This is a genomic window from Pseudocolwellia sp. AS88, from assembly GCF_030551755.1.
GTDB lineage: Bacteria > Pseudomonadota > Gammaproteobacteria > Enterobacterales > Alteromonadaceae > Pseudocolwellia.
Genome location: NZ_JAUPEC010000001.1, coordinates 1 through 115,343 on the forward strand (window position 1 = coordinate 1; position 115,343 = coordinate 115,343).

Annotated in this window: 106 protein-coding genes and 1 other RNA gene (1 of these 107 running past the window's edge); 63 read left to right on the forward strand and 44 right to left on the reverse strand. The window is 34.3% G+C overall.

Annotated elements, in window-relative coordinates; genetic code table 11:
* Positions 1 to 2,869: outer membrane beta-barrel protein (locus Q5N69_RS00005; RefSeq protein ID WP_304366448.1), on the forward strand; the 2,869-nt coding region annotated here is incomplete at its 5' end.
* Between the two features lie 994 nt (positions 2,870 to 3,863).
* On the opposite strand, the gene Q5N69_RS00010 is transcribed toward Q5N69_RS00005, so the two are convergent.
* The 5 genes from Q5N69_RS00010 to Q5N69_RS00030 all read right to left on the reverse strand — a co-directional run bounded on the left by Q5N69_RS00010 (position 3,864) and on the right by Q5N69_RS00030 (position 7,181).
* Entirely contained in the window at positions 3,864 to 4,304 is a 441-nt protein-coding gene (locus Q5N69_RS00010; protein ID WP_304366450.1) for a hypothetical protein, read from the reverse strand.
* Positions 4,305 to 4,309: 5 nt separating this feature from the next.
* Positions 4,310 to 5,338, reverse strand: coding sequence for a hypothetical protein (locus Q5N69_RS00015; protein WP_304366452.1), 1,029 nt, complete (start codon positions 5,336 to 5,338; stop codon positions 4,310 to 4,312).
* Between the two features lie 387 nt (positions 5,339 to 5,725).
* On the reverse strand, positions 5,726 to 5,929 hold the full coding sequence (locus Q5N69_RS00020) for a hypothetical protein (protein ID WP_304366453.1): 204 nt from the start codon (positions 5,927 to 5,929) through the stop codon (positions 5,726 to 5,728).
* 2 nt (positions 5,930 to 5,931) lie between these two features.
* The gene (locus Q5N69_RS00025; RefSeq protein WP_304366454.1) at positions 5,932 to 7,026 is read right to left on the reverse strand and encodes a tyrosine-type recombinase/integrase; all 1,095 of its coding nucleotides are present in this window, start codon (positions 7,024 to 7,026) and stop codon (positions 5,932 to 5,934) included.
* Entirely contained in the window at positions 7,011 to 7,181 is a 171-nt protein-coding gene (locus Q5N69_RS00030) for an excisionase (RefSeq protein ID WP_304366455.1), read from the reverse strand. The genes Q5N69_RS00025 and Q5N69_RS00030 overlap by 16 nt, the downstream gene beginning before the upstream one ends.
* A gap of 129 nt (positions 7,182 to 7,310) precedes the next feature.
* On the opposite strand from Q5N69_RS00030, the gene Q5N69_RS00035 reads away from it, so the two are divergent.
* Complete coding sequence (locus Q5N69_RS00035) at positions 7,311 to 8,264, forward strand: hypothetical protein (protein ID WP_304366457.1); 954 nt, start codon at positions 7,311 to 7,313, stop codon at positions 8,262 to 8,264.
* 36 nt (positions 8,265 to 8,300) lie between these two features.
* On the opposite strand, the gene Q5N69_RS00040 is transcribed toward Q5N69_RS00035, so the two are convergent.
* From Q5N69_RS00040 to smpB, 6 genes are all read right to left on the reverse strand, one after another.
* Positions 8,301 to 8,882, reverse strand: coding sequence for a Fic family protein (locus tag Q5N69_RS00040; RefSeq protein WP_304366459.1), 582 nt, complete (start codon positions 8,880 to 8,882; stop codon positions 8,301 to 8,303).
* Between the two features lie 9 nt (positions 8,883 to 8,891).
* Entirely contained in the window at positions 8,892 to 9,059 is a 168-nt protein-coding gene (locus Q5N69_RS00045) for a YhfG family protein (RefSeq protein WP_304366460.1), read from the reverse strand.
* 100 nt (positions 9,060 to 9,159) lie between these two features.
* A complete protein-coding gene (locus Q5N69_RS00050) occupies positions 9,160 to 9,408 on the reverse strand; it encodes a hypothetical protein (protein WP_304366461.1) in 249 nt (82 codons plus the stop codon).
* Between the two features lie 40 nt (positions 9,409 to 9,448).
* The gene (locus tag Q5N69_RS00055; RefSeq protein ID WP_304366462.1) at positions 9,449 to 11,278 is read right to left on the reverse strand and encodes a replication endonuclease; all 1,830 of its coding nucleotides are present in this window, start codon (positions 11,276 to 11,278) and stop codon (positions 9,449 to 9,451) included.
* Positions 11,245 to 11,594, reverse strand: a transfer-messenger RNA (tmRNA) gene (ssrA, locus tag Q5N69_RS00060). The genes Q5N69_RS00055 and ssrA overlap by 34 nt, the downstream gene beginning before the upstream one ends.
* A gap of 94 nt (positions 11,595 to 11,688) precedes the next feature.
* Positions 11,689 to 12,171 (reverse strand): SsrA-binding protein SmpB, encoded by a 483-nt coding sequence (gene smpB / locus Q5N69_RS00065; protein WP_304366463.1) that lies wholly within the window; start codon positions 12,169 to 12,171, stop codon positions 11,689 to 11,691.
* 151 nt (positions 12,172 to 12,322) lie between these two features.
* Between smpB and Q5N69_RS00070 the strand changes: the two genes are divergently transcribed.
* Together Q5N69_RS00070 and Q5N69_RS00075 are read left to right on the forward strand one after the other, a co-directional pair.
* Positions 12,323 to 12,754 (forward strand): SRPBCC family protein, encoded by a 432-nt coding sequence (locus Q5N69_RS00070; protein ID WP_304366465.1) that lies wholly within the window; start codon positions 12,323 to 12,325, stop codon positions 12,752 to 12,754.
* A gap of 16 nt (positions 12,755 to 12,770) precedes the next feature.
* Positions 12,771 to 13,103, forward strand: a complete 333-nt coding sequence (locus tag Q5N69_RS00075; RefSeq protein ID WP_304366467.1) for an RnfH family protein — start codon at positions 12,771 to 12,773, stop codon at positions 13,101 to 13,103.
* Positions 13,104 to 13,234: 131 nt separating this feature from the next.
* Here Q5N69_RS00075 and Q5N69_RS00080 read toward each other — a convergent pair whose 3' ends face one another.
* The 4 genes from Q5N69_RS00080 to Q5N69_RS00095 form a co-directional block, all read right to left on the reverse strand.
* Positions 13,235 to 13,582, reverse strand: coding sequence for an outer membrane protein assembly factor BamE (locus tag Q5N69_RS00080; protein ID WP_304366468.1), 348 nt, complete (start codon positions 13,580 to 13,582; stop codon positions 13,235 to 13,237).
* A 163-nt stretch (positions 13,583 to 13,745) separates the two neighbouring features.
* The gene (gene recN / locus Q5N69_RS00085; protein WP_304366469.1) at positions 13,746 to 15,413 is read right to left on the reverse strand and encodes a DNA repair protein RecN; all 1,668 of its coding nucleotides are present in this window, start codon (positions 15,411 to 15,413) and stop codon (positions 13,746 to 13,748) included.
* An 810-nt stretch (positions 15,414 to 16,223) separates the two neighbouring features.
* Positions 16,224 to 16,526, reverse strand: coding sequence for a DUF3301 domain-containing protein (locus Q5N69_RS00090; protein ID WP_304366471.1), 303 nt, complete (start codon positions 16,524 to 16,526; stop codon positions 16,224 to 16,226).
* A gap of 5 nt (positions 16,527 to 16,531) precedes the next feature.
* On the reverse strand, positions 16,532 to 17,569 hold the full coding sequence (locus Q5N69_RS00095) for a DUF3549 family protein (protein WP_304366472.1): 1,038 nt from the start codon (positions 17,567 to 17,569) through the stop codon (positions 16,532 to 16,534).
* A 176-nt stretch (positions 17,570 to 17,745) separates the two neighbouring features.
* Between Q5N69_RS00095 and truC the strand changes: the two genes are divergently transcribed.
* Positions 17,746 to 18,510 carry a tRNA pseudouridine(65) synthase TruC gene (truC, locus tag Q5N69_RS00100; protein WP_304366473.1) on the forward strand — a complete coding sequence of 255 codons (765 nt, stop codon included), beginning with the start codon at positions 17,746 to 17,748 and terminating at the stop codon, positions 18,508 to 18,510.
* A 92-nt stretch (positions 18,511 to 18,602) separates the two neighbouring features.
* On the opposite strand, the gene Q5N69_RS00105 is transcribed toward truC, so the two are convergent.
* The 5 genes from Q5N69_RS00105 to Q5N69_RS00125 form a co-directional block, all read right to left on the reverse strand.
* Entirely contained in the window at positions 18,603 to 18,947 is a 345-nt protein-coding gene (locus tag Q5N69_RS00105) for a hypothetical protein (RefSeq protein WP_304366475.1), read from the reverse strand.
* Between the two features lie 256 nt (positions 18,948 to 19,203).
* Entirely contained in the window at positions 19,204 to 20,028 is an 825-nt protein-coding gene (gene dapD / locus Q5N69_RS00110) for a 2,3,4,5-tetrahydropyridine-2,6-dicarboxylate N-succinyltransferase (protein ID WP_304366477.1), read from the reverse strand.
* Between the two features lie 24 nt (positions 20,029 to 20,052).
* On the reverse strand, positions 20,053 to 22,695 hold the full coding sequence (glnD, locus tag Q5N69_RS00115) for a [protein-PII] uridylyltransferase (protein WP_304366479.1): 2,643 nt from the start codon (positions 22,693 to 22,695) through the stop codon (positions 20,053 to 20,055).
* Between the two features lie 54 nt (positions 22,696 to 22,749).
* On the reverse strand, positions 22,750 to 23,538 hold the full coding sequence (map, locus tag Q5N69_RS00120; protein ID WP_304366480.1) for a type I methionyl aminopeptidase: 789 nt from the start codon (positions 23,536 to 23,538) through the stop codon (positions 22,750 to 22,752).
* Between the two features lie 128 nt (positions 23,539 to 23,666).
* Complete coding sequence (locus tag Q5N69_RS00125) at positions 23,667 to 24,332, reverse strand: hypothetical protein (RefSeq protein WP_304366482.1); 666 nt, start codon at positions 24,330 to 24,332, stop codon at positions 23,667 to 23,669.
* Between the two features lie 290 nt (positions 24,333 to 24,622).
* Here Q5N69_RS00125 and rpsB point away from each other — a divergent pair, with 290 nt between their 5' ends.
* The 18 genes from rpsB to tilS all read left to right on the forward strand — a co-directional run bounded on the left by rpsB (position 24,623) and on the right by tilS (position 45,923).
* Complete coding sequence (gene rpsB, locus Q5N69_RS00130; RefSeq protein WP_304366484.1) at positions 24,623 to 25,351, forward strand: 30S ribosomal protein S2; 729 nt, start codon at positions 24,623 to 24,625, stop codon at positions 25,349 to 25,351.
* Between the two features lie 153 nt (positions 25,352 to 25,504).
* On the forward strand, positions 25,505 to 26,365 hold the full coding sequence (tsf, locus tag Q5N69_RS00135) for a translation elongation factor Ts (protein ID WP_304366485.1): 861 nt from the start codon (positions 25,505 to 25,507) through the stop codon (positions 26,363 to 26,365).
* A gap of 153 nt (positions 26,366 to 26,518) precedes the next feature.
* Complete coding sequence (gene pyrH / locus Q5N69_RS00140; RefSeq protein WP_304366487.1) at positions 26,519 to 27,259, forward strand: UMP kinase; 741 nt, start codon at positions 26,519 to 26,521, stop codon at positions 27,257 to 27,259.
* A gap of 16 nt (positions 27,260 to 27,275) precedes the next feature.
* Positions 27,276 to 27,833 (forward strand): ribosome recycling factor, encoded by a 558-nt coding sequence (frr, locus tag Q5N69_RS00145; RefSeq protein WP_304366489.1) that lies wholly within the window; start codon positions 27,276 to 27,278, stop codon positions 27,831 to 27,833.
* 286 nt (positions 27,834 to 28,119) lie between these two features.
* A complete protein-coding gene (uppS, locus tag Q5N69_RS00150) occupies positions 28,120 to 28,860 on the forward strand; it encodes a polyprenyl diphosphate synthase (protein WP_304366491.1) in 741 nt (246 codons plus the stop codon).
* A gap of 151 nt (positions 28,861 to 29,011) precedes the next feature.
* Positions 29,012 to 29,878: a phosphatidate cytidylyltransferase gene (locus Q5N69_RS00155; RefSeq protein ID WP_304366492.1), complete on the forward strand. Its 867-nt coding sequence runs from the start codon at positions 29,012 to 29,014 to the stop codon at positions 29,876 to 29,878.
* A 3-nt stretch (positions 29,879 to 29,881) separates the two neighbouring features.
* Complete coding sequence (gene ispC / locus Q5N69_RS00160; protein WP_304366493.1) at positions 29,882 to 31,138, forward strand: 1-deoxy-D-xylulose-5-phosphate reductoisomerase; 1,257 nt, start codon at positions 29,882 to 29,884, stop codon at positions 31,136 to 31,138.
* A gap of 1 nt (position 31,139) precedes the next feature.
* Positions 31,140 to 32,495, forward strand: a complete 1,356-nt coding sequence (rseP, locus tag Q5N69_RS00165; RefSeq protein ID WP_304366494.1) for a sigma E protease regulator RseP — start codon at positions 31,140 to 31,142, stop codon at positions 32,493 to 32,495.
* Positions 32,496 to 32,578: 83 nt separating this feature from the next.
* Positions 32,579 to 35,008, forward strand: coding sequence for an outer membrane protein assembly factor BamA (bamA, locus tag Q5N69_RS00170; protein WP_304366961.1), 2,430 nt, complete (start codon positions 32,579 to 32,581; stop codon positions 35,006 to 35,008).
* A gap of 73 nt (positions 35,009 to 35,081) precedes the next feature.
* Entirely contained in the window at positions 35,082 to 35,600 is a 519-nt protein-coding gene (locus tag Q5N69_RS00175) for an OmpH family outer membrane protein (protein ID WP_304366495.1), read from the forward strand.
* Between the two features lie 2 nt (positions 35,601 to 35,602).
* On the forward strand, positions 35,603 to 36,637 hold the full coding sequence (gene lpxD / locus Q5N69_RS00180; RefSeq protein WP_304366496.1) for a UDP-3-O-(3-hydroxymyristoyl)glucosamine N-acyltransferase: 1,035 nt from the start codon (positions 35,603 to 35,605) through the stop codon (positions 36,635 to 36,637).
* A 59-nt stretch (positions 36,638 to 36,696) separates the two neighbouring features.
* Positions 36,697 to 37,149, forward strand: a complete 453-nt coding sequence (gene fabZ, locus Q5N69_RS00185; protein WP_304366497.1) for a 3-hydroxyacyl-ACP dehydratase FabZ — start codon at positions 36,697 to 36,699, stop codon at positions 37,147 to 37,149.
* Positions 37,150 to 37,178: 29 nt separating this feature from the next.
* Positions 37,179 to 37,949, forward strand: a complete 771-nt coding sequence (lpxA, locus tag Q5N69_RS00190) for an acyl-ACP--UDP-N-acetylglucosamine O-acyltransferase (protein WP_304366499.1) — start codon at positions 37,179 to 37,181, stop codon at positions 37,947 to 37,949.
* 75 nt (positions 37,950 to 38,024) lie between these two features.
* Positions 38,025 to 39,179: a lipid-A-disaccharide synthase gene (gene lpxB / locus Q5N69_RS00195; RefSeq protein WP_304366963.1), complete on the forward strand. Its 1,155-nt coding sequence runs from the start codon at positions 38,025 to 38,027 to the stop codon at positions 39,177 to 39,179.
* Between the two features lie 7 nt (positions 39,180 to 39,186).
* Entirely contained in the window at positions 39,187 to 39,870 is a 684-nt protein-coding gene (rnhB, locus tag Q5N69_RS00200) for a ribonuclease HII (protein WP_304366500.1), read from the forward strand.
* Positions 39,870 to 43,424 carry a DNA polymerase III subunit alpha gene (gene dnaE, locus Q5N69_RS00205; RefSeq protein ID WP_304366502.1) on the forward strand — a complete coding sequence of 1,185 codons (3,555 nt, stop codon included), beginning with the start codon at positions 39,870 to 39,872 and terminating at the stop codon, positions 43,422 to 43,424. The genes rnhB and dnaE overlap by 1 nt, the downstream gene beginning before the upstream one ends.
* A 41-nt stretch (positions 43,425 to 43,465) precedes the next feature.
* Positions 43,466 to 44,422 carry an acetyl-CoA carboxylase carboxyl transferase subunit alpha gene (gene accA / locus Q5N69_RS00210; RefSeq protein WP_304366504.1) on the forward strand — a complete coding sequence of 319 codons (957 nt, stop codon included), beginning with the start codon at positions 43,466 to 43,468 and terminating at the stop codon, positions 44,420 to 44,422.
* Positions 44,423 to 44,519: 97 nt separating this feature from the next.
* Complete coding sequence (gene tilS / locus Q5N69_RS00215; protein WP_304366505.1) at positions 44,520 to 45,923, forward strand: tRNA lysidine(34) synthetase TilS; 1,404 nt, start codon at positions 44,520 to 44,522, stop codon at positions 45,921 to 45,923.
* Positions 45,924 to 46,064: 141 nt separating this feature from the next.
* On the opposite strand, the gene sstT is transcribed toward tilS, so the two are convergent.
* On the reverse strand, positions 46,065 to 47,288 hold the full coding sequence (gene sstT / locus Q5N69_RS00220) for a serine/threonine transporter SstT (RefSeq protein ID WP_304366507.1): 1,224 nt from the start codon (positions 47,286 to 47,288) through the stop codon (positions 46,065 to 46,067).
* A 591-nt stretch (positions 47,289 to 47,879) separates the two neighbouring features.
* Between sstT and Q5N69_RS00225 the strand changes: the two genes are divergently transcribed.
* Complete coding sequence (locus Q5N69_RS00225; protein WP_304366509.1) at positions 47,880 to 48,449, forward strand: alkylphosphonate utilization protein; 570 nt, start codon at positions 47,880 to 47,882, stop codon at positions 48,447 to 48,449.
* A gap of 98 nt (positions 48,450 to 48,547) precedes the next feature.
* On the opposite strand, the gene Q5N69_RS00230 is transcribed toward Q5N69_RS00225, so the two are convergent.
* The 3 genes from Q5N69_RS00230 to Q5N69_RS00240 all read right to left on the reverse strand — a co-directional run bounded on the left by Q5N69_RS00230 (position 48,548) and on the right by Q5N69_RS00240 (position 50,467).
* A complete protein-coding gene (locus tag Q5N69_RS00230) occupies positions 48,548 to 48,892 on the reverse strand; it encodes a PilZ domain-containing protein (protein WP_304366511.1) in 345 nt (114 codons plus the stop codon).
* A 374-nt stretch (positions 48,893 to 49,266) separates the two neighbouring features.
* Positions 49,267 to 50,235: a rhodanese-related sulfurtransferase gene (locus tag Q5N69_RS00235; RefSeq protein ID WP_304366513.1), complete on the reverse strand. Its 969-nt coding sequence runs from the start codon at positions 50,233 to 50,235 to the stop codon at positions 49,267 to 49,269.
* 106 nt (positions 50,236 to 50,341) lie between these two features.
* Positions 50,342 to 50,467, reverse strand: a complete 126-nt coding sequence (locus Q5N69_RS00240) for a hypothetical protein (protein WP_304366515.1) — start codon at positions 50,465 to 50,467, stop codon at positions 50,342 to 50,344.
* 67 nt (positions 50,468 to 50,534) lie between these two features.
* On the opposite strand from Q5N69_RS00240, the gene Q5N69_RS00245 reads away from it, so the two are divergent.
* The 11 genes from Q5N69_RS00245 (at position 50,535) to Q5N69_RS00295 (ending at position 63,630) form a co-directional block, all read left to right on the forward strand.
* Entirely contained in the window at positions 50,535 to 50,708 is a 174-nt protein-coding gene (locus Q5N69_RS00245) for a DUF3545 family protein (RefSeq protein ID WP_304366517.1), read from the forward strand.
* A 218-nt stretch (positions 50,709 to 50,926) separates the two neighbouring features.
* Entirely contained in the window at positions 50,927 to 51,499 is a 573-nt protein-coding gene (locus tag Q5N69_RS00250; protein ID WP_304366519.1) for a tRNA-(ms[2]io[6]A)-hydroxylase, read from the forward strand.
* 296 nt (positions 51,500 to 51,795) lie between these two features.
* Positions 51,796 to 53,070 (forward strand): GAF domain-containing sensor histidine kinase, encoded by a 1,275-nt coding sequence (locus tag Q5N69_RS00255; RefSeq protein ID WP_304366521.1) that lies wholly within the window; start codon positions 51,796 to 51,798, stop codon positions 53,068 to 53,070.
* Between the two features lie 25 nt (positions 53,071 to 53,095).
* A complete protein-coding gene (locus Q5N69_RS00260; protein ID WP_304366522.1) occupies positions 53,096 to 54,790 on the forward strand; it encodes a GGDEF domain-containing response regulator in 1,695 nt (564 codons plus the stop codon).
* 412 nt (positions 54,791 to 55,202) lie between these two features.
* Positions 55,203 to 56,438: an ABC transporter substrate-binding protein gene (locus Q5N69_RS00265; protein WP_304366524.1), complete on the forward strand. Its 1,236-nt coding sequence runs from the start codon at positions 55,203 to 55,205 to the stop codon at positions 56,436 to 56,438.
* On the forward strand, positions 56,431 to 59,439 hold the full coding sequence (locus Q5N69_RS00270) for a CHASE domain-containing protein (protein WP_304366525.1): 3,009 nt from the start codon (positions 56,431 to 56,433) through the stop codon (positions 59,437 to 59,439). The genes Q5N69_RS00265 and Q5N69_RS00270 overlap by 8 nt, the downstream gene beginning before the upstream one ends.
* A gap of 29 nt (positions 59,440 to 59,468) precedes the next feature.
* Positions 59,469 to 59,921, forward strand: a complete 453-nt coding sequence (locus tag Q5N69_RS00275; RefSeq protein WP_304366526.1) for a response regulator — start codon at positions 59,469 to 59,471, stop codon at positions 59,919 to 59,921.
* A gap of 11 nt (positions 59,922 to 59,932) precedes the next feature.
* Positions 59,933 to 60,694 (forward strand): ATP-binding protein, encoded by a 762-nt coding sequence (locus Q5N69_RS00280; RefSeq protein ID WP_304366527.1) that lies wholly within the window; start codon positions 59,933 to 59,935, stop codon positions 60,692 to 60,694.
* Between the two features lie 3 nt (positions 60,695 to 60,697).
* On the forward strand, positions 60,698 to 61,069 hold the full coding sequence (locus Q5N69_RS00285; RefSeq protein ID WP_304366528.1) for a response regulator: 372 nt from the start codon (positions 60,698 to 60,700) through the stop codon (positions 61,067 to 61,069).
* Positions 61,070 to 61,270: 201 nt separating this feature from the next.
* Positions 61,271 to 63,178 (forward strand): CHASE domain-containing protein, encoded by a 1,908-nt coding sequence (locus Q5N69_RS00290; RefSeq protein WP_304366529.1) that lies wholly within the window; start codon positions 61,271 to 61,273, stop codon positions 63,176 to 63,178.
* 26 nt (positions 63,179 to 63,204) lie between these two features.
* Positions 63,205 to 63,630 carry a response regulator gene (locus tag Q5N69_RS00295; RefSeq protein WP_304366531.1) on the forward strand — a complete coding sequence of 142 codons (426 nt, stop codon included), beginning with the start codon at positions 63,205 to 63,207 and terminating at the stop codon, positions 63,628 to 63,630.
* Between the two features lie 160 nt (positions 63,631 to 63,790).
* Here Q5N69_RS00295 and Q5N69_RS00300 read toward each other — a convergent pair whose 3' ends face one another.
* Positions 63,791 to 64,084 (reverse strand): hypothetical protein, encoded by a 294-nt coding sequence (locus Q5N69_RS00300; protein ID WP_304366533.1) that lies wholly within the window; start codon positions 64,082 to 64,084, stop codon positions 63,791 to 63,793.
* Positions 64,085 to 64,210: 126 nt separating this feature from the next.
* Positions 64,211 to 64,798, reverse strand: coding sequence for a paraquat-inducible protein A (locus tag Q5N69_RS00305; protein ID WP_304366535.1), 588 nt, complete (start codon positions 64,796 to 64,798; stop codon positions 64,211 to 64,213).
* A gap of 195 nt (positions 64,799 to 64,993) precedes the next feature.
* On the opposite strand from Q5N69_RS00305, the gene Q5N69_RS00310 reads away from it, so the two are divergent.
* The 4 genes from Q5N69_RS00310 (at position 64,994) to Q5N69_RS00325 (ending at position 67,707) form a co-directional block, all read left to right on the forward strand.
* Entirely contained in the window at positions 64,994 to 65,317 is a 324-nt protein-coding gene (locus tag Q5N69_RS00310; RefSeq protein WP_304366537.1) for a DUF6172 family protein, read from the forward strand.
* 26 nt (positions 65,318 to 65,343) lie between these two features.
* Complete coding sequence (locus Q5N69_RS00315) at positions 65,344 to 66,297, forward strand: DUF808 domain-containing protein (protein WP_304366538.1); 954 nt, start codon at positions 65,344 to 65,346, stop codon at positions 66,295 to 66,297.
* Between the two features lie 28 nt (positions 66,298 to 66,325).
* The gene (locus Q5N69_RS00320) at positions 66,326 to 66,898 is read left to right on the forward strand and encodes a hypothetical protein (RefSeq protein WP_304366540.1); all 573 of its coding nucleotides are present in this window, start codon (positions 66,326 to 66,328) and stop codon (positions 66,896 to 66,898) included.
* A 71-nt stretch (positions 66,899 to 66,969) separates the two neighbouring features.
* Positions 66,970 to 67,707: a tRNA-uridine aminocarboxypropyltransferase gene (locus tag Q5N69_RS00325; protein WP_304366542.1), complete on the forward strand. Its 738-nt coding sequence runs from the start codon at positions 66,970 to 66,972 to the stop codon at positions 67,705 to 67,707.
* Between the two features lies 1 nt (position 67,708).
* Here Q5N69_RS00325 and cobA read toward each other — a convergent pair whose 3' ends face one another.
* The 3 genes from cobA to xdp1 all read right to left on the reverse strand — a co-directional run bounded on the left by cobA (position 67,709) and on the right by xdp1 (position 72,511).
* Positions 67,709 to 68,536, reverse strand: a complete 828-nt coding sequence (gene cobA / locus Q5N69_RS00330; protein ID WP_304366543.1) for a uroporphyrinogen-III C-methyltransferase — start codon at positions 68,534 to 68,536, stop codon at positions 67,709 to 67,711.
* A gap of 211 nt (positions 68,537 to 68,747) precedes the next feature.
* Positions 68,748 to 71,513: a tetratricopeptide repeat protein gene (locus tag Q5N69_RS00335; protein WP_304366545.1), complete on the reverse strand. Its 2,766-nt coding sequence runs from the start codon at positions 71,511 to 71,513 to the stop codon at positions 68,748 to 68,750.
* A gap of 131 nt (positions 71,514 to 71,644) precedes the next feature.
* Positions 71,645 to 72,511: an exosortase-dependent surface protein XDP1 gene (gene xdp1 / locus Q5N69_RS00340; protein ID WP_304366547.1), complete on the reverse strand. Its 867-nt coding sequence runs from the start codon at positions 72,509 to 72,511 to the stop codon at positions 71,645 to 71,647.
* A 376-nt stretch (positions 72,512 to 72,887) separates the two neighbouring features.
* Between xdp1 and recR the strand changes: the two genes are divergently transcribed.
* From recR to Q5N69_RS00375, 7 genes are all read left to right on the forward strand, one after another.
* Entirely contained in the window at positions 72,888 to 73,490 is a 603-nt protein-coding gene (recR, locus tag Q5N69_RS00345; RefSeq protein WP_304366549.1) for a recombination mediator RecR, read from the forward strand.
* A 238-nt stretch (positions 73,491 to 73,728) separates the two neighbouring features.
* The gene (htpG, locus tag Q5N69_RS00350; protein ID WP_304366550.1) at positions 73,729 to 75,672 is read left to right on the forward strand and encodes a molecular chaperone HtpG; all 1,944 of its coding nucleotides are present in this window, start codon (positions 73,729 to 73,731) and stop codon (positions 75,670 to 75,672) included.
* A gap of 149 nt (positions 75,673 to 75,821) precedes the next feature.
* On the forward strand, positions 75,822 to 76,466 hold the full coding sequence (gene adk, locus Q5N69_RS00355) for an adenylate kinase (protein WP_304366551.1): 645 nt from the start codon (positions 75,822 to 75,824) through the stop codon (positions 76,464 to 76,466).
* Positions 76,467 to 76,698: 232 nt separating this feature from the next.
* Positions 76,699 to 79,776, forward strand: coding sequence for a glycoside hydrolase family 15 protein (locus Q5N69_RS00360; RefSeq protein WP_304366552.1), 3,078 nt, complete (start codon positions 76,699 to 76,701; stop codon positions 79,774 to 79,776).
* A gap of 219 nt (positions 79,777 to 79,995) precedes the next feature.
* Entirely contained in the window at positions 79,996 to 80,775 is a 780-nt protein-coding gene (pepA, locus tag Q5N69_RS00365; protein WP_304366554.1) for a flocculation-associated PEP-CTERM protein PepA, read from the forward strand.
* A 236-nt stretch (positions 80,776 to 81,011) separates the two neighbouring features.
* A complete protein-coding gene (locus tag Q5N69_RS00370) occupies positions 81,012 to 81,458 on the forward strand; it encodes a DUF4339 domain-containing protein (RefSeq protein WP_304366556.1) in 447 nt (148 codons plus the stop codon).
* Positions 81,459 to 81,504: 46 nt separating this feature from the next.
* Positions 81,505 to 82,497 carry a DUF4339 domain-containing protein gene (locus tag Q5N69_RS00375; protein WP_304366558.1) on the forward strand — a complete coding sequence of 331 codons (993 nt, stop codon included), beginning with the start codon at positions 81,505 to 81,507 and terminating at the stop codon, positions 82,495 to 82,497.
* 459 nt (positions 82,498 to 82,956) lie between these two features.
* Here Q5N69_RS00375 and Q5N69_RS00380 read toward each other — a convergent pair whose 3' ends face one another.
* Entirely contained in the window at positions 82,957 to 83,850 is an 894-nt protein-coding gene (locus Q5N69_RS00380; protein WP_304366559.1) for a LysR family transcriptional regulator ArgP, read from the reverse strand.
* A gap of 148 nt (positions 83,851 to 83,998) precedes the next feature.
* Between Q5N69_RS00380 and Q5N69_RS00385 the strand changes: the two genes are divergently transcribed.
* The gene (locus Q5N69_RS00385; protein WP_304366561.1) at positions 83,999 to 84,571 is read left to right on the forward strand and encodes a LysE/ArgO family amino acid transporter; all 573 of its coding nucleotides are present in this window, start codon (positions 83,999 to 84,001) and stop codon (positions 84,569 to 84,571) included.
* A 40-nt stretch (positions 84,572 to 84,611) separates the two neighbouring features.
* Positions 84,612 to 85,193 carry a DJ-1/PfpI family protein gene (locus tag Q5N69_RS00390; protein ID WP_342866494.1) on the forward strand — a complete coding sequence of 194 codons (582 nt, stop codon included), beginning with the start codon at positions 84,612 to 84,614 and terminating at the stop codon, positions 85,191 to 85,193.
* 26 nt (positions 85,194 to 85,219) lie between these two features.
* Here Q5N69_RS00390 and Q5N69_RS00395 read toward each other — a convergent pair whose 3' ends face one another.
* On the reverse strand, positions 85,220 to 86,044 hold the full coding sequence (locus tag Q5N69_RS00395) for a cupin domain-containing protein (RefSeq protein WP_304366563.1): 825 nt from the start codon (positions 86,042 to 86,044) through the stop codon (positions 85,220 to 85,222).
* A gap of 130 nt (positions 86,045 to 86,174) precedes the next feature.
* Between Q5N69_RS00395 and Q5N69_RS00400 the strand changes: the two genes are divergently transcribed.
* The 5 genes from Q5N69_RS00400 to Q5N69_RS00420 all read left to right on the forward strand — a co-directional run bounded on the left by Q5N69_RS00400 (position 86,175) and on the right by Q5N69_RS00420 (position 89,370).
* On the forward strand, positions 86,175 to 86,642 hold the full coding sequence (locus tag Q5N69_RS00400; protein WP_304366565.1) for a YHS domain-containing (seleno)protein: 468 nt from the start codon (positions 86,175 to 86,177) through the stop codon (positions 86,640 to 86,642).
* Positions 86,643 to 86,717: 75 nt separating this feature from the next.
* On the forward strand, positions 86,718 to 87,005 hold the full coding sequence (locus tag Q5N69_RS00405; protein ID WP_304366567.1) for a DUF2282 domain-containing protein: 288 nt from the start codon (positions 86,718 to 86,720) through the stop codon (positions 87,003 to 87,005).
* A 31-nt stretch (positions 87,006 to 87,036) separates the two neighbouring features.
* Positions 87,037 to 88,059 carry a DUF692 domain-containing protein gene (locus tag Q5N69_RS00410; RefSeq protein ID WP_304366569.1) on the forward strand — a complete coding sequence of 341 codons (1,023 nt, stop codon included), beginning with the start codon at positions 87,037 to 87,039 and terminating at the stop codon, positions 88,057 to 88,059.
* The gene (locus Q5N69_RS00415; RefSeq protein WP_304366571.1) at positions 88,052 to 88,876 is read left to right on the forward strand and encodes a putative DNA-binding domain-containing protein; all 825 of its coding nucleotides are present in this window, start codon (positions 88,052 to 88,054) and stop codon (positions 88,874 to 88,876) included. The genes Q5N69_RS00410 and Q5N69_RS00415 overlap by 8 nt, the downstream gene beginning before the upstream one ends.
* Before the next feature lie 56 nt (positions 88,877 to 88,932).
* Positions 88,933 to 89,370, forward strand: a complete 438-nt coding sequence (locus tag Q5N69_RS00420; protein WP_304366573.1) for a DoxX family protein — start codon at positions 88,933 to 88,935, stop codon at positions 89,368 to 89,370.
* Positions 89,371 to 89,520: 150 nt separating this feature from the next.
* On the opposite strand, the gene Q5N69_RS00425 is transcribed toward Q5N69_RS00420, so the two are convergent.
* Together Q5N69_RS00425 and Q5N69_RS00430 are read right to left on the reverse strand one after the other, a co-directional pair.
* The gene (locus Q5N69_RS00425; RefSeq protein WP_304366575.1) at positions 89,521 to 90,132 is read right to left on the reverse strand and encodes a class GN sortase; all 612 of its coding nucleotides are present in this window, start codon (positions 90,130 to 90,132) and stop codon (positions 89,521 to 89,523) included.
* Entirely contained in the window at positions 90,116 to 92,395 is a 2,280-nt protein-coding gene (locus Q5N69_RS00430) for a marine proteobacterial sortase target protein (RefSeq protein ID WP_304366577.1), read from the reverse strand. The genes Q5N69_RS00425 and Q5N69_RS00430 overlap by 17 nt, the downstream gene beginning before the upstream one ends.
* A gap of 479 nt (positions 92,396 to 92,874) precedes the next feature.
* Here Q5N69_RS00430 and yeiP point away from each other — a divergent pair, with 479 nt between their 5' ends.
* The gene (gene yeiP, locus Q5N69_RS00435) at positions 92,875 to 93,447 is read left to right on the forward strand and encodes an elongation factor P-like protein YeiP (protein ID WP_304366578.1); all 573 of its coding nucleotides are present in this window, start codon (positions 92,875 to 92,877) and stop codon (positions 93,445 to 93,447) included.
* A gap of 109 nt (positions 93,448 to 93,556) precedes the next feature.
* Here yeiP and Q5N69_RS00440 read toward each other — a convergent pair whose 3' ends face one another.
* Positions 93,557 to 94,072 carry an NUDIX hydrolase gene (locus tag Q5N69_RS00440; protein WP_304366579.1) on the reverse strand — a complete coding sequence of 172 codons (516 nt, stop codon included), beginning with the start codon at positions 94,070 to 94,072 and terminating at the stop codon, positions 93,557 to 93,559.
* A gap of 135 nt (positions 94,073 to 94,207) precedes the next feature.
* Positions 94,208 to 95,101: a LysR family transcriptional regulator gene (locus Q5N69_RS00445; RefSeq protein WP_304366580.1), complete on the reverse strand. Its 894-nt coding sequence runs from the start codon at positions 95,099 to 95,101 to the stop codon at positions 94,208 to 94,210.
* A 453-nt stretch (positions 95,102 to 95,554) separates the two neighbouring features.
* Between Q5N69_RS00445 and Q5N69_RS00450 the strand changes: the two genes are divergently transcribed.
* Complete coding sequence (locus Q5N69_RS00450; RefSeq protein WP_304366582.1) at positions 95,555 to 95,731, forward strand: hypothetical protein; 177 nt, start codon at positions 95,555 to 95,557, stop codon at positions 95,729 to 95,731.
* Between the two features lie 24 nt (positions 95,732 to 95,755).
* On the opposite strand, the gene Q5N69_RS00455 is transcribed toward Q5N69_RS00450, so the two are convergent.
* From Q5N69_RS00455 to Q5N69_RS00470, 4 genes are all read right to left on the reverse strand, one after another.
* A complete protein-coding gene (locus Q5N69_RS00455; RefSeq protein WP_304366583.1) occupies positions 95,756 to 97,192 on the reverse strand; it encodes a sensor domain-containing diguanylate cyclase in 1,437 nt (478 codons plus the stop codon).
* Between the two features lie 1,102 nt (positions 97,193 to 98,294).
* Positions 98,295 to 99,275, reverse strand: coding sequence for a helix-turn-helix domain-containing protein (locus Q5N69_RS00460; protein ID WP_304366585.1), 981 nt, complete (start codon positions 99,273 to 99,275; stop codon positions 98,295 to 98,297).
* A gap of 1,021 nt (positions 99,276 to 100,296) precedes the next feature.
* On the reverse strand, positions 100,297 to 101,217 hold the full coding sequence (locus tag Q5N69_RS00465) for a sensor domain-containing diguanylate cyclase (RefSeq protein WP_304366587.1): 921 nt from the start codon (positions 101,215 to 101,217) through the stop codon (positions 100,297 to 100,299).
* Positions 101,218 to 101,431: 214 nt separating this feature from the next.
* Complete coding sequence (locus Q5N69_RS00470) at positions 101,432 to 101,953, reverse strand: NADPH-dependent FMN reductase (RefSeq protein ID WP_304366589.1); 522 nt, start codon at positions 101,951 to 101,953, stop codon at positions 101,432 to 101,434.
* A 221-nt stretch (positions 101,954 to 102,174) separates the two neighbouring features.
* On the opposite strand from Q5N69_RS00470, the gene Q5N69_RS00475 reads away from it, so the two are divergent.
* The 8 genes from Q5N69_RS00475 to Q5N69_RS00510 all read left to right on the forward strand — a co-directional run bounded on the left by Q5N69_RS00475 (position 102,175) and on the right by Q5N69_RS00510 (position 109,824).
* A complete protein-coding gene (locus Q5N69_RS00475; RefSeq protein WP_304366590.1) occupies positions 102,175 to 103,071 on the forward strand; it encodes a LysR family transcriptional regulator in 897 nt (298 codons plus the stop codon).
* A gap of 118 nt (positions 103,072 to 103,189) precedes the next feature.
* The gene (locus Q5N69_RS00480; protein WP_304366591.1) at positions 103,190 to 103,588 is read left to right on the forward strand and encodes a hypothetical protein; all 399 of its coding nucleotides are present in this window, start codon (positions 103,190 to 103,192) and stop codon (positions 103,586 to 103,588) included.
* A 283-nt stretch (positions 103,589 to 103,871) separates the two neighbouring features.
* Positions 103,872 to 104,408 (forward strand): sigma-70 family RNA polymerase sigma factor, encoded by a 537-nt coding sequence (locus Q5N69_RS00485; protein ID WP_304366593.1) that lies wholly within the window; start codon positions 103,872 to 103,874, stop codon positions 104,406 to 104,408.
* A complete protein-coding gene (locus Q5N69_RS00490) occupies positions 104,405 to 105,088 on the forward strand; it encodes an anti-sigma factor (protein WP_304366595.1) in 684 nt (227 codons plus the stop codon). Before Q5N69_RS00485 ends, Q5N69_RS00490 begins: the two co-directional genes overlap by 4 nt.
* 405 nt (positions 105,089 to 105,493) lie before the next feature.
* Positions 105,494 to 107,086: a DUF4331 domain-containing protein gene (locus Q5N69_RS00495; protein WP_304366597.1), complete on the forward strand. Its 1,593-nt coding sequence runs from the start codon at positions 105,494 to 105,496 to the stop codon at positions 107,084 to 107,086.
* An 11-nt stretch (positions 107,087 to 107,097) separates the two neighbouring features.
* Positions 107,098 to 107,604: an Ig-like domain-containing protein gene (locus tag Q5N69_RS00500; protein WP_304366599.1), complete on the forward strand. Its 507-nt coding sequence runs from the start codon at positions 107,098 to 107,100 to the stop codon at positions 107,602 to 107,604.
* A 64-nt stretch (positions 107,605 to 107,668) separates the two neighbouring features.
* Complete coding sequence (locus Q5N69_RS00505; protein WP_304366600.1) at positions 107,669 to 108,694, forward strand: lipopolysaccharide assembly protein LapB; 1,026 nt, start codon at positions 107,669 to 107,671, stop codon at positions 108,692 to 108,694.
* A 53-nt stretch (positions 108,695 to 108,747) separates the two neighbouring features.
* Positions 108,748 to 109,824 (forward strand): HupE/UreJ family protein, encoded by a 1,077-nt coding sequence (locus Q5N69_RS00510; protein WP_304366602.1) that lies wholly within the window; start codon positions 108,748 to 108,750, stop codon positions 109,822 to 109,824.
* A 26-nt stretch (positions 109,825 to 109,850) separates the two neighbouring features.
* On the opposite strand, the gene Q5N69_RS00515 is transcribed toward Q5N69_RS00510, so the two are convergent.
* The 5 genes from Q5N69_RS00515 to Q5N69_RS00535 form a co-directional block, all read right to left on the reverse strand.
* Positions 109,851 to 110,204 (reverse strand): Fis family transcriptional regulator, encoded by a 354-nt coding sequence (locus Q5N69_RS00515; RefSeq protein WP_304366604.1) that lies wholly within the window; start codon positions 110,202 to 110,204, stop codon positions 109,851 to 109,853.
* A 158-nt stretch (positions 110,205 to 110,362) separates the two neighbouring features.
* A complete protein-coding gene (locus Q5N69_RS00520; RefSeq protein ID WP_304366606.1) occupies positions 110,363 to 110,983 on the reverse strand; it encodes a hypothetical protein in 621 nt (206 codons plus the stop codon).
* A gap of 53 nt (positions 110,984 to 111,036) precedes the next feature.
* On the reverse strand, positions 111,037 to 111,960 hold the full coding sequence (gene asd / locus Q5N69_RS00525) for an archaetidylserine decarboxylase (RefSeq protein WP_304366608.1): 924 nt from the start codon (positions 111,958 to 111,960) through the stop codon (positions 111,037 to 111,039).
* A 3-nt stretch (positions 111,961 to 111,963) separates the two neighbouring features.
* Positions 111,964 to 114,828 carry a glycosyltransferase gene (locus Q5N69_RS00530; RefSeq protein ID WP_304366610.1) on the reverse strand — a complete coding sequence of 955 codons (2,865 nt, stop codon included), beginning with the start codon at positions 114,826 to 114,828 and terminating at the stop codon, positions 111,964 to 111,966.
* Between the two features lies 1 nt (position 114,829).
* Positions 114,830 to 115,343 carry the 3' end of an aminotransferase class III-fold pyridoxal phosphate-dependent enzyme gene (locus Q5N69_RS00535; RefSeq protein ID WP_304366612.1) on the reverse strand. The gene runs 1,319 nt beyond the window's last position, so the window shows 514 of its 1,833 coding nt (coding positions 1,320-1,833); its start codon lies off the right edge, out of view; it ends in the stop codon at positions 114,830 to 114,832.

Here is a 115,343-nt window from a genome sequence, read left to right on the forward strand (position 1 = left end):
TGATGTTGATATTACCGGCGGTGTAGATGCCAATAATGACGGTGTGGATGATAATGCCCTTGCGAACTTACCTGATATCGATAGTGATGATATTCCTAATCATTTAGATGACGATGCTGATAACGATGGTATTTCTGATGTGGTTGAAGGTAACGGCGATACTGATGGCGATGGCATTCCTGATTACCTAGATTTAGACTCAGACAATGATGGTGTTTTTGACGTTGTTGAAGGTACTGTTGACAGTGATTTGGACGGTATACCTGATTACCTTGATACTTCAATTGATGAAGATAATGATGGCATTCCTGATGTTCTTGAAGGTAGAGGCGATATAGATAACGACGGTATACCTAACTATTTAGATACTGACTCAGATAATGATGGCATGTTAGATAGTGAAGAGTTTGGTTTAACTTTTTTAGACACTGACGGAGATGGCATTGATGATGCGATTGATGTTAGTAATACCGGCGGTACTGACGCGAACAATGATGGTATTGATGATGATTACCAAGGCATTAATACTGACTTAGATGGTACACCTGATTATCTTGAGATTGATTCTGATAACGATGGTATTCCTGATGTTGTTGAGTCTCTAGGATTTAAAGATACAGATGGAGATACGCTACCTGACTTTAGAGACCCTGATAGCGACAACGATGGCATTGCAGATTTTGTTGAAGCTAATAGCCTTGGTTTAGACAACGACGGTGATGGTATTGATGATGCCTTTGACGTTGATTATCAGTCGGGAGTTGATGCTAACAGTGATGGTATTATTGATGCAGTAACTCTTGATACCGACGGTGATGGCGTAATTGATATGTTTGACCTGGACTCAGATAACGATGGCAGATTAGACAGTTTAGAAGCCCCAACTATAGACAGTAATAAAGATGGTATTGCTAACGCTATAGCACCATTAGTTATTGAGCCCGCCGATACGGATAATGACGGTATTTATGACTTCCGTGATTTAGATAGTGATGGCGTATTTGATATTACCAATACACCTGAGCAAGCGTTTGATGCGAACGGTGATGGAATGATCGATATTACTGCGGATCTTGATGAAGACGGCATTAATGATAGCGTAGATAGTGACTTAAATCTGCGTGGCGCTGGTGGTAACAACGATATCGATGAAGATGGTGCGGTTAATGCTATCGATAAAGATGATGATAATGATGGAATATCTGATATCGCGGAAGAGCTCATTCATATCGACGGTAATGTTTCAGTCAATACAAGAGTGAAGGCTAGCTATGGGAAATCGAATATTTCCGCAAGCGATGATAATGGTAAGCTAAGTTTTATCGGACAAGATACGGATGGTGATCGTGTTATTAACAGTAGAGATGCTGATAGTGATAATGATGGCATACCAGATCGCATCGAAACGGATCGTCCACCAGTATTAGGCTTAGATAGCGACTTTGACGGGATTGATGACGCATATGACGTTGATGCTACGGGCGGCGTTGATCTTGATGAAGACGGAGTAGATGATAAGTTTCTAGTAGCCGATACAGATAATGACGGTATTCTTGATTATCATGACCTTGACAGTGACAACGACGGTATCAGTGATACTCAAGAGCAAGTTGCTGTGCCACTACTTAATGTTGATGAGGATGGTGATGGTATTGACGATGCTATTGACGTTACTTATACCTTAGGTATAGATATTGATGAAGATGGTATTGATGATGATCTTCTTTACAATTTTGATCCGGATGGTGATGGTATTCTAAATTATCGTGATATCGATAGTGACGGCGATGGTATTGAAGATTCACAAGAAGGTAGTGATGATTCAGACGGTGATGGTATCCCTGATAATATTGATAATGACTCGGATGGCGATGGTATCGACGATAATGTTGAGGGTAATGTAGATACCGATGGTGATGGAATACCTAACTATCTTGACCTTGATTCTGACAACGACGGTATATCTGACTCTATAGAAGGTGTAGGAGACATTGATGGTGACGGTACCCCCGACTATCTCGATCTTGATTCTGATGGTGATGGCCTTAATGATAGCGCTGAAAATGGAGATTTTAATAACGATGGTATTAACGATAGGTTACAAGCATCAGGTAAAGTTGAATCTACTTATAAAGGAAGTGGCTCTATGACGCACTGGATGATAATAATGTTAATTGGCCTTTGTGTTATTCGTCGCCAAAAAACACTAGGGAAAAAACGTTTTTTTAAGCTTCTAACATTGATTGTAGTTGCGCTAACGGGATCTGTATCAATGCTAGCGCAAGCAGACGCAAACATAGAAACTTCGCTAAGTGAAAATCACTTCCAAAGTGATAATTCAGAAGATTGTCGTAGGAAAGATAAAGCCGATATGCCGTTGTCATGTTGGTATGTTGGACTAATGTTTGGTCAAAGTTATGTTTATCCTGATAACAACAATACGATATGGGAAGTAAATGACAATAATGACAATGCCTATGTAATTAATCTAGGGTATAGTTGGAGTCAACACTGGTTTGCTGAGCTAGCATATGCTGATCTTGGTAAGGCTACATTATTTAGTCGAAATCCAAGTTTAACTGAAAATTTACAGGTAGATTACAAAGGGTTTTCAACAGATATAGGTTACTGGTTGAAACCACGTAATCAAACTTGGAATGTTTACCTTAAAGCAGGTTTAGGTTTTCTTAAAACAAAGGCAAATCTGCCTAAGCATCATGAACAAGTGGAATCAACGCAAATACGTCTCGGTTTAGGAGTAGAGTGGAATATAGGCCAGCAGTGGTTTTTACGGATAGAACACAGCCGCTATGATAAAGATGCTAGATTAACCGGACTAAGCTTTAGTTATAGATTTAATGAGCAGTAGGCTTACCCTTATTTAGGACGAGTCAATTATTAAAATTAAAAAAGCGACTACTTTATTGAAGTGATCCCCAGTAATTGGAATATCTAACTTTATGGGGCACTTCATTAATCGGTATGTCTTTTTTATTTAATGCACTATTTCTGTTTAATGATTTTAGCTGCAATTTAAAAATGGTCGATTACAGACCACCACCTGACAACTACTCAGATTACCCAATAATTATTAATATGTTTCATACCAAGTTAATTAATTGATTAACTTGGTATGAGCAAAATTCACCAATAACTTCGGCTGTGTCAAAGCACTGGTTGTACCATTATAAATTTTCTGATCTTTTGTTTCTGAAGGTTGATAAGTCAGGTTAAATTACTAAAAAAACTTTTCACTCTCATTCATAAAAGTAAGGGCGATAAACATCTTAGTTTTCTGTTTAATAGATTTATCAGTCAGCTTAGGAAATATATGTATTTCTAAAGAACGCCATAAATCTTTGGCATGATCTGGGCTAATTTCAGTATTTTTAAATTTTAAACCAATTAGTTGCTACTTGTTCAAAAGTATTACTTAAAGTTACATGCTGTTTACGGGCTAATTCTTCTTTGTGTTCTTTGGGGGATATCTTTGGCAAGTAGCTCTTTTGCATTATTGTGTTGTTTTTTAGCATCAACGAAAGAAACAGAGGAGTTAGCACTAAATGTTCGCTTACTGGTGAAGAATTTAATGTAACCAGTAACCAAGACTTAGCGCCAGTTGACTTTATTCTTAATTGTAATCTGTTGCCGTCACCTAATTTATAAACCTTTTCTTGAGGCCTTGCTTGTTTAACTTTGGTATTTGTTGAATTTTAGACATAAAAAAAGACGCTAGGACGCGTCTTAATCTTTAAAATTGGTGGCGGGGGGGAATCGAACCTTTGTAAATCATTTTAAATTCAAAGCCTTATTTTAATAACTGTTAAAATATAGTTACCACTAATCCCATAATAGAAGATAAATTATTTGTTCTCATTGTTCTTAATAGCCTCACTCTCTGCCATATCTAAAGCCATTGACCAATTTTTTGATACTAAGTAAATTGAAACACCTACGAAGAACCAAGATAATACAGCCAAAGCTAAACAAATAGATATGAAGTAAACATTATCACTATAACCTACAGATATCTGACTTAAGGCACTTAAAAATGAAAAAACAATCGATAATATCAACCAATTAGAAAAGTTTTTTAATTGAGAATAGTAACCAATTTTTTGTCCCTTTTGTCGCCGTTGTTTTACTGCGTCCTGATATTGAGTCAGATCGTAATAATCCTCTTTCATGGTTTTAATTATCACTGATTTCATTGAAAACAAAAATGAACCTATAGTAAAACCAGAGACAAATAGAGCGGTTCTAAACTCTTGATGATATTTGACTAATTCACATACACTATCCATGTTAATTACTCTTGCAACTCTTTTGGTTGATTTTGGATGTCTACTTCAAGTTGGGCATTGTAGTCTTTAGCACTAAATAATTTCCAAGAAGTATCACATATTACTCCAAATATTTCAGTTTGCTCACTAGTTTCTTTTATTATTTTCATCAACGCGGGGCAACTTGTGTAGTTTTTCCACTTGGTTGAAGGAAGCAAGTCCACATAATCATCGTAACCAATTTTTCCAAAATTATCTTGGTTATCGCCAACAGCTAATTCTAGAGTATCACCAGAGTGTGAAAGACCTATTAATCTTAATGTTTGTTCTTTCTTCCATGAAGAAAAAGGAAGAAATATAGACTTAACTAATCTTTTTACTTCTTTTATAGGACTATCTTTATGAAGATCTAATTGTAAATGTGCCTTTTTTGTCATAGGTTCTATAGGAGTAAAGCAACCTGCGTCATCTAATGCGTTATCCGCCCGAAGCACTATTTTATGAATCTCTTGGTATTTTGGGAGCAAGTTATCTAAATCTGACGGAGTAACTAGTATTTTTAATGAAAATTGCCCCCAGAACATTTCCCTTGCTTTTTTATCAACATTTTCAATATGTTTTTTACCGAAATCAGTTAGTTGATTTTTTCTATCTTTTATTTTGTTAAGTCTGACAATTTCATGTTGTTTTCTGAAAAGTTCATTTATTGAAGTTGGTGAAGCGGAACCATTATAACTGTATAGTAAACCTTTGTTAGTTGAAGGGTTTAAACAAAAAACGCAAACTTCTGTACCATGCTCACCTGCTTTTAACTCAGATTTATTTATAATAAGATCACCTTCGGAGTCTTTCTGAGTAGCTAATGATTTTTTATTAGTTTTATAAGTGAGAATTAAGCCGCAAATAAAATTATCAACTACATCTGTAAACAATATGTGCTTTTTACTATAAATTGGTATTTCTTTTCCTTCAATTGTTTCTAGCTGCTGAAAAAATTCCCCAATTGAAATGTTTTTAGCAATCTCTAGTTCAAAACCAATAATTTTAACCTTCATTTTCCATCCTTAAAAAACAATCACAATAAGCATAATATTCACAAAAAATATCAAAGTCACTTCATTTCATATATATAAAGGAATTAAAAGGATATTTGTATATCATTTCATAGCTTTCTATTCTTAAAGTAATTAACTTCTATACGATATTTAGAATCCATCGTGCGCAGTTAGTTAAGGTCATTGCTATATCACTATGATCTAGTTGCTTTGCTACCCATGTAAAAGGTTTGTTTTCAGTTAGCATAGTTGAGGCCTAGGTATGTCGAGTGTTGTATAGTTTTCTAAACTTAACACCTGATAGTTTTAACGATGGTACTCAGCAGTTATGATCAATTGGATTATGACCACGCGATGATTAATCGTGTGTGGTCATTTATTTTAGGGCTAATTAAGACGCTCGTAATCCTGTTTTGAAGCTACTTTTAATACTCCACCGCACATGGGGCAATTAGGAATTTCTAAGATGGAAGCTTCTATATGTATATCCGTTTCCCACCAAACTTTTTTACATTCAGATATACACTTGTATTTTGGGTCTGTTGTTTCAGCGGTCATAGTTATATGGTTTTCAGTTTTAATAATTTTCATTTTTAATTCTCTTGGCTATTTTCAGGAATCCAACGAGCATAAGTACTTAACGTCATTGCGATATCACTATGACCGAGTTGTTTTGCTACCCATGCAATGGGTTTATTTTCGGTAAGCATTGATGAAGCATACGTATGGCGGGTGTTGTATTGCTTTCGAAATTTAACACCTGATTGCTTTAACGATGGAACCCAGCAGTTATGATAAATCGCTCGGTCGTCTCGCCAAGGTTGGTTGTTTTTGGGATTTAAAAAAATGCGTTCATGATCACTTGATGTGAGTGATAATTGATCTTTCAAAACTTTAAAAGCTGTTTCATGCAATTGATGTGTTCTTGCACTAGAACGTGTTTTTGTTTCTTTTTCACGACCATGTACTAATGCTTTTCTTACAAATATAACTTTACGTTCTAAATCAATATCTGATTTTCTAAGTGCTAATAATTCCGAAGTTCTTAAACCAGTCCAAAAAGCGAATTCATATAAATTACGAACTTGTCCTGACATTTGGTTTAATATTTTTTCACGTTCAATTTCGTTGAATGGTTCAGGTTCTTTTCTGATATGTTTGAAGCGTTTAACCCTATCAATAGGATTACTATTAATTACCTCGTCAATAAATAGCTCTTGAAATGCAGACCTTAATATAGAACGAACTTCATTTTTTGTTTTTCCTGATAGGGTCGATGTAGCTCCCCAATCTTTGAATATACTTGGCTTAAATTCATTTATAAGGATATGACCGAAGTTAGGTTCGATATGATGATTTATTTTACTGATATAGCCACGCTTGGTGGAATACTCCCACTGGTCTTGAGTGCGTTTAAACCAATCATTAACCATTTCCTTAATAGTAATATTACAAGCTTGATTTCCATAAAGTGATAAAGCAGTTCTACTATTGGGAAAGTGTTTTAAGTAATCAAATTGTCCCATCGCTATTTCATATAAAATAACATCACGCTTACGAGCCATTTCTTTTAAAGATGACTTTGTTGGTTTAACTTTTACAGTTTCACGACAACGAACATCGTTATAAGTAAACGAGATACTTATACTTGAGTTATTAGCTTTAATACCTTTTAGCTTACTATCCATTTGTTTACTTCCTTAATACTAATTAAAACTCTGCCATCAGGCGCTTTTGTAAAATGCTGATCGATCACCCATTGTCCTTTTTTGATTTTTGCTCTTATAGCCTCTTCGGTGTAACCGTAAAACTCAGAGCACTTCTTAATAGTTATCCAATTCATATTGTCTCCGTTGGTCTGTACTGGACTTAGAGCTATCATCTGATCTAATATCATCAATAAACAGCACCGAAACTGTAACGAAACCGTTACTTTTTATTTAATAACATGAGGTTAGATATGGATATCAGGATGCTAAAAGAAACCTGTGAAGCGACTTTACATCTGATTGATGAAATAGATTATTCGAAACCAACACCTAAAATGTTATTAACAGCTTTGTTAGAAAGAACGATTGAACTTATAGATGATGGGTATAAAGTCGATGACATAATGTTCACAACATTTGAATTAATTGAATTAGTTAAAACGGGTTCAATTAGTGAAAATCAAGCGAAGAAATTTAAATCAGACCACTACTCTGAAACAGAAAGTCTATTAAATAAAATAAATGAACTACGAGATAACCAATATGGAGGTAATTTAGAATATTTAATTGAGCTATCCGATACAGGAGAGAAAGGTGGTGCGAAAAATAAGAAGCATCATTTTTTTAAAATTGTTGAAAAAAACAAAGTAAAAAGTAATAACGAGAGTACCAAAGACTCTAATTCTATTAGGTATGAACCAGTCAAATTACCAAAACCTAATTGGTTTGCTAGACCATTTATGTCAATAGAATTGTCATCGTGGCGTTTATTTATATACGCAGCAATACCGTCATCTGCCTTACTGTTTGGATGCGTACTATTTGTTCAATCTTTCATAACTCCGTCAACTTCAGAATTGGTGTTTTTTTTACTTTTTATAATCATTACTATATATGTCGGTAAACTAATATTTCCGTTTTATGAGGCTAATCATCTACGTATAACTATTGCTCCACAATGGCTGATGAGGTTTTCACAACTTACAGCACAGATCGAATCAATTAAGTTAGATAAGATAAGAAAAAATGGTCGTCCTTATAGAAAATTAGAGTTTGTAATTTATGAGGGGAAATGCCCTATATGCAATAATATTGTTGAAGTTGAAAAAGGGAAAAGGCAATTTAAAGGTAGACTCATTGGGATATGTAATGAGTCACCTAGAGAACATGTATTTAGTTTTGATCATGTGACTAAGAAAGGTAAGTTAATCACTTAAAACTCTTTTGTAAAATAGGCGTTATTTAAAAGGTATTTATTCCGATACACAACGAGAAAATATTGCTTCTAATAATGAATAATCACAATGAACGCTATTAATATTTGCTTGTATCCATTCTTCTTTAGTTACACTCGACCATGATATTTGGAAGCCACAGTTAACAATTATATGCTCAAATAAAATACGTTGTGAACGACCATTGCCTTCACGAAATGGATGAATAATATTTAAGTCACCGTAGAACTCAGCTATTTTAATAATAAAAATTTCAATATTAAGCTGTTGAAAGTAGTTTTCTTTTGCTAATAAAGAAAATATTTTATCAGCTTCGCGTTGTATATATTCAGGACGACAGAACATAGTATCGCCTTTATTCATACCAATGGTTCTAGTTAAACCAGCCCATAAATATAAATCACCAAATAGTGTTTTATGGATACTTTTTAGGTAGTTAAGGTTATAAGGGGGAGGTGAGAAGTCAATTGATTCTGATGATATTCGTGAAATATCGGTTTCAGCTAGTTCTAATAAGTCACTGTCTTTAATATCAAGATTGTTAATTAAGGTGTTTGTGTCTGTATAACAATAGGGATCATCGCCAGTTCCATATTTCATTGATACCATTTATGAAGCAAGTGCCTTATATTTAGCAATAACCTCTTCTTTTGATAACTTAATAGGTTTAGAAGTTTTAGTTTGTTCAACCCCCTCTAAACGTAAACTATGGCGATAGTTTTCTGCGCGATGCTCTTTTATGTAGTTCACTTTTTCAGATAAAGTAGATAAGGCCAAGGTAAACTCCTCAAAAAACAGTCAATAGTAGAGTGGTATTATATAACAATAACACTCTTTTTAGAACTATTACAAATTGTTAAAGAACGATGAAACGTTATTAAGCCATTTCCAATAACGATATGTTTTTATTAAAAGTCGATTTTGATAATTGTAAAAGTTCGTCTGGAAACTTAACCATTACTTCTATTTCGTCATTTAATGTAATAACACCTGCAATAAATCCAATATCTTCAATAGCTAAGTTCTCATTACTTTCATTCTCTTTTTTAATAACATGACTATTAAGAAGATCACATGCCTCTTTTTGCGTGAATTGCTCACCAAACCCCATCATTTCTATATTCATCTTGTTTATTTCCATCTATTTAATTGGTTAGTACAGTTATTTACACAAGTCCAAGAGCGCTTTTCTCCTCCTCGTTACTCAGGCTTCGCCCTCGTCGTCGGTCAAGCGCTAAAAGACCAGCCAACTCCTTATTATTACCCTCAAACATCGGGTCATAAGTCGTCATCGGCGACATTTTTTTCGTCCACTTCATTGTCCTGGTTCGGCTAATCGTATTTTTACTTATAAGGCCTACAATAAAAGCAGGTTTAATATCACCGTAATAACTCAAATTACTTTTTGATATTTCACCAGTATTGATATCTATTTTTTCAGTTGGCTTTTCTTCATAAAATGGTTGGATAGGGCGATTACGTCTAGGTAATATTGCGCCACCCATTGCCATGACATAAGCAGCCCAATCTCCAGAATCAGCAGCATTGTATGCTTTGCTGATTTCTGGTTCTGTATTTCCTTTTAAACGTCTTAACTCTCGCCATACTGTTACTGATGGACCACCTATTTGTTGAAATTGACGTATTCCCCACAATGATGACCAAGCATCTATTTTTGATGCGGCTATCTTTGAATCATTTCCATAGTTATCTGAGGTAATGTCATCACCAGCAATGTTTTTTGATATGTATTTAGCAATATAACCAGCAGCACTACCTTTTTTAGGATCAATAGATATAGCTTTGAATCGATGTTGTTTAGCACCTCGCTCGTTACCCTCTTCTTTTAAAGCGTATTTACTAAAAACCTTACGTGCTTTATGAATATCTTGAGGAAGCATGAATAATAATAAATGCCAATGAGGGGTAGCATCATGATGCGGCTCTACTACTCTAAATCCATAAGGGTGAATATCTTTTTTCTGTAAAGCAGAACGAATAAGTTTCCAATTGTTATTAAAGTATTCATTAACTTCTTTTGGAGTTGAACCATCAAACTTAGGATTTGGTTTACCTGATGAAAGTACGGCATGCATTTTTGATGGAGACGTTAGAGTATAAAACTCTCCAGCATGACCCATTTCAGTTGCAACTTCTTCAAAGCCTCTTATGCGAGTCATTAATTCAGCTTTACGAATACGAGGGTTAGATACTGATTTATTATAAATATCGAGTAATGTATAAGATTGACCATGCTCATTTGTTATCTGATTTGAGTTTAAATAATCATACGAATTTTTGAGTTGAGTGTTTCTTACTGCCGAAGCGAAGTTGCTTGCATAACAGGCTGAATTTTTATGAACGAGATTTAGTTTTCTATGAACTTGTTCAACATGCCTTTTACGTAATGTATTAATTTTCTTAAGCCACCATTTAGGGCAACTTAATTTATTTAAAGTGGGTATAAAAGGTAGCTCGCTATCAAAAGTATCAATATCTATTGAATACTTTTTTGCGATACCTTGGCAGATTTGATACGCAGTTTTATTTTCACCGTATTTGATAACGGTAGAACGGCAACGAAATGACATATTTTCACAGAACGTTTTTATTTCTGCTTCTGAATTAGATAAGTTTAAATCATGAATGATTAACTCTTTATCTATGCGACCAATAAATAAGTTAGCTTCCCTTAAGCTTTTATCATGAAAAATTTCGAGGTAATGATTTTTTAACGCATTTTCTAAATGAGGATGACGCTCAAAGATCTTTTTACGATAGGAGTAACATTCGCGAGTACCAATGTTATTTTCAGACAATGGCAAAAAGTTGTCAAAATTCTGCCATTTTTGAGCCCATTTAGGACTACCTGAGACCAATTGGGTTTCAGACGAAAAAAAGCCACAACCACTGTTTCCAGTGCCTGTGGCTTGATTTGACTGACTTTCATCAGTACTCAATTTGGTGGAGCGGGGGGGAATCGAACCCCCGTCCAAAAAACCTACATCCTCGGTACTACATGCTTAGTCGATTATTTATTTAACCAATTGGACGCCAATCGACAGGCTTCGTCATGGTGAGCTTAATACTATTTCGCGGTTCAGCCTTAAGCGTGCTTCCCTCGCTATCCTATTTGGGGTGACCATCGATCCTCTAAACAACAGGACAATTTTTGAGGCGATGGCTAGCCTAAGCGGCTAGTGCGAACGTTTCGTCGTTTGCAATTATAGTTTTGCGGCTTTTTACGAGGCCAACCGCCCCTCGGCATGCACCTTGGGTTTCGTGAATCTTGTCGAATCCTAGATCCGCCCCAAAGTTTTACTCTTTTTTCTATAAGCTATAGTAGCTTATGACGTGCATTGTACATCGCTTAGTTTAAATAGACAACGTGGTAATTTTTAACCAGTTATCGCTCTAAGTTTTTGTTTTTCATTAAACGACCTTTATCAACAGCCCATTCTCTGTCTTTGATGTCAGAACGTTTGTCATGATCTTTTTTACCTTTACCTAGGAAGAACTCTAGTTTTACCCAACAAGCTTTCCAATACATAGCTGTAGCGATAAGTGAATAGCCATCGCGTTCAACATAAGCAGTAACTTGTTCGAGCTCTCTGCGGTTTAGTAATAATTTACGGTCACGGTTTGGATCACATACAACGTGGCTAGATGCAGCATTGAGTGGCATTATTTCAGCACCAAGCAAATAGGCTTCGCCATTTTTTATATGTACGTAACAGTCTGATATGTTCACTTTACCACTTCGGATTGATTTTATTTCCCAACCCTGCAAGCTCATCCCAGCTTCAAACTTATCGCTTAAAGTATAGTTATGACGAGCTTTTTTGTTTTGTGCGATGGTATTGTTATTCGGTTTCTTTTTTTTTGCCATGTTAGTTCCATTCTTTTTGCCAAAATAGATAGCAAGCGGCGTCATTATACGGGGAATCTATAGTATTTAAACGGCTTATTTATCATTTTTCATATTAATGCGTTTTTTGCTGAGTTTTGTTATGATGTCGCCCTTGAGAATTGGAGGATAAATGCCAACTATAAGTCGTAGTGCCTTAGTAATGCACAGTGTTGAAGAGATGTACAAACTGATTAATGATGTGGTTTTGTATCCTCAGTTTTTGCCTGACTGTAGCGATAGTAAAATTGTTACACAAGATGAAACCTCAATGACTGCCTCGTTACTTATTTCTAAGGGCGGTATTAAAAAGTGGTTTACTACTAAAAATACGTTATTGAGTAATTCTGAAGTGATTATGGACTTAGTTGATGGCCCATTTAAAAAACTTACAGGTGGTTGGGTTTTAACACCTTTGTCTGATGAAGCTTGTAAAATCGAGTTAGCTCTAGAGTATGAGTTTTCAAGTAGAGTTTTTGATTTAGCTTTTGGCAAGATCTTTAACCAGCTAGCTAACAATATGGTTAAGTCGTTCACTAACCGAGCGAAAGAAGTTTACGGTTAATATGGAGTCGAGTACGTTGGAAAATAAAATTAGCGTTGAAGTTGTATACGGAACTCCAACTAGCCAAAAGATTATTGAAATAAAAGTTGATGAAGATACTAGTATTGAAAGTGCTATTAAAGATTCAGGCATTATGTCTATTTATCCTGAGATTGATTTAGCGGTGAATGCTGTAGGTATATGGAATAGAGCTGCTAAATTAACTGATACTGTTATCGATTTAGATAGAATTGAAATTTATAGGCCTTTACTTGCTGATCCTAAAGAAGTGAGAAAACGTCGTGCTGAAAAAGCTAAAGAAGAAGGGCGAGCTAACAAAATTACTGGCGGTAGAGTTAAGCCGTTATAGTTTTGATGTATATTATTCTGTAGTTATTAAAATACAGATATTAAAAAAGGCTGAAATTTCAGCCTTTTTTGTTGGAAATTTATCAATGGATTATTTTCAATCTCAATATAAATCCCGTCACACGGTCTGGTTTAGTTTTCCATTGGTGTGTTATACGATTCTGGTAATTCAAAGTCACCACTTGCTTTAACTAAGCGGTCATTTTCAAATACGACAGTGAAGTTCTTTTGCTTGTTATACTTTTCACTTTTACCTGATTTTAATCGGTAAACATAATGCCATGTGTCATCTTGAAATGAATCTACAACTACAGGGCTTCCTAAAACAAATTTAACCTGTTCTTTGGTCATATTTATTTGGAGTTTATCGATATCTTTTTGTCCTAGATAGTTACCTTGCGGCATATCTAATTTATAAACCCAGCTTGAACAAGCACTAATTGATAAACATAAAATAAGGGTTACAGCTCGAAACAACATGTATTTAAATTCTTCCTATGTAGAGGTAAGTGCAGATAATAACTAAGGTGAGCTTTATATACAAAGCTATTTTAATTTTATCTAACTTTTATATCTATTTGTTCTAAATATTTGATGAGATCATTAAACCTGTTTAACTCTAATTTCTGGTATTAATGAGCTATTAACTTGCAAGAAGTTCTTGCGCATTAGCTAAACTGGTATCTGTTATTTTGTTACCTGCAAGCAAACGCGCAATTTCTTGGACACGACCATCTTCAGAAAGTTCAGTTACTGTTGTTTCGGTTCGTGAGCCATCTGTTAATTTAGCAACAAACAATTGTTGATGACCTTTACTTGCTACCTGTGGTAAGTGGGTTACACAAATAACTTGTGTGTTTTTAGCAAGGGCTTGTAGCTTAGAGCCAACCATAGAAGCGGTTGGTCCACTGATACCTACATCGACTTCATCGAATATGAGGGTTGGTGTAACAATTTTCTCAGCTAAAATTACTTGCATAGCTAAACTTATTCTTGATAGTTCACCTCCTGAAGCTACTTTGTCCATTACTTCTAATGGCTGGCCAGGGTTAATGCTTACTAAAAAGGAAACTTCGTCGCTACCTGTTATAGATAGTTTTTCATTGGTTGATGGTTGAACATCAACTTTGAACTCTCCATGAGGCATATTAAGATCTTGGATATTAGCACTAATTAATTTACTTAATTTTTGTGCCGACTTGATACGAGATTTAGTGAGTATGTTTGATGCTTCAAAATAGTTAACTTTAGTTTTTTCTATTTCGCTAGCAATTTCTATTAAACGATTTTCATCAGAGCTGATGTTTTGCAGCTCTAAAGTAAGCTCTGCATGGAACTGCGCTAAATTTTGTGGTGCTATTTGATGTTTTTTGGCTAGTAATATGGCTTGGGAATAGCGTTCTTCGATAAGTGCATAGGTTTGTGGATCTAACTCTAAGTTATCGTAATAATGTTTTAATTCACTGTTTGCGTCTTCTATTTGTACCAGTGCTTCATTTATTGTATTGGCTATATTTTCAAGCTTACTGTCTAGCTTTGAAAGTGTTGTTAAGCTTTCGTTTGTTTTACGCAAAGAGTCGATAATATTAAAGTTATCGTCTTCGGATAAGGTTTGAATAGAATACAGTGTGTCATTCAAAATATCTTGCGCGTTACTATGGCGTTTGTAGTCAATTTCTAATGTTTCGAATTCGCCATCTTGCAATGAAAACTCATCTAATTCTGTTACTTGGTATTGTAATAAAAGCTGCTTAGCATCTCTTTGTAGCTTGGTTTCGTTTAATAATGCTAGCTCGTTACTGAGTTTTTTATAGTTATGAAAATAGTATTGAACATCATTAAGTAGATGATTGTGATTTGCATAACCATCTAACATTTTACGTTGTTCGGTATTTTTCATTATTAATTGATGATCTTGCTGACCATGAATATTAATAAGTAAGCCACCAATCTCTTTTAATTGAGTAAGTGGAACTTGGCTACCATTTATGTAAGCTTTAGAGCGACCTTCAGCAGACACTATACGGCGAAGAATACATTCGTGCTCTTCATTAATTAAATCATGCTGGCTTAACCATTTAGCTGCATGTTTGTTATTTGAAATATCAAAAGTGGCTGCTAACTCAGCTTTTTTTGTATCAGGTCTAACAACATTCGTTGTAGCTCTTGCTCCTAAACACAAGCCCAGAGCATCTATAGCAATAGATTTACCTGCGCCTGTTTCACCTGTAATTGTTGTCATGCCATTTTGCCAATCAATATCGAGTGTTTTAACAATGGCGAAATTTTGAATATTTAAGTGTAGTAACATAATGCGATTTAATGGTTAAAAACGATTAACTGTTAATTTATACAGTAATTGTTTTTTATGCAAGTGTTGAATGAAAAATAGTTTCATTTTTGTACAAAGGTATTTAAAGTAAATAAATAATGTTATTTGTTCGATTAGGTTATTGAATAGATATATACAAATCTAGGTTAATTAAGAAGGGCAATGTAAGACATGTCTTACATTGCTGTAGGATATAAAGTTTTTTTCTTACTTGTACACATTTTATTTACATATTATGTTGTTGAATTTTAAGGTTATTGTTGTTTTTGGTGTTGTAGGCGTTTACATTTTTGTAATATTTTTACTCTAGTATGGTTCGCATAATTATTTTTAAGCGTATTATATCTCTTGCTAGGAAGACACTCAGTCAGGATGATTGATTTGTAATGGATTTACACAAAAGGATTTTATAAGGATATGCTCCATAATAAGTATATATGGTGAATTGCATTAGGATGATGCTAAAAATAGATTTTTAATAACTAGGAGTAGTTATTGCCAAGGAAAGGTATGAAGGACAACGAAAGATTCGTTTAGGGAATACTAAGGATAGTTGTTAAGGATGATGCTAAAGATTTAATAACTCGGAGTAGTTATTGCCAAGGAAAGGTTTGAAGGACAACGAAAGATTCGTTTAAGGAACACTAAGGATAGTTATTAAGGATGATTCGGGAACACTAATTGCAGGATGCAATTTATAAGCTAGTTAAAAAATGCGATTCTTTGAATCGCATTTTTTTTATTTAAAATTTAAGGTTTAGGCAATTAAAGCATTAATATGCTGATAAATTAATTTATTTTATAAGGAGGCATATTAACATTATCAACTTTATAGCCTCTTAATTGCATTTCACCTAAGTATGATGATTCTCCATCTCCGCTAAATTCAAACTCAAAAATACTCATCCAGTGTGGACCATATTGTTTGTTAAAGCGTATTCTGCTTGATTTTCTCGCGAGTGAAATAAACTGTAAGCTTTCAGTATTACAGTATTGATTAATGTGGTTTCGTGCATACTCTGATATTTTTCTTAAGTGAATAAAATACCAAAAAACAAGGCCAACAATCAGTAAGTAGTATATGTTTTCCATAGGATTTAGCCTTTGGTTGTTGTTTGAAAGATATAGCCAATAGCACTTGATAACGCTTCACTTCGTTCAGGTGCTCTCATTACCTCAAATACTTTTGGGCGTAATGTAGGTATTGCAACTAAGTCTTTAAATATTTCAGCAAATAATTCTGCATCGTTGTGCTTAGCTATTGCTTCAAAATAAGTTAATAAAATATCGGTATCATTAAATGCATCCCATAAGCGACCAGCAAATAGGATGAGAGTATTTATTGATAACAACTCATCTTGCTCTAGCAATGAGTTGATATAAGTGATTACTAGGGGATGAGAGCTAGTGCTTGATAAACTTCTTAATAAGTTACTTTTAGTGTTGTCGTTAAGATCTGTTTGTTGAAGCTTGTTTAATATTGCTTCAATTAAGGTAAGTGGCAGCTTTTGGTTTTCAAGCGCGGTACATAAAGGGTTAATTACGTCATCAGGTAAAGAATTAAGTGATCGTGTTAACTGCTCAGCATTATCTTCTTCATTAATTTTTGAAGCAAAATCATTTATACCCTGTACACCAAGGTTGTGCCAATTATTCCAACCCAAATCACCTGATATATATTGAGTAAATAAATCATAGTGTGCACTCATTTCTCGCTTAAGTTCGGTGTTCACTATACTGTTTAGAGCCGCCAATTTATATTGAGCAGGTGTAAAGTGGTAAGGATTGTTTTTGAGTAATTCTTCCTGCTTTTCTGATGGTGTATCAGTAATGTTGTTACCTAGCGCTTCAATAATAATAGCGATGTAATGGTTTCTTGCGCCTTGATTTAATAAGCCTCTTTCATCAAGTGGTAGTTTAATAAACCAGATAAAAGGTTGTTGTGAGTTCTTCTGCCAAAATACGATAGCTAAACAAGCATGAGATTGAGTAGGGAAGGGGTAAGGCAGTTGGTTTAACTCTATTTTGTTAAAGGTTTCTTTAGATATTTTATCTATTCTTCGGCCAAGATCGTAAATTCTGAATTGAGAACCTGATAAAGAAAGTAATTCTGATATAGAGGAAATAGTAGTCATAGTTAAAATATGTATCGAATAATATGCGCATTATAGAGATAATAGAAAGTGAACTCCACGATAAAAACTTTAGATACCCATATTTAGCTGCTTAACTACAAGTATATCTAGATAAAACGAGCTTATTCGTGTCTTTAAATCTTTATTCAATAACTTATGATTAGTGATAAATAGTAATGACTGAATTATTAGAAAACCAAGATGTAGATCTTGAAAAACCTATATTAAAAATACTTTACCAAGATGAATATTTGGTTGCTGTAGATAAACCGTCAGGACTTTTTGTACATAGAAGTTATATGGACCGAGATGAAATTTATTTTGCTTTGCAATTGGTGCGAGATCAAGTTGGACAGTATGTATATCCGTTGCATCGACTTGATAGACCAACCTCTGGTGTTTTGCTTTTTGGTTTGAATCAAGAAGTGGCGCGTTTAATGGGAGAAGCTTTTACAAATAAAACCATTCAAAAAACTTATTATGCACTTACCCGCGGGCATTTAATGGGGGAAGGTTTAGTTGATTATGCGCTAAAAGAAAAGCTGGATAAAATAGGCGATAAGTATGTTGACCCTAATAAAGAAGCTCAAGAAGCACAAACTCATTACCAGTCTGTTGGCACGGCAACATTAAATGAAAAGGTAGGTAAGTACGATTCAGTACGTTATTCATTGATTAAACTATTGCCTGTGACAGGAAGAAGACATCAAATTAGACGTCATTTGGCTCATTTACGTCATCCTATTATTGGTGATATTAATTATGGGGATAATAAACAAAATCCATTTTTTAATGAGTACTTTGGTTTTAAACGTTTGATGTTACATGCTCGCCAATTAGACTTTACCCATCCAATAACGAATGAAGCAGTTAAAATACAGGCTGACTTTGATGAACAATGGTTAGATGTGTTTAAACAATTAAATTTAACATGGGATTAACGGCTTTAAGCTGGTTAATCACTAAATAAGACGTTTTATATTTATAAGATCATAGGTTTAAAAATCGTTGAGTTTATACAGCAATCAACGATTTAAATGTCATTGGCTTTCGCTAGCGGACCTTGAATTGTCACTGCATTAATATCTTCATTAATGAGTAATTCGAATCTATTTATTGGTGTTGAGTTATCTATCAACTTTGGCCCTTTAAGGGTTACTGCATTAACAAAAACATCACCATAGTAGCTTTCACGTTGTTGCTGAAAGGCCAACATCATTTGTTGGTCTGCTGTTACAGGTCGGTTCATTAAAGACATTAATAAATAATGATCAGAAATTAATGGTTTTTTAGCAAGCTGAACGGATTTAGGTGTTGAATTACACGCTGTAAGTATTAAGCCTAAAATGCATGCTGTAACTATTTTAATTAATTTCATAACAATCTCTTTGAGTAAAAACCTATATGCTAGGTATATCAAGTGCTATGCCAATATTTTAATTTGATGATTTTTATAGGATTTATTAGGAGAGTGTGGTTTTTTTAACGGTGTTAATTTAATGTTAATTAGCTGTGTCAAATTAATGACAATAAAAAAGCAGCTAATATATCCACACGGTTTGTGGTTACATTAGCTGCTTTTAAAAATTACTTTTTAGACTTTAATTAGTGTGCTTTATTAGCAAACTCATTGATTAGTCGATAGTGCGTAATAATTCATTTAAGCCAGTTTTTCCTAAAGTTTTAGCATCAACTTTTTTAACAATTACTGCACAGTAAAGGCTGTAAGTTCCACATTTAGAAGGCATGTTACCAGCCACTACTACAGAGCCCGCAGGAACACGACCGTAAGTTACTTCACCTGTTTCACGATCTAAAATCTTAGTAGATTGACCAATGTAAACGCCCATTGAAATTACAGAACCTTTTTCAACAACAACACCTTCAACGATTTCTGAACGAGCGCCAATGAAACAGTCATCTTCAATAATTGTAGGGCCAGCTTGTAATGGTTCTAAAACACCACCGATGCCAACACCACCTGATAAATGAACGTTTTTACCAATTTGTGCACATGAACCAACAGTTGCCCATGTGTCAATCATAGTTCCTTCGTCAACAAATGCGCCGATGTTAACAAATGAAGGCATAACTACAACGTTCTTACCAATGAAGCTACCTGTACGAACAGAAGCTCCAGGAACTACGCGAACACCGTCAGCTTTAAATTCTTCGTTGCCGTAGTTTGAGTATTTCATTGGAACTTTATCGTAAAATTTACTTTCTGCGCCGTCTAACGTTTCGTTATCCCAAATACGGAAAGATAAAAGTACTGCTTTTTTAAGCCATTGGTGAACAACCCATTCGCCATCTATGTATTCAGCAACACGAGCTGAACCATTATTTAAAGCATCTAACGCATCTAAAACGGCTTGTTTAACTACTGGAGTTACTGTTGATGGAGAGATGTCAGCACGGTCTTCAAATGCTTGTTCAATAATACTTTGTAATTCAGACATTATATTTCCTAATTTGTTCTAAAGTTAATTTGAATTTGAATGAGATGTTTTGTCGCACAACATTACGGTGAGAGCTTCTTGCTCTTCTAATGTAAGTGCTTGGTTGTACTTGTTTGATAGAGTAAATACATCTTCTGCTTTTTCACCAAAGGTTGTAATTTTGGCTGAATGAATTTGTACTTCACACTTTTGAAAAACTTCAGCAATACTTGCCAATAATCCAGGCGTATCTAGTGTAAGTATTTCTAGCATGGTTGTATTTTTAGCTTTGGTTTTTGTTTCAATAAAGCTAACTTGTGTCGGTATATCAAACTGTTGAAAGCGCTTTGCTAAAGGCTTAGGTTTTATTAAACATTGAGAAGCAGATAATACTTCTGTTAGTGCCTTTTCAATCATATTTGCTCGAGCAATATCATCAATAGGTTCACCTTGTTGATCAAGTACTACAAAGGTATTTGCTGTGTAGCTTTTTTTGGTGGTGATGATTTTGGCATCATGGATTGATAGTTGTTTAGAGCCCAATAGCGAAACAATATTATAAAAAATATTGGATTGATCTTTAGTGTAAACAAAAACCTCAGTACCACCTCTAAAAGGTGTAGGATTTAGAATAACTAAAGGCACTTTTTTATTGTGATTTAAAATATGTCGGCAATGCCATGTAAGTTGTTCAGGCCCGTACCGTAAAAAATAATCAGACTTAAATTCTTGCCATACTTTAGTTATTTGAGTTTCAGTAATACCGTAAGTTAACAATAACTCTGAAGCCATTTGTTGGTTTTCACGTACTTTAGCACGTAAATCTACAGGTTTTTCTAAGCCTCTTAAGAATGCACGTTTAGTACTGTAGTAGAGCTCTTGTAAAAGGTTCGACTTCCAGTTGTTCCATAAACTTTCATTAGTTGCTCTCATATCTGCAACTGTTAAACAGTATAGGTAATCGAGGTGGGTTTCATCTCGAATAATATCTGCGAATTCTTTAATAACATTTGGATCAGAAATATCTCGGCGTTGCGCAGTAACTGACATTAATAAGTGATGTTTAACTAACCAAGAAATTAATCGACCATCGTGATCGCTTAATTGATGTAGTTTGGCAAAGTTTAACGCATCAATAGCACCTAACTTAGCGTGATCTCCACCTCGACCTTTTGCTATGTCGTGGAATATCCCGGCAATATAAAGCAGTTCAGGCTTACGAACACGCTGTACTAATTTGCTACAAAGTGGAAATTCTTTGTTAAATTCAGGCTGACTAAATTTGTATAAATTTTTAATTAAGCGGTAGCTGTGTTCGTCAACCGAATAAGCATGGAATAAATCAAACTGCATTTGCCCCACGATGTTTCGCCATTCAGGTAAATAGGCATCTAAAATAGAGTGTCTGTGCATTAAACTAAATGCTACGCCTAAACCTTTTGGGTGCCTCATTAACTTCATGAAGGCTTTTCGTGAGTCGGCATAATCCATTAAACATGATACAAATCGACGACGGGCATTTCTCATTAAACGTAATGTGTCGGGATGTAAGTCAGTTATTTCATCATGTTCTGCTATCAGTAATAGCATTTCCATAATTTTATTTGAACGGGTAAAGATACGTTGATTAGTTACTTTTATTTGTCCATCAACAATAACGAATTCATCATTAATAGGTGTAACTTTTTTGTACTTGTTTTCGTTGATAATTACATATTCAAAATGTTGAAGTAACATTTTGTTTAATTCTGCAACGCGACCAATAATTCTGAAAAAACGTTTCATCATTCTTTCAACGGCTAACTTACCGCCATCACCAAAACCGAGTAATTCGGCAACGCTGGCTTGATGATCAAACAGTAATCGGTTCTCGTTTCTGCCGGCAACAAAGTGCAAAGCACATCGCATACGCCATAAGTAATCTTGACACTCTACTAGCTCAAAATATTCGTTAATAGTGAGGTATTTGTGTTCAACAAGTTCTTCTAGAGAGTCGGCAACAAAGTGACGTTTTGCTACCCAACCTATGGTTTGTATATCTCGTAAGCCACCAGGGTTAGCTTTTAGGTTAGGTTCAAGAGTATAAGAGGCGCCGTGATATTGTTTGTGTCGATTATATTGTTCGTCACGTTTAGCAATAAAGAATTTTTTGGATGTCCAAAATACGTCTTGGTTTAATAAAGGCTGTAACTGTTCAGTTAAGGCTTCATTACCACAGATTTGTCGCATTTCCATTAAGTTCGTTGCAATGGTTACATCATTTACAGCCTGTTTCAAACATTCTTTAACGCTACGTACACTGTGACCTATATCTAATTTTACGTCCCAAAGCTGGGTAATAAAAGTAGATATTTTTTCTTCAAGATCTTTGTCGGTTTTTTCTTGTGTTAATAAAAGAATATCAACATCAGAATAGGGATGTAACTCAGCTCGCCCATAACCACCAACAGCAATTAAGCTAATTTGGTATTCATCAAGCTCATGCTGACTCCATAATTTAGTTAAAATATTATCAACAAATTCAGCTCTAGCATTCACCAGAGCAGTTATGTCTTCAACAGGAAATATATCTTTTTGCCATTGATGAAATTCAGCACCAAGCTTACAAATTTCAGCACTAGATACAAAAGGAGCACTGACTGCTAGCGGCTCAACAAATTGACTTGGCAAGGTAGATTCAGTAGTCACTGTTTTCTTCTTATAGTAATTAATTAAAGTAGTTAGCATTATTTTGAGTAGACGCTAGTTGTGTAACATTCTAGGTAACGATTCTTCTTTTCGTAACGTGAGTATTTCACAACCCGTTCTGGTAACTACTATTGTATGTTCCCATTGAGCTGATTTTTTGCCATCTATAGTATAAACAGTCCAATTATCTTCTTTATCAAGAATGGTATTAGCACGACCCAAGTTGATCATAGGTTCTATGGTAAAACACATGCCTTCTTCCATTTTTGTTTTGTCATTATTTTTATAATGAACAATTTGAGGTTCTTCATGGAAAACTTGACCAATACCGTGTCCGCAATATTCTTTAACAATAGAATAACGGCCTGATTTCTTAATGAACTTTTGAATCGCAGTACCAATTTCACCAAAAGTAACACCTGGTTTTACTTTTTTAAGACCAACGTAAAGTGCTTCTTGAGTGATACGGCATAAACGATTATCTTCAGGAGTTACATCACCAATAAGAAACATTTTGCTGGTATCGCCATGAAAACCATCTTTAATAACGGTGATATCAATATTTAAGATATCACCATCTTTAAGTGGTGTGTCATCAGGGATGCCATGACAAACAACATGGTTAACTGAAGTACAAATAGACTTTGGAAATCCGTGATAGTTTAAAGGCGCAGAAATTGCGTTTTGTACTTTCTCGGTATACTCAGCACAAATGGTGTTCAATTGGTCAGTAGTAATGCCCGCCTTTATGTGCGGTTCAATCATTTCTAATACGTCTGCAGCAAGTTGACCTGCAATGCGCATTTTTTCTATTTCTTCCTGACTTTTGATATTGATTCCCATTAATGCCTCATTTAATTAATTTTGGTTTGATTTTGTCTATAAATTTAAACAGTTTTTAAAATGTTAACGCTGTTTTAGACGCGCTATTCTGCCTAAACGTTCATATTTTGTCTATTGAGTTTTTTTCGTTAACCGTTAGCTAGCTCAAGTTCAACAGCTTCTACAATTGCTTTTGGATGTTTTAGATAAAAATTATGATTTAATAAAATAAGTCTTTCATCTATTGCAAGTAGTAGAGCAGGGATAGCTTTTGTTCCCATAATATCTTGTAGTTCTTCAAGACTGCTTAATAATATTTCAGCATCTTTTGTGAATTTTTCTAAAGTGAAAACCTTATTAGGTGGCGATAACTTAAACTCGCTTACAATATCACTCATATCATCAAAAGAGCGTAATTCGTTAGCTTGTTCAAAATGAGCCTTAAACAGTGCGTTTAATACTTCTAAACCAATATGTGGCACCTTGTTTGAAACCCATGACATAACGTTAGCTGTTAACGTTGAGTCTTTAGCTTGCTTTAGTTGTGCCATATAAGCATCACTAAATATAGTGGCGCTATCGTCTTCAATGGTTTCGATAGTTTTCTTAGAAATATTTTCATCACCTTCATAACGCGCACAATGTAAAAGGTTAAGCGTGAATTCAGGATGAGCAGCCATAATTTCATTAACTAATGGAAGCGTTACATAGCTCCAAGGGCAATGAGTATCGTAAATATAAAATAGTTGTACAGACATAGTGATTAACATTTGATTACTTTGCGCTAATTTTAACGCGCTATGAGCCATTAGCATAGAATATTCTCAACTACGATATTCATTTTCGTTAATTAATATTATTTAACGTCATTTCTAGTAAAAAAGGCTATGTTATGGTATAAAGTGCGCCGCTAATAATCTACATAGTATTTGCTGTGTGTTATTAAGCCAAAACTGAATTAACAATTGATGTTAATTTTAAATATAAACTCACATACATCTAGCAAAGATATACTGGGGTGCTCAGCTTAACCATATTAAATGTGTAAGCAAATAAGAGTCTTGTATATTGGGTGTATGAACGCTTAACCCTAAAAGGAAAAAACATGCCAAACGTTTCAATGCGCGATATGCTTAAAGCCGGTGTACATTTCGGTCACAAAACCCGTTACTGGAATCCAAAAATGAAAAGCTACATTTTTGGTGCTCGCGATAAAGTTCATATCATCAACCTAGAACAAACTGTACCAATGTTTAATGAAGCTCTTGCTTTCATTAACAACGTTTCTTCTAAGAAAGGTAAAGTTTTGTTTGTAGGTACTAAACGTGCTGCAAGCGATGCAATCAAAGATGCTGCAATCAAATGTGATCAATTCTACGTTAATCACCGTTGGTTAGGTGGTATGTTGACTAACTGGAAAACAGTTCGTCAATCTATCAAGCGTTTAAAAGATTTAGAAGCACAAAGCTCTGACGGTACTTTTGAAGCTCTTACTAAGAAAGAAGCTTTAATGCGTACTCGTGAAATGGAAAAGCTTGAAAAAAGCCTTGGTGGAATTAAAAACATGGGTGGTTTACCTGACGTTTTATTCATCATCGATGCTGATCACGAGCACATTTCTATTAAAGAAGCTAACAACTTAGGCATTCCAGTAATTGCTGTAGTTGATACAAACTCTAACCCAGACGGTGTTGATTACATCGTACCTGGTAACGATGATGCTATCCGTGCTGTGACTTTATACTTAGATTCTGCTGCAAACGCAGTTCTAGAAGGTCGTGAGAAAAACATCGTTGTTCAAGCTGAAAAAGACGGTTTTGTAGAAGCTGAGTAATTAGCTCTTAACGTTTATTTCATGTGGCGGTAATAAAGTTCATTTATTATCGCCAACTTATTTAATACTTATGCCCAAAACTTTATAGAGTGTTTATCTTAAAAATAAACTTTGCTCTTGGTACGGGGATAACTAAAAATTAGGAATTAACTCATGCAAATTACTGCTGCAATGGTTAAAGAATTACGTGAACGCACAGCTGCGGGCATGATGGATTGTAAAAAAGCTTTACAAGAAGCTGAAGGCGACATGGAACTTGCGATTGAGAACATGCGTAAGAACGGTCAAGCTAAAGCTGCTAAAAAAGCAGGTAACATCGCTGCTGAAGGTCAAATCATCATTAAAGATGGTGTATTAGTTGAAGTTAACTGTCAAACTGATTTCGTAGCAAAAGATGATAACTTTTTAGCATTTGCTAACAAAGTTGCAGATACTGCTGCTGCTTCAAAAGTAACAATTGAAGAGCTTCAAGCAAAGTTTGAAGAAGAGCGTATTGCTCTAGTGACTAAAATTGGTGAAAACATCAATGTTCGTCGCGTAGCTTATGTTGAAGGTACTACTTTAGCTACTTACAAGCATGGTGCTACTATTGGTGTTGTTGTTGCTGGTGAAGGTGATGCTGATTCACTTAAGCACATTGCAATGCACGTTGCTGCAAGCAAGCCAGAATACATCAACCCTGAAGATGTTCCAGCTAGCGTAGTAGAAAACGAACAACGCATTCAGTTAGATATCTTAAAAGCTGAAAATGATGCTCTTGAAGAAAACAAGAAAAAGCCTGTTGATTTATTAGAAAAAATCATCATTGGTCGTATGAAGAAATTTACTGGTGAAATTTCTTTAACTGGTCAAGCTTTCATCATGGAACCTAAGAAAACTGTTGGTGCAGTACTTAAAGAAAAAGGTATTACAGTTTCTAGCTTCGTACGTTTAGAAGTTGGTGAAGGTATCGAGAAGAAAGAAGAAGATTTTGCTGCTGAAGTTGAAGCTCAAATCGCTGCGGCAAAAGCTTAATTTTTAAACGCTTTTAACGTTTAATTAACTTTAGAGACGCTTATTTTGTAAATATACTTTCGATAGTTAGCTAAACGTACTAGAATAGCCGCGACCAAATAAGGTCTCGGCTATTTTTTTTCATCTTAAGAAAAGTACAGGAATGTTTTTTATATGAGCGTGAATCCCAAACCAACATATCGTCGTATATTGTTAAAACTTAGTGGTGAGGCCTTAATGGGCTCTGAAGGTTTCGGTATTGATCCGAAAATTTTAGATCGCATGGCTCAAGAAATTAAAGAACTCATAGAAATGGGAGTTCAGGTTGGCTTAGTTATCGGCGGTGGAAATTTATTCCGTGGTAAAGGATTAGCTGACGCAGGAATGAACCGTGTTGTAGGCGACCAAATGGGTATGCTTGCCACTGTAATGAACGGTTTAGCAATGCGTGATGCTTTACATCGTGCATTTGTAAATACACGTCTAATGTCAGCAATTGATCTTGCTGGTGTATGTGACCGATATAACTGGGCTGAAGCAATCAGCTTACTAAAGTCTGGCCGAGTAGTAATATTCAGTGCTGGAACAGGTAATCCATTTTTTACCACTGACTCTGCAGCTTGTTTACGCGGAATCGAAATTGAAGCTGATGTTGTTTTAAAAGCTACAAAAGTTGACGGTATTTACTCTGAAGATCCTGTAAAAAATCCTGAAGCGACACTTTATAAGCATTTAACTTATGCTGAAGTACTTGATAAAGAATTACAAGTTATGGATTTAGCGGCATTTACTTTAGCGCGCGACCATAGCATGCCTATTCGAGTATTTAATATGAATAAGCCTGGTTCACTTAAATCTGTTATTTTAGGTGATGACGAAGGTACAATTATCGACCACGCAAAGAATTTAGATTAGTTTTAAGGAATATCACGTGATTAATGAAATAAAAGAAGATGCTCAAGATCGTATGGGTAAAAGTATTGAAGCATTAAAAGGTAGTTTAGCTAAAATAAGAACTGGCCGTGCTCATGCATCATTACTCGATAATATTTCTGTAGATTATTACGGAATGGAAACACCTTTAAATCAAGTAGGTAATATTTCTGTTCCAGATGCAAGAAACCTAGCTATTACTGTTTTTGACAAAGGAATGATTTCTGCTGTTGAAAAGGCTATTTTAAAGTCTGATTTAGGTTTAAATCCACAGTCTAACGGTACGTTAATTCGTATACCACTTCCTCCTTTAACTGAAGAGCGTCGTAAAGATCTTGTTAAAGTTGTTCGTGGTGAAGCTGAAGGCGGTAAAATTGCTATCCGTAATATTCGTCGTGATGCTAATTCCGATTATAAGAGTTTATTAAAAGATAAAGAAATTAGTGAAGATGAACATCATCAAGCAGAAGATGAGATTCAAAAGATAACTGATACATATATTAAGCAGGTTGATGATATATTAGCCGCTAAAGAAGCTGAATTAATGGAAATTTAGTTTTTTAATTGCTTATTACTAAACGCCGTAGATAATACTTGTAAAGTAAGTTTCTGCGGCTTTTTTGTTTCGTGGATAGGTTGTATTTACACCAGACTAACCAATAAATATTTAGGTCGCTTCAATAAGGTAAGCAGAAGTGATTAAGAAAAACATTCCATATTTTTAACAAGCTAGATTGTTATGAAAGGTTGTTTTTCAAATGCATATTTTTCAATTAACTTAATCAATTGGTAAATAATGCCTGAAATCGTTAGTCGGTTATTCATAAGGTTATAAAGAATAAATGTCAGAAGAAAATCGGAAAATTCCGCAGCACGTAGCCATAATTATGGATGGTAATGGACGTTGGGCACAATCTCGTTCTAAAGCGAGAGTTGCTGGTCATAAAGCAGGTGTGGAAACTGTTCGTTCTTCTGTTACTACAGCAAGAAAATTAGGTGTTAAAGCATTAACCCTTTTTGCCTTTAGTAGTGAAAACTGGTTACGCCCAGAGTCTGAAGTTAGTGTATTGATGGAATTATTTATGTTTGTGTTAACTCGTGAAGTTAAACGTTTACATAAAAATGGAATACGTTTTCAGATCATTGGTGATGTTGGTCGTTTTTCAGAAAAGCTACAAAAAAAGATCAAAGAATCGGAAACACTTACTGAAAACAATACCGAAATGGTTTTATCTGTTGCTGCCAATTATGGTGGACGTTGGGATATTACCCAAGCAACAAAGCAGGTTGCTGAAAAAGTTAACAATAATGAATTATCAATAGATGATATTTCTGAGCAAGTAATGAATGAACATATTTCTTTAAATGGGTTACCCGATTTAGATTTGTTAATTCGTACGGGTGGTGACTATAGAATTAGTAATTTTTTATTATGGCAAGCAGCCTATGCTGAATTCTATTTTACCGATACTCTATGGCCTGATTTTAATGAAGACGCTTTTAAAGACGCAATTTTTTCTTTTGATAAGAGAGAAAGGCGATTTGGATTAACGGGCGATCAAATTAAAAATAATCCAGAGTAGGTAAATATTCGAAGACATCTATATTACTGATAAAAGAATATTTTTATTTTTATTTGTGTAATAAAGTGTTCATCTAAATATTTTGTTTTCACAATCAATAAAATTAAAAGCAAATAATAATAAAAACAACTTTAACGTAAAAGGGTGAAATTTGTTAAAACATAGAATTATAACAGCGTTAGTATTGGCTCCCGCGACGATAGCAAGTATTTTTTATTTACCATTACCTTATTTCTCAGCATTAATGCTTGCGGTAATGGGAATAGGCGCATGGGAATGGGGTCCATTAATGGGCTTTGCGAACAAAAGAAGACGTATAGCTTTTGTTCTTGGCACAAGTACTTTGATTGCTGCACTTTGGTATTATTTTCCTTTATTAGAGTTATGGTTAACGTCTTCTGACCTTCAAAAACCTATCATTTATATATTGTGGTTGGCGGTTGCTTGGTGGCTGTTGTCAGCTACCTTAACTTTTCTTTATCCTCGCTGTAGTAAATTCTGGTCAAGTCATCGCTCCATCAGAGGTGTATTTGGTTGGTTAACACTTGTTCCTACATGGTTAGCTTTCATAGTAATGCGTAGTAGTGAATATGAAATAGATACTTATCACGGTGCTCAGCTCATTATGTTTTTGTTTTTAATGGTGTGGAGTGCTGATATTGGTGCTTATTTTGTGGGGAAATCATTTGGTAAAAATAAATTAATGCCTAATGTTAGTCCAGGTAAAACAATGGAAGGTTTTGTTGGCGGAGTTGTTGTTGCTTGTATATTAGTAACCGTAGCAGGTTTAACAATGAACTGGCAACTCGAGCAGTTCTATCTTGTTATTCCTATTACTATTTTAATTACGACAGTGTCTGTTTTAGGTGACTTAAATGAAAGTATGTTTAAACGCCAAGCAGGGATCAAAGATAGCGGCTCTATTTTACCAGGTCATGGTGGAATATTAGATAGGATTGATAGCTTAACCGCTACAGCTCCTATATATGCCTTATGTTATGCGTTAATAGGCTGGTAGTTTGTGTCAGAAATTAAAAATGTTGTACGTCGCTTATGTATTTTAGGAGCGACTGGATCGATTGGTTTGAGTACTTTAGATGTTGTTCGTAGGCATCCAGAAAGATTCGATGTTGTTAGTTTATCTGCTCATTCAAGTGTAGATACGTTACTAGCTCAATGTATTGAATTTTTACCTGAAACGGTTGTAATGGTTTCTAAACCTCATGCTAAAGAATTGAAACAACTATTGCTTGATAAAGACCTGGGTCATATTAATGTATTATCAGGCGCTGAAGCATTAGAAGTTATTTCACAAGACAAAAGTATTGATACCGTGATGGCTGCTATTGTTGGTGCATCTGGCTTAATGCCAACTTTAGCAGCAGTAAATGCAGGTAAACGTGTTTTACTTGCTAATAAAGAGGCTCTAGTTACCTCTGGTGCTATTTTTATTGAAGCCGTTAAAGCTAGTGGCGCACAACTTATTCCTATTGATAGTGAACATAATGCTATTTTTCAATGTTTACCTATCGAAGCTCAAAATACTCCTGGTTACTGTAATTTATCTGAAAATGGCATTAGCAAAATATTGTTAACAGGTTCAGGCGGTCCCTTTAGAACGTTTAGTGTTGAAGACTTAGAGAGTGTTACTGTTGAGCAAGCTTGCGCCCACCCTAATTGGGATATGGGACAAAAAATATCAGTAGATTCAGCCACTATGATGAACAAAGGCTTAGAGTTTATTGAAGCTAAATGGTTATTTAATGTTGAACCTGAAGATATTCAGGTAGTTTTACATCCTCAAAGTACCATTCATTCAATGGTTCAATATAAAGACGGCTCTGTTATTGCGCAAATGGGTAATCCTGATATGCGTACACCTATAGCCCATGCATTATCTTTTCCTGAACGTATTGATTCTGGCGTTGAACCGTTGGACTTTTTCAATACACCATCGTTTGAGTTTCAAGCCGTTGACTATGTTAAATACCCAAACCTTAAATTAGCTATTGAAGCCTGTAAAAATGGGCAAGGTGCATGTACAGCACTGAATGCAGCGAATGAAATAGCGGTAGATGCTTTTTTGAACAAAAAAATAAAGTTTACTGATATATACAAAATAAATGAAACTTCTGTGAATAAATTTGTCTCAGAAGATGTAACTTCAATTGATGATGTGATGAATTTAGATAATCGTGTGCGAGAGTTTACTAGAAATTTATTAACTCAGTATGATACGCAAGACATTAGCGACAACATGAATAGAGATAACCATTAATATGTTTGATTTTTTATGGAACTTAGCTTCATTTGTTATCGCATTAGGTATATTAATTACTGTCCATGAATACGGTCATTTTTGGGTAGCAAGAAAAAATGGCGTAAAAGTTCAAAAGTTCTCAATAGGTTTTGGTAAAACTTTATGGAGCAAGATAGGTAAAGACGGCACAGAATATGTTATCGCTTTAATTCCTCTTGGCGGTTTTGTAAAAATGTTAGATGACCGCGTTGATGATGTTTTACCTGAAGATGCAGATAAAACCTTTAACGGTAAAAATGTGTATCAACGTATAGCGATAATAGCGGCAGGACCATTTGCTAATTTTGCCTTCGCCATAGTCGCTTTTTATCTTATGTTTTTGATTGGTGTTCCTAGTATTAAACCAATCATTGGTAGTGTAGAGCCTTCTTCAATTTCAGCAAAAGCGAGTTTGCCTGCTAACAGTCAAATTGTAGAGATAGCAGGAAATACAATTACAGACTGGCAAGATGTAAATCTTGCTCTGGTTGGCGAAATAGGTAGTCAATCCATAGAATTTAAAACCAGACAAGAAGACAGTGTTAATTTAACTACAAGCATTTTAGACACAAATGGTTGGGAGTTTTCACCTGATAAAGAGTCAGCAATTACTAGTTTAGGTATCCAACCTTTTAGATCTAAAGTATATAATGAAGTGGTTATTGTTCACCCTGATAGCCCTGCAGAAAAATCAGGAATACAAGTTGGTGATGTTCTTTTAGAGCTAAATGGTATTTCACTTAACGGTGACTGGGCTGTTTTTTCAAATAAAATTAAAGAATTAGCAGGACAATCAGTAGAAATTAAAGTACAAAGAGATGGCTTTACAGAGTTATTGACTGCTGTACCAGATACAAGAAAAAGTAATGGTAAAGATATTGGATATTTTGGCGTAACACCAAAATCTGATCCTTACCCAGAGAAGTACCGAATTAATACATCTTATGGTCCTATCGAAGCTATAGGTCAAAGTGTAGAACGAACATGGAACTTAGTGGTTTTAAGTTTTGATATGATAGGGAAGTTAATAACAGGCGATGTTTCTGTTAAAAACTTAAGTGGGCCAATATCTATCGCCCAAGGTGCTGGAAACAGCGCTAATATAGGTTTGGTTTATTTCCTAGGGTTTCTAGCTTTAATTAGTATTAACTTAGGAATAATTAATTTATTACCACTACCTGTACTTGATGGTGGGCATTTACTCTATTACATTATAGAGCTTTTCACTGGGAAACCCGTACCTGAAAAAGTACAAGAGGTTGGGTTTAAATTTGGTACTATGGCACTTCTGTGTTTAATGAGTATCGCTCTGTTTAATGATTTGTCTCGACTTTAGTAAAATTTCGACACTGACTATTTAATAAAAGAAGTAAATAAAGTTTATATTTTATGATGATAAAAAAAATTGCACTAGCTACCATGCTAACTGGTTCTGTCACTCCAGCTTTAGCTACAGAAGCGTTTAAAGTCGAAGATATTCAAGTTAAAGGGTTGCAACGTGTTGCTGTTGGTGCCGCTTTAACTCATATCCCATTTAATATTGGTGACACACTAAATGACTATAGAATTTCTCAATCGATAAAATCTTTATATAAATCAGGTCATTTCAATGATATTGCTGTTTACCGTGATGGTAATGCACTTATCTTCAGAGTCAGAGAAAGAGAAACTATCAGTGAAGTAACTTTTGATGGCAACAAAGACTTAAAAGATGAGCAACTTATACAAAGCTTAGACGATAGTAATATCAGAGTCGGTGAAACTTTAGATAAAACTATTCTTTCTAGTATTGAATTAGGCTTAGAAGACTTTTATCACAGCGTAGGTAAGTACAACGCTGACGTTAATGCAGATATTACTCATTTACCGCGTAATAGAGTAAAAATTAACTTCGATTTTAAAGAAGGCGATGCTGCAGCAATTGAACAAATTAATATTGTTGGTAATGAAATATTTACTGATGAAGAGTTATTAAATAACATCGAGCTGACATTTGATTCACCTTGGTGGAATTTTATGGCTCAAGATCGCTACCAAAAGCAAACTTTGCAAGGCGATATTGAAAGTATTGAAAGTTTCTACTTAGATCGTGGTTACTTACAATACAAAGTAGACTCAACTCAAGTGTCAATGACACCAGATAAAAAAGCTGTTTACATTACCCTAAATGTAACAGAAGGCGAAACTTACACTATTAGTGAAGTAGAGTTTATTGGTGAATTCAAAGAATTTGAAAAAACAATCAAAGCGATAACACCTTTAAGAGCTGATAAATTATATAACGGTGCATTAGTCACTTATAACGAAGAAATGATCAGTAAATTTCTTGCTCGTTTTGGTTATGCTTATCCTAAAGTGACAACAATTCCTGAAATCAACGAAGAAGATAAAACGGTTAAATTAGTTGTATCTGTTGACGTAGGTAAAAGAGTTTATGTTAATCGTATTAACTTTAATGGTAATGATGTAACAGCTGACCGTGTTTTACGTAGAGAGATGCGTCAAATGGAAGGTTCGTGGTTATCTAATAATAACGTAGAATCTTCTAAAGCTTGGTTACAGCGTCTTCCTTATATGGAAAATGTAGAATTTGAAACCACCAAACTTCCAGGTGAAGATGATCTAGTTGATGTCGATTTTACTGTAAAAGAGCAACCTTCAGGATCTTTTACTGCTGGTATAGGTTATGGTGATACAACTAAACTTAGTTTAAATGCAGGTATCCAGCAAAATAACTTTTTAGGTACAGGTAATACACTAGGTTTAAGTCTTAATACGGTAAGTTACTCTAAGAGTGCAAGTATTTCATTTACAGACCCATACTTTACTACTGATGGTGTATCTCTCGGTGGTAGTATTTTCTATACTGAATTTGATGCTGGTGCTGCTAACCTTGAACAATACAACAGTAAGAAATTTGGTGTTGGTGTAAACCTTGGTTTCCCAATTAATGAATATATACGTTTAAATTTTGGTTTAAATTATAAAAACGAAACCATCTCTCGTTTACAGTCTTACGAGCAAATCGATGTGTTTTATGATTTATATGCTGATTCAAATGATCCTAGTGCAAAGCTAAAATTTGAGACATTCGATTTATCTGCAGCGATATCTCGAAATACACTTAACCGTGGTACGTTCCCGTCAGCAGGTTCAAACCAAACATTAACGTTTAAAGTTACAACACCAAATTCAGATTTAAAATACTTTAAATTGAATTTAGATACAAAGTGGTATTTCCCAATATCTCAAGATCAGCGTTGGACATTCTTAACACGATTTGAAGCGGGTTATGGTAATGGTTACGGAACAATTAATGGCAACGACCAAATTTTCCCATTCCAAGAAAACTTTAGAGCGGGTGGTGCAGATACATTAAGAGGTTTTGAAACTAATACGGTTGGTCCTCGAGCCATATATCGTAATTCAACAACTATTTCATCACCATTTGGTACTGCATGTTGTTTAAGCTCTGATAGCGATACTATTCAAATATCAAGCCGTTCAGTAGGTGGTAATGCCATCGTATTGGCAGGTGTTGAGTTAATTGTACCAACACCATTCTTAGATGAAGGTATGTCTAACAGTGTCCGTACAAGTTTCTTTGCAGATGCTGGTAATGTTTGGGATACTGAATTTGATTTAAATAGATTTGATGATTTGTCTGAAACGCAAAGAAGTTTCATTGATGATTTTGCTGACCCTACTAATTATAAAGCTTCAGCAGGTTTATCAATACAATGGTTATCTCCTATGGGTCCAATGATTTTCAGTTTTGCGAAAACATTGAAATCTACAGATGATGACGATACTAAATTCTTTACGTTTAATATCGGACAAACCTTTTAAAATAACAATTGATCCCTATATAGTTATAATGGTCAGCAATTAAAATAAATAATGAAATATCCAGGAGAAGAAGTTGAATAAATTTATAAAATCTTTAGTAATGACAACAGCAGCATCAGGAATGTTATTAGCTGGATCTGCGATGGCTGCCGATCAAAAGATTGGTGTAGTTAATTTCCAAGAAATTATGAGTAAAATTCCTCAAACAGCTGTAGTAATGCAAACACTAGAAGCTGAATTTAAAGATGAAAAAGCAGAGCTTGCTCAGTTAGAAAAAGACATTAAGTATTTTCAAGAAAAGAAACAACGTGATGGTGCTTTACTAACACAAAAAGAGAAAGATAAGCTTGATCAAGATATTGGAACTAAGTACCAAGAATATCAAACTAAAGCGGCTGCTTTCCAACAAGCAACTGGCGCTCGTCAAAATGAAGAAACAACTAAAATTATCGCATTAGTTCGTCAAGCAATCGATGGTATTGCTAAGTCTGATAAATACGACTTAATTTTAGAGCAAAAAGCTGTTGTTTTCTCTAAACCTAAAGCAAGTATTACTGATAAAGTTGTAGAACAAATTAGTAAACTTAACTAGTGATGAGCAAAAAATCTTTTACACTGGCTGAAATTGCAAAAGAAATAGGCGCAACTGTTAACGGCGATGAAAATTGTGAAGTTAACAGTTTAGCTACTTTATTAAATGCTCAGCCTGGACAGATAGCTTTTTTAGCTAATAAAAAATATCGTCAACAACTCAATGATACTAAAGCAAGTGCCGTTATTATTACTGCAGATTGTTTAGAAGATGCACCAACAAACGCATTAGTCATGGATAATCCTTATCTAGGCTATGCGCTTGCTGCACAACTCCTTGATACAACACCAAAACCCGCCAATGGTATACACCCTTCAGCTGTTGTCGATTCGTCAGCAACAATAGGTAATAACGTTTCTATAGGTGCTAACGCAGTTATAGAATCAGGCGTTACACTTTCAGATAATGTATCTATTGGTGCAGGTTGTTTTATTGGCAAAAATGCAACTATTGGTAACAATAGTGCAATGTGGGCTAATGTTAGTATTTATCATGAAGTTAAGATTGGTAATAATTGCTTGATACAATCAAATACTGTTATCGGTTCTGATGGTTTTGGTTATGCGCCTGTTAAAGGTAAGTGGCTTAAAATACCTCAATTAGGCTCTGTTATTATTGGTGACAATGTTGAAATAGGTGCAAGTACGACTATTGACCGTGGTGCACTAGACGATACGATTATTGAAGACAATGTAATTTTAGATAACCAAATACAAATTGCACATAATGTAACTATGGGGGCTGGTACCGCTATGGCAGCATGTAGTGTTATTGCAGGCAGTACCACGATAGGAAAGAACTGTACTATCGCTGGCTTGGTTGGTGTTAACGGACATATTAATATTACTGATAATTGTATGTTTACTGGTATGTCTATGGTAACAAAATCAATGACCGAACCAGGAGTGTATTCTTCAGGTATGCCAGCGCTTCCTAATAAAGAGTGGCATAAAATGAATGCTCGTGTTCGTAAATTAGATAGTGTAATAAAACGCCTTAGTACTTTAGAGTCTGAAATATTAGAAAAAAAGAAGTAATTTAGATAGGTTATTTGGTAAAATACTTTTAATTAAATTACTTCATAAGGAATAATGAATTGGAATCTCAAAAAAATGAGTTAAACGTTCATGAAATTCAAGAGTTAATCCCTCATCGTTACCCAATGTTACTTGTTGATCGTGTTCTTGATTTTGAACCAGGTAAAACCCTTCATGCAATAAAAAATGTTACATTTAATGAGCCTGTTTTTATGGGCCATTTCCCAGAACTTGCTATTTTTCCAGGTGTTTTAATACTTGAAGCCTTAGCACAAGCGACTGGTATACTTGGCTTTAAGTCTAGTGAAGGTCGTGAAGATGGTGAAATGTACTTATTTGCTTCTATAGATAATGCTCGTTTTAAACAACCTGTAGTTCCTGGCGATACTATGCATCTTCATGTCGAGTTCCTTAAAGAACGTCGCGGTATGTGGAAATTCCATGGTGAAGCAAAAGTGAACGGTAAAGTTGTTTGTTCTGCTGATCTTATGTGTGCAAGACGCAAGCTTTAAACCGATTAAACAGTAAAAGTGGTGAAAAAATGATTCACGAACAAGCTATTATAGAACCAGGCGCAGTTATTGGTAAAAATGTAACTATTGGTCCTTGGACATATATTAGTAAAAATGTTGTTATTGGTGACGATTGTGTAATTAGCTCACACGTTGTTATTAACGGCCCAACACGAATCGGTAAAGGAAATCGTATTTTTCAATTCGCCAGTATTGGTGAAGATTGTCAAGATCTGAAATATGCAGGGGAGCATACAGAACTCGTTATTGGTGATAATAATACTTTTAGAGAAAGTTGTACTATTCACCGTGGAACCATACAGGATAATAGCTTAACTAAAATAGGCAATAACAACTTATTTATGGCTTACACTCATGTAGCTCATGATTGTGTTGTCGGAAATAATTGTATTCTTGCTAACAATGCTTCAATTGCAGGTCATGTATATGTAGGTGATCATGTTATTTTAGGTGGTATGTCAGGTGTACATCAATTTTGTCACATTGGTGCTCACAGTTTCGTGGCAGCTAATGCACTAGTATTAAAAGATGTTCCTCCTTATGTAATGGCTTCAGGGCAACCAGCTAAACCATTTGGTTTAAATTCTGAAGGTCTTAAGCGTCGAGGTTTTGATAAAGATGTTATCTTAACGATTAAACGCGCTTATAAAGCTGTTTACAGAAAAGGGTTATCTGCTGATGATGCTATTGAAGAAATTCAACAACTGTCTGATAGTATGCCCGAATTAACTTTATTCTCTGATTTTATTCGAGATTCAAGCCGCGGTATTATTCGTTAAATACCGCACATTCTTTGCCTGTAGAGTATAAGAAATATTGTGACTCATCCTTTAGAAGAAACAGATCAGAAAAATATATCATCAACAACAAAAACTGTAATAGGTATAGTTGTTGGTGAACACTCTGGTGATACTTTAGGCGAAGGTTTAATTATTGCGCTTAAACGTACCTATCCTAATGCCAAATTTGTTGGTATTGGTGGCCCCAAAATGATTAACCAAGGCTTTGAAAGTTTGTTCGCTATGGATGAACTTTCTGTTATGGGAATTGTTGAAGTTTTAGGGCGTTTAAAAAGACTATTACATGTACGTAAAAGTGTTGTTCAATACTTTACTGACAATAAGCCTGATGTCTTTATCGGTATAGATGCACCTGATTTTAATTTAACTTTAGAAGAGAAATTAAAACAAAAAGGCATTAAAACTGTCCAGTATGTAAGTCCTTCTGTTTGGGCTTGGCGAGAAAAACGAATTTTTAAAATTGCTCGCGCCACTCATATGGTTTTATCATTATTACCCTTTGAAAAAAAATTCTATGATAAACACAATGTCCCTTGTACTTTTGTAGGACATTCGTTAGCTGACGATATTCCATTGGTCTCTGATAAGTTAGTAGCAAGAGATGAGTTAAACTTACCTCATGATCGTAAGATTTTGGCATTAATGCCTGGAAGTCGTGGTGGTGAGCTTGCTAAATTAGTCGAACCCTTTTTACAAAGTGCTTTAAAGCTTGCTGAAAAAGATAAAGACTTATTATTTATTGCACCGATGATCAGCCAAAAAAGAGCAGAGCAGTTTATTGCCCTTAAAAATGAAATAGCGCCAAACTTGCCTGTTGAAATTATTATCAATCAAACACATAAAGTAATGGCCGCCAGCGATTGTTTATTAACGGCTTCAGGTACAGTAACTCTTGAAGCTGCATTAATTAAACGCCCTATGGTTATTACATACAAATTTAATTTTATCACTTACATGTTAGCTAAATGGCTAGTTAAACTTAAATGGTTTTCGTTACCTAATTTACTAGCTAATGAAACACTTGTGCCTGAATTACTTCAAGATGAAGTGGTTCCTGAAAAAATTGTTCCATTATTACAAAAGTTTTTAAATGAAGATCAATCTGGTTTAAATGAAAAATTCATGACTATTCACCAAAGCCTTAAACAAGATGCTAGCGAAAAAGCAGCACAAGCTGTAATTGAGTTAATAAAATTAAGAGCGAGTTAATTGAAGCATGAGTGAAACTATTACTACTAAGATAGAAAAAAAACCAACTAAAAAAACTAAAGTTGTTTTCCCTCCATTTGAGTACCCTTTAGCCTATTGTATTGCCGGAGTTGATGAAGTGGGGCGTGGTCCACTAGTTGGCGACGTTGTTACAGCAGCCGTTATACTTGATCCAGATAATCCTATTGAAGGATTAAAAGACTCTAAAAAGCTCTCAGAGAAAAAACGTCCGCTATTAGCTGAAGAAATCAAAAAAAATGCCATTGCTTGGTCAATAGGGCGGGCAACACCTGAAGAAATTGATACTTTAAATATTTTACATGCCACTATGTTAGCAATGCAGCGAGCAGTACAAGGTCTTAAAGTGACGCCTGATTTTGTTTTAGTTGATGGTAATAGATGCCCTGTTTTCTTAAGTGAAAATGGTCCTATTAATACACAAGCTGTTGTAAAAGGTGATGATAGAGTTGAAGAAATAAGTGCTGCTTCAATTTTAGCTAAAGTTGCCCGTGATGAAGAAATGGTTGAGCTGGATAAGTTATACCCAGAGTACGGTTTTGCTCAGCATAAAGGTTACCCAACTAAAGCCCATTTAGAAAAAATTATTGAACATGGTGTACTTGATTGTTATCGAGCCAGTTTCAAGCCTGTAGCGAAAGTGATTCAAGAGCAAGGGGTTAATAAACCTTAATGTCTGATATGACTTCTGATACATCAAATCAATCTACTGAATTGACAGCTCCTGAAAATGTAGATGTGATTGCAAAAGATCCTAAATTTGTTCATTTAAGATTGCATAGCGATTTTTCGATGTGTGATGGTTTAAATAAGGTAAAGCCTATAGTTGCTCGTGCAGCAGATTTAGGTATGCCAGCCTTAGCTATTACCGACCAAACCAACCTATGTGGATTAGTTAAATATTATCACGCAACTCATGGCGCAGGTATAAAGCCTATTATTGGTGCTGACTTTTGGGTGAGAAGCGATGAATTAGGCGACGAACTATTTCGTCTGGTGGTTTTGGCCTCGAATAACAAAGGTTACAAGAATTTAACCGAGCTTATTTCTAATGCTTATTTACGTGGTCATATTCAAGACCGTGCCGTTATTGATAAGAACTGGTTAGTCGATTATTCAGAAGGTTTAATACTGCTGTCTGGTGGTCGAGAAGGTGATATAGGTAAAGCGTTAACTAAAGGTAATATGCCATTAGTTGATGAGATGATTTCTTTTTATCAAGAGCATTTTCATAATAATTTCTTTCTAGAACTTATTAGAACAGGACGCGAGAACGAAGAAACATATTTACATCTAGCAATTGAAATCGCTGAAAAATATGAACTTCCCGTTGTAGCAACTAATGAAGTTATGTTTTTGACTGAAGATAACTTTGATGCCCATGAAATTCGTGTAGCCATTCATGATGGTTACACACTAGACGATAAACGTCGTCCAAAACGTTACAGTAAAGAACAATATTTACGATCTGAAGAAGAGATGTGTGAACTCTTCCATGATATTCCTGAAGCCTTAGCTAACAGTGTTGAAATTGCTAAACGATGCAATGTTACCGTAACTTTAGGAGAATATGTTTTACCTGATTTTCCTACCGAAGGTTTATCAATAGAAGATTACCTTGTTAAAGTTTCTGAAGAAGGTTTGCAAGAACGTCTTGAGTTTTTGTTTGACAAAGATGCCCCAGACTTTGCAGAAAAGCGTAAACCTTATGATGAACGTTTAGCTATTGAACTTGAAGTAGTTAACAAAATGGGTTTCCCCGGTTACTTCTTGATCGTAATGGAATTTATTCAATGGAGTAAAGATAACAATATTCCTGTTGGCCCAGGCCGTGGTTCAGGTGCTGGTTCTCTAGTTGCTTATGCACAAAAGATTACAGATTTGGACCCACTTGAATATGATCTACTTTTCGAACGTTTCTTAAATCCTGAACGTGTATCAATGCCCGATTTTGATATCGACTTTTGTATGGATAGACGTGATGAAGTTATTGATCACGTTGCTGAACTTTATGGTCGAGATGCTGTATCGCAAATTATAACCTTTGGTACCATGGCTGCAAAAGCGGTAATACGTGATGTTGGTCGTGTACTTGGACATCCTTATGGTTTTGTCGATCGTATTTCCAAGTTAATTCCGGGTGATCCTGGAATGACACTGGCTAAAGCTTTTGAGGTTGAACCTAAATTACCAGAAGCCTATGCGCAAGATTCAGACGTAAAAGATCTTATCGATATGTGTCGTATCTTAGAAGGTACAACAAGAAATGCGGGTAAACATGCTGGTGGTGTTGTTATATCACCAACCACTATCACAGACTTTGCGCCACTTTATTGTGATGACGAAGGTAAAAACCCTGTAACTCAATTCGATAAGAATGATGTAGAAGATGCGGGTTTAGTTAAATTCGATTTCTTAGGTTTAAGAACGCTTACTATTTTACAGTGGGCGATTGAAATGGCAGATGAAAAGTTAATAAAAGCGGGTAAAGAGCCCATTGATATTACTCGTATTCACCTTGAAGATCCTGCGAGTTTCAAAGTATTACTAAATGCTGAAACAACTGCTGTATTCCAATTAGAATCTAGTGGTATGAAATCTTTAATCGCCAAATTAAAACCCGATTGCTTTGAAGATATAATCGCATTAGTAGCTTTATTTCGACCTGGTCCGTTGCAATCAGGCATGGTTGACAACTTTATCGAGCGTAAACATGGCCGTGAAGCCGTTAGTTACCCAGATGAAACATGGCAACATATAGATCTTAAACCTATTTTAGAACCGACTTACGGTATTATCTTGTACCAAGAGCAAGTAATGCAAATAGCACAGGTTTTAGCTGGTTACTCGCTAGGTGGTGCAGATATGCTTCGCCGTGCAATGGGTAAGAAAAAGCCTGAAGAAATGGCTAAGCAGCGAGCAGGTTTTGAACAAGGAGCTATAAATCGTGGGGTTGATGGCGAATTAGCCATGAAGATCTTCGATTTAGTTGAAAAGTTTGCAGGTTATGGTTTTAACAAATCACATTCAGCAGCTTATGCATTAGTTTCATATCAAACTCTGTGGATGAAAACACATTACCCAGCCCCATTTATGGCCGCAGTAATGTCTGCAGATATGGATAATACCGATAAAATTGTTACCTTAGTTGATGAATGTGGAAATATGAATATTGATATTCTTCCACCAGATGTAAACGCAGGGCATTACAAGTTTACGGTAAATGAAGATAATCAAATAGTTTACGGCATTGGTGCGATTAAAGGTGTAGGTGAAGGCCCGATAGAAGCGATTATAAAAGCGCGTAAAGAGGGCGGTCCATTTGTTAACTTATTTGATTTTTGTGCACGACTAGATCTTAAGAAAACAAATAAAAGGGTACTTGAAAAACTTATTAAAGCTGGTGCTATGGACAACTTAGGTCCACACCGAGCCGCATTGTTTGAAACTTTACCTGAAGCAATTAAAGCAGCAGACCAGCATGCTAAAGCACAAGCACTAGGACAAGATGATTTATTTGGGTTAATTAACGAAGAGCCCGAAGATACTAGACAAGCATTTAAAGAAGTAGCTAAATGGCCTGAAGAAGTATGGTTAAATGGTGAAAAAGAAACTTTAGGTTTATATTTAACTGGCCATCCCATTAACCGCTTTCTTTCTGAAATAAAACACTATGCCAGTGGTCGACTAGTTAGTATGCAACCTACCAATAAAGATAAAACTACAGTAGCTGTGGGTTTAGTATTGGGGGTTCGTGTTATGGTGAATAAACGAGGCCGTAAATGGGCCTTGGTAACATTAGATGACAAAAGTGCACGCATAGATATTCGACTTTTTCCTGATGATTATGATACCTTTGCCGAGTTACTTGTTACAGATGCTATTTTAGTGTGTAGTGGACAGGTCAGCTTTGATGAATATTCTGGTGGCATTACAATGACCGCCCGAGATATAATGACAATTGCTGATGCAAGGGAGAACTATGTAACATCTCTTGATATAAATGTTAAACGTACAGCTATTAATAATAATTTTATAGAACATTTTTCTCAGGTACTGTCTCCTTATAAAGATGGTACTTGCCCTATACGAGTATTTTACGAGCGTGAAGAAGCGCAAGGAATGCTTGAACTAGGCGTACAATGGCGAGTTACTCCAGAAGATGCTTTATTGCATGAACTAAGAACACTACTTGGTGAAGAGTGCTTAGCGTTACAATTTAAATAAGAGTTGTCTATCACAGCTCAAAGACTTAGGTAAAAATTAACATGTCATTAGATTTTTTAGACTTCGAACAGCCAATCTCTGAGCTTGAAGCGAAAATTAAAGAATTAGAGTCGGTAAATTCTGGCCAAGAACTTGATTTAGATCTTGAAGAGCAAATTAGCCAATTACGCGGCAAAAACAAAGAATTAACGAAAAAGATTTTTGCGAATCTTGACCCTTGGCAAACAGCACGTGTGGCTCGTCATCCACAACGTCCTTATACACTTGATTATATTGAGCGTATGTTTACCGAATTTGATGAATTAGCAGGCGATCGTGCATACGCAAATGACAGAGCTATTGTTGCCGGTACTGCTAGATTAGACGGTATGCCTGTAATGATCATTGGTCATCAAAAAGGTCGTTCAACTAATGAAAAAGTTAAACGTAACTTTGGTATGCCTCGTCCAGAAGGTTACCGTAAAGCATTACGTTTAATGAAAATGGCAGAACGTTTTAATATGCCAATTATTACTTTTATTGATACTCCAGGTGCATACCCTGGTATTGGTGCTGAAGAGCGTGGACAGTCAGAAGCAATTGCAACTAACTTAAAAGAAATGGCACGTTTAACTGTTCCTATCATTTGTACTGTAATCGGTGAAGGTGGTTCTGGTGGCGCATTAGCTATTGGTGTTGGCGATAGAGTTAACATGCTGCAGTATTCTACTTATTCAGTAATTTCTCCAGAAGGTTGTGCTTCAATTCTTTGGAAAACTGCTGAGAAAGCACCATTAGCTGCTGAAGCTATGGGTATAACAGCACATCGTATTAAAGAGTTAGAATTAATCGATAATGTTGTTGAAGAGCCTTTAGGTGGAGCACATAGAGATATGGATCTTATGGCTGAATGCTTAAAGCAAGAGATCAAAAGCAATTTAGCTGAATTAACAGATTTATCAAAAGAAGACTTAATTGAAAAACGTTACGATCGTTTGATGTCTTATGGTTATTGTTAATTTAACGACCTAAGTAATTTTCTAGCTTTAACGACTCAAATGAAGAGTTAAAGCTAGAACATATTCTAGAATGTATTAAAGAGTAAGCTAATCTGTCATGTCATTAGAATCCACTCTGCATCATTTTTTAACTTCTTACCCTGATTCTCATATTCTCGTCGCTTATAGTGGTGGCATAGACTCTCAAGTCCTATTACATTCTTTAGCAAATCTTAAAAAAAAATCATTAGATAACACAATTCATATTTCTAACCCTGTTAGCGTTTGTCATGTTAATCATGGATTAAGTAAAAATGCTGAGCAATGGGAAATATTTGCTCAACAACAATGTGATTTACTGGATCTCCCTTTAGATATATGTCGTGTTTATGTAAAAGCTAAAGCACAACATAGTTTAGAAGAGCTTGCCAGAGATGCTAGATATGACGCATTAAAAGCATTAATCACTGAAAAGATATTATCAAATGTTATTGTTTTAACGGGTCATCACAGCGACGATCAAGCTGAAACTTTTTTACTCGCTTTGAAACGAGGTTCTGGACTTAAAGGTATGTCAGCTATGAAGCAAACCATGCCTTTTGCTGATGCATTACTGGTTAGGCCCTTGCTCACTATTTCTAGAAGCCAAATAGAAGCTTATGCGCACGATAATAACCTTTCTTGGATTGATGATGAGTCAAATGAAGATACTCGTTTTGATCGGAACTTTATTCGTCATCAGGTTATGCCAAAAATTACGGAAAGATGGCCAAGTTTTTTAAAAACAGTTAACCGAAGCGCTGAGCATTGCCAAGAGGCGGAGTTACTTTTAATTGAGTTAGCCCAACAAGACTTAAATATTATTCAATTAGCTAATAACGCTCTGAGTTTAGATAAACTACAAACATTATCTCAAGCACGCTTTAATAATCTTATTCGATATTTTCTTGGTAATCATGGTTGTTTAATGCCGAGTAAAGCACAATTGACCCAATTACAGAGTCAATTATTAGCTAAAACAGATAAAGCTCCAGCAGTTAAAGTGGGAGATTATTGGTTAAGGCGTTTCAAAAATAGTGTTTATCTAACAGGTGAACTAAAAAATATTACTGAAATGAGTTTACCTATTAAGTTAGGAGAGCAGAGGTTAATTGATAAAAGCTTGATTGAATTACCTGATGGTTTAGGTCAATTAAAGTTTGAAATTAAACATCTTTGTAACAGTATTGAATTTACTGATGGTAAAGGTAATGCAAGCCAGCATATTATTGCTCCACTTTTAAACCAAACTGTAAGCATTCGTTTTTCCCATAACAATCCTACTTGTATACCCGATTACCGACAACATTCGCGCTCATTGAAAAAGATTTTACAAGAGTTAGATATCCCCACATGGGAACGTAAACGTTTACCTTTCTTATATTATAATGAAGAGCTTGTAGCTGTTATTGGTCACTTTGTTTGTAAAGAATATATCCCGACTGAAACAGATAATGTATTAAGCGCTACTTGGTTAAAATAGTTGCTTAAATCGAGTTATCTAAAACAATATATTTAAAATAGCTTCTTTGAAATGAAAACAGTCACTTAAAGTGACTGTTTTTTGTTATTTTTAATTATTATCTACTTAACGCTAACTAAGCTTACTTAACCTGAATTATGATTACTTAGACAAGTAATGTGATGTCGCAGCAGTGAATACCACGTCTGTTGAGCTATTAAGTGCTGTTTCAGCAGAATCTTGTATCACTCCAATAATAAATCCAATCGCAACCACTTGCATAGCCACATCATTAGGAATACCAAACAAGCTACAAGCTAATGGAATAAGCAATAAAGATCCACCTGCAACACCTGAAGAACCACAAGCTGATATAGAAGCCACTACACACAATAATAATGCGGTAGGCAAATCAATAACAATGTCTAAGCTATTGGCTGTAGCAAGCGTTAATACAGTAACTGTTATTGCAGCTCCAGCCATATTAATTGCTGAACCTAATGGAATTGAAATAGAGTAAGTATCTTCATGTAAATCAAGTTTTTTACATAAAGCTAAGTTAATAGGAACGTTTGCGGCTGAGCTACGTGTAAAGAATGCTGTGATCCCTGATTCTTTTAAACAAGTAAAAACTAATGGATATGGATTTTTCTTCGTTACCATATATACAATGAGAGGGTTAACAATTAAGGCGATAATTAGCATAGAACCAACCAACACAGTTAAAAGTTGAGCGTATTCAGAAAATACTGAGAAGCCAGTGCTAGCAATAGTATTAGCAACTAAACCAAAAATACCTATAGGTGCTAAACGAATAACAAACCTAACAATACCTGTAATAGCTTCACTAAAATCGTGAACCATAGCTTTAGTGCTTTCGTTCGAATGTTTTAAAGCTAAACCTAAACCAATCCCCCAAGCGAGAACGGCAATAAAGTTACCATTAGTGATCGCTGTCACAGGATTTTCCACCACTTTAAATGCTAGCGTAGTTAATACTTCACCAAGCCCTTGAGGTGGGTTTGCCGATGCCCCAACAATATCCAAAGTCAATGTGGTTGGAAACAAGAAGCTTAATACAACAGCAACACAGGCTGCACTTAATGTTCCTATAAAATAAAGAAAAATTATGGGTTTTAAGTTGGCATCACTGTTAAGTTTTTGATTTGCTATTGAAGACATCACTAATACAAAAATCAATACAGGAGCAACTGCTTTAAGAGCATTAACAAATAGCTGTCCTAATACAGCAAACGATTGTGCAATTTCAGGCGCTATTGTTGCAAATATTGACGCTAATATAATGGCGATAATAATTTGGCTTACTAAGCCCATAGATTTTAATTTAGAAGATAAAGAAGGAGACCCTTCGTTGGCTAGTGTCATGAATTAATCCTAAGTTATTGTTCTTATTTATCAATATGCTTTTTATTCTTCGAATTTAATATAAATTCTTGAATTATGTGCGTAGTTTTTCTTATTGCAGCCGTAATGTCTACAATAATTCTATTAACTTGATGCTTTTAGCGTGCCTTAAGAGTTAAGGGCGTTGTTTTTTCACTGGAGCGTCGTATAATACCAAACGGATTAATTTATTGAGCAACTTAGAGCTACATTAGCAAGCTTAGAACAAGCAAAATTGATTAAACATAGTTATTCTATATTTTTTTAATTTTGTGATGTTATCAGTTTGCTAATGAGCTCCCCAAGGGCGAGAATTTAAAGGCTCATATGCCGCGTTATTGATTTTGACAAGGTTCCTACATGGATGTAGGACATTAGGGTAACGCAGGAGCAGTTACCGAGAATAACCATTCTCTTCAATCAATGCCTCGCCTACATGGATGTAGGTGCTTAGGTTCAGTCTGGAACTATGAACCTGTGCCTCTAAGCCTTTAAATTCTCGCTAAGTGAGCAATCAATTAATCCGTTTGGTATAATTACGCCACAGATATTTTATAACTTCTAGGATGAAAAATGGTAGCGCAAAAAGCTTTAGAGCAACGTAGTAATAACACTTGTGAATTATGCACAGCAACAGACAACTTAGCTGTATTTCCCGTGCCCCCGATAAGTGATTTAAGTGCTCAACAAAGCATTTTAGTTTGCGAAATGTGCTTAGAACAAATTGAAGGTAAGGTAGATTTAGATGTAAATCATTGGCGTTGTTTGACTGACAGTATGTGGAATCAAGAGCCTGCAGTTCAAGTGATATCTTACCGTATGTTACATAAACTTTCTGCTGAAAGCTGGGCACAAGATGCTTTAGATATGATTTACATGGAAGATGATGTTAAAACATGGGCAGAGCAGGGGATTGCCGCTGCTGAACGTGAAGGGCCAACAAGAGACAGTAATGGTGCTGAGTTACAAGATGGTGATGACGTTACTTTGATTAAAGACTTAAAAGTTAAAGGTGCAAACTTTACAGCTAAGCAAGGTACTTTAGTACGAGGTATTAGCTTAACGGATAACCTAGAACATATTGAAGGTAAAGTTAACGGTACGCGTATTGTTTTAGTCGCGAGTTACCTTAAAAAAGCATAAATAAGCGCTATCTTTTCTAAGTTTATAATCTCTATAAAGCTTCTTTATAGAGATTATAGAATTTAACATGTTTGATAACCCTACGCTTTAAAACCTTATTAAACACTTTTAATACATTCAAATAATAAGTTATCTATTTCTTTGTTTGGATTATCTTTATAGTACTGAATGCCGCACTCTGAATTATTATCCAGCCGTTTAATGACGCCTTTTATTGTTAAAGGTAAACCAGATTTAGGCATAAGCAGGTTAATTCTTATTTTACTTTTAGGGATGTTTTCAGGCATCGCTGAGAAAAGCTTTATTTTGATCCCTGCTGTACTCATATCAAGTACAAGTCCTTCTAGATGAATTTCACTGTCGTTGCTAGGAGCGAATATAGTAATATTTGCTGTTAAGCTCTGAGGTTTAATTCTTTCATGTTTTCTTTTGTCAGCATTCATATTTAATTTTCCCTTTAAATGAATACAAATTAGTATAGTTAATAATTTTAATAACGTGAGTTTATAGCTCTGTTTTAGCTACAGTTCTGGATTATTTATTATCATCGAATTTTATGATTACATTGATTGAATAGCATTTTGCGATTAGTGTTTTTGATGATGGGCATATATTTGAAAGGTTATATCTTTTCTAAAGGTATATCGTTTTATTAAAAACTGCTGTAAAAAATATCCGATAGCTTTGGTAATTTTTTAAGTACAACAATATTAAGGTAAATATTGTTGTACTTTGTAAGTTTTTATTGGCTTCTAAAATAATTAATCGATAGGTTTTTTAAATAACGTAAAAAGCTCTTTTAAAAAACGTATATTAATTACTTAGCTGTTTTTCGTTCTATTTTTTCTTTACGTTTTTCTTTGATCAGATGTTTTACTTCACCACCGATATGGGTTTCGCCACGTTGCTTCGCTAAATTGACTTGGCGCTCACGCTCTCTAAAACCAGCACGTTGTTCATCAGTGTACTTATCAATACAGCGAGGGCAACTAACGCCTTTAACATAAAACTCACTGAGTTTTTCTTCTTCAGTAATTGGGAATCGGCAAGCAAAACATTGATCGTATTGACCTTGCTCTAAGCTGTGATTTACTGCAACTCGGCTATCAAATACAAAACATTCACCTTCCCACATGGTTTCTTCTTGTGGTATTTCTTCTAAATATTTTAGCACGCCGCCTTCAAGGTGATAAACTTCATCAAAGCCTTGTTCTTTAAGATAAGCCGTAGATTTTTCACAGCGAATACCGCCGGTACAAAACATAGCAACTTTCTTATGCTTATTTTTATCTAAATTCTTTTCAACATAGTCTGGGAATTCACGGAAGGTTTCAGTGTTTGGGTTAACCGCATTTTTAAAAGTACCAATTTCCACTTCGTAATCATTACGTGTATCTACCAACAATACATCGGGATCAGAAATTAAAGCATTCCAGTCTTTAGGTTTTACATAAGTACCAACTGTTAGTGTAGGGTCAATACCTTCCACACCCATAGTCACAATTTCTTTTTTTAATTTAACTTTTGTACGTTGAAATGGATATTCAGTGTTGTATGCGTATTTACAAGACAATGGTGATAAACGTTCATCACTTTGTAAATGAGCAAGTACATTATCAATACCTGCTTGTGGGCCGGCTATAGTGCCGTTAATACCTTCTTCAGCTAAAAGCAGGGTGCCTTTAACTTCATTTTCTTCCATTACGGCTAAAAGAGGAGCTTTTAAGTTTTCAAAATTTTCTAAACGAACAAACTTATATAGTGCGCAAACTGTAATTTGACTCATAACGTTACCCATTGAACTAACCAAATCGTAAATCTGGTGCTTTAGATTATAAAATATACATAGTTTATATGTACTTAGTATTTTGTGTAATTAAGAGAAAACTCCCTTAAAAACGCGTTGAGGATTCTAGCAAAAAAGATGAAATAACAAAACCGAAATCAAGTACATTCATTTGCGATAGATCAACTTCTTGCGTCATTAACTTGTCATGCTTAAGTAAACTAATTGTCATATTTTGTTTTTACATTAATTGCACTGGTGAGCAGTAAATTTTAATAACTTTTAAAGAGGTTTTGAAAATGGCTAATTTTGATTTATACGAAATAGAAGACTTTGTGAATGATGACACTGTTGAAGCAGCTCCGAAGATAACCACTAAAACCATAAAAAGAAAATGGCGAGAAATAGAAAACTTTAAAGAGAATCAAAGGCTACATCGTGAATTATTACAATACAGCTTATATGAGTTATAACAACTTTTTAAAGTAAAGTTGTGCGGTATTAAGCCCTAGTATCATAGGGCTTTTAATACTTTATTTCTGTTTATATTTAAAACAAATATTCAAAATAATCCTTTTAATTAAAATAAATTCTTAATTGAGCCGATTACAATAAGAATTAATGCTTTTTTCTTTAGTCAGAGATAGGTAAAATCTCGCCATATTTATTACAGAATTATAGCGATTTTTTAATGTTCGAACTCAAATACGATACTCCTGCCGAATGGACCGAAGCCGTTTTAGCCGACTTTAACTCTTTTTTACAAGATCATGCTGCTGCCGAAAAAAAGGCATCGGGAATGGCTATGTCTATGTTATCTCATTATCAAGATCGTTCACGTTTAGTAAAAGAAATGACAGACTTAGCTTTAGAAGAGTTAATTCATTTTAAACAAGTGCTAAAACTATTAACGGCACGTGGAGTTCCGTTAGCTAACGATAAAAAAGATCCTTACGTAAAAGAGATACGCACTGTCTTTAGACATGGTCAAGAAGCTTTCTTCATGGATCGCTTGTTAGTTGGTGGCGTAATTGAAGCTCGTGGTCATGAACGTTTTTCACTTGTAGCTGAAGCTTTAGAACCAGGAAAAGACAAAGACTTTTATGTCACTATCGCTAAATCAGAAGCTAAACATAAAAACTTATTTGTAGAGTTAGCTTATGAATATTTTGATAAAGAAGAAGTTAATAAGCGCTTGGAAGAGATTTTAGAGTTTGAAGCAAAAATTTGTGCAAAACTACCTTTTAGAGCAGCTCTTCATTAGCAACCAATCCTTTCATTTATCACCTCATTTACACTTCCAAAATATTAAAATGACAAGCTGATTTAGAAAAACTAAATCAGCTTACGATTATCATGTTTTTAACTGAAATTTTTATTTCGTTTCAAACTTGTTAATAGAGTTAACACTTATTTAGCATGTGGCGTATTTTTAAACGGTTTTAGTCAGTTGAATTTTTTAAATAAAATATTATTCGATTGATTTGATAGAAAAAATTGGAAAAAAAATAGAAGAATGCCATACTCTTTTTATCAAGTTATTAACAATTAGTTGTTGAAATGAAGCTTTGTGAAATTACACATAATAGCAACGGGAATTATACCCAACTATTAGCAAATTATGTGTTAGACAGTGACTTGTTGAGTGTCACTTTTGATGAAATTTTTAATAATATTTTATCTTTAACTAATCGGGCATGTGAAAGCTCAGTTAGCCAAATTAATATCATTGGTTATGATAAATATTGGCGTAAAACTGATATTGGCTTTAGTAAAGATTCATGTAATGCCACTCATTTATTGAGTGAAATGGTTTTAAGTCATAATCAATTTTTTGAAGTGTTGGGTATTCTCGAAGATAACCGCATCATCAATAAGCCCATTGTCATTAATGAGCAAGCAATTAAAAGTTATGCTGCAATACCCATTACCTTATCTGATGGAGGAATAGTGGGTACATTAAGTTTAATGAATAACGAAGCGGTTTCACTAAGCGATAATCACCGAATGTCTCTATCTTTAATGGAGAGGAATATAGCTTCACAAATTGAACTTTGTCTTAAAAATAAACAATTAGAATGTATTGCAGATGAAAATAGTGTTAAAGAAAACAGTGAAATACCTTTAGCTTCAGAACCTGTTATATCAAAAGAAGAACTATTTGCTGATTTAGATGCATTTCTTCACCGTGCTGTACATGATTTAAGATCTCCATTAAATGCAATTAAGAACATTACCTCGTGGATTAAAGAGGATATAGAAGATGGCTTCATTGAAGATAATGAAAAAAACTTTGCTATGGTGGCTAATAGCACAGTTAGGATGGAAACATTACTTTCAGATTTAAGTACATTTTCACAGATAGGTAGGGAGATTTATCCTCATGAAGTTTTTAATTTAGATAGTTTAGTTAATGAAATTTGTGGTTGGTTAACTCTTCCTCATCATTTTAATATTTCAGTAGAAAATTGTGAAATTGAGTTACCCAAAGAGCCTCTTTTATTTGCATTAAATCACTTGGTGTCAAACGCCATTAAACATCATGATAAAGACAAAGGTAATATAGACATTAAATGTGATTATCAGGGAGAAAACTATCAAATCTCTGTTACTGATGATGGCCCAGGTATATCTGATGTTTATTACAATAAAATTTTTGAAGCCTTTCAAACATTAAAATCTAAAGACCAAGTTGAAGGAAGTGGACTTGGTTTAGCTATGATACGAAAGAAATTGCTCCCTTATTCAGCTGAGGTAACTGTAGAAGCTAAAGTTAATAAAGGATCTACTTTTACTATCATTTGGCCAAAGCACAATAATAAAGCAGCACTTTAACTACGGAAATTTCTCGAGGGATGTGATGAAGATATTATTAGTAGATGATGATTTAGCTGATAGAGAAATTATTAAAAGGACGTTAAGCCGCAATATAGGTGAATTTGAGTTAATTGAAGCAAATTCAGCTGAGGAAGGTTTAAAAGCTGCAGAGCTTGAAAGTTTTGATGTACTTTTACTCGATTATAGAATGCCTGAGGTTGACGGCATTGAAATGGTAATTGAGCTAAGAAGCAAACCTAATCTTGGTGAAGCAGCCATTGTTATGATGAGTGCGACAGACGATGAAGTTCTGGCATTATCGTGTTTACAAGCTGGTGCACAAGATTTTATTCCGAAAAATGAAATAACAGCAACTAAACTAAAACGTGCAATTATCCAAGCTAAAAAACGTTTTGAACTTGAGAAGAAAGTTTATGACAGCTTTTGCCAAGTAAGAGAATTAGCTGAGAAAGATTCTTTAACTGGCCTATCTAATCGTTATCATTTTGAAGAAGCTTTAAAAGTTTCAATCGATAATAATAAGCGATTTCAAAGTAATATTGCTTTGCTCTTACTCGATTTAGACCATTTCAAAAATGTGAATGACACCTATGGGCATGAAGTTGGCGATAAACTTTTAAAGTATGTGGTTAATTTGGTTAAACAATGCCTTCGAGGTAATGAGCTTTTTGGCCGATTAGGTGGTGATGAATTTGCTATTTTTATAACCGGACTAAACTTAATAAGTGGAGCAACTTCTGTTGCACAACGTATTATAAAATCTCTAGAAAACCCTATTGAAATTGATGGTCACACTATTCAATGTGGGGTTAGTATTGGCATTGCTTTACATCCTCAAAATGCGAGCACGGCAGAGTCATTAACTAAATATGCCGACATTGCGATGTACCGAGCCAAAAAACAAGGTCGAAATCAGCTGTGTTATTTTGAAAATGAAATGCAGCAACAGTTCTCTCGAAGTTATAAAGTAGAGATGGAACTGAAAAAATCCGTTATAAATAAAGATTTTGACTTACATTATCAACCGGTTATTAACGTAAAAGATAAAAGCATTGTAGGGGTTGAAGCACTTATTCGTTGGCCTAACAGTAAATTAAACTCAACTCCTGATGAGTTTATACCTATCGCAGAACAGTCTAATATTATTGATAAAATAGGCGAGTGGGTATTAGAAACAGCGATAAAACAATTGGCTATTTGGCATAGGAAATTTAATAAGCCTCTTACTATGGCTATAAATATCTCAGCTAAGCAATTAAATAACTCTACGCTGATTCCTACTTTTGAATACATGCTAAATAAATATGATATTAACCCTGAGTCAATTGTTTTAGAGTTCACAGAAACAGCTTTATTGGCGCAAGATGAGAAAAATCATCAACGTATAACTGAGTTTTATAGGTTAGGTTGTAAGCTAGCCTTAGATGATTTTGGAACAGGGTTTTCATCCTTATCTCATCTATTAAATTACCCCATAAATATTGTTAAGTTAGATAAATCGCTTCTACCAAACTGTAATACTGAAGAAAGGCACTTATCTATAGTAAAAGGGATTGCCGCAATGGCAAAAACTATAGGGTTACATATTATTGCTGAAGGCGTAGAAACTCAATATCAAAGCAATTTATGTTCAGAACTAGAAGTTGATGAATTACAAGGTTACTTCTTTGCAAAAGCATTACCAGCTAATGAATTAGCAGAAAAGTGGTTAAAGTAGAAAGTGTCTTTTTATTGTTATATTAGTTTGTTACTCTTTAAATAGAATAGCTTGGTATATTTTATACAGTGATGTGATACCAAGTTGATTAATTAACTGCTCATTTTTAACGGTTAAAATTAATAATGACGGCGTTATAAAATTTATAAGTAGAATAACTACTTACTAAATTTTATGCCTTGTAATTATCCATTTTTTCTCATGAAAAAGTAGATCACTTAATTAATCAAATTGGTATGAGGTGCTAGGATTGATGGTTACCCAAATACATATGTAAATAAATCAAGGACTTTACAAGCTATTAAAAAAGCGAAGATGGTTAGGTGTTAAATAGTAATATTGATATATTTACATCGGATAGACGATTTTACTGAATCGGTACTTTAACTTAATTAGATACATAAAATTGACTATGAAAAAAATAATAAGTTCAATCCTAATTCTTTGGGTTACTCAAACCTTACTCTTTGTCGGTAATGTAGAAGCAGATGATAAAATTATTCATATTTATCAAGATGCCGACTTATCTATACATAGCCAATCTTCAAAAGCTATTCAACTGGGTATAGAAGTCGCTTTTGCTGAAGTAAATAATGAAATAAATGGCAATAAAATTCTGTTCAAATATTTAGATCATCGCGGTAATGTACTGCGCAGTAAAAGAAACTATAAAGCTTTTATCAATGATCCTAATGCTTTAGTTATATATTCAGGTATACATTCCCCTCCGTTAATTAACAACCGAAAATTTATTAATGAAAGCAAGGCATTAACCCTTGTACCATGGGCTGCCGGTGCTCCTATTACTCGTTACCCATCTAAAGAAAATTGGATATTTCGTTTATCTATTGATGACATGCAAGCTGGAGGCATGATCATTGATTATGCAATGAAAAATCAACAATGCCGAAAACCTCAGCTTTTACTTGAAAACACCCCTTGGGGGAATTCTAATTTAGTCAATATGTCGAAAGCTTTGACAACTTATGACATTCAATCTCCTCAAGTTACTCGTTTTAACTTAAGTGTAAAAGCTAAGGGTGCACAAGTACTTACTGATAGCATTATTAACCAAGGTAGCGATTGCTTAATCTTAGTAAGTAATGCTGTTGAAGGTATTGTATTCGCTAATGCGATGTTAGAGGTACCAAGAAGTAAAAGATTGCCTATTATTAGTCATTGGGGAATAACCAGTGGTGATTTACATGAAAAGATTGATGCTAAGGCAAGAGAAGGTTTAGCTTTAAACTTTATTCAAAGTTGTTTTGCTTTTACTAATGAAACTCAAACGCCTCTGGCTAACCAAGTATTTAGTCAATTAATTGAACATACTAAAGGTATTATTAAAAATCCAGCCGATTTACAGTCAGCTGTTGGTTTTATACATGCCTATGATTTGACTAAGTTATTAATACAAGCAATAAAACAATCAAAGCTAACGGGGAATACACTAAAAGACCGGAATACAATACGTCTTGCTTTAGAAAATCTCTCTAACCCCGTTCAAGGTTTAATAAAAACATATGATAAACCTTTTTCAGTTTTTGATTCTGTACTCAATAACAAAGCGCACGAAGCATTAAATGCCAGTGACTATTGTATGGGATATTACGGCGCAACGAATGAAATTATAATCATAAATGAATAAGACTAATTTAAAAAAAGAAGCATCAAATAAGGTGATAATATTCCGTACTGTGGTTGGTTACAGTATAGGTTTACTTTCTTTATTAATGCTACTTAGTGCTTTTATTATTATCCCAAAAATAAATACATTGTTCGAAGAGCAATATGATAAAGACACTAAAAGAGAGCTTAAAAAAGAAGTTGCGCTATTTAATAACTTTATTGAAAGCCAAAGAAGGGTTATCGAAGATCTCGCCAAATTTCCAAGTATAACTAATGCGGTTATGTTATCTGATGCAGATAATGCCTCAGTTAATGGTTTATTAAAGAATGTTGTTATAGGTGGTGAAAAAGGGCGACTGGTCTTACAAGATATTGAAGCGAATGTATTAGTACAAACCACAAAACAGCTACAAGGTATTTATACTAATGAAGAGCCTTGGATAGAAGAAATTTTAAATGCCTCTAAACCTTACCATTTCCAATTATTAAATCAAAGTCAAGATTCTATCCTGTTTAAAATATCTGTGCCTGTGCTTTACAGCGGCTTCGTAGAGGGCATATTAACAGGGGAAATAAAAGCCTCTCTTGATGATGTTTTTGTTAATCAAGTCCTTAGTTCAGATACCGCTATTACACTCACACAAAATGAGTTAACGGTAGGCACAAGCACAAACAAAATAGTACTAGCTCGAGAAAATACAGCCATGTTACAAGGTTTGAATGTAACGTTCACTTATATTACTGATGATGCACCTTTACTGAAAAGAGAGCGTAGTGTCCAAAATTTAATTTTTTCAGTTTTACTAGCAGGTTTAGCTGTTTCTTTTATTTTATTTTCCCTACTCAGTTATACCGGCGCACTACAGAGAGTAAAACTTAAAAGTAAAGAAAACAGTCGAGTTAGTCTATATTCTATGCCGATAATTGTTGGTGTTTTAGGTGTTAGCGCTAGTATTATTACTTTTATTATTGTATCGAATGCTAAACAAGTATCCGTTGAAAATAATTTGATTTTTGAAAGTCAAAAACACGTACAAGAAGTGCGAGAAAACCTAAACACCTACTTAGGTATTCTTGACTCAGTTAACGCATTTTTTAGTGCTTCTGAAGAAGTAGAACGTCAAGATTTTAAAGTTTTCGTTGAATCGTTCCTTGTACAACATAAAAGTATTAAAGCAATAGAGTGGATACCGAGTATTACTCATGAAGAGCGTCTAGTACTTGAAGACAAAGCTAGGTTAGAAGGTTTTACAAACTTTAGTATTAATGAAGTTAACCAAGATGGGAATTTAGCTTCAGCGACGCAACGTGAACATTATTTACCTGTTTATTATTTAGAGCCTATAGCAGGTAACGAAAACGCATTAGGCTTTGATTTAGCGTCTAATCCTTTAGAACTAAAAACCTTAATTAAGGCGCAAGAGAGCGAGAGTAAAGTTGCTACTTCTAAAATTACTTTATTTGAAGAAGATATAACTAAAGCGGGTATTTTTATCTTCAGACCTGTTTTTTATAATGATAAAAAGCAAGTAACTGAAAAGCTTAAGTTACAAGGTTTTACTTCTATTTCATTAAGGGTTGAAGACCTTGTCAATGAAGTGCTGTTAGGTATGGATAGTAATTTAGCTTTGTTTATTCAAGACATCTCTGATCCTGAATTCCCAGAAACCCTTTATGGTACACCTCAAGTAGTGGAGTCTTTTTCACGAGATGAAATTATCAATTTAGCAGGGCGTAGCTGGCGAATAAAAATATACAGTAAAGCAAATAAAACTGAATATGCGCAATCTGCATGGGGTATGTTAATTACGGGCTTAATATTCTCTGGCATTATCGTTTTAGGCTTGGTTCATTTGATCCGTAGACGTGAGTATGTTGAACAGCTCGTTGTGCAAAGAACTGCAGAACTTACGGCAAGTGAAGAGCATCATAGAGCGATAGTGGAGCTAGCGGTTGATGGCCTTATCACCATTGATAAATTTGGAATTATTGAACGATTTAATGAGGCCGCCGAAAATATATTTGGTTATCCGTCTAAAGAAGTAATTGGCTCTAACATTAAAATCTTAATGCCAACGTCTTCGCATCAAGGAAGTGATGATTATTTTAAAAATAAACAAGATGAAACCAAAGAACAAATAATCTCAATTGAGCGCTATTTAGGTAGTGGGAAGTATGCAAAAGGCCAGCATAAAAATGGAACAATATTCCCTATAGAAGTTTCTGTTAGCGAAATAAAGCTCGGTTCTACAATCAAGTACAGTGGAATTGTTAGAGATATAAGTGACCGCGTTGCTTTTGAGAAAGAGCGTGAACAGTTTATAGAAAAGTTAACTGATTCGAATGAAGAGCTTGAACGCTTTGCTTTTGTTTGTTCACATGACTTACAAGAACCACTTCGGATGATCAGGAGCTTTTCAGAAAAGCTTCAAGATCATATAAAAGAAGATCTTGAACACGATGAAAAAGGTAAGAAGTATTTTAATTTTGTTATTGATGGTGCTATTCGTGCTCAGGCACTAATTAATGATATTCTTACTTATTCAAGTATTAGTAATGACATAAAACAATTAGAAGATGTTAATATACAAGACCTTATTAATGTTATTAAGAAAAATTCCCTTGATTTAACTGAAAGTAATACAGCTGAAATCACTTACGACCCCTTGCCAAACTTGCAAGGAAATAAGACGCAATTATTCCAACTTTTTCAAAATTTAATTAATAATGGAATTAAGTATCAAAAAACTGATACTAAAGCACATGTTCATATAAGTGCAAAAGAGGCAGAAGATCATTGGTGCTTTACAATAAAAGATAATGGCATTGGTATGGATGAACGTCACTTTAAGAAGATTTTTGAAGTTTTCCAACGATTGCACCGCAGAAGTCAGTATGCAGGTACAGGTGTTGGCCTATCTATTTGTAAAAAAGTAGTAGAGCGCCATGGCGGAACGATATGGGTTGAATCTGAGAAAGGTATGGGTTCGACTTTTTATTTTACATTATTAAAAGCCTAAAATTTGCAGGTTTGTTAACAAGGTTAATTATGATTAAAGAAGCAAAACTCGCTGAAATTCTTCTAGTTGAAGATAACGAAGGTGATATAGAGTTAACTAAAGAAGCTTTTGAAGAAGCTCAATTTCGCAACACGTTAAATGTTGTTGAAGATGGTGATGAAGCCTTAGATTATCTTTTCAAACGTAATGGATTTGAAGATGCAGTAATGCCTGATATTATTTTACTGGATTTAAATTTACCTTGTACAGATGGTAGAGAAGTATTAGAAATTATTAAAGCGGAACCGCGTTTAAAAAGAATTCCCGTTATAGTATTAACCAGCTCTAGAGCAGATAAAGATGTGGTTGAAAGCTACGATCTACATGCTAACTGTTACATTGTTAAACCTGTTAATGCGGCAAAGTTTATGGCAGTTGTACAAACCGTTGAAAACTTTTGGGTTGACATTGTTTGCTTACCACCATCAAATTCTGACGACTAATAGACTAAACCATGCCTAATGATTCAAATACACACTTACACTCTCAATTAGCTGAAACTCAACGTGAGTTAGCTCAAGCTAAAGCAGATTTAACGCAATTAAAAGCAGAGTATCAAGAGTTTGTTTATATCATTTCTCATGACTTAAGTGCTCCATTACGTCAAATTGAAGGCTTCTCAGAGATGGTTCTAGAGAGGCATAAAGATGATTTTGATGATAAGTCTAAACGCCATTTCGACTTCATTCTAAAAGCTGGTCATTCGATAAGAAATATACTTGATGATTTAACTGGTTACTCACGTATTATAAAGAGAGATGAGCCTTTTACTGACATAGATCTCAATGTCATCATTTCCTCGAATCTAGCAGAACTTTCATCTGTAATTGAAAGTTCTAGTGCCTCTATTAGCATCGACACTATGCCAATAGTAAAAGGGGATGAGGAACTTATATCTCAGATGTTTTATCACCTTATTCATAATGCACTCCATTATCATTTACCGAACACTCCGGCTAACATTACTTTAAGTGTGGATGAATTAGACAACTTTTGGCAGTTTTGTATTACTGATGATGGTATTGGTATACCTGAAAATATACACGAAAAGATCTTTAAAATGTTTCGACGAGGTGTTTCTGAAAAGAAATATACAGGAGCAGGTGTTGGACTTACTTACGTGCAAAAAATACTTACAAAACATCAAGGGAGTATCTGGCTTAAGTCTGAAAAAGGTATAGGTTCTTCTTTTTATTTTACTCTTAGGAAGGCATAAGTCATGGTTGATGCGATACGAATTATATACGTTGAAGATAATGAAATTGATACAGAGCTTTTAAAAATGTGTGTTAATAGATACAAATTTACTCAGCCTATAAGTTTTGACATTGCAGAGACGGTTGAAGAAGCTAAAGAGATGTATAATACAAATATACATAGTGCTGCACTTGTTGATTGGAATTTACCTGATGGGGAGGGGATAGAAGTTGTACAGTTTATTCGAAGTATTAATAATGAAGTCCCAGTATTTATTTTAAGCGGAGCTTTACCCCCTAAACATCAACAAAAAGCAGAGCAATCTAATGCTACTGCTTATCTAGAAAAAAACTATAATAAGAACTTTGCTAATTATCTTTATACCTTTTTATAAATTTAATATTTAGTATCTGTATCATTATTTTACTCTGTTTTTCCCTTTCATATTTCTATATATACTTCAAACCTTACTTACAGAAAAATAACACTTTATTTTACTTTAGACTACAAAAAAATTGATTTCTGAACTAAGATTAAACGTAATCACATTAAGTTAAATAACTTACGAAATAAGGGCTAATATAAGGTTGTTAAAATGAAGAAAGTTTCAATTAGATCCCTTACTTCTGCTGTTATTGTTTGTGTTATCGGCATGCTTATGACTTATATTTTGTCTATAAAAGTAGGTGAGCAATTAAAAAAACAGAGCTATCTTAAAGTCGAGAATATTGCAAAACAAGTATCTATCAATGTTCAAAACGCTATAAATATATCTCTTAATGACTTACAAGGTTTACAAGCTTTCTATAGTGTTAACCAAGAGCTATATTCTTTAAATAAATTCAATCAATACATGCATGTTTTAGATATTGAAAATCGCGATTATATTCAAGTATTGAGTTGGGTACCTCTTGTTAAAGATATTGAAAGAGAAAAGTTTGAGTCTGTTATTCGAAATCAACAAGAAAACTTTACGATTACTGAACGTAATAGTGACGGGCAACTTATTACAAGTCAGATAAAGGAGTACTATACTCCGGTTACCTTTATCAGTCCTTTTGAAAAGAATAAATTAGCTCAAGGTTACGATCTTACCAGTAATACTGTACGTCGAAATTCGTTAGAGTTTGCACGTGATAATGGAACTATGACCACCACAGAGCAAATTCGTTTAGTACAAGAAACAGGACACTCTGTTGGCTTTTTAATTATAGCTCCCGTATATAAGCAAGAAGTAACTCTTACGTCAGTACAAGATCGTTTTAATGCCTTAAAAGGCTATGTAACAGGTGTGTTTAGAATTGATACTTTAATGTTAGCAGCCAAAGAACAGGCAGACAAAGAAGGCTTAGTATTAACTCTGTTAGATATAAATCAAGACAACAGTAGCTTATTATTTGGTGAGATAAACTCCGCACCATTTGTTTATTTTGATTTAGACATACCTGAGCGGCAATGGCGTTTAAATATATCTTTGAAAGAATCTCTATTAAACAGCATTGAATCTCCTGTTGTTGTTAAATGGTTTTTACTCGGTGGATTTTTAGTCAGCTTTTTGATGGCGTTGTCTATTTTTGCATTACAGACCTCAATTATACGTTCAAGGAATATAAAAACATTAAGTCAGGAGCTACAAAATCAAAATGATAAACTTGAATCTAAAGTATTAGAAAGAACTGAATTATTAGAAAATAAGAATCATGAACTTAATGAAACCATTGCAGAGTTAAAGGTTAAACGTGTTGTGATGTCAGGCCTTATCAAAGAATCTATATCAGCCAAGCGAAGTGCTGAAAAGAGAGCGCTTGACTTATCACGTTCAAACAAAGACCTGGATGATTTTGCTTATATTGCTTCTCATGATTTACAAGCACCACTGCGTGCTATTGACCAACTAGCACAATGGGTAACTGAAGATATAGCTGAAGGGAATTTGGAAGAGGTACCTGAGCACCTTAAATTAATGTGCAGTAGGGTGCGGCGTTTAGAAACTTTATTAAACGACTTGCTTGCTTATTCAAGAATTAATCGCCAACAATACAAACTCGGTGAAATAGATGTAGCTAAAGTAGTACATGATTTAGTAGAAATAAATGCACCTATAGATAACTTTACTTTAACTATTAAGGGCGTTTTGCCAATATTTGTTACTGCCAACTTACCTTTAGAGCAAGTGTTTAATCATCTTATAAGTAATGCTATTAAACATCATCATCAAGGAGAAGGTCGCATACAAATTTGTTGTGAAGAAGATAATGATTTTTATCATTTTTTTGTAAAAGATGATGGGCCTGGCATAAAGTTAGATTATCATAGTAATATATTTCAAATGTTTAGAACATTAAAGCCACGAGATGAAACTGAAGGTAGTGGAATGGGTTTAGCATTAGTAAAAAAAATAGTTCAGCGTTTTTCAGGCGATACAAGCCTTGAGTCAACTGTTGGAGAAGGGTGTACCTTTTCATTTACTTGGCCAAAAACTATAACTACGTTGAATGAGTAAATTTATAAAAAAGGATACGATTATAAATGGCGAATAATAAAGAAGTTAGTATTTTGTTAATTGAGGATGATGACATTGACGCTAAAGCAGTGCAGCGTGTTGTAAAAAAACTTAAACTAACTAATCCAATTATTAGAGCAACTAACGGCGCCGAAGCACTTGAGATACTTCGTAATAAAGAAGTTATCGTAAAGCCTTATATTATATTTCTTGATTTGAATATGCCAATTATGGGTGGATTAGAATTTCTTAAAAATATACGTAAAGATGAATACTTGAGAGATTCAATTATTTTTGTTTTAACAACATCTGCCGCTGATGAAGATAGAGTAGCAGCATATAGTGAGAATATAGCAGGTTATATTGTTAAATCTGATGTGCAAGGTGAGTTTGATAAAGTGCTTAAAATGCTCGACTATTATTGGCACATTGTAAGACTTCCTGATTTATAATATAGAATTAGTACAACAGCACTTTGGAACGTTATCAATATACAAAGAGTACAAAATAAAAAGCAAATAGTTATATTTCTAATTTATCTCAAGAAATAGCACTATTTGCTTTTTTATGTTTTAGCATATTTTGCAAGAAACACTTAATAGAGCTTATAAATTAAGCGACAGCAGATAAAGGCGTATTTTGAATAACTACCGAAAGTTTATCTTGAGATGCTTTTTCAAAAGCTTGCTTAAGAGTATCATTCTCTAAAGAAGCCGTATCTTCAATTATTCCTTCTTCTTGAATAATAATTTCATCCCAATCTAATTGGTTAAAAAAGGCTTCTATATCTTTAAGTTGTTCCCGTAAGTTCTCATTAGAGCAAAACATAGTAAATGCGTGTAAGTTGCCTTTTACAAATTGGTTTGTTTCTCCAATATATTCAGCTGAACCACTAATAATTAACATAATTTATCCTTATCTGTTCTGACCACAGTGAAGTGTTAAAGCATGGTCCACATAAAACGGTATAAAACCTAGTACGTAAACGTCAATTTTTTAACAAAATTTAATTCATTAACTAATAAGCAGAAATCATTCCATATTTTTATATGAACTATTTTGGTCTTTTATCGCGCTCTGATAAAGATGTGTACCAACAAGTGATAATAAACAATAAGCGGTAAAATAATAAAAACCTTGTCCAACAAATGAAAGTGTTTCACTACTAATATGTAAATTAAATTTGAAGCCGAACAAAGCCAATTGCTGTGCATTTGATGTTTCAGTGTGGTTTGTTGATAAAACAGCAAGAAATATCGCAATTACAAATACATCAGCCATTGACCATTTACCAATTGCAGCAACAAAATTAATGATTTTTTTCTCAATAACTTGTTCTTTATTTAGAAAAGCTAAAGAAACAAGAATCGTTTTAACGACAGGAATACAGATTGAGAAAATAAAAATGAGTAGTGCAACTAATATTCGGTTATCAAGAAAAAGTTCTTCTATCGTATTTATCAGTGATAGTTCTTTATCTATTAGTGTTGAAGATAGATTTGCTCCACTAACATCAGCAGTCATCTCCATCGACAGTGAAAACATAGGAAGTACAATACCGGGTACAAATAAAAGTAAAGCGAGAAGGTTAATCACAAAGCCGAGTTTTTTCTTAATCATGTTATAACTTTTAATTAGAACTAAATTTGTAGCTGATTATAACACTCAGCTTTAATGGACCAAATATTTATCAATAGGTGAAATTTGATTATTTTAATTATGATTTCGAATTATTGTATCGATACCCTTATAAAAATCACGTAAAATACCAGTAACGAGCTAAATCATAAATTTAGTAAAACATTTAGGAAAATCATGAAAAAGACATTTACGCTTACACACCCGAAAATTAAATACGATAGACTTATTGATGGCGTTAAGCACGACGTAAAAAAATACGTCAAAAGAGAACGAAATAAGCAACTTCCTATCGATGCTGATTTTTGGGATTTTGATTGTAAATTTGGACAAACAGAAAGTGAAGCTGAAGAAGTTCACTTGGCTGAGCTTAATAAACATATTGATAAAGCAGCAGCTGAAAACTTAACATCTTTCTACATTGAAATAATTGCTAAAGAAGGCTTCAGACAATATAAATCAGATATTGATGAAGACGACGAAGAAGAAATTGAAGATTAGTTACAAATACTAACAGGGAGTTTGTTGTGGCAAGTGCTAGTTTATTAACCTTAATTGATGATATTGCATCTATATTGGATGATGTTGCAATACTTTCAAAAGTAGCAGCAAAGAAAACCGCTGGGGTTTTAGGTGATGATTTAGCATTAAACGCAGAACAAGTTTCTGGAGTTAAAGCTGACCGTGAATTACCTGTAGTATGGGCAGTAGCTAAAGGCTCGTTTTTAAATAAACTTATTTTGGTTCCCGCTGCATTAGCTATTAGTGCTTTCGCTCCTCCTTTAATTACTATTTTATTAGTTATTGGTGGTTTGTTTTTATGTTATGAGGGCGCAGAGAAGGTCATCGAAAAGCTTTTTCATCAAGAATTACATAAGCAAAAACATAAAGAAAACATGCATCAAGCTATTCAAAATAATGTTGATTTAGTTGCTTTAGAAAAAGACAAAATTAAAGGAGCTATTCGAACAGACTTCATTTTATCGGCTGAAATTGTTGTGATTGTACTAGGTACTTTGCAAGAAACTTCTTTTGAAATGCAAGTGATGGTGTTATCCGCAATGGCGATACTTATCACTGTTGGTGTTTATGGCTTAGTTGCGGCAATTGTTAAACTTGATGATTTAGGTTTATATCTTTTAAAACAATCTATAAGTGGCTCATTTAGTGCTGTAAATAGAGCTTTAGGGCGTGGCTTATTAATGTTTGCCCCCTTTTTAATGAAAACTCTAGGAGTAGTAGGCACTATTGCTATGTTCTTAGTAGGTGGCGGTATTATTGTTCATAGTATTGGCTTTATTCATCACTTTGTAGAGTCTTTTATATCTTGGTTTAATAGTCTCTTAACTGTCGATATCAAAATGTTGCTTTCTATTATTGTTGAAGGTTTGATTGGAATAACGGCTGGTTTATTTTTAATTCCTATTATTTCAGGTTTAGCCAAACTAAAAAAAAGTAAAAAACCTGAAATTGAATCTTAAAAAATATCATAATTATTTAGGCTATATCATGTTATTTCCCTTTATTGCTTGGGCGATAACAGGTGTTTTCTTTTTTATTAAGCCAGGTTACTCTCAGGCTTATGAGAGACTTCAAATAACGGGTTACCCAAATATTACGTCATTTCAACCTGCAGCTGATAATGAATGGTCAGAAATTAAAATTATACGTTCTATCCTTGGCGAACATTTATTAGTAAAAAATAAAGACGATGATTGGATACATTTAAATAAGAAAACGATGGAACTTGTTCAAGCTCCTAGCCCTGTTCAAGTAGAGCTTTTAATTAAAGATGCTATAAAGCAGCACTCTGAACGCTATGGTGTAATCAATGACGTTGATGGACTGGTAGCTTTAACATCTAACCAAATAAAGATCACTTTAAACTGGGATAGAATGACGTTACATCAACAAGGACCTGATACTGAGTTCATCGATATGATGTATAGAATTCATTATCTACAATGGACTGGTATTAAAATTATCGATAATGTTTTAGGGATTATCGGTTTGGCTTTAATGATTGTTTTAGCTGGGTTCGGCCTGTTGTTGAGTTTTAAACGTTCAACCTCTTCAGAATAAATATTATAGAAATATCTCCGTTTAACTTAAATAAACGTTAATCATATTCATCACTTATTATGAGAAAATAAATGAACGCAGTTCATAAGCTTTACGAGCATCGAAAAAGTATTAGTACTACAGTGTACAACTCGAGAGGTTGGAAAGTTAAACGCTGCGAAAAATGCCGAATTGGTTTAACTCACTGTATTTGTGAACTAACACCTAAGGTAAAGAGTAATGCCGGTTTCTTGCTTTTGATGTACGATACCGAAATATTAAAACCAAGTAATACAGGTAAGCTTATTGCTGATGTTGTACCTGATACTTTTGCTTTTTTATGGTCTAGAACTGAAGAAAATACAGAGCTGTTGAATGTTTTAAATGATGAACAATGGCAACCTTTTGTTGTATTTCCTGAACAATATGCAGAACCAGAAAGAGAGGTTTTTAACCAAAGCATTACTACTAATTCGGGTAAGCGCCCATTATTTATTATGTTAGATGGTAGCTGGCGTGAAGCTAAGAAAATGTTCCGTAAAAGCCCTTATTTAAATCGCTTTCCTGTCGTATCGTTTAATCCTGAAATGACAAACAATGAAAGTCTTATTTCTAGATACCAAATTAGGCAAGCCAATGTTTCTAATCAATTTGCTACCGCTGAAGTGGCTGCTAGGGTTTTAGATATGACAGGTGAGTCGGTAAACGCTGAAATTTTAGATTTATGGTTTGATGTGTTTAACTTTCAATATCGTAAGAGTGTTTGCCAAGCCAATACGGGTAATCCTCATGCTATAGAAGATTACCAAACATACTTAGCAAGTATATAAATTAACTTAGGTCAGTTTCTGCTTCTAATAGTCCTGGAGAGCTTAATTGCTTTTTAGTAAGTTGATTAACAACATCACCAATAACAATTAACGTTGGTGGTTTAATATTATGCTTAACGACTATTTCAGCCAAGGTGTTTAATTTCCCTCTATACACTTGTTGTTCTGGTTGAGTCCCTTTAAAAATAAGTGCAGCAGGCGTATCAGCCTTTTTACCATGTTCAATAAGCTTTGAAGCTATTATTGGAAGGGTATTGATACCCATATAAAACACAATTGTTTGTGCATTTGAGGTTAAGCTGTCCCAAGGTAAATTTAGTTCACCGTTATTTTCCATATGCCCCGTTATGAAAGTACAGCCTTGAGCAACACCTCTATGCGTTAAAGGAATGCCTGCATAAGTAGTGCATCCTGAAGCCGCGGTTATGCCAGGACATAAATGGCAATTAATTCCTTGAGAGAGGGCATATTCTGCTTCCTCTCCACCTCGACCAAAGATAAAAGGATCACCACCTTTTAATCGTAAAACACGCTTACCTAACTTAGCCTGTTCAACTAATAACTCATTAATCTTATCTTGCGGTACTGAATGTTTTGCCTGTTTTTTTCCAACATAAAAACGTTCAGAGTCTTCAGGCAACAAATTAAGAATATCTTGGCTAACCAAGCGATCGTAAATAGTCACTTCGGCCTGTTGAATAAAACGTAAGGCTCTTAGTGTTAATAGTTCCGGATCACCTGGTCCAGCACCAACAAGTGCAACCTCGCCAGAATTTAAAACAGCTTTACTATTAAATGTGATATTAGAATCATTTTCATTAATGATCATTGGTGACCTTATATAAGATAGTGAGGTTGGATCTGGTGTGAACTTAGCTAGGCTAATTTATGAATGGATAATATCACTTTAAGTAAAAGTATAAAAAAACTCTTTTATATTATTATATAAAAATATCATCTATAAAAAAGTCTTTATAGCATTTTAAGTTATTACTTGAGGAGGAGTAAAGTCTACGTTGTAACACGTAGACTTTGACTTTTTAAAGAGAGTTAAGGAGGTTTTGTGCGTCTTCTCTTTCTGAGAATTTAGCTTTGTGTCTTAAAGCTTGTCTTAATTCTCGTTTGGCTTCTTCTATGCGATTTAATTTAGCTAAAGCATAACCAATGTGATAATTAATTGAAGGATTGTTAGAGTCAATTGAATAAGCGTTTCGTAGTATAGATAAGCTTTCATCGAACTTATTGTTTAAGCTTAGTATCCAACCATAAGTATCTATAATCGCCGATGAATTTTTATTTAACTCCATTGATTCTTTTGAATATTCTTCCGCTTTATTTAAATCGGTAGCTATGTAAATATTAGCTAAATTATTGAGCACAGCGGCTCTGTTTTTTAAGTTTTTAACATCAGCTAACATTTCGTAATGAGTTTTAGCTTCTTGTGTTTTACCGTTATTTAAAAGGTAATCAGCATAAACGGAACGCATTAAGTAATTGTTAGGATTTTTATCTAAAAGGCTAATTAATGTTGTTTTAAAGCTTTGTTCTTCAACCTTAGCTAATGCTAGTTGATAGGACTTTAATAAAACTATATGAAAGTTGTTATCATGATTTAAAGCTTTTAAATAAAGCTTTTGAGCTTCGATTTTATCACCTTGCTTAAGAGAGAGATCACCTTTAAGCATTAATATATTCGGATCACTCTTATTTGTTTTTTCTAGATGTATAAGAATAGTATTAGCATTTGTGAATTCACCTGTATCTATTTCTAGTTTTACTAATGAACGTTGAATAAATATATTGTCAGGTTCTATTGATAAAGCTTTCTCTAAACTTTGCTTAGCACCGGCTAAATCATTTGCTTGGATTTGCATTTGGCTTACTGAAAACATTTCTCTTGGACTTGTTACAACACCAAACAGTATTTGTAATTGTTTCTTGGCATTGCCTAAGTCTCCTAAACCAATATAAATTAAGGCCTTCATTCTTATATATTTGGTATTTAAGAAACTAAGCTTGCTAAGCCTATCAACTTGTTCAAGAGCATCTTCATATTTTTCTTGCTGGTAATTAATTTCCATCAATACTTCTAGAGCCGGGATATAAGTAGAGTTTTTATCTATAATTTTATTAAGTGTTGTTTTAGCGCTTTCTATATCTCCCATATTTTTATCAATTTTTGCTTTAAGTACTTGCAACGAAATATTATCAGGTTGGACTTCAAGTAAACGTGTTGCAATATTGTTTGCTTCTTCTAGATTAGATAATGCTGCATTTGCTGTAGCAGTATTAAATAAAGCACTGAAATTATTAGGTTGTAACTCTATAATCTTAGATAAAATCGAAAGAGCTTCAGTCCACTTGTTTTGTTGTAACAATAAACTCGCTTTAAAACTTAAATAATCCGTATTGGCTTTATTGAGTGTAAGTAGTTCATTTGCAATCTTATGAGCTTCAACTAGTTGATTGTTTGAAGAGAGTAATAAACCTTTTGTTAAATAATAAGTTGATGAGAATTTTTCTGGTTTGTTGTCTTCTAATAATGTTAAGGCTTTATCAATTTGGTTACTTTTAGCTAAAAGGTTAGCTTTAGCTAAAGTGAAATTCAGGTGTTTACCATAAGTATTTTCTAACGGTTCTAATATTTGTTGGGCTTTATAGACTTTATTGTTATTCAGGTACAGCTCAAATAACCTCAATGAAAGTTCTAAATTGTTTTTAATTATTTTGGTTTTACTTTCAAGTAATTCAAATGCTTTAGCTTCTTGATTTTGACTTAAATAGATATCTACCAGCAGGCTTATCCCACTTAAATCTTGAGGTTGTTCTTGAACATAAAACTGTAGTTCTTTTTGAGCAAGCTCTAAGTTATTTTGTAAATATGCCGCAGTACCAGCCACAAGAGCAAAAGATACATTACTATTTCTTTGTTTATCACTTAATAATGAGAGTTTTTGACTAATATCAACAAGAATTTGGTTTGCTTCATCCTCTCTAGATGTGTAGCTAAACAATCGACTTTTAAGTAGTTTCGCGAATGGGTCTTCAGGTGTGTCTTTTAAAATTTCATCCACTAAAGCCAATGCTTCATTGGTTCGTTTTGCACTAGCATAAGCATTAGCTAATGCTCTTTGGATAAATGGATCATTTGGATTAAGATCATAGCCTTGTTTATAAGCTTTAAGTGCCAATTCGTTTTCTGATTTACTTTCATGAAGTTGCCCTTTTAGATTCCAAACACGACTATCGTCAGGAAATAATATAAGTGCTTTAGCTATTAGGTTTTCTGCATCAGTTGTATTATTTTGAGATAACAGGTGGGCAGCAAGGGCACCAATTGTTCGTAAATTATTTGGAGAGAGTTCGTAGGCTTTTTTATAAAATAATTCGGCATTATCGCTATCTAACATGACCGAATATGCGTTACCTGATAATAAAAAAGTTGTTAACTTGCTTTCTGGTGTCAGACTCTTATTTGTTGCAAGCTGCAGTACCTCATCAAACTTACTTGTTAACATTAGGGCGCTAGTAAGATCGTTAAGTATAAAGTTTATATCTGCGCCTCTATGTAAAGCTTCTTGTAACACCTCTATTCCTTCGAGGTAAAGCCCTTTTTTTAGTAAAACTCTTCCCATTAAAATAATAGCTGGTAAGTTATCTTCATCATCCTTCAGGACATTTTTTAGATGGATATAAGCGTCATCAACATTATTTGTATTATAGGATGTGAGTGCCTTTTCGAAATCGTTAAAAGCATAAGTATTTAAAGAAACTAGTAATGTAGATACTATCAGTAATGAACGCATATTTATCCAATTTGGGGTAATAAGTAATAAGGCTGAAGCAATTGCTGTTTAGCGAAGCGAACAATATAACTTAAATTAAGGTAAAAAAAAAAGATGGCATAGCCATCTTTTTTTGATAAATAATTTACTTATTATTTTACTTTACGTCTGCTTGCTGCAAATCCAACTAAAGCTAAACCAAACATCATGATAGAAGCCGGCTCTGGAACTGTTGTTGCTGGAGGTGGAGTACCTGAGCCTGTAGAGAAAGATACACCTGATAATTTAATACCGTCGTTACCTTCATCTGAAAGAGTTCCGCCAAATACAGTGTTTAATGCACCGACTAACCAGTAACTAGAATATACACCAGAAACATTGGCATCAGCAGTTGTTAAATCAGAAGTGTAATATCCTGACGTTGAGCTGTAAGTGAAGCTTGAAAAACCGGATGTTGCAGTGTCTGCTACATCACTCCAAGAATTGCCTAATAAATCATTATTGCTAAGTGCTGCAACTGTAATTTGGTTGTTTGTGGCAGCAGTATTCTTACTGCTAGTGGTACGACCTTGACCATACAACCAGCTAGAGGTAATTTCAGAAATATTTACAGCTTCTGAAAACTCAAGTAAAAACATATCATAATCATTGTAGTTACATGAATCGCTTCCGGTGCCACCACCTAAATTATCTGCAGAATGTGAATAACCACAATTAGCTTGATTTGATTCATCAATGTTTTCCATAGACCAACCGTTGCCATTCTTATCAAAGTCGGTTGCCTTAGTGATTTTATCATCGCCGGTTAATGGGTTGCCGCCTTCAGATGTACTGAAGTTATCAGTATCTGACCAACCTGAAACAGTTATTGTTACTCCACTAGCATTCAGAGAAAATTCATTAAAACTGGTTCCTGTATCACTAACAGAACCGAAATCAGTGTAAGTTGTACTTGCAAAAGCTGATGCTGATATTAATGCTAAACTTGCGATACTCAATTTACTTATATTTAACAACATGTTGTTAACTCCAATATAATTTTTTATTATGTGTAATGTAAAAATACAAAATATAATTACATTTAAACTTCATCTAACTTGAATAGCTTTAAGCACTAATCGAGCCAATTTAAAATATCTTTTATTTATCAATGTGTTGGTTTTGATTTTTACAGCTGGTGATTAGATTAATCTGAAGAGTGTAAAATTTGCAGACACCCTATTTAATTTACACCTGTGAAAATACATTAACCGTTTATTTTGCTAGGTATATGCATTTAAGATGTTTTATCAAAACTAATGAGATAAAAATTTTCTGTATTATATTTTAGCACATTACTTGATGCTAGAATAATGTTTATCAATTATTTTATTAAAACTTGAAGTGTTAAAAATCATGAATTTTAGTCCATTAGTGCAAGAGCTTATAGATGCTTTGAAATGTTTACCTGGCGTTGGGGCTAAATCAGCCCAAAGAATGGCTTTTCATCTACTCGAAAGAAATAGAACAGGTGGCTCTAAGCTATCTAATGCTTTAAAAAATGCGATGGAAAATATAGGTCATTGCCAGCAATGTCGAACATTTACTGAGTTAGATGTTTGTGAAATTTGTAGAAACCCTAAGCGTGAAATTATTCAACAGCTGTGTATCGTTGAATCACCTGCAGACGTAATTGCGATTGAACAAACTGGAGAGTTTAAAGGTAAATACTTTATTTTAATGGGTCATCTATCTCCTATTGATGGTATAGGACCAGAAGACTTAGGGTTAGATATTTTAAGTCAATTACTTAACGCTGATCATTTTAAAGAAATTATTCTTGCAACAAACCCTACGGTAGAGGGGGAAGCTACAGCTCATTTTATCGCTGAATTAGCCTCTAAACATAACGTAAACGTTTCGCGTATAGCTCACGGTGTACCTGTAGGTGGAGAACTCGAATATGTAGACGGTAATACATTGTCACATGCATTATCAGGCCGGAAAAGCTACTCTTAATATTTCTCCCCATCCTAATACACGTGTTTATGGTGCTATTTTAAACAGAAATTGCACCTTTTACTGGTCAAGACCTTATCTCATCGGAAAATTGTTTATTAACTTTTTACTATTAAAGGTTGAAAAGCTAAAACACAGTCTTATATCTAATGGCAACTGACAACGAGTAATTTAACTTACTGTTATTTTATTGTTGCCTTATATATAAAAAATAAGTTTTATCTAAAAGGTTTATTCAATGACTGATGTAAAAAATACCGAAAATCATAGTTTTAGTGCTGATACAGCAAAAATATTAAAATTAATGATCCATTCTTTATATTCCAATAAAGAAATTTTCTTACGTGAATTAGTTTCAAATGCTGCAGATGCTGCTGATAAATTACGTTTTAAAGCGTTATCAAATGCAGATTTATATGAAAGTGATGGCGATTTACGTGTTCGAGTAAGCGCTGATAAAGAAAATAACACGGTAACTATCTCTGATAATGGTATAGGGATGAATCATGAAGATGTGGTAACTCATTTAGGTACTATTGCTAAATCAGGTACTTCAGATTTCTTTTCTCAATTATCAGGTGATCAAGCTGCCGATTCACAACTTATTGGTCAGTTTGGTGTTGGCTTCTATTCTGCATTTATCGTTGCTGACAGAGTGACTGTGCGCTCTCGTGCTGCCGGTGATGATGCATCGAAAGGTGTTGAGTGGAGTAGTGAAGGTGAGGGTGAGTTTACAACAGCTCAAATTGAAAAGTCTAATCGCGGTACTGATATTATTCTTCATTTAAAAGATGATGAAACTGAGTTTGCTGATGATTGGCGTTTAAAATCAATCGTGACTAAATATTCTGATCATATTTCTGTTTCTGTTGAAATGTTAACTCCTGCTGTTGAACCCGTAGCAGAAGAAAAAGACGATGAAGGTAACGTAACTCGTCCTGCAGTTGAAGCAAAGTCAGCCGCATGGGAAGCAGTGAACAAGGCAACAGCATTGTGGACACGTGAAAAATCTGAAGTATCAGATGATGAATACAAAGAATTTTACAAGCACGTATCTCATGACTTTGGTGATCCCCTATTATGGGCTCATAACAGAGTGGAAGGTAAAACTGAATATACAAGTTTATTGTATGTCCCTACAAAAGCTCCTTTTGATTTACACAATCGTGAAAAACAACATGGTCTAAAATTATATGTTCAACGTGTATTTATTATGGATGACGCTGAACAATTTATGCCGACATATTTACGTTTCGTTAAAGGTTTATTAGATTCTAATGATTTACCATTAAATGTATCGCGTGAGATATTACAAGATAATAAAGTAACACAAGCAATTAGAAAAGGTTGTACGAAACGTGTACTTACTATGCTTGAGCGCTTAGGTAAAAATGATAAAGAAAAATATCAACTATTCTGGAACGAGTTTGGTCAAGTATTAAAAGAAGGCCCTGCTGAGGATCCTACGCATACAGAACAGATTGCTAAACTTTTACGTTTTGCTTCAACTAATGAAAATAATGATATTCAAAGTGTTTCTTTGCAAGAATACATTGAACGTATGAAAGAAGGGCAAGATAAAATTTATTATGTTGTTGCTGATAATTTTTCTGCTGCTAAAAGTAGCCCTCATTTAGAAGTATTCCGTAAAAAAGGTATTGAAGTTTTATTATTATCAGATCGCATTGATGAGTGGTTAGTAAGCCACTTAAATGAATTTGATGGTAAGTCACTTCAATCTGTTACACGCGGTGGATTAGATTTAGGTGATATGGATGATGCTGAAACTAAAGAAGCACAAGAGAAGCTTGAACAAGAATTTGATTCTGTTGTAACTCGTATAAAATCAGCTCTTGAAGGAAAAGTTAAAGATGTGAAGCTTTCACAACGTTTAACTGACTCTCCTGCTTGTATCGTTACTGATGAGCATGACATGAGTAGTCAAATGATCAAGTTAATGGAATCTGTGGGTCAAGCAGTACCAGAAACATTACCAATCTTTGAAATAAATGCAGAGCATGAGTTAGTTAAGCATATTTCCGATGAGGTTGATGACGAGCAATTTAATCAATGGACAGAAGTGTTATTTGATCAAGCAATGTTAGCAGAACGAGGCAGCCTAAAAGATCCTGCTTCATTTGTTACACGATTAAATAAATTGATGTTAAGTTTAACTAAGTAATATTTAACTATAATACTTTAGTCTTAAAAAGGAGCCATATGGCTCCTTTTTAGTTTATTCTTGTGTTTTCTTACTTGTTTGCAACCGCCTGAAAATGTATAGTGTTGCTTTTTAAATCTATCATAAATAAATTATAAAGGGCTTTATAAATGCGCATTATTTTATTAGGTGCTCCAGGAGCTGGTAAAGGTACTCAAGCACAATTTTTAATGGCCAAGTTTGGCATCCCACAAATTTCCACTGGTGATATGCTTAGAGCTGCTATTAAAGCGGGTACAGAACTTGGCATTAAAGCTAAAGAAGTAATGGATGCAGGTCAATTGGTTTCAGACGAGCTAATTATTGGCTTAGTTAAAGAAAGAATAACCCAAGACGATTGTAAAGCTGGCTTTTTATTAGATGGTTTTCCACGCACTATACCGCAAGCAGACGCAATGAAAGAAAATGGCGTTTTGGTTGATTTTGTTATTGAATTTGATGTTCCTGATAGCGTTATTGTAGAACGTATGGCAGGTCGTAGAGTTCATTCAGGTTCAGGTCGTGTATATCATATTATTTATAACCCGCCTTCAGTAGAAGGAAAGGATGATGAAACAGGTGAAGATTTGTCTATTCGTCCTGATGATGAAGAAGCAACAGTTCGTAAACGTTTAACTGTTTACCATGAACAGACTAAGCCTCTTGTTGAATACTACCAAGCAGAAGCAGAAAGTGGTAACTGTTCATATATCTCTATTGATGGAACCCAAACTGTTGAAACAGTGAATACAATTTTATCTGAAAAACTTTCTTAGATATTTAATGTAATTTCCCAAAAAAAAGCTCGTTTACGAGCTTTTTTACTTTCTACCACATTATTTTTTATTGATTTTTCAGCAAATAGTAGCATTATTAACATAAGTCCTTTAATTGGTCTGATATTTGTCGTTTTATATTTTCTACCAATTAACATTCTCTAGATTTTGAACAATACTATTAATACTCCCACTTTATTTTATTTCCATCCTTCTAAAAGGGTAATTATTTATGCAAAAAGCTGATTTGTTACATCGTCTATATAAAGACATAAACGATATAATTATTAAACGACAACATCCTGTTAGTGGTTTGCTTCCAGCTAGCACCGCAATAACAACACATGGTGATTATACTGACGCATGGGTTAGAGATAATGTTTACTCAATTTTGAGTGTGTGGAGTTTGGGGATGGCATTTAAGCGTGGTGGAGATAAAATTAAATGTGACGAATTAGAACAATCCACCATAAAGCTAATGCGCGGTTTATTAATTTCAATGATGCGACAAGCAGATAAGGTCGAAAAGTTTAAAACAACTTTAGATCCTATGGATTGTTTACATGCTAAATATAGTACAACTACAGGTCTTACTGTTGTAGGTGATGATGAATGGGGACATTTGCAAATAGATGCGACATCAATTTTTTTATTAATGATCGCTCAAATGTCAGCCTCAGGTTTACGTATTGTTAAAACTATAGATGAAGTCGACTTTGTTCAAAACCTTGTTTACTACGTAGCCTTTGCTTACAGAACTCCTGATTACGGTATTTGGGAACGAGGGAATAAAATTAATAATGGGAAAACAGAGATTAATGCTAGCTCTGTAGGGATGGCAAAAGCAGCGCTACAAGCACTTGATGGTTTTAACCTTTTTGGCGTAGATGCTAATCCTAGAGCTATTATTCATACTATACCTGATGCAATATCTAGAGCTCGAAATACATTAGCCCATTTATTACCTCGCGAATCGGTTTCTAAAGAGGTTGATAGCGCTATTCTAAGTGTTATAGGGTTTCCTGCCTTTGCTGTTAGTGACAAAGCTCTTGTAAATAAAACTAGAGATAAAATCTTATCAGAACTCGGGGGAAACTATGGTTGTAAACGCTTTTTATGGGACGGACATCAAACAGCAATTGAAGATCATAGTCGTATGCATTATGAACATTCTGAACTAGCTAGTTTTGAAAATATCGAGTCAGAATGGCCATTGTTTTATACTTATTTATATATCCAAGCTTTATTTGATGATGATATTGAAGAAGCCAAAAAATATAAAGATAAACTTGAATCTCTTATGGTAGAAGTCGATGGTAAAAGACTTTTACCTGAATTGTATTATGTTGCAGATGAAAATATTGATGGAGAGCGAAAATCTCCTGGCAGTCAAGTAAGGCAACCCAATGAAAATATTCCATTAGTTTGGGCTCAAAGTTTGTATTTTACTGGTTTGATGCTGGATGAAGGTGTAATAGAAAAGAGTGATTTAGATCCTTTGAAATTAAGATCAAGGTCTACTCAAGCATCAGAAGCTCAGTTAGCTTTAGTCGTTTTAGCGGAAAATAATAGTGTTAAACAACAACTAGCTGCGAAAGGGGTTATAGCTGAGACTATTGATGAAATTAGTCCTATTGGTGTTATTACCGCAGAAGAACTTGTAGAGTGTTATAGGAAAGTAGGGGCAAATGAAAGATTAAATCTTACAGGCCGCTCTAAGCGTCGTCTTCAAGGATTAGCTACAGCTCAAACACATACCTTTAATGGCAAAGCTTATTTATCCCTTTCAAGCTTACAACACAAAGAAAATAACTACAGAATATTTGATGCTGAATTAGCAACAGAGCAATTAGAAAGCGAAGTTAGTCATATTAGTAAACATTGGCTTAATGATGAAGTAGCAGTATTTAGTTATCTATTAACACAAGATATGTGTGATAGCGTAAATGTAGATGTATTGTTAGATACTATCAGGTCGCTTCAATTAAGAACCACACAAACTAATGTAGGTTATGCTTCTGCTAGTTTGGCTTATAGAGCATCACGAGAAAATCAACTTGTCGTACCTAACATTAATATTCAGGCATTAGAAAATACGCCTGAAGTTTCAAATTCACATATAATCCCATTCGATTTCTCATTATTTTCAGAAACAATACAAGAAGGTTTAAAATCATTCGATTTTTCAGATAAAACCAGTTACGCGCAGTTAATGGCTTGGAGTACAGAACATAAACTAGACACTAACTTAGCTTCAAATATTGATGCTACAGCAAAAACTGATAGTGTTGAAGTTACCTTTAAATGTTTGATTGAAAGCATATATAGCCGAGCTCAACATAAGCAACATTGGTTAACCGCTCGATTATGTTTCTCGTTACTTGAGTTATCTTATAAAGATCTTGTTGATGACCTTTCTCAAGTTTGTTCTCGAAATATTACTATTGCTGTGGGACAAAAAGATCAAACAATACTAAATGGCGAACATTTTTTACTTAAACCCAAGAACTTAGTAAAAAAATTAGATAGTGCATCTGATAATTTACTCGAGAGAACTTTAGTTCAAGAACTATTAGTTATTCTAGGAAACTTGGTGCGTACAAATACTCATTTATTTGATGGGTTACGCTCGATTAAACTTAATAGTATTTTAGCTATTTGTGCAGAAGGTATTGAGTGTGCAGAAGAATCACTAATCTTTTTATCAAGCAAGTCACCAGCAGAACTTAACTCTATCGTTAAAAACATACTAAACGCACAACAAGAAGCGTTTAATTATGGTGGTGAATATAGCTCTGCGGCTCAATTAAATAACCAGAATGTTTCTAGTCAAGCACAAGCTATTGATACGGATTGGTTACAATGGCGAACCACAAGAGGTTTAATTACACGCATCGATGATGTATTTTTAAATGACATTTGGCAAAGCTTAGCTAATACTCAAACTATTATTTTTGGTGATAATAAAAATGCATCAGAAATATTAGATGCAAACATGGTAAGAACATCCATGACACCAAAAGAAGAAAGCTTTGCTCAAACACTTGATGTGTTAATTCAACATTTACATCCCATTTATTATAAATCTGCGATTGTTGAAGTTTTATATGCCTTTACTCAATATTGTAAAACTTTCCCAGAGAGTAAATTTGAAAGTATTGTGCTTGGTGAAGTAATAGAAGAAGCAGCAAAACGTTATGTGATTGATTCAAATTTGGATATTGGTCATGAAAGAAGCTTAGACGTACTTATGGCTCAACCTCCTGAAGTACTCAAGCAATATGCTTTGAACGTTTTTAAAGCATATTGAAGTTTAAAAAATCAGTGAAAACAATGTGTCGGTTTTTTTTACAATATGAGTTTTTAATAAAATATAATTTATCTTTTTGTTATGTAAGTGGCTGTAATTTAAGTGGTATAAATATGTGGCACGTGAAGTGCATTATTAAGTTACATGACGGATATAGTGATTAATAATATAATTGCTTATCTAAATAACTTTACAATTTATATTTATAAGGAATTAAACATGAAAAAATTATTACTTGCTTCATTAATAACTGCTACATCGTTTGGTGCTTCAGCAAACGCTGTAATTACATTTGATGATTCATCATTTGGTGGTTCAGGTGTTACTTTTAATGCATTAGATTTTAACTTTGACGTTGCAACTGTTTCACAAACAGATACTGATACAAATGGTAACGCTTCTGGTCTTGAAGCTTTCTCTGAATTTGGTACTACTGATCTTGTTAATTTTTTATTAACAAGTAGTGCTGATGTAGCTCCAAGTGCTTACGAAATCTTTTTCGATTATAGCTTTAGTGGTTTTGCAGAATACTTTGCTTCTACTCCGTTTGGTGAAATTACTGACGTAAACTTTAATGCCGGTGCTGGTGCGCTATACGTTGATCAATTTGCTGATGGTAACTTTCTTGGTGAAATGGATGCTAACACAATCAAAATTGCTGATATGTCATTCAGATTTGGTGATTGTTTAATCCTTAATCCTACAGGTAATGCATCTGGTAGCTGTAACGTTTTCTTAGATGTAGATTTTGCTCCAGGTTACTTTAGCACAGCAGGTACTGCTGATCTTTCTACATCAGATAATGTTATCTCTGAATTAACAGTTACAGTTCAAGATGTTGTTGGTTTTAGCCCAGTTTATGGCTCTGTTGGCGATACACAAACATTTGAAATCTCTCATGACGGTAATATGTCATTTGACGTTCCAGAGCCAGCTTCTGTAGCTATCTTAGGTTTAGGTCTTTTAGGTTTTGCAGGCGCACGTCGTCGTAAATCTTAATTAAAGATACAACTTTATTGTTTATACAATAAGTTAATTAAAAGCCGAACTATTGTTCGGCTTTTTTGTGTCTAAATTTTGGTTTTTATATTTCCTCTTGTTAATTTATTATCTTTTATCTTCGTTCAATTAAATAAATAGGTGAAAAATCATCCATAACTTGATAGATTGAATAATGGAAAGAAAACTTAATAATAAAATGAATTTCTATTCATAATAAATGATGGAAGAATATAATGAAAAAATGGCTTTTTTCAAACAATGGAAAAATCACAGAATCTCTAAGCTTTTCTGAAGCTCAAGAATATATTTTAGAAAATTCAACAGAAGATTTATATGTATGGCATCCGTCATTTACATATTGGATGCCTCTTCACAGTATAGACGATTTCGATGTTGAAATTTCTATACCAACACCTCCGGTGGCTTTACCTAAAGAGCTCATTGAAGAATATAAAAACCAAGAACAAGCATTATTTAAAACTTTGTCTAGGGTTGATAACACATTAGGAAATACTCGCGCAGCTTTATCTGAACTTGATGAAGATATTGATACTTACCATAAGTTTACTGAAAAACTGAATATGGAAGTTGAAACAACACTTCAAAATGTCCGTAAACAGTATGAAGAATTACAAAAGAGTATTGATGAGTTTAAAAAGGAAGAGCTTGTTTTTAATTAAATACAAGACATTTATAATTTAACTAAAAAAGTAGTAAGATAAAATTATGAAAAAATGGTATTTTTCAGATAATGGTCAAGTTTCAGGGCCATTCAATATAAATGATGCGCTCAAGTTACTCGCTAATAACAATGATCTGTATGGTTGGAATCCTTCTTTTAGTCAATGGTTACCTGTTACCCAAATACCTGAGCTAAGCAGCTTAACGTCTGAAGTTAAACCTGTAACCCAAATTTCTAAAGAATTAATTGAGAAGTTTGTCTCTAAAAAAAGAGACTTGAACAAAAAAGTTAAATTAATTGATGAAATGATCAAAAAATCTAAAAGTAATCTTAGTGCTTTTGAGCAGATAATTATCAAATATAATAGTTTAACTGAAAGTTTATCATCAGATGTTAAAGCTAACATTCTACCTATTGAGAAGAAAAAGAATTTAATTTCAAAACAATTAGTAGAGTTAACTAGAGCTGCTGATATAGCTAAACATGAGATCATCGATGTAGTTAAAGAGTTTGGGGATCTTGTTTTAAGCAAGACATCCACTGGTTCTGATGAATTATCTACATTAGGTGAGCTTCCAGAATTATCTAAAGTAGAAGAAAGAAAACAATTTACATCACAAAGTATTATAAAAACGAATGATGTATCTGTTAGTAAAACGACAATTCATAACCAAGTTCAACCGACTCCTGTAAGTTCACCTTCTATTACTAATGAATCGATTATTTTGGAAGACCAACAAACTCATAATCAATTAGATCAAAGTCAATTAGAACCAAATCAAGAGCATAAAACTACAACATCAACGACACAAGAATCAAGTGCTGTCGAGCATAAGAGCTTTCATGATGTAAAAAGTCGTTTGAAGTCAGTTTTTACAGCAAAAACAGATGAGACCTCCTTAAGTTTGTCTGAGCAATTAAAAAGAAGCAGTATTCCAGCTGATGATGAAGTAGTTTTTGTTGATGAAGAAAACAATAATGCTTTGCTCGAAGAAGCTGAACAAAAGAAAAAAAGAAGAAGACGTAGACGATTTTAGTCATCAATATGTTTAATTGTAAAAAGAGAGTGTAAACTCTCTTTTTTTATGAAATGAATTAAAGTTGCAATATTGATGGAACTCTTGAGGATAATGTAAGAGAAGTTATTTGTGTTTATAATAATACCTTTAAAAGTATCGAATAATTGGCCAATAAGTCGTATTCACAAAAATGGGAAAACAATAAAGATAAACGATAAATAGCTTGTCTCGTTCTATGCTAATTAACCTCAACTCGGAATAATGAATGTCATAACATTCAATAAAAATAATTATTTATTAATAGATTAAAGAAACATCAGAGTACTTCACATGTAATATGATAACTCAATATTGATAGTTTTATGCCTAGCAAGGCGGATTTGTGTACCCAATAGCTGGCTATTGGTAACGAATACAACGATGTTAGGCTTAAAAATAGCTTATTGAGTAACTTTGCTTATCCCGAGCTGAGGTTAATTAACTTAAAATATTACTTCCTTGTTCAATAATGTTATCTGAAAACTTCTTAAATACCCCTTTCACTAATGACCATCTATGCCAATACAGTGTTTGATTTATCTGTTTTTTAGGAAGAAGATTGATGAGCTTTCCTTCTTTTAATTCATCTTTTATCTGTAATTCAGCTATTAAACAATAAGCCAACCCTTGTTTAGCGAAATTAACGAAAGCTTCTGAAGAATGAATTATGTGGCAAGGATAACTACCTTGCAGCAAACCAAATTCTTTTTTAATAAACTCTATATGCATCATATCTTTGCTATCGAATAATAAGCCTGGTGCTTTCAATAATGCATCTTTATTAACACCTTTTTTGAAATGTTTGTCTCTGAAATCTGGAGAAGCCACCAAAACATAATTCATATTTCCTAGCTTATCTACAACACATCCAGGAAGCGCTGTTGCTTGTGTACTTATGGCACCAAAAACTTCACCATTCTTTAATTTATAAATGGTATTGGTTTCATTTGTAACTTCTAAGTTGAGCTCAATATTATGTGTTTGTATTAACTTTGCTAATGCTGGAATTAACCAAGTTGCTAAACTATCAGCATTTGTCGCTAATGAGATTGTTAAAGGGGAAATTAGATCTTCAGGATAAATATGTGGCAATAAATCAGCTTCTAATTGTTGAACCTGATAATAATGGTTAAGTAATTTTTTACCTATTTCTGTAGCTCTTAGCGGTGTGCTTCTAATCAATACCGGTTGAGATACAAGTTGCTCAAGTTGTTTTATTCGTTGCGAAACCGCTGATTGAGTTAAATATAAAAACTCAGCGGCTTTATCAAAACTTTCATATTTAATTACCATATTAAAGGCATGTAATAGTTTGTAATCTATATTTTTCATAATGATAATTAATTTTTCTAATGTATGATAAATATTATTAATTATATTTATGTTTAGTTAAAGGTTAATCTCACGATAATTATTTTTAAGAGTAAAATTTAATATGGTATTTTCAGCGATGTTACAAGGTGTTCTATTGGGTGCAGGAATGATAATTCCGATTGGAGCTCAAAATGCTTATCTGTTAGGTCAAGGAATTAACCGCAATCATCATATACTTGCTGCAACGTTATGTATTATTTGTGATGTTACGCTTATTTTAGCTGGTATATTTGGAGCTAGTGTTCTAATTAATAGCAATGAACTTCTCATGAAAATAATAACGTGGGGAGGAGTTATGTTTTTATTTGTTTATGGGGCTTTATCTTTTAAAGCTTTTTGGAATAATCAATATGAAAAGTCTACCAAACAAGCCTTGTTTAAAAGTAGAAAAGTCGTTATCGCCACAACACTCGCTGTTACTTTATTAAACCCACATGTTTATATCGATACGGTAATGATCTTAGGCACTGTTGGTGGTCAGTTTTCAGGTGATGCTCGTACTGCTTTCGCATTAGGAACTATTTTAGCTTCTATCATGTGGTTTTATGCTTTAGTTGTTGGTGCAGCCAAAATGGGACCTTTGTTATCAAAACCTAAAATATTAAGAGGAATCGACTTTTTCGTAGCATGTATTATGTGGTTTATTGCTTGGTCTTTGTATTCAAATACACTTCATTAGTTCTTATTTTAAAGATGATATTTATTGGTTAGGAAAACATATGATTAATATAGGAATTTATATTTATAATAATGCTGAAGTATTAGACTTTTCAGGTCCGTTTGAAGTATTTACAACAGCGGAAAGAATATCAGAGAAACCAGTATTTAATACGTTTTTAATTAACCAAAATGATAGAATAGTTAAAGCCAGATCAAATTTTAAACTTATACCCGATTATCAAATTAATAATCATCCAAAAATAGATCTATTAATAATCGTTGGTGGCGATCATACAAACGAATTGAACAAAAAACAGGTTACTGATTGGATTTTAGATCAAAGCACGAAAGTTCAAATAGTTGCTTCTGTTTGCACTGGTGTATTTTTATTAGCTAAAGCGGGTGTTATTTATGATCATGAAGTAACAACACATTGGGAAGATATTAACGACTTACAAATACAATATCCGAAGCTTAGAGTTAAACAAGATGTTCGCTGGGTTGAACAAGGAAAGATAATCACTTCTGGTGGTATTTCTGCTGGAATTGATATGAGTCTTCATTTAGTAAAATTAATGAGTTCACATCAGCATGCAATAGCGACAGCTAAGCAAATGGAATTTTGTTGGTCTGGTTTATAACTATTGTTTTATCTACTCAAAACGTATTACAAGCTATCTAACCATTCTTTAGGCGATAAGCCACAGGTTTTTCTAAAGATTCTTGCAAGGGCTGAAGCAGTTTCATATCCCACACTGTTTGCGACAAAACTGACACTTTTACCTTGTTTCAATAATGTTTGTGCTACACCTACACGCCAATGTATTAAATATTCATTAGGTGTTTGATCAATTACATTCTTGAAAACTTCAGCGAACTTAGACCGCGACATTGCTGCGGTTTCTGCCATTACCTCTAAAGTCCAAGCTTTTTCAGGGGCATTATGTATTGCTTGTAATACTTTCTTTAGCTGAGGATGCATCAAACCAGACAACATGCCTTGTGCGAGTTCCCCGTTGTGTAATAAGGAGCGGATCATATTAATAATGAATATTTCCATTAAACGATTCATTACTGCTTGCCGACCTTGCTGATCTTCTTCAGATGCTTCTTGAATAATCCAATCGATGTTTGTTTGTAGAAAAGGGGATTGCTCTAAAGGAAGAATTAAGAGGTCAGGTAAAGTGTCTGCTAATAAACTAGAAGTACTACTTCCATAACTTAATGTTGCACAAATAAGTTCAGCATTATCAATTTCTCTCGCTTGTAAACCATGTTTAAGTGGTCTTGGCAGGAATATAAGTGAAGGTTTATCGAGTACAATCTTTTGTTTTTTTAACCCTACAATTGATAATGTTCCACTTCTCAACAAGTGAATATGTCCCTCTAAAGCGTTGTCATCTTTGAAACTTGATAAACCACAAAGTTTACCCGTGTAAAAAACTCCAGCCTGTAAAGTGAAGCGATCAATGATCTGAGAAAGGTGATCCATAGCAGTATTGGACGATATGATTCAAAGTTTGGACGATTGTATCTCACGCTCATAAGTAACTACACTATTATTTCATTCGTACTTAATACCCAATATTAAATCTATTGAAAATATGAATGAGGAATACATCATGTATAAAACTACTTTAAAAACAATTCTAGCGGGTTCAATTTTAGCGGTTAGCAGCTTATCTTTTGCTGCTGATATTGATATGAATGCTGATGCTAATGATTTAGCTATTCAAGGTTATGACCCTGTAAGTTATTTTTCTAAATCACAACCAACAGTAGGTAATGTTAACTATACTGCAACTTATAAAGGTAGTATTTATCGTTTTAGTTCAGAAGAAAATCGAGATACTTTTAAAAGTAGCCCAAGCAAGTATGCTCCTCAATACGGTGGATATTGTGCTTTTGGTGTTTCAATGGAGAAAAAGTTTGATACTGATCCATTAGCTTGGAAAATTGTTGATAACAAGCTATACCTTAACTTGAACAAAGATGTTCAGAAAAAATGGTTAACGGACGTATCTGGATACCTGAACTCGGCAAATGAAAATTGGCCTGAAATTAAAGGTGTTGAAGCAAAAGAATTGTAATTAATTGAAAGTTACAATCTATTAATACGTTCTAATAGATTGTAAATATTATTTTTAACATTAAAGGAAAAAACTATGAGTCATAAATTAGCATTATCAAGCGCATTAGCAGCAGCTTTAACTTTAGGTGCTGTAGCAGACAGTGTAGCTGGCGAAGAACGCGTTAAAAAAGAAAAATGTTACGGTGTATCATTAGCAGGCCAAAATGATTGTAGTAATATTGCAGGAACACATTCTTGTGCAGGTCAATCTACAGTAGATAATGATCCAGGTGAATGGCGCTTAGTTAATAAAGGTTTATGTAAAGTTAAAGGCGGCTTAACAAGTAAAGAAGCTCGCGCAAAAGTTAAAATGCCGTCTTAATTTTATTTGATGTTTCTGGAGTATACCTTTGATGAATGATGATCTTAAAAAAACATCAAAACTCCCCTTAATTGGTGTGGGTTTAAGGCATGAACATTATGATGAAGCCTTGAATACTCCAGCTAACATTGACTTTATTGAAGTGCATGCAGAGAATTTTTTTGCTGAAGGTGGCGCAAGTCATCAATTGTTCAATGATATCAGTCAAAAATATTCAGTAAGCTTACATTCAACATCACTAGGTTTAGGTTCTGCATCGCAAATACCTCTAAAGCAAATTAACCAACTAAACACATTAATAAAACGTTGTGATCCTATTTTAGTTTCTGATCATGCGTGTTTTAGTTGGGCGGATATAAATAGCAATCATATACACGGTGGCGATTTATTACCTGTACCTTTTAACGAAGAAAGCCTTAATTTGATGGCCGCAAATGTTTTACGTGTGCAACGTGTTTTAGGTCGAAAAATACTCATTGAAAACTTATCTGCTTATATGGAGTTACCTGGCTCAATTTATAGCGAGAGTGAATTTTTAGTTAATTTGTGTGAACTTACCCAATGTAAGCTGTTAATTGATCTAAATAACTTAGTGGTTAATGCTACTAATCAAGCACTACTTAGTGGAACCGGAAAGAAGCTTAATGTAGTTGAATACGCCAAGCAGTGGTTAGCTAATATACCTGCTGATATTGTTGGTGAGTTTCATTTAGCTGGCTGTACACCTGTAGGATCTGATAGTTTGATGATTGATGATCACAGTCGTCCCGTATCTATTAATACATGGGCAATTTATCACTTTGCACTCACACGTTTCGGTGCTATTCCTACACTGATTGAGTGGGACGAAAACTTACCGTCTTGGACAACGTTACTTGCTGAAGCTAGTAAAGCTAAAGATATTGCTAAAATGGTTTTCGGTAACGAGGAAGATACCCGTTTTACCGATATTCTTGATGAAAGTGAATACTTTCTTGGAAGTAGTGAAGATTATAAATTAGAAGAAATACAGCAAGCAGATGATATCCATTGTATGAGTCATCATCATGCTTGATCAGCAACAGAATAAATTATTAGAAGCGATATTTTTAGGTAACAGCTTATTTAATCAGTCATCAGAACATGATGTCAAAAATAAAGGTCTTAAAATATATCAGCACAGTTTAATTGCTAACGCTGCTCGTGCTTTATCAATAACCTACGCGACGGTACATTCTTATATCGGTAAAAATAGATTTAATACCTTAGTTGCAAAGTATTTAAAAGCTGAACTCAAGCAAGAATACGACTGGGGAGAGTTTGGTAGTACTTTACCTGGTTTTATTGCAAAACAAGAGCTGAGTAATGCTTATTTGTTGTCGCAAATAGCTAGACTTGATCTTGCATGTCATCAATCAGAGCGAAGTAAAGATGTACCTGTTGATTTAACTACATTGAATCTATTAGGTGAAAATGATGCATACCAGTTATATATTAATTTTTGCTCTGGTATAGACATAATGCAATCAACATTACCATTAGATGAAATAAATAATACGATCACTAATCTAACTGAAGAAGAACAAATTAATAGTCTTGACGACGTTACTCAGCAGTTAACTGAGTTCACAACAAAATATAAACTTTCAGATAATGAAGCTGGAAATCTATATAGCTTTATTATTTGGCGTCCAGATTTTCAAGCGCAATACTCACGTATATCGACTGATGAATACCTATGGTTTAGTGCGCTCTTGGGTAAAGACACAGAATCAAAAACTTCAATTGGTCAGGCACTTGATGACTTAAATGAAACAGATTTTTCATTTGTTGAATGGCTACCTAAAGCAATACAAGAACGACTTATTAATAGTATTACTATACAAAAATAATAAGTTAATTATAACTACATATAATTCATAACTATTCAAATATAAGGCACTTAAAAATGACTATTCTAAAGGTTAGAGATTTTCATAACCAAATTTTAGGTTTTGCAGAATTATTGATTGCACCTGCATTTCTTTTTACGCGTATATACATAGCGAATATTTTCTTTAAATCAGGCTTAACAAAGTTACGTGATTGGGAATCTACATTAATGCTTTTTGAATATGAATATGAAGTGCCTATGCTTTCTTATGAAGTGGCAGCATGGTTAGCAACCGCAGGTGAGTTGATTTTGCCGGTATTATTATTTTTAGGTTTATTCACTCGACTGTCTGCAATCGGTCTATTTATTGTAAATGCCGTAGCGGTTATTAGTTTAGTTGATATACCTCCAGCAGCATTTAATGAACATGTGTTGTGGGGAAGTTTAATTGTGATGCTTATTATATTAGGTGGACAACGTTTCTCTTTAGATAGAATGTTAAAAATCACCTAAATTAGCAACAGGCGTCATCGTTGTTACATTACAAAAGCAAGCGAGTGCTATGAGCATAAGCTTGCTTGTTTATTTTATTAACAAAATCTCAACTTATTCAAATTACATATCATTTATAATCTGCTTAAATATATATTAACAATAAGTCTATTAGCTTAACATTTCTTTGAGTTTTTTAGCTTTAACCACATAACGTAAGCTACCTCCTGAACGCATAGCATTAAATGGGTAACAAGTAATTAATAGTAATTCAGGTTGCCCCATATCTAATAATAATGGTGTTTTATCACTGTCTATAATTTCGATACTTTCAACTTGGTAAACTTGGGTATTACCATCAATATCGGCAAGTTTGATCACATCTTCCATTTGCACGTTTTGTAAAAAACTAAAATGAGTATCTCTGTGCCCCGCAACAACAAAAGGCTGATTGCTGCTTAATGTTGAGTACTGATGCATAACACCTGCTGAAAATGCCAGAGTTGTTGGATCTGTTCCTTTTAGTAATACCATCGATTTATTTAGTCGTGCAATATCCATTTTAGCTACTGCTGTAGTATCTGCCCAAGGCCACGGCGGAGAGGCTTCTTTAGTTTTTTGTGTAACTTCCCAACTATAAGCTATTAGTTGTTGAGATATCCAAGCTTTAGCTGGAAGGTACATACTATGTGCAATAACTAAAAGTGACACTACACATAATATAATCGAACAGAATCTTAATTTTATGTGATTGGTAATCATCTGATTAAAGAAAATTTTCATGGTTCTTCTTCTTTAGTTTTGAAAGCCAAATAAGAGAAAGTGTCAGCAGAATTAAACCTAATAAAAATTGTAGTTTCCAACCAACCGCTGTTTTAGGGAATACAGCCGCATGTAAGCTATTTTGGCTTGCTAACTTCTTACTCGCTTGTTTCTCTTTTTGTGCTAATAGTTCTTTCTTACGCTTATCCTTGTCATCTGCACTCAATATTTCTTTTTCTACAGCGATAAAGCTTGTATAAGGCGACATTACCTGGTGTTTTAATGAGGTTGTAATTACATCACTTTTAACTTCTTCAAGTGGCTTACCAATGACTAAACCATCTAACAAGTCTTCAATTTTAGCTCTTGCCCAAATAGATGATATGCCTGAGTTATTATCTACTGTTTTAGCTGCGTTTAATTCCACTTCTTGTTGCCATCCTTTGTTGGCTAAATCACCAAACAGTTGAATGCTTGAAGGTTTATCTGTGGTTTTAAATGCGATGATAAGTGGCTCATTTGAGTATAAGTCAGGGATCTTATTTGGATATTGTTCGATATTGCCAAGGTGTAATGGGTGAAACTGAACATTTATGTTGGTGAGAGAAGGGCGGCTAATTTTTTCTAATAACATAGCCATTTTATCTTCTACTTCATCGATATTACCAATAAATGTATAGCTACCTTGTCCAAATTGAGCTGCTTTACGCATAAAAAATCCATTAGGAGCACTGCCAATTCCTACTGTAAATAAACGTGGTAAATCAGTAGTGTTTGTAATTAACTTAAACAGCGCTAATTCATTACTTACCGCACCATCTGTTATAAAGAGTATTTGTTTGATGGCATTTTCATTTTGTAGCGGTGTTTTTTGCATGTTTAAAGCATTACTTAACGGCTGGTACATTTCAGTACCGCCATCAGCAGAAAGTTGATTAATAAAGGTTAATGCTTTGGCTACATTTTTTGAGGTTGCCATTTTTGTTTGTTGAAACAAGTTTGTTGAAAGGGACTCGAAGGCAATAATATTAAAACTATCTTTTTCAGTAAGTGTGCTAAGGGCAAAATGTAAACTTTGCTTGGCTTGCTTTATTGAGTCGCCTTGCATTGAACCTGAAGTATCAATAATAAAGGTAATATCTCGAGCGAATGTAGTTGATGGTTGTTCATTATCATCAATTGTTGAATGTATTGGTGGCAATAACATAGCTAAGGTATATTCTTCACCATCTAAGGTTTGATTATAAAGACTTAGTTGCGGAGCAATTGAAGCTTTTGGACGCCACTGTAATACAAAGTCTTTATCCATAGGAACTTGTACATTGCCAACACTTATTTTTAAAGGCTCACCATTTAGCTCGTTATTATTCAGGTTCAATGTATGTGAAGGGCTATCAATACTTGCCAGTTGAATACCTGCATTTAAATTCACACGTAAACTTATCTTGTTTTTATTGGGTTGAGTAAACTGACTAAGCTCTGAAATAGATAAATCTTCATTGAGAAGGTGAGTTGCTGTTGAGGAGAAATTGTCTGTATTCTCTGTTTCTGAGTTGTTGTTAGAGTAAGGCAATGAATTAGGTTGATAACGAGGTGTAATACTCATAGGAAAACGTAAACTAAACTCCCCATCCGTATAATCTAAATGTTGAACGTATTTTATAGTTACAGTTATTTGCTCATTCGGGGCTATATTTGCTATTTTATTGGTAAAAAGGTTAGGGCGATGCTGTTCAACTAAACTGGCTTTTTTACCTGAAGCTTTGGCTTTATTGAATAACTTTTTAGCTTCATTTTTTTCTAATATTTTTCCTTCAATTTCTCTGTTGCCGACCTGAATCTTTAAGTAATTAACCGCAGAGTTTTCAGGTAAAGGAAAGGTATACAGGCCATTAGCTATTTCATCACCAGTATTCAAAAAAGACTGAGTAACAGTTACTGAAGCTATTATGCCGTTAATATCAAATGAAGCTGCAGAGTTTAGCAATATCGCTGATTGATATAGTCGGGTTTCTTTAAGATTAGTTTTAATAGTTTCAGAAGACTCAAACAATAATTGCCCACTGCTTACATCATCTAAAGTAGAGTAATTGTTATAGGTTGTAGCATTAAGAGGTATTACATAAAAAGCACAACCTGCCAATAACCCCACCAATAAAAACCATTTCAGTAATGACAATGGTGAGTACCATTTACTATTTCGATTACGGCGATTATACGTAGGTGCATAATCAATGATCTCTCTATTTCTGCGTGCTTTTGATAATAAGGTTTGTTTAAACATAATGTCGTCTTCAATGTATTTAATGTAATTCTATTAAAACAATTAAATTCGACTATTAACCGACAACAAAAAGGCAATGTAAGGGGGAAATAGGGCGAAATTATGGCAAAAGTTTAAATAACCTGAACGCGGAATAAGCGATTATGCCTAACATTGTTATTTAACCGCCTACCGTCGTTATTTTTATTACTAATAGCTCGCTATTAGTACATAAAAACGCCTTGGTATACGGGCTAAATACCAACATTAGGAAGGTAAAAGTCATATAAATCAGTTAAAGACTATTGCTTTATAATTAGTACATTATAAATTAATGTTCTACAAAACCCATTATCCCGAGTTCAGGTTAAATAACTTATGGCATATAGCAGAAATTAGCCGTTTAACGCTTTATTTAGCAAGGTATTAGCCGATAAGCGCTTGCATAAAATTGAGTTCATGCTATTTTTCCTGCATTGATTATTTTAAGGAAGTTTTTCATGCCAAAGGCAAGTGATGTTAAAAAAAATACAGCAATAGAACATAACGATAGTGTTTACATTGTAAAAGATATTGAGCGTTCAGTTCCGCAAGGCCGCGCAGGTGGAAGTTTATACCGTATGCGTATGTACGATGTAGTTTCAGGTCATAAAGTTGATGAAACATTTAAAGACAGTGACATGCTTAAATTAGCTGAACTTACACGCCGTCCTGTTATGTTTTCATACATTGATGGTGATCAATATGTATTTATGGATACAGAAGATTACACGCCATATAACTTAAATTTAGATGCAATCACTGATGAAGCTCGTTTTATAACTGAAGATACAGAAGGCTTGTTAATCATTTCTATTGATGAAGTACCTGTAGGTATTGATTTACCTGCAAGTGTAGAACTAGTTATTACAGAAACAGACCCGTCAATTAAAGGTGGTTCTGCTACTGCTCGTACTAAACCTGCAATTCTTTCTACAGGTTTAACCGTACAAGTGCCTGAGCATATTTCTACAGGTGACAAAATTAAAGTGAATACAGCTGAATGTAAATTTATGGGGCGTGCAGACAAATAATATTTATTACTTTCTAAAAAGCTCAAGGTTTACGAAATATTCGTAAAGTTGAGCTTTTTTTATATCTCGTATTTAAGAGACAAAGTACTACGAATAATAACAGTCATTTTTATAAAAGTTCCTTCACAATAAGCTTTAATAGATAAGTTTCACGCACAATAGATAATCCTTTTTTGGGACTTTCAGCTAATGTTTTTTCGTTATGCTTTATTGCATCATGAATGTTCATCCAAACAGGTTTCATACCATTATTTATTTCATAATCTTCTAATTTTGTATCACGTAATTGACTGTCAATATCACATACAAAACAATAAGATTTCATATGTACAATATCAAAATCATCTTTGTGCCAAGGTCTGAACTCTTCGTATAAACCAAAGGCTTCGATGTTGGTTACATTATGCGCGCCGGTTTCTTCTTGTAGTTCTCTTATTAAGCCTTCTTCATGGGTTTCACCTTCATCTATACCTCCGCCAGGTAAAGTGTAATCGTGATATCTCTGAGTGTATAAAAGTAAAATGTCTTCGCCGTTAAGCACAATAGCTCGAGCTGCTTTACGGATAAACGTTGAACCAGAAAGATCGTTAAGATCAGGATGAATAGCAGAGGTTAATAATTTCATTAAAGGTACTTATAGGGTTAATTAAAGAGACATCAAAGAGCAAATAAAGAAGAATGTATATTATCGAATATTTTGAACTAACTTAATAGCCTGAAGCCTTCGATTATAAATTGAAAGGCTTTAGGTTATATACATTTACTGAGTTGTAGAGTGCTTGCTGGCGATATCTATAAAACTTTGTATATATTCAATAGTCACATCACTCTCCCTCAGGCCAATGAAAATTTGTTTAGCAATACCTTTTTTACCTAGCTTAATGGCTTTAATAGGCAGAGTTTTAGAATATTGTTCGACCAACCAAGCAGGAAGTGCTGAAACACCACGTTTACTTGCCACCATTTGTAGCATGATATCGGTTGTTTCAATCGTTTTATGCTTATAGGGACTACATTGTTGAGGTGCTAAAAATTGACTAAAAATATCGAGGCGTTCAGTTTCAACAGGATAAGTAATCAATATTTCATTATTTAAGTCTTGTGGAACAATAAAAGGCTTGTCCGCTAAAATATGATCTTCATGAGTAACTAATACCAGCTCATAATCAAAAACGGGTAGATAAGTTAAACCTTTCTTAAACAATGGATCGGGTGTTACCAAAGCATCAATATCATGGCTGAACAAAGCGCCTAAGCCACCGAATTGAAAGCGTTGTTTAACGTCTAAATCCACATCAGGCCATTGTTCTAAATATGGAGAAACCACAGTTAATAACCACTGATAGCAAGGATGACATTCCATTCCTATTCTTAAAGAGCCTCGTTTACCTTTAGCTATTTGCTCAATTAAATGTTCAGTATGCTCAAGTTGGGGCAGGGTCCTATTCGCTACCGACAATATATGCTCACCCGCCTGTGTTAAGCGTAAATTACGTCCTTCTTTCGACCACACTTTAATGCCAAGCTGAGATTCTAATTTCTTTATCGCGTGGCTTAATGCTGACTGAGTTAGAAATAAGGCGTTAGCTGCTTCTGTAAGTGTACCTAGGCGGCTTACTTCCCTGATGATTGATAAGTGTGTCCGTTCTATCATTGAGGCTACTCATTTGTTCATTGAAATTATGGTGTATGAGTTTAATTCATAGAATTCTGTATTTATATCATTATTTTTCATCAATAAACTTTTAAATATAGAACGCAGTTAACTGGATATTTTTTATTTATTGCTTAAGTCGTTGGGCAGTATTCTCACTTCATTTTGTATTGAGCAGATGAATAAGAGGGGACTTGGAAATTTTCTAATTACATATCAGGTCTATTAATTAAGAGTTATTAATTTAACTGAACTTAATTTTATTTTTTTAAGTCATTATTCATTATTTTAAACTATAAATAATGGAGGAATATATATGTAGTTCACCTAAACCCAAAACTAAAGCGAAAGGTAAAAAAGTCAGGCGGCGGCAGTATACTGGCCAATATTTCTTCAGAATCGAGAAGCCGATTTTCGGAACGTGCAAATGCAGCACAAGATCGTAGAGATGAAATGAAAGCAGCACAGAAACAAAAAGCTATTCAGCAGAATACTTTAACTAAAAGAAGCCTAACTTCTGTAGTTGTTAAAACTAAAAAACAAGAGAAAAGCTTTGGCTATTGGTTATTAAACGCCAGTGTAAAAGAAATTTTAGTTTTATTATTTATGGGTAAATCTAAAACTATATAATGACTTTAAAGTCTTTTTTAAGCATTAGTGACTATTTTTTGTTTTTATACAGTTGCGACCGTTATGCTTTGCTTCGTATAAGGCATCATCAGCTCTAACTATAAAGCTGCTTAAGGATTCATCTGGTTGGTATGCAGTTATACCGATACTGATTGTTACCTTAGGTTCAACGCTTGTTTTTGATAAGTTATCTTGTATGCGCTGAGCAATTTTTTGTGCACCTTCAATAGAGGTATCAGCAAGCAAAATAATAAACTCTTCTCCGCCCCATCGGCAAACTGCATCACTTTCACGCGCATGTGACTTACATATATTAGATATATGTTTGATCATATTATCACCCGTCAAATGTCCGTAGGTATCATTTACTTTTTTGAAGAAGTCTATATCAATCATTACTAGCGAGAGCTGAGTGTTTTTTCTCTTACTTTGTTCAATATTATTTAAAATGATGGGTTCAAAAGCTTGTCTATTTAATAGGCCTGATAGTTTATCTATACTTGCCATAGTCACGAGTTTATTTTGATAATTATTAAACGCTATATGAGCAACAGCTAATACACCTGCAGTAACAAGGATACTGAGGAATATATTGATAAAAAAGGTGTCGGTTAACTCTTTTTCGCTGTCTATAGCGTCTTGTTCAACAATCAAAAACCAACCAAATTCTTTAATAAACCGACTATTTAGATAAACTTTCTTACTTGAATCCGTATACTTAATAGTGTTGGATGTAGTGTTAAGAATACTTTGTGTGAGTTTGTTATTTTTCAGGCGCTCTGCAAGGGTAGATGAATGATTAAATTGCCCACCTTTAAGAACTATATTTCCTTCTTTATCTGTAAAGTAAATCGTTCTTTGATATCGGTTTTGGTAGTTTGCTATTAAATTTTCTACTTTATCTAAAGCCAGGCCTACGCCTGTCGCTCCAATAAAGTTATCATCATAGTCATAAACCTTATGGTTAATAAATATGGTGATCTTATTTGCATTAGATACATCGAAGTCTATGGCTATTTCATACATTTGTGATTCAGGCGTATTTTTTAAAGAAAAATACCAACTATCTACGGGATTATCTTTTGACATTTTCTCAATATCACCGTTAGGGTGATAGTAGCTTAGGCTTTTATCACTAGCAAAATAACTGGTGAGTAGATCGTATTTTATTTGTATTTCATTTAAGTACTTTATAACTTTTCCTGGGCCATCTTTACCATTTAATTCCCAATCTCGAACAAAAGTATTTTGTGCCATCAGTGACGATATAAAAATAGGTTTGAATAAGTCATTTTGAATTTCAGAGTATATATTATCGCTAGTAAGAGGAAGAGATTCGTCAACAATGTGTTTTCCAAGAGAGCTGCTAGCGACTTGATAGCTTAACCAACTCGTAATGATAAAACCTGATAATAATAATAAAGCTAAAAGTATACTGAAGTTTTTTTGTCGTTTATGCATTCACATTTTCCGTCACAGCCAACTGGGCTGGTTGAAAAGTCTGCTATTCTGAATAATAAATATATAATTATAAAGGAGCTCTTATTTTAAATAATGTCTAAAGTAATATTTAATTGGTTATATCACTCCATGATTTTCTCTAAGTTACAATATTGTGTATGGGAAATACATAAGTGTTTTGAATCATACTAAGTTATTGCTTAACTATACAAAAAACATATTTAATTACTTTTTTATGCTCAGCCACTATGATTCAATCTTAAGTAGTAATCAAGCTAGGAAGCTCTCAAATACTAACCTTCTTCAATAAATATTGTTGTTCTAACCTCATCAGAGCAAAATCCTACTTTTAAATTACGTCGTGATATTTCTCATGAAACTAATTTACCTGCTTTAAATTCAGGTATGGAAGTGTAAAGAGAAAGTAGAGCAAGAAGTAGAATTGAAAGTATATTCTTGTAAATTACTAAATAATATTGAAAGCAAGAAAATCATTAAAGAAGTTAAGGTAAGTTTTTATCGTGCATACTTTACCGGAAAATTACATCAGTTCAGCCTTCCAATCACATAAACAGAGAACACCACATAACATGAGGTTTGCCATTGGTACATGTGGCTACTTGTGTACTTACTTGAAGTGAGAATATTATAAATACGAATACTTATCCTGACCTAAAGTGGAAGTTGAATCTTAGCCAAGCCACTTAAGGATTAGTCTGTTTTAAGTTCTTAGATGCCAGTGAAATTTTGTATATATACGATCACTGATGCCACAAAAGGGTCTTGATTTGGGAGTGACCTTATCAAAAAAATAGTCCGCAAAGATACGAAAGCGGACATTAGCATCGATAGCTTTTTGCGCTGTTTGGCCGTGTTAAGAATACGTAGAACTACCTTATCCTGACAGACAACTAAGCCACCAAAGCGGTCATAGAGGCTTTAAATCAAAGCGGCATCTCCAGCGACAAATCAGGCATCACGCCTCTTAACCTTTCATACTAACATCTGCCACATTCGCGGTATTAGTGGGTTTAGGTTAGATATTTTGTATCGCTGACTCCATAATCACTGTATGTATTGCTGAATAGGACATACCTCGCTTTCAAGGCTCTTCTTTATCTAACAATTCCATTAACCCAACTAATGCAGCGAAAAGGACAGCACCCACAGGCCAAACAATCCAGGTTACGCCCCAGTCCATAGTCCATAAGCTCCAGCCAAGAAATATAGCTGTTAGCAAAGGCCAGTAGAATGCAGCAAGCTTTTCTGCGCGTTTTGTACGTTTACTTTTAGCTGTCTCTAGGCAGCTATCTTTTAGAATATTGTTGTAGGCATCATATTTAGCAGAGACAGGAGCCACTATGTATATTCCTGCTGCTATTATAAGAATCAGTACAATTAACATCATTAAAATTATACCTGAACCACCAAAAAACATGCTAACAAACATCAGAGGTACAAAACTGATAATGAACATGAATATACCTACTGATAGTCTTCGATTATAAGTAACTCTGAATTTTTTTAATTTTTCTTTAAAAACGCTGTGCACACCATAGGCCAACTCAAATGCTTCATTATCTATCACAGCTATTTCATTTTCATATTGGTTGGTTTTGATAAAAAAACTTATTCCAATAGAGACCATAACTAAAATACTCACGACTCCTATAGCTGCTGCAATATCGCCTGTCAGATTTAACCTATTTGTTTCAGCCAATGCCAAGAAGAAAAACAGTGGTACTACTGAGCAGACACAAAGCATAACTCCCTTGGTGACTAAGGCTGACACTTCCATCTTATGTTCAATATACTTCACGGCTTGTTCCAAGCTAACCTGAATGGTATCAAGCTCTCTACTTTTATCACGGGAATCAAATACTTCATTTTCATCTTTCAGTAGAAAGTCAGTTGAAACGTCAAAAATCTCCGCTAATATAATTATTCTATTTAAATCAGGGATGCTATTAGTGCTTTCCCATTTAGAGACTGACTGCCTAGAAACATTCATCTTTTCAGCCAATTCTTCCTGCGACCAGCCAACTTGCTTTCTTAATCTGACAATCTTTTCTGCTAATATCATCGAGTTCATTCCTTCCTCTGTTGTTGAACGGTAAGCATAAAAAGTCAGGTAGTTGCAGACCAGCAAGTCAGGTTGTTAATTTGTCAACCAGCGGTTGCAATTAGGCTAAGTAGCTAAATTTAAATGTTTTTTGTGTGTTCGCAAGTTAGTTCTTCATTTGTAAAGAATAACCACATCATACGTCCTAACTATTTCTAAATTGTCAATCTAGGGTCAAGTTATTCCATCTAAGAGTCCTGCCACCATAGTAACTTTAACGGTGCTCCACTAGATCCAATTTTGTAATTAGTTTAGGTAAAAGTTTAGTGTTCAATTACTAGAGTCACTTTTAGCATAGCAAGGGCATAAGTAAACCACCTTAAAGAAATGAAGTTAGGGATGGGGAAATTTTATGTGCTAAAAGTGGATTGACTTTAATTGCTAATTGAGATTTTTAGTAATATGACATAAATAGTTTATTATAAAGTGTATGTGAAAATTAAATGATTGCGCATTCTGTGCTAACAAAGTGACCTTGAACTCTAATTCACTACTGACAGCTTTAGACCTATAGTTAATGTTAAAAAATATAATATTAACAGCAGCTATGAGCTTAAACAAGCCCCACAAACAAGCAGCGAACTTAGGTTGCTATTACCCTAAATATGATCATGGTTTCACAAAAAATCTATGACCGCTTTTGGCTATCAGTTGACCTAAAGAACAACCGATAGCTAACTTTCTCTTTACTCACGAAGTTAACATTAACAGTTTGGTGACGAACGACCGCTTTGGTGGTTAAGAAAATTATTCGTTGTGATAAGTACGTGTCTAAATTTGGTTAGCTTGGTGGTAAAAGTATGGATTATCCGTGTTCCTATATACCTCCAAATACCAGCTCTAATAAGATCACAATATTATTGGCATAGTTAAATGTAATTAGCTGAATCGCTTTTTTACTCAGGATTTTTTGTTGAAATATAGATAAGTCATTTGTATTTTAAAGCAGTTAGTAACATGCTAATTAAACTTACTCTAATTCTTACTCTTTCGTTTTTCTTTTGTTCTCAAACATAGCTAAATCAGCTTCATTTATAAAATTGTGTATATCATGATGCCTCGCTTGATCATATTTGATTAAACCTTCTGAAAACAGAATTGGGTGCGGTAATTCATCTTTATCATAATTATTTTTAATATTTAACTTTAATCGTTCAATTGCATCTTTGGCTAGTTCTTCCGTGGTGTTTGATAGAAAAACAACAAACTCATCTCCGCCTATTCGTGCATAAAAATCTGAATCTCTGAAGGTTAGTTGCATCTGATTGGCAAAATATACGAGAACCTTATCACCAGCTGAATGCCCATAAGTATCGTTAATCACTTTAAAGTTGTTTAAATCAAAATACGCTATATAACTTTCAGTTTTTTGCCTAGCACTCATAGCTATGGCGTGTTTTGCTAATTCAATAAAGCCACGTCGATTGGTGATTTTGGTTAATTCGTCAGATGCTGCCATCTTTAAGGCATTTAGTTCATCTTCTACAATTGATGCTAAATCTTTAAGTGTAAGAATATCTTCATTGGAAAGTGTTCTAGGCTTTAAATCTAAAATACATAGCGTACCTAAATTATATCCATCTCTTGTTTTTAAAGGGTGCCCAGCATAAAACTTAATAAAAGGTTCACCAGCAACTAACGGGTTAGCAACAAAGCGTTCATCTTTCGATGCGTCTTCAATAATAAATGTTTCGTCATTTAAAATTGTATGACCACAAAATGAAATATCTCTTGGAGTTTCAGTCGCTTCAAGTCCAACTTTAGATTTGAACCATTGTCTGTTCTCATCAATTAAACTAATTGATGAAATAGGAACATTAAATAAGCGTTTTGCCATTCGAGTAATGCGATCAAAGTGCTCTTGTGCTGGAGTGTCTAATATACCTAGACACTTTAAAGCCATAAGCCTTTCTTTTTCATTATCAGGATTTTTAGGCGGTATCATACTCACTCTATACTTAAATTACTGATTTCATATCAGTATAGATGACTTGTTGAAAAAAGAGATGTGTACAAAAGTAAAAAATAGATATGGTTTGTAAAAGAGTGTAAAGACAAGTTATTAAGTGATTGAATTAACAACTTGTCTAACGATGTTTACCGTAAAAAATAGAGAGTTAAAGCTTATTAATTATCGCTTTAAGTTCATCGTTTAATGCCTGATTTGATAGCTTTCCTGTTTCACTATCAAAATTATCATAAAAACTTGGTACTGATAATGAGCCTATAATATTAGCAGCAAAATATGGACCTGAAGTTACCGCTGTATTTAAAACTGAACTCGCTCCGCCAGGGCCTGGTGTAGTGGCTAAAATTACCATCGCTTTATTTTGATAAACCTTTTGATTGATTCTAGATGTCCAATCAAATAAATTTTTATACGCGGCAGTATAAGTACCATTGTGCTCAGCATACGAAATAATAATCGCATCTGCTTCGCCAATCTTTTGATAAAAGTCTTTAGCTTGCTGCGGTTGACCTAACTCTTTTTCTCTATCTTCACTAAAAATAGGCATTTCATAATCATTAATATCAATAATATCTATTTCAGCATTTTCAGCTAAGTTTGCTGCATAAGTTACTAGCTTTTTGTTAATCGAGTTTTTATTACTGCTGGCGGCAAAAGCTAAAATTTTCATTTAAATCTCTCTTTATATTTAGGAACAAACTTGATTGTAATTAAAGTCATTGGTGTTTTGACTTTTTTGTATGGTTATTTTATGTAGGTATTTTATATAGTTTCCGATTAATGATTAATATGTTTTTTATGTAAACATTGTTTCCATATAACTGTTAATCGCAAGGTTACAAAGTTATGCTTAGATTATAGAGTGTAATAGAAATTTAATGAGAGATAAGCATGATTAAAGACCTAAAACTATTTGATGGCGTTGTACTATTTACACAAGTTGTTAATAGTGGAGGATTTACTGCAGCTTCAATTATTAATGGGCATTCAACATCATATATAAGTAAAGAAATTAACAAGTTAGAATCTCGTCTTGGAGTGAGATTACTGAGCCGTACAACGCGGAAGATAAGTTTAACACCAGAAGGGCAGGCTTATTTCCAACAATGTGAGCAAATGAACATTGATGCAGAACAGGCTTTAGGTATTATTAATCAAGCTAACATTGAGCCCAAAGGTGTACTTAAAATGAGTTGTCCTATTGGTTATGGGATGAGTCATTTACAATCAGCTTTAATTGACTACACGCGATTATATCCAGATGTAAAATTAGATTTGGATTTTAATGATCGGAAAGTGGATGTGATTCAAGAGGGATATGATCTGGCTATAAGAGCCACGCATCAGCTAGAAGACTCAACACTTGTTTGTAAAAAAATCGCCTCGTATAAATCACATATTGTCGCTTCTCATCAATATCTAACACTGAATGGAATACCTAAAAAACCAGAGGATTTAGTGGCTCATAAATGTTTGAGTTATAGTAATCTGAAAAGCCCAACAAAATGGAAGTTTGAATCTTTAGAAGGTGAAAAAGTGCAGGTGGAAGTACCTGCAACTATCCTTTGTAATAACGCTGAAATGGAATTAGCTATGGTGCTTCAACATAAGGGGATATGCCGTTTACCTGCTTTCTATATGGAAAAAGAGCTAAAAGAAAAACAAGTTGTTGTTTTATTTGAAGGCTACAAGCAAACACCTATCAATATTTATGCTTTATATCCCAGCAGGAAACATTTATCACCGAAAGTGAGGAAGTTCTTAGATTTATTAACGAGTGTTCATTAATTTATTTTCACATTTTCCTTATGGTTTTAATGACTATTACCTTGTGTGTCGTTATTTTATCCTCTAATATTTAATCTCTTAATAAGTCTTTAAAAATCTATCTTAAAAAGGAAAATTTATGATTAAATTATTTATGTTATGTGTGCTTGTTATAACAAGCTTTACTTCTTTAGCTGAACAGGGGGCTGATAAGCAGCCGAAAGATTCAGTTTTACTGACTGTTTTCTTAAAACACGATCAAACTAAAATCTTAGATGAAACACAGGAAATTCTAGCCAAGCAAGGCTTTTTTGACTCATTTCCACCTAAAGGTGTTTCTGTTGTTAGTTGGTATGTAATGATGGGGATTGGCCAAGTTGTTACTTTAGAAGTTCCTGCCCATCAAGTTCGTGAAGTTAACTTAGCGATAGAAAAAACGGCTTGGAAAGCATTTCATACAGAGTTTTACTCTACTTATAATTTATACCCAGTCTACAAAGAGAAATTAAAAAATAAAGCGAAAGTATCATACGAGTAAATTAGCACTCAATTGAGTAGGACAAAAGAACAAACTCTTATTTTGTTCTACTCCCTCTTAAATACCTAGCTCACACTAAAACCCCCATAATATTCATCTCCTTGTCTCTGCTCTAGGTTTTTTATCTATATCGGTTGAATGAATGTAATGCTACAGTTATTAGCGATATATACGTATATCAATTATTTCTTCTATTATGCATTTTTATATTTATTTCAAAATTTATAAATAAGCTGCATCCAAAAATCCATGTCGAACGTTTATATAAGAAAAAAGGTAAATTATGCAAAGTGATGAATTACTCTCTCTAATTAGTGCGACTGCTCAAGGCGATAAAAAAGCATTTGCACAACTCTATGAGGAGACGAGCAGCAAGTTATTTGCCATTAGCTTAAAAATGTTAACTAACCGAGCTCATGCGGAAGAAGTATTACAGGATGCTTTTGTCAAAATTTGGCATAACGCATCAGAATACAACTCATCAAAAGGTAGTGTTATTTCATGGATGATAAGCATTGTGAGATACCGATGTTTAGATGTGTTGCGTTACAACAAGGTGCGTAAAGAAGAAATTTTATCTAGCGATGAAAGTCTTAATACAATAAGTGAAGAGTTTATTGAAGTTGATTACGACTCAGACACTAAGCTTGTTAATTGCATTGAAGAATTAGAGGTGCAACAAAAGCAGGTGATCCATCTTGCCTACTATCGAGGTCTTAGCCATACAGAATTAGTGAATCAAACTAGTATTCCGTTAGGCACAATAAAAAGTTGGATAAGACGTGGACTACAACAGCTACAAAGGTGTTTATCATTATGAAATATAACGATCCCGAACTTGTCGACTTACTCGCTGCACAGTATGTTTTAGGTACGCTTAAAGGACTTACTCGTAAACGTTTTCAGCGATTAATGCTTACTTCTACTATGGCGCGTGAAGCAACTCATACATGGGAAGCTAATCTTAATAGTCTTTCAAGTGCTATTAAGCCTGTGAAGCCTGACGAAAAGGTATGGCAACAGATTTTGCAACGCCTTGAAACGAGAAAAACACCAAGCACAGTGATTAAAACTAAACCAGGATTTTGGCGCCAATGGTCGTTAATTGCAACGGCAGCAAGTTTAGTATTAGCCATAATATTACTGCAACCTGTATCACCTATTGTTGAAAGCACTCAGCAGTTTGCATTAGTAGAGAATGAAGCTAAGCAAGCATTATGGTTTATTGATGTGCGCGAACAAGGTTTGTCGGTTAGAGCAAGTAGTCAGTTAGATACGATAAGCGATAAAGATTATGAGCTATGGATGATTGTTAAAGACCAAGAAGCACCTATTTCTTTAGGGCTACTACCTAAAAACGGTACAATATTGTTGGCTAAAAATCAGCAATTTGTTGTTGATAACATTAATATATTAGCCGTAAGTTTAGAGCCTTTAGGCGGTTCGCCAAATGGTGCGCCAACAGAAGTATTGTACACAAGTAAACTTGTTACTTTATAAGTAAATATTTGGTTAGAGTATTCGTTGGTTTATTTATTCGTATATTTTTTTGCGGATAAATAAACTAACGCTCAACGTAATTTAGGCAAAAAGTAATAATCTACGCTCTTATTATCCTCACCTTTGTATCTTTAAAATTAGCTTTACCCATTCATTATAAAACCCTCCATATATACCATTGAGTATTCCCTTTAAGCTTTTCGTCCCTCTTAAAATAAATATTAAAAGTATGAGGTTAGTTATGAGGCTTCGTTATTTTTATATTAATGATTTTTTATTTTTAATTTATTCAATAGGTTAGTTGATGGTTTCAATATTAAATAATTAATTTTAATTATTTTGCATCCAATATAAAAACTCGCCCGTTATTACTATTGATACTAATTAAAAATAAAGGGAACAACCATGAAAGCTTTCACTCCTTCGCTTTTAGCGATAGTAATATGTAGTACCTTAGTAAGCGCACCAAGCAAAGCTTCAAGTCATAGAGAAGCGCCAAACATTAGTCGTTTTCCAACATTAGATTCTACAGATTTCTTTGCATTTAATAGTTATGAGGAAGGTCGTGGCGGATTCGTAACACTTATTGCTAACTATATTCCATTGCAAGATGCATACGGTGGACCTAATTATTTTGCTATGGACCCAGATGCAACTTATAGCATTCACATCGATAATGATGGTGATGCGATGGAAGATATCACTTTCCAATTTAACTTCACTAGTACGCTACCTAATAACAATCAAGGCGTACAGTTAACAGTTGGTCCAGAGGGTAATCAACGTACCGTTTCTGTACCTCTTAAAAATATTGGTGGTGTTTCTGCTGGAGACGATAGTGCAGCCAATTTCAGTGAAAGTTATACCATGGCTATGGTCACGGGTCCTCAAGCGACAGGTAGTAAAGCAACATTAACGAACTCTTCTTCAACATCAGACAGCTTTATGAAGCCACTTGATTACATTGGTAACAAAACGTTTACTTCAGAACAAAATTATCAAACGTATGCTGACCAATATGTTTACGACGTAGCATTACCAGGTTGTGAAGCTATGGCAAAAGTATTTGTTGGGCAACGTAAAGACCCATTTGTTGTAAACCTAGGTAAAACATTCGATTTAGTTAACTATGTACCTATTGAAGGTGATAGTGCTCCAGGTGCTGGAGATACTGGCGGTTTCCCAGGTGGTATTACGCAATCAATGGATAACGATGATTTAGTCGATAAAAACATTACTTCTATCGCTATTGAAGTACCTAAAAGTTGTTTAACAGGTGACGGTAACGGTGTTATTGGTTCTTGGACAACAGCAAGTTTACCACAGGCACGTATTTTGAACCCTGATGCTAGCTTTGCTAATAATGCCGCTAATGGCGGGGCACTTACGCAGGTATCTCGTTTAGGTAATCCGTTAGTGAATGAATTGGTTATTGGTATTAAAGATAAAGATGCATTTTCTACATCACATCCGCACGACGATGGTCAGTTTTTAGATTATGTTTCGCATCCTGCTTTACCAGAATTGTTAAATATTCTATTTAAAGATGCTGTAAATACCACTTTAGGTGCTGAAATTGAAACACTAGCGCCAACTAACTTTCCACGTACTGATTTAATTACAGCATTCTTAACTGGTTTTGCTGGTGTTAACCAACAAGCAACAGTTACACCGTCTGAAATGTTACGTTTAAATACAGGTATTGCTGCTACAGCTCAAGCTGACCAATCAACATTTGGTGTTGTTGGTAACGATTTAGCAGGTTTTCCAAACGGTCGTCGCCCAGGTGATGATGTAGTTGATATCGCATTGCGTGTTGTTATGGGACGTTTATGTCATCCAATTCCTGTTGGTGGCGTTGATACTGACTTAGGCTTATGTGTTCCTGAAGACGCAAGTGTTGGTACTGTTCCGTTTACAGATGGCGCGCCAATTCATGCAACTATGATGGATGCAAGCTTTCCGTATTTAGCTACTCCACTTGCTGGTTCTAAATAAGGAGCATCGCTATGCTTAACGTAAACTTAAAACAAAAGCTTAATTATTTAGGGTTATGTCTCGCGGTTACTGCATTAAGTGCGTGTAATAGCGATGATAAAAAGCCTGAAGTTAATAAAGCGCCAATAGCTGAAAACGCCACAGTAACAACACAAACTGAAGTTGCTATTACCGACATGCTTATGGCAACGGATCCTAATGGAGATAGCATTACATTTTCATTAGATTCAGAGCCTGCTTTAGGTAACGTAGTTATTACTGAATCAGGTAGTTATACCTACACACCTAATACAGGTGTTACTGGAGCCGATAGTTTTAGATTTATTGTTCAAGATCCTTCGAGCGAAACAGCTACAGCTACGGTAAGTATAACTATTGAAACATTAGATGTTGATTTTGTTCAGTTTACTAATGATGCATTTAATCAAAGTACGGATGCCGAACCACTTACCGTTAATGGTAGAGCTTACTTTAACGCTGGTGAAGAAGTTAACTTTGACGACTTGTTAGTTCAATAATTAGAAAATTTTATACATTGAATTTTTGACCTCATGCCAAGGATGGCTTTTTAGGACAACTGTAATGATAACCAAAACGATTCAAAACTCATTTCTATTCGCTAGTCTTTTATTTTCCCATTATTCTTTGGCAACGGCACACACACCTAAAGATAATGACATTATTACTGCTTCACATTCATTGCTTAAAGTAGAGTTATCTATTGATGAAATAGAGCAACTTGTTTTAAACAGTCAAAATGTTGGTCAAACTGAACGTTTACAAGGTGCACTTAAAGTTCGTTTAGCAAAATTATATCAACAAGCACCTACGCTAAAAATTGGCTATTTATATGCGAGAGTATTGCAAAAAGAGCATCAATTTGATGAAGCTATTGCTATCGCCGAAGAAACTTTAACGATTAAACCTGCCACAAAAAAACAACAAAGTAATACCCACATGTTACTGTCGAATATGTTGATGATAAAAGGTGAATTCACCCAAGCTAAACAACATTGTACTGCGCTTATTGGCAGCGTAAGTATTATGACTACATCGACTTGTGTATTAGATATACGTAGCCAAGAAGGGCAGTTAGAACAAAGTTATAATTCACTACTAAAAATAACTCGTAACAAAGAAATAAGTGAATACACATTGCAAGTATTAAGTGAGATGGCTTACCGACTTAAACGCTATGATGACGCTTTACTACACCTAGATAATATTCAACTTAATCAGTCACCTGTAAGTTTGATTGCACTATGGGCAGATATTCAATTAGGTTTAAATAATCATCAGCAAGTACTTAGTTCGTTAGGTGGTTTATTAAACAATGTTGATGATTTAGAAGATTCTTTATTAATAAGATTAGCAATAGCTGAAAAAGTCACTCAAAATACTACATGGCAAACCTTGATTAAAAAGCGAATAGCACTTCGCGAACTAAGACAAGATACTTTTCACGCCAGTGATCTCGCCAAATACTATTTAGAAGTAGAGCCTAATACAAGCAAAGCTATTTATTGGGCTACAATCAATTTAAAACAAGCAAAAATGAGCAGCGACAAGCAATTATTAGTTGAAGCTCAGTTAAAAGGTACGGAGTAGTAATGAATTTTAGTTCTTCCAACGTAAGGTCTTTAATAACCACAAGTTTATTTATGTGCTTATTATACTTTTTCAGTGTGCCATCTATTCAAGCCCATCAACTTAGCACCAGCTATCTCAACCTTGAATACAACAAAGACAATGCTCAATACACAGGAAACTGGCAGATACAAATTTCTGATTTAGAACAAATTGTTTCCTTTGATCTTGATGAAGATAAACAAGTCAGTTGGTATGAAATAAAGACTAAAGCGCCCACCATTAACGAACTTGTTGGTAACAGTATTCAATTAGAACAAGGCACTACTCCGTGTCCGTTAGTGAATATTGGTGATTACAAAGTTGATAATCATTACAACGAAGCTTACTTAGTTATTCCTGTTACTTTTACTTGTACATCAGATGCTGAGGTGAGGATCACCTATAGTGCTCTTTTTGATATTGACGATAATCATAAAGCTATTATTAACCTGAACAATGCGAGTCGAGTATTAAGTAAATCTAATCCATCTCAAATTCTTAATCTTGAAAAACCAGATTACTTGACCACCTTTACTCAGTATACCTATCAAGGTGTTTTACATATTTGGATGGGTATAGATCATGTTTTATTTTTAATAACTTTGTTGTTAACTTCTGTATTAGTTCGAAATCAAGACACTTGGGAAGCTAACCCAACAAAGCTAGCAATATTTAAGAAAACAGCTTGGATCATTACTGCATTTACGCTGGCACATTCAATTACGCTAACAGCAACTGCATTAAATATAATCTCGTTTAGCAGTCGTTGGGTTGAGCTGGGTATTGCATTTTCTGTGTTGTTAACTGCATTTAATAATGTGTGGCCACTTATACTACGATTAGGTTGGATCACCTTTGCTTTCGGTTTATTACATGGGATGGGTTTTGCCAGTGTGTTAAGCGAACTCGGTTTATCTGAAAACTTTCAACTATTGAGTATACTGGCATTTAATTTAGGTGTGGAGTTAGGTCAGCTTGCTATTTTAGCCGTAGCTTTACCTTTATTAATTTGGGCTCGAAACTTTAATTGGTATAAGAAGTGGGTAATGCCTTTAGGATCTCTCGCAATAGCAGCTGTTGCAGTGCAATGGTGTATTGAACGCTTTTAAAAGAAATAAAGAAACTACTGACTTAGCTAGCTATATTGCTCGCTAAGTCTTTGTTGCCAATTACCTTGGTGTGAAGCATCACAGTTTTCTTCACTATCAAAAATAATGTGTTGGGTCGGTTTTTTTATTGTAATGCCTAATTGTTTTAAACAATCTACTAGTGCGTTACTCATTCTGGTTAAATCGTCTTTATCTATAGCGTTGCTTAATTGAATATTGCTTTCAAATACACAAATAATGCGAATACTTTGTTGGATATTAGAAAAGTTAAGGGTGTGAGTTAACCATTCAAACCCGTCAACTTCTGGTTTAAATTGTTCACAACAATGTGTAAGAGCTTTTATGAGCTCTTTCTCAAATTTTTTATCTTGCTTATTCATCTTGTTCTTATTTAAGTGCTAATTTAATAATAGTAGTGCTTAAATAGACGAACATCAATTACTTGCGTGAATCAAATAATCTTAAAAGCAAAATGTAGAGCGCTTGGCTCTACATTTTATTGGTTGATACTTTTTGAGAACACTAACTTGGGGTTAAGTTAGTGTGTTTTAGGTGTTTCTTCGTACCAATCAGTCATATCGTCGTACATTTCACCTTTCATTAGATGATAAACAGATTTGTGATAAATTTTTATATCGTGAAAAGGGTCGGTAAGAATTTTAGTAAACCACACTAAACCTGACTGAACTCCCATTAATTTAAATAAGTGTACGGTACGAAATATCACGGCGCCAAAACCAACAATTAACCAAATTATAGCCATGTTGTTAATAAAGCTCATTATTTCTGTATGTTCCTGCATCATGCCAAAGAATGATGGTTCGAAAAACAAAATAACAGGTACTAATGCCCAAATTGAAAGAAGAATAACTTTACGTTGTAAGTTGTAACCGACTTTCACGCTTTCTTTATGCTCGTGTGTCGCTTGATTTACTTGGTCATAAGTTTTTGGTTCAAAAAAGAAGTGGCCTGTTTGGCGCAATGTCATCGCTAACAACCAGCCAACTAAAGCAGCGGCAGCAGGGTAGTAAAACACCAAAACATAACTCGCTAAAAAACAACAAGCACTTAATAAATGTAAGAACTGGTTGATTCGATTGTGATGGTAAAAACGGTGATCATCCCAACGTTGTTTTTGAAGTTCGTCATAAAATTTCATAAATATCCTATTTCAATGTTAGTGTTAAGTAAGTTTAAGTAATTGATAATCTTTTAATTCATGTGTTTAAAGCTTGAAGAGCTCTTTGTGGTTTTTAGCTCGCCTGATTGAACATTGTGTCCACTCATTAATGCTTGTCCCATGTTGACTCGTTGTCCATTTTCTATTCCTTCACAAAACTCGTAGTTAGCTGTTGCAAAGAGAATAATGGTTGAACCGTGTTGAAAGTATCCCATCTCATCACCTTTCTTAAACCGAGCATTACAGTGAATGTAATTAGGCCCTTTATATTTAATATTTAAAGGTTTAGGGAGAAAATTAAATTTCATACAAGCGACTAAAATTGCAGCCACAGGTACTAAGGTTATGCTGCTATCGGGATCATCAGTTTTTAGCTCGATAACTGCACGTTCATTTTTACAGAATAGATTTTCAACACGCTTTAGCGCCACCGGATTTACATTCCATGTATCGCCAGAAATGTAATTAACTTTTTGAACGGAGCAGTCTATAGGTGCATGAAAACGGTGATACATACTGGCTTTAAGCCTGAGGGTAATAAACTTACCGTTACGGTATTTGTTGTTTAAATGGAAGTCGGGGATTAAATCACTTAACTCATAAGGAAACCCTTTTGCCTGAAATACACGAGTCCCTTCAATATCACCGCAACTTCCAACAATGGCATCACACGGGCTAGTGACTAAGTTTTTGTCTGAATCTACAGGGCGTAAACCTTTTTTAAGTTCACGAGTGAAGCATTCTTGTAAACTTTTGAAGTTTTGCTTTTTAGCATCTTCAAGCCTTAGGTCTTCTGAAAACAACTGCCAAATTGCGATAGAGGCTTTGGTTAGTATTGGATTTTCTATAGCGCTATACCATCCCATAAACTGTGTTAGCCAGCGTCTTGGAATACGGTTGGTGATTAGAAAATTAAGCTGCTCTTGCTTAGTTAGCGCATGGGTAAGTTTTGTCATAAATTATGCGACCGTTTTTTCTGTTAAGTTTTCTATTTTTAAAGGGATGTTTTCATTTTCGCAGGAGGCGTATTCAACCTCAGCAGGAATGAAAGTCGTTTCAGAGGTGTTTGGAATACTATCGACATTACTTTGAATAACATAATGCTCCGGTATATCTAAACCCAAATCACACATAAACTGATGCATTATGGGTTGCGCCTGATACTCAGCGGCTCTTACTAAGGCATTGTTTTTCATTAGTTGACGTTGTGTTTTTTGGTCAAAGAACTGAACCACTTTACTTGCCATTTCATCAATAGTTTCAACTAAGTAACCATTGATTTCATGTTGAATAATATCTTTAGGCCCTTTGCAGTTATAAGCTAAGGTAGGCATGCCATGTGCAAAAGACTCTAAAATTACATTACCAAAGGTGTCGAACTTAGAAGGAAAAATAAATAAATCTAAAGTAAGGTATAAAGCAGCTAATTGCTCTTTGCTCTGCCAGCCCAAAAATACCGCTTCAGGTAACCGTTGTTTAAGCTCTTCTGTTGCTGGACCTGAGCCTGCAATAACCAAGCGTAAATCAGGAATACTTTGTTTAGCCTTGGCAATGATTTCAGGTAAATCGAATAAGCCTTTTTCTTTACTCACTCGACATGCAATAAATAAAATAGGAGTAGTGTCAGTCGCATCGGCAATAACGTCTGATTTTTTTATCTTTGTAACTGCTTCATCTCTTGGTTGTGTATGATGTGCAGTAAGAAAAACTTTACTTGGGTCTAATTGCATTTCGTGGTCAGTTAACCAAGATTTATGTTCAGTGTTTAATACAAATATTCCATCATAGCGATTATACAAAGCACGTAATAAACGACGAACACGGTCTCGCTCGTATTGCGTTAAATCGGTACCGTGTTTGATAAAGTCGATCCAGTCGGTGTGCATAAAAAAGTAACTGGGTACATTAAACATTTGCTGCAAAAATAACGAAACGACAGCCATAGGACCTTCTGTTGAACAAACTATGCGGTCATAACCTCCTTCATAAAATATACGAGCTATTTCCATCAAATCAGGTAAACGAATTTCTTGATCGTGATAATGGGGTACCGAAAAGCTTGATATAGGTCGAACAACAAACAAGTGAGGTTCTTGCGCTATATCGTTATGGCAAATTAAAAAGTCGATAGGCAAGTCGGCTTTTTGTACTTCTTTGAGTTTGCCCGATAGGGAATTTGATACGCCATTTTTATCGCGCAATGTATCGGTTAAATATAACGCCTTATTTTGATGGCGGTTTTTACCTAAGTGTTCTGCAAATTCATTTAGTAGGTTACGATTTTGATATAACACTCTTGTTGAAGCTAATGTTGCTCCAGCTAGGAAGGTGCTAATGAGCAGAGGAAATGAGAGATGATCGAGTAGCTTTTCTACCTTTACATTACTCATGTTGTCTTTTTTTACATTATTACCAAAGAATAAAGCGGTAAGTTGGCTAGGTACTTCAAACTTTCGAGTGATTTCTTCGGTAGATATATTACGGAGTTTAGTGTCTTTATTTTTACTCGTGTTAGTGCCAATCGTTTCTTCAATTTTATTTGCCATTAGCTTATTTAAATAGGTAAACAAGTGGCCAATAACTTCGTTAACTGTGCTAACAAACTCTTCAGGTGATTTGTTTTTACTGTCAGCTATTTGCTCTAAATATTCGAAACAGAAACGATAGTTTTTAGAGGTTTTCCATTTGATTAACTTGTTGGGTTTTTTACCTTGTAAAGCATCGTGAATAAATTGAAAAAACTTCATCGCTTTTTTATTTTTCTGCATTTCTAACAAAAAGTTACTAATAGTAAAACAACCAATTTTGTCCCATGCTGAGCCTCTATGAAGCATAATGCGCAGTAAACCTGGATCAGTGATTTTGGTGGCAACTTGTGAGAAATAATCAAGTAGGGCGATATTGAGTTTTTGGTTTTCGCCTATTTGTCCGAAGGGCGCTACATTACCTTCTCGTAAAGCTTCTAGAGCAAGTGCCGATGGTTTTTCTGTTTCTAAACGTTTAGCTAAATTAGGTATATAAAGGTTTGAACCACACTGGCCTGCAAAAATACCTGTATGATCATCAGAGCCACCTGTGAGTATTTTAGCTTTATTAGGATTTACGCCAAAATCAACCGGATTTAAATGGTGCTTTTTAGCATAAGCGACAATTTTTTCAGGTGTTAAGCTTTGCGCCCAATTCAAGGTTAAAACACTTTGCCAAAGATCACGCTGTCCATTTAATACTTCAAAGCGTTGAAACATTACGGCCAGTTTTTCAAATAAACTTAAATCGATTTTTTCATTTTTTGTATAAAAGTATAGTGGATGCGGCATGATCACGGGTAAGTTAGCTTGAGCTGTATAACGGAGAAAATCATAGATGTTTTGACGCTTCTCGTTTAATACATTCTCCTGTTCTTTCGTGAAACCGTAGGTTAATACATGAATGTATAATTCGTATTCAGGGAAGTAACAGGTAAACTCCGCAGCCACAAGAACATCAATACCTTGCTCGATAAGTTGCCAACATGATCGCGCGTTATTATGGTTGCTTACAGTAACTACATCCATATTGTTCTTTTTAAGTAGCGCGACTAGCTCTGTGGTTTTTAACCAAGTTTCAGGGAGTCTGAGTATACGGCCCCATAACTCGTCGGGTACATCGCTATTATGATCATGACAATGCAAATCGACTTTTAAGCAATCTTCGCTGTTGTATTTGTTTTTTTGTAATTGTAAAAATTCGTCATATTCATTTTTTAAAGATTCTCTAAAAGAGCTCTTGCTAACATGCTTTTTTAAAGGGGATATCGTATTTGTAGCATTAGATACTTGTAGCATATTAGGATACCTTTTTAATTGTGGTATTTTTGATTTCAGCTGTGTTGTCTACTTGCTCTTTTATTGGCTTAATATCAGCTGTTTTATGTGGTGAACCTTCGCTGGATTTTGTTTTACTCGTCGGTTTTAATGCTATTGACTTAATAGGTGCCGGTACTATTTGAGAAAGTACTGGGAACATACTTGCAAACATGTCGAATAAAAACTGACGCTTGATCTTTTTGTTAGTTAATTGCTCAGAAGTCACATGCGTTTGCCACCACCAGCCATCATTTTTCATCGCTAATGCTGCTTCAATAAAGCGATTGCAGACTTCTTCAAATTCATCTTCGGTAAAGTTGAAGCTCATGATCATTCGCCCTGAACCTAACCAACTCAACTCTAATCCTGCTGCTTTTAAATAGAATTGCAGCATCCAGTTATATCGACTGGGTTTGGTGTATAAAACTGATAATATGGTATGCATGTTGGTTATTTTTATGGGCAGATTATTAGCTTGTAACTTGTTGTTGAAT

Excerpts from the sequence above, each read along its gene's own strand:
- Q5N69_RS00255 (WP_304366521.1), top strand. The coding sequence starts at position 51,796 with ATGAAGCTTTGTGAAATTACACATAATAGCAACGGGAATTATACCCAA.
- Q5N69_RS00025 (WP_304366454.1), bottom strand. The coding sequence starts at position 7,026 with ATGGATAGTAAGCTAAAAGGTATTAAAGCTAATAACTCAAGTATAAGT.
- Q5N69_RS00275 (WP_304366526.1), top strand. The coding sequence starts at position 59,469 with ATGATTAAAGAAGCAAAACTCGCTGAAATTCTTCTAGTTGAAGATAAC.
- Q5N69_RS00260 (WP_304366522.1), top strand. The coding sequence starts at position 53,096 with ATGAAGATATTATTAGTAGATGATGATTTAGCTGATAGAGAAATTATT.
- Q5N69_RS00070 (WP_304366465.1), top strand. The coding sequence starts at position 12,323 with ATGCCAACTATAAGTCGTAGTGCCTTAGTAATGCACAGTGTTGAAGAG.
- Q5N69_RS00470 (WP_304366589.1), bottom strand. The coding sequence starts at position 101,953 with ATGAAAATTTTAGCTTTTGCCGCCAGCAGTAATAAAAACTCGATTAAC.
- bamA (WP_304366961.1), top strand. The coding sequence starts at position 32,579 with ATGCTAACTGGTTCTGTCACTCCAGCTTTAGCTACAGAAGCGTTTAAA.
- Q5N69_RS00395 (WP_304366563.1), bottom strand. The coding sequence starts at position 86,044 with ATGGATCACCTTTCTCAGATCATTGATCGCTTCACTTTACAGGCTGGA.
- Q5N69_RS00475 (WP_304366590.1), top strand. The coding sequence starts at position 102,175 with ATGATTAAAGACCTAAAACTATTTGATGGCGTTGTACTATTTACACAA.
- Q5N69_RS00490 (WP_304366595.1), top strand. The coding sequence starts at position 104,405 with ATGAAATATAACGATCCCGAACTTGTCGACTTACTCGCTGCACAGTAT.
- Q5N69_RS00385 (WP_304366561.1), top strand. The coding sequence starts at position 83,999 with ATGATAATTCCGATTGGAGCTCAAAATGCTTATCTGTTAGGTCAAGGA.
- Q5N69_RS00010 (WP_304366450.1), bottom strand. The coding sequence starts at position 4,304 with ATGGATAGTGTATGTGAATTAGTCAAATATCATCAAGAGTTTAGAACC.
- Q5N69_RS00035 (WP_304366457.1), top strand. The coding sequence starts at position 7,311 with ATGCTAAAAGAAACCTGTGAAGCGACTTTACATCTGATTGATGAAATA.
- Q5N69_RS00510 (WP_304366602.1), top strand. The coding sequence starts at position 108,748 with ATGTGCTTATTATACTTTTTCAGTGTGCCATCTATTCAAGCCCATCAA.
- Q5N69_RS00225 (WP_304366509.1), top strand. The coding sequence starts at position 47,880 with ATGGTAGCGCAAAAAGCTTTAGAGCAACGTAGTAATAACACTTGTGAA.
- Q5N69_RS00310 (WP_304366537.1), top strand. The coding sequence starts at position 64,994 with ATGAAAAAGACATTTACGCTTACACACCCGAAAATTAAATACGATAGA.
- tsf (WP_304366485.1), top strand. The coding sequence starts at position 25,505 with ATGCAAATTACTGCTGCAATGGTTAAAGAATTACGTGAACGCACAGCT.
- pyrH (WP_304366487.1), top strand. The coding sequence starts at position 26,519 with ATGAGCGTGAATCCCAAACCAACATATCGTCGTATATTGTTAAAACTT.
- Q5N69_RS00040 (WP_304366459.1), bottom strand. The coding sequence starts at position 8,882 with ATGAAATATGGAACTGGCGATGATCCCTATTGTTATACAGACACAAAC.
- Q5N69_RS00455 (WP_304366583.1), bottom strand. The coding sequence starts at position 97,192 with ATGCATAAACGACAAAAAAACTTCAGTATACTTTTAGCTTTATTATTA.
- Q5N69_RS00505 (WP_304366600.1), top strand. The coding sequence starts at position 107,669 with ATGATAACCAAAACGATTCAAAACTCATTTCTATTCGCTAGTCTTTTA.
- Q5N69_RS00400 (WP_304366565.1), top strand. The coding sequence starts at position 86,175 with ATGTATAAAACTACTTTAAAAACAATTCTAGCGGGTTCAATTTTAGCG.
- Q5N69_RS00495 (WP_304366597.1), top strand. The coding sequence starts at position 105,494 with ATGAAAGCTTTCACTCCTTCGCTTTTAGCGATAGTAATATGTAGTACC.
- rpsB (WP_304366484.1), top strand. The coding sequence starts at position 24,623 with ATGCCAAACGTTTCAATGCGCGATATGCTTAAAGCCGGTGTACATTTC.
- Q5N69_RS00480 (WP_304366591.1), top strand. The coding sequence starts at position 103,190 with ATGATTAAATTATTTATGTTATGTGTGCTTGTTATAACAAGCTTTACT.
- Q5N69_RS00290 (WP_304366529.1), top strand. The coding sequence starts at position 61,271 with ATGAAGAAAGTTTCAATTAGATCCCTTACTTCTGCTGTTATTGTTTGT.
- Q5N69_RS00420 (WP_304366573.1), top strand. The coding sequence starts at position 88,933 with ATGACTATTCTAAAGGTTAGAGATTTTCATAACCAAATTTTAGGTTTT.
- Q5N69_RS00305 (WP_304366535.1), bottom strand. The coding sequence starts at position 64,798 with ATGATTAAGAAAAAACTCGGCTTTGTGATTAACCTTCTCGCTTTACTT.
- Q5N69_RS00405 (WP_304366567.1), top strand. The coding sequence starts at position 86,718 with ATGAGTCATAAATTAGCATTATCAAGCGCATTAGCAGCAGCTTTAACT.
- Q5N69_RS00320 (WP_304366540.1), top strand. The coding sequence starts at position 66,326 with ATGTTATTTCCCTTTATTGCTTGGGCGATAACAGGTGTTTTCTTTTTT.
- Q5N69_RS00460 (WP_304366585.1), bottom strand. The coding sequence starts at position 99,275 with ATGATATTAGCAGAAAAGATTGTCAGATTAAGAAAGCAAGTTGGCTGG.
- Q5N69_RS00030 (WP_304366455.1), bottom strand. The coding sequence starts at position 7,181 with ATGAATTGGATAACTATTAAGAAGTGCTCTGAGTTTTACGGTTACACC.
- Q5N69_RS00280 (WP_304366527.1), top strand. The coding sequence starts at position 59,933 with ATGCCTAATGATTCAAATACACACTTACACTCTCAATTAGCTGAAACT.
- cobA (WP_304366543.1), bottom strand. The coding sequence starts at position 68,536 with ATGATCATTAATGAAAATGATTCTAATATCACATTTAATAGTAAAGCT.
- Q5N69_RS00410 (WP_304366569.1), top strand. The coding sequence starts at position 87,037 with ATGAATGATGATCTTAAAAAAACATCAAAACTCCCCTTAATTGGTGTG.
- Q5N69_RS00300 (WP_304366533.1), bottom strand. The coding sequence starts at position 64,084 with ATGTTAATTATTAGTGGTTCAGCTGAATATATTGGAGAAACAAACCAA.
- Q5N69_RS00245 (WP_304366517.1), top strand. The coding sequence starts at position 50,535 with ATGGCTAATTTTGATTTATACGAAATAGAAGACTTTGTGAATGATGAC.
- pepA (WP_304366554.1), top strand. The coding sequence starts at position 79,996 with ATGAAAAAATTATTACTTGCTTCATTAATAACTGCTACATCGTTTGGT.
- rnhB (WP_304366500.1), top strand. The coding sequence starts at position 39,187 with ATGAGTGAAACTATTACTACTAAGATAGAAAAAAAACCAACTAAAAAA.
- Q5N69_RS00380 (WP_304366559.1), bottom strand. The coding sequence starts at position 83,850 with ATGAAAAATATAGATTACAAACTATTACATGCCTTTAATATGGTAATT.
- xdp1 (WP_304366547.1), bottom strand. The coding sequence starts at position 72,511 with ATGTTGTTAAATATAAGTAAATTGAGTATCGCAAGTTTAGCATTAATA.
- Q5N69_RS00125 (WP_304366482.1), bottom strand. The coding sequence starts at position 24,332 with ATGCTAATGGCTCATAGCGCGTTAAAATTAGCGCAAAGTAATCAAATG.
- Q5N69_RS00235 (WP_304366513.1), bottom strand. The coding sequence starts at position 50,235 with ATGAGTCAAATTACAGTTTGCGCACTATATAAGTTTGTTCGTTTAGAA.
- Q5N69_RS00265 (WP_304366524.1), top strand. The coding sequence starts at position 55,203 with ATGAAAAAAATAATAAGTTCAATCCTAATTCTTTGGGTTACTCAAACC.
- tilS (WP_304366505.1), top strand. The coding sequence starts at position 44,520 with ATGTCATTAGAATCCACTCTGCATCATTTTTTAACTTCTTACCCTGAT.
- Q5N69_RS00425 (WP_304366575.1), bottom strand. The coding sequence starts at position 90,132 with ATGAAAATTTTCTTTAATCAGATGATTACCAATCACATAAAATTAAGA.
- Q5N69_RS00050 (WP_304366461.1), bottom strand. The coding sequence starts at position 9,408 with ATGAATATAGAAATGATGGGGTTTGGTGAGCAATTCACGCAAAAAGAG.
- Q5N69_RS00230 (WP_304366511.1), bottom strand. The coding sequence starts at position 48,892 with ATGAATGCTGACAAAAGAAAACATGAAAGAATTAAACCTCAGAGCTTA.
- Q5N69_RS00515 (WP_304366604.1), bottom strand. The coding sequence starts at position 110,204 with ATGAATAAGCAAGATAAAAAATTTGAGAAAGAGCTCATAAAAGCTCTT.
- Q5N69_RS00390 (WP_342866494.1), top strand. The coding sequence starts at position 84,612 with ATGATTAATATAGGAATTTATATTTATAATAATGCTGAAGTATTAGAC.
- Q5N69_RS00080 (WP_304366468.1), bottom strand. The coding sequence starts at position 13,582 with ATGTTGTTTCGAGCTGTAACCCTTATTTTATGTTTATCAATTAGTGCT.
- Q5N69_RS00485 (WP_304366593.1), top strand. The coding sequence starts at position 103,872 with ATGCAAAGTGATGAATTACTCTCTCTAATTAGTGCGACTGCTCAAGGC.
- recR (WP_304366549.1), top strand. The coding sequence starts at position 72,888 with ATGAATTTTAGTCCATTAGTGCAAGAGCTTATAGATGCTTTGAAATGT.
- Q5N69_RS00325 (WP_304366542.1), top strand. The coding sequence starts at position 66,970 with ATGAACGCAGTTCATAAGCTTTACGAGCATCGAAAAAGTATTAGTACT.
- Q5N69_RS00020 (WP_304366453.1), bottom strand. The coding sequence starts at position 5,929 with ATGAAAATTATTAAAACTGAAAACCATATAACTATGACCGCTGAAACA.
- smpB (WP_304366463.1), bottom strand. The coding sequence starts at position 12,171 with ATGGCAAAAAAAAAGAAACCGAATAACAATACCATCGCACAAAACAAA.
- adk (WP_304366551.1), top strand. The coding sequence starts at position 75,822 with ATGCGCATTATTTTATTAGGTGCTCCAGGAGCTGGTAAAGGTACTCAA.
- Q5N69_RS00285 (WP_304366528.1), top strand. The coding sequence starts at position 60,698 with ATGGTTGATGCGATACGAATTATATACGTTGAAGATAATGAAATTGAT.
- Q5N69_RS00415 (WP_304366571.1), top strand. The coding sequence starts at position 88,052 with ATGCTTGATCAGCAACAGAATAAATTATTAGAAGCGATATTTTTAGGT.
- Q5N69_RS00105 (WP_304366475.1), bottom strand. The coding sequence starts at position 18,947 with ATGAAATTAATTAAAATAGTTACAGCATGCATTTTAGGCTTAATACTT.
- recN (WP_304366469.1), bottom strand. The coding sequence starts at position 15,413 with ATGTTACTACACTTAAATATTCAAAATTTCGCCATTGTTAAAACACTC.
- lpxA (WP_304366499.1), top strand. The coding sequence starts at position 37,179 with ATGATTCACGAACAAGCTATTATAGAACCAGGCGCAGTTATTGGTAAA.
- dnaE (WP_304366502.1), top strand. The coding sequence starts at position 39,870 with ATGTCTGATATGACTTCTGATACATCAAATCAATCTACTGAATTGACA.
- accA (WP_304366504.1), top strand. The coding sequence starts at position 43,466 with ATGTCATTAGATTTTTTAGACTTCGAACAGCCAATCTCTGAGCTTGAA.
- Q5N69_RS00450 (WP_304366582.1), top strand. The coding sequence starts at position 95,555 with ATGAAAGCAGCACAGAAACAAAAAGCTATTCAGCAGAATACTTTAACT.
- uppS (WP_304366491.1), top strand. The coding sequence starts at position 28,120 with ATGTCAGAAGAAAATCGGAAAATTCCGCAGCACGTAGCCATAATTATG.
- Q5N69_RS00295 (WP_304366531.1), top strand. The coding sequence starts at position 63,205 with ATGGCGAATAATAAAGAAGTTAGTATTTTGTTAATTGAGGATGATGAC.
- Q5N69_RS00440 (WP_304366579.1), bottom strand. The coding sequence starts at position 94,072 with ATGAAATTATTAACCTCTGCTATTCATCCTGATCTTAACGATCTTTCT.
- Q5N69_RS00520 (WP_304366606.1), bottom strand. The coding sequence starts at position 110,983 with ATGAAATTTTATGACGAACTTCAAAAACAACGTTGGGATGATCACCGT.
- map (WP_304366480.1), bottom strand. The coding sequence starts at position 23,538 with ATGGGAATCAATATCAAAAGTCAGGAAGAAATAGAAAAAATGCGCATT.
- Q5N69_RS00430 (WP_304366577.1), bottom strand. The coding sequence starts at position 92,395 with ATGTTTAAACAAACCTTATTATCAAAAGCACGCAGAAATAGAGAGATC.
- asd (WP_304366608.1), bottom strand. The coding sequence starts at position 111,960 with ATGACAAAACTTACCCATGCGCTAACTAAGCAAGAGCAGCTTAATTTT.
- dapD (WP_304366477.1), bottom strand. The coding sequence starts at position 20,028 with ATGTCTGAATTACAAAGTATTATTGAACAAGCATTTGAAGACCGTGCT.
- sstT (WP_304366507.1), bottom strand. The coding sequence starts at position 47,288 with ATGACACTAGCCAACGAAGGGTCTCCTTCTTTATCTTCTAAATTAAAA.
- Q5N69_RS00335 (WP_304366545.1), bottom strand. The coding sequence starts at position 71,513 with ATGCGTTCATTACTGATAGTATCTACATTACTAGTTTCTTTAAATACT.
- Q5N69_RS00465 (WP_304366587.1), bottom strand. The coding sequence starts at position 101,217 with ATGGCTTTAAAGTGTCTAGGTATATTAGACACTCCAGCACAAGAGCAC.
- truC (WP_304366473.1), top strand. The coding sequence starts at position 17,746 with ATGACTGAATTATTAGAAAACCAAGATGTAGATCTTGAAAAACCTATA.
- rseP (WP_304366494.1), top strand. The coding sequence starts at position 31,140 with ATGTTTGATTTTTTATGGAACTTAGCTTCATTTGTTATCGCATTAGGT.
- htpG (WP_304366550.1), top strand. The coding sequence starts at position 73,729 with ATGACTGATGTAAAAAATACCGAAAATCATAGTTTTAGTGCTGATACA.
- Q5N69_RS00240 (WP_304366515.1), bottom strand. The coding sequence starts at position 50,467 with ATGACAATTAGTTTACTTAAGCATGACAAGTTAATGACGCAAGAAGTT.
- Q5N69_RS00445 (WP_304366580.1), bottom strand. The coding sequence starts at position 95,101 with ATGATAGAACGGACACACTTATCAATCATCAGGGAAGTAAGCCGCCTA.
- Q5N69_RS00095 (WP_304366472.1), bottom strand. The coding sequence starts at position 17,569 with ATGACTACTATTTCCTCTATATCAGAATTACTTTCTTTATCAGGTTCT.
- Q5N69_RS00360 (WP_304366552.1), top strand. The coding sequence starts at position 76,699 with ATGCAAAAAGCTGATTTGTTACATCGTCTATATAAAGACATAAACGAT.
- yeiP (WP_304366578.1), top strand. The coding sequence starts at position 92,875 with ATGCCAAAGGCAAGTGATGTTAAAAAAAATACAGCAATAGAACATAAC.
- Q5N69_RS00530 (WP_304366610.1), bottom strand. The coding sequence starts at position 114,828 with ATGCTACAAGTATCTAATGCTACAAATACGATATCCCCTTTAAAAAAG.
- Q5N69_RS00370 (WP_304366556.1), top strand. The coding sequence starts at position 81,012 with ATGAAAAAATGGCTTTTTTCAAACAATGGAAAAATCACAGAATCTCTA.
- Q5N69_RS00270 (WP_304366525.1), top strand. The coding sequence starts at position 56,431 with ATGAATAAGACTAATTTAAAAAAAGAAGCATCAAATAAGGTGATAATA.
- Q5N69_RS00090 (WP_304366471.1), bottom strand. The coding sequence starts at position 16,526 with ATGGAAAACATATACTACTTACTGATTGTTGGCCTTGTTTTTTGGTAT.
- Q5N69_RS00015 (WP_304366452.1), bottom strand. The coding sequence starts at position 5,338 with ATGAAGGTTAAAATTATTGGTTTTGAACTAGAGATTGCTAAAAACATT.
- Q5N69_RS00250 (WP_304366519.1), top strand. The coding sequence starts at position 50,927 with ATGTTCGAACTCAAATACGATACTCCTGCCGAATGGACCGAAGCCGTT.
- Q5N69_RS00500 (WP_304366599.1), top strand. The coding sequence starts at position 107,098 with ATGCTTAACGTAAACTTAAAACAAAAGCTTAATTATTTAGGGTTATGT.
- lpxD (WP_304366496.1), top strand. The coding sequence starts at position 35,603 with ATGAGCAAAAAATCTTTTACACTGGCTGAAATTGCAAAAGAAATAGGC.
- Q5N69_RS00375 (WP_304366558.1), top strand. The coding sequence starts at position 81,505 with ATGAAAAAATGGTATTTTTCAGATAATGGTCAAGTTTCAGGGCCATTC.